A 104,786-nucleotide genomic window follows, 5' to 3' on the forward strand; every position below is an offset into this window, starting at 1 on the left:
CCGCCGGGTACCGCCGATGCGCAGCCGGGACAGGGCCCGCAGGATCAGCGTCAGCAGAACCAGCGCCAGAATGATGCCTGCCGCCGTCAGCACCATCAGCACCCCGGGGCTCAGCTCCCGCACGGTTTCCTGGATCTGGGGGATCGCCGGGTTCTCCATCTCCATCTGGTATGCGCCGTCGGTCTCCGGCGCCGGGAGCAGGGAGGCCAGGAACAAGATCAGCTGTCCCAGCAGCCGGCCCAAGGCCTCCAGGGCGGCCTTGAGGCCTGTCCACAGCCGTACCACCCCGGCCCCCGCCGGCGCGGCGGCCACGGACACCAGCAGCCACAGCAGGGCCAATACCCCCACAAAAGCGGCAGCCACCATGGCCCAGCCCCGGCCGTGAAGCTCCCCGCCGCTGCGGCGGAGGATCAGTCCCAGCAGGGAGGCGGCGCAGCCCACGCAGATGGGCAGGCAGTATTCCATGGGCTGTCCGATGGCCGACGTATATCCGGTGAAGATCAGCAGCACCAGAAAGGAGGCGTCCACCGTCAGGATCTGGGCAAAGACGGGAGGGGGCTCCAGGGCCCGCTGCCCCGCCTGGAAGGTGGGGTATACGCATACCAGCACCGTGATGATGGCCATGGCCGCCCCCTGGTAGCCGCCGGTGAGGAAGATGAGCACCAGCAGCGCCGCCAGGGCACCGATGTTGAGCAGGGTCAGGGACATCATGGTGCGCTGGCGCCGGAGGAACAGCCGGTTCACCCCAAAGAGCACCGGGCCGTAGACCGTCAGCACCAGGGGAAAGCAGCCCCCGTTGTCCCCATGGCCCATGGTGATGAACGTGACCAGGGTGCAGAGGATACAGCCTATCCCCACCAGCATGGCGAAGGTGGGCAGGGCGTGGTTTTTGGCTTCATCCATGGGCCTTCTCCTCCTTCAGATGGCAAAGCGGGACCGTCTCAAACTCCCCGTAGGGGGTCGTCTCCCGGTAGGTGAGTACGGAAAGGCAGGTATGATCCAGGTGGTGGAGCAGCGTCTGGGCCGGCAGGGGGGCGGTGTCGTAGGTGATGTAGTAGTACCGTCCCACAGAGGGGCCTGCCTCCAGCAGCGGCCCGGTGTCGAACCGGGAGGCCTGGGGGATGACATTCCCGGCCTCGTCCAGCTTCTCCGGCAGGGGATCATAGGCCGCCAGGGCGCACAGCAGCTCCTCCGTTCCGGCGGTGGCCGCCGGCAGCGTCACCGCCGGGGATGCGCTGCCCTTGCAAAGGCTCAGCCCGCAGCGGACTTTGGCCTGATCCAGCCGCACCAGCTCCGAGGCCAGGATGCTCAGCGTCTCCTCCAGGGCCTCCGGATGGGGCTCCGGGCCGCTGAAGCTCTCCCCGTCCAGCAGGAAATGGACGCTGCGGGGAAGGATGGACTCGTAGACGTTCACCGTCAGGGGCAGCCCCCGGGCCAGCAGCCGCCAGTTGATCTGCCGGGGGGAGTCGGTGGTGAGATAGTCCCGGGTGGAGCGGATGACGGTGGGATCCTCCATGACGCCCCGGGCGCCGGTCTCGGCGTTCCAGAGGTTGCGCAAAAACAGCTCCGGCGACACGTCCGTCAGCCGGGGATAGACCACGAAGCGTCCCTCCCCGGGCCGCAGCAGCGCCCGCTCCCGGCAGGTGAGGCCGAAGCCGTCCCCGGTGCGCAGCCGCCAGCCGTCGGCGTTGTAGACGCCCCGGCACTTAGCCGTCCACCGGCAGGAGATGCGGGTGGTCTCGTACCATAAAAGGGGCCGCAGGCGCATGCCGCCCACCAGCTCTGTGTTGGCCTTCTGTTCCCGCAGGGAGGCCGCTTCCCAGTCGTCGGGGCGGCGGCTGCGCTCCGGCACCAGGCTCAGCCGCTCATCCAGGGGGAAGAACAGCTCCAGCCACACCAGGGGGAAGAATTTGTCGTTTTGCAGCTCCAGCTCCAACGTGGTCTCCTGATCCGGGAAAAGGCAGCGGCTGCCCCCCGTCACCCGCACCTTCACCTGCCGCAGCGCCAGACGGCCCCACAGCCGGGCGGTGCCTGAGAGCAGGAAGATCAGCAGCAGCACCGCCGCCAGGGCGCCCTGGCCGAAAAAGGCCGCCAGCACGCCGCCCAGCAGCTCTCCCGCCAGGGCCGGCAGGGACACCAGATTGCTGGAGTGGGTCAGTATCGGCTTATCCCACATGGCCGGGCATGTCCGCAGCGGGTACCGCCGTCTGAGAGAGCACATCCTCCAGCACGGAGGCGGCGGTGGCGCCGGAGAAGCGGGCCCCGCTCTGGAGCACCAGCCGGTGCTCCAGCACCGGACGGGCCAGGGTTTTGACGTCGTCGGGGGTGACGAAGTCCCGGCCCTCCATGGCTGCCAGGGCCTTGGAGGCCCGGTAGAGGCCCCGGGTGGCCCGGGGGCTGGCTCCCATCACCAGCTGGGGATGGGAGCGGGTGGCCTCCGCCAGGGCCACGATGTACGCTGCCACCGCGTCGGAGACATGGACGGAGGCAATCTGCTTTTGTGCCTGGACCAGCTCTTCGGCGTTGGTGACGGGCTGCACGGTGTCAAAGGGGATGGCGTCCCCCAGGCGCCGCAGCATCTCCACTTCCTCTTCCGGCTGGGGATAGCCCATGCTGATGCGGATGAGGAAGCGGTCCATCTGGGCGGCAGGGAGGCGGAAGGTGCTCTCGGACTCCACGGGGTTCTCCGTTGCCAGTACCAGGAAGGGGGCGGGGAGGGGGTAGCGCTCCCCGTCGATGGAAACCTGCCGTTCCTCCATGGCCTCCAGCAGGGCCGACTGGGTCCGGGGGATGGCACGGTTGATTTCGTCGGCCAGCAGCAGATTGGTCATCACCGGCCCCTGGCGCAGCTGGAAGTCTCCGGTTTTCTGGTTGTAGATCTGCATGCCGATGATGTCGCTGGGCAGCATGTCCGGCACGAACTGGATGCGCCCGGACCGGCAGCCCAGGGCGATGGAGATGGCTTTCACCAGCGTGGTCTTGCCCACCCCCGGCAGATCGTCCAGCAGTACATGGCCGTCGGAGAGCACCGCCACGATGATGAGGCGGATGCGGTCATCCTTGCCCACCACGATTTTCCCGGTTTCCCGCAGGATGTCCTGGGAGAGTTTTTGAATGTCCATAGTCTCGTTGCTCCTTTGCTTGAAAGCCCTCCCCGAGGGCTGGAATCACATGGGATGATTGTAGCGAAATCCACCGTCAAAAGCAAGGCCGCCGGGTTCCGGCCATCGGGGGCCACTGCCGGACTTTCTCCGGCTCAGCGGATTCTTTTTTCAAAGAAAATCGATTACGCATCGTCGTTATGCTATAAAAAATTCATATGTTTTTGTGTGAGTTGTCAAAAAAGGACTTGGGCAGTCAGAAAAACCTTATCCACATCATCCATAGACACCGCCGCTCCTTCGTGGTACTCTATTGGCGCAGTCGAGAGAGGCTGCGGGCACTGCGGATGCAGAGCTCAACTTATTCAATATTCATAATAGAAAGGATGTGTTTCCCATGCGACTGCGTTCTGAAGCTGATATCCGGGAGTTCCTGGATACCGTGAAATCCTGCGAGGGTAGTGTCTATCTGAAGAGCCCCGAGGGAGACATTTTTAATCTGAAGTCTTCCCTGTCCTGCTATGTGGCCGTGGGCCAGCTGATCCAGGAGAAGGGCGATTCCCTGGAGCTGTTTGCGGACCGCCGCGAGGATCGCGCGCTTCTGATGAAGATGGTGGCCGACCTGATGTCCGAGGACACCGAGGAAGCCTGCTGAGAAGGCAACTGAAAACCGCCGTTCCTGTAAGGGAGCGGCGGTTTTTTCGTTTGCCGCCGGACGTTGACGGGGCACGTGCCGCCGATTATAATAAGGAGCAGAACATGAATGCAGAGCAGGAGGAAGCGCCTATGCTGGCCTATACCTATGTAGAACCCGGGAAGTTCCAGCTGCTGGACAAGCCCAAACCCACGCTGCGCCATCCCCGGGACGCCATCGTCAAAGTCACCCTGAGCAGCATCTGCACCAGCGACCTGCACATCCTTCACGGCTCCGTGCCCCGGGCGGTGCCCGGCATTACGGTGGGACACGAGATGGTGGGCGTGGTGGAGCAGGTGGGGGAGGCCGTCACGGCACTTCAACCGGGAGACCGGGTGAGCGTGAACGTGGAGACTTTCTGCGGGGAGTGCTTCTTCTGCCGCCACGGCTGGGTCAACAACTGCACGGATCCCAACGGCGGCTGGGCCCTGGGCTGCCGCATCGACGGCGGCCAGGCGGAATACGTCCGGGTGCCCTACGCCGACCAGGGCCTCACCAAGATCCCCGACGCTGTCACGGACCTGCAGGCTCTGCTGGTGGGGGACGTGCTGGCCACCGGGTACTGGGCTGCCAAGATCTCCGAGATCCATCCGGAGGACACGGTGCTGGTGATCGGTGCCGGCCCAACGGGCATCTGCACCCTCCAGTGCGTCCGGCTGTACGGCCCCCGGCGGATCATCGTCTGTGACAAGGATCCCGCCCGGCTGGAATTTGTCCGGGATCACTACCCGGAAGTCCTCACGGTGGGCCCGGAGCAGGTGGAGGAGCTGGTGCAGGCTTACAGCGCCCACGGCGGCGCCGACGCGGTGCTGGAGGTGGCGGGGAGCCCCGAGACCTTCCGCATGGCCTGGCGGTGCGCCCGGCCCAACGCCATCGTCACGGTGGTGGCTCTCTACGACGGCCCTCAGACGCTGCCTCTGCCGGAGATGTACGGCAAGAACCTGACCTTCAAGACCGGCGGCGTGGATGGGTGCAACTGCGCCGAGACCCTGGCTTTGATCGAGGAAGGGAAGCTGGACACCGTGCCCCTCATCACCCACACCTATCCACTCAGCCGCATTCAGGAGGCCTATGACCTCTTTGCCAACCGGCGGGACGGTGTCATCAAGGTGGCCGTCACCCCGGATCCGTAACAAGTCACATGCAGAAAAGGAGAATCGAATATGCTGGAAGCTGGCATGAAAGCCCCGGATTTTACCCTGTCCGACAAGGACGGAAACCTGGTCCGCCTCTCTGACTTTCTGGGCAGGAAAGTAGTCGTGTACTTTTATCCCAAAGACAACACTCCGGGCTGCACCCGTCAGGCCTGCGCCTTCGCCCAAAGCTACGGGGCCTTCCAGGAGAAAAACACCGTGGTCATCGGGATCAGCAAGGATTCCGTGGCCTCCCACCTGAAATTTGCCCAGAAGTACGACTTGCCCTTTGTGCTCCTCTCCGACCCGGAGCTCCAGGCCATCCAGGCCTACGGCGTCTGGCAGGAGAAGAAGCTTTACGGAAAGGTGAGCATGGGCGTGGTGCGCACCACCTACCTCATCAACGAGGCGGGAGTCATTGAAAAAGTGATGCCCAAGGTGAAGCCGGACACCAATGCGGAAGCAATCTTGGCCTACCTGTCGGAGGCATAAGACAGCATGCGGATCATCATTTCACCGGCAAAAAAGATGAAGGCGGACACGGACACGCTTCCCTGGAAAGACTTGCCCTGCTTTCTTAAGCAAGCAGAAACACTTTACAGTAAATTGCAGGGCATGTCCCGTCAGGAGCTGCAGGCCCTCTGGCAGTGCAGCGATGCCCTCACCGCCCGGAACGCCCGGCAGCTGGAAAGCACGCCAGGTCTGCGCGCGGGACTGACCCCCGCCCTTCTGGCCTATCAGGGCATCCAGTATCAGTACATGGCCCCGGGGGTATTCACCGACGGGGAGTTTGCCTATGTTCAGGAGCACCTGCGGATCCTCTCCGGGCTCTATGGGGTGCTGCGCCCCCTGGACGGGGTGGTACCCTACCGGCTGGAGATGCAGGCAAGGCTGGAAACGGAGTCTGGAAAAGACCTTTACAGCTATTGGGGAAACTTGCTTGCAGACCAACTCTATCGGGAGACGGACTGCGTGGTGAACCTGGCTTCCAAGGAGTACAGCCTCTGCGTCTCCCGGCACCAAAAGCCCGGCACACAGCTCATCACCTGCGTCTTTGGGGAGGAGCTTCGCGGCAAGGTGGTGGAGAAGGGAACCCTTTGCAAAATGGCCCGGGGCGAGATGGTGCGTTACCTGGCCCAGATCCGGGGGGAGGAACCGGAGGCCCTGCGGGGCTTTGACCGTCTGCACTACACCTTTTCGCCGGAGCACTCCGACGAGACGACCTATGTATTTTTGCGGCAGGAAGAGGCGAAGGAGCCCTGACCCAGCCTGGAAAGAGAGAGGAGAGCGCCTATGTCCATGTACGATGAGGAGCTGCAGCGGCTTCACCGGGAGACGGAGCGAAAGCGGCAGCTGGAGGTTATGACAGCGGATCTGCGGGCCCAGAAAGGGCAGCTGACGGAGAAGACCGCGGAACTGGAGCGAAGCAAGCTGGCGGAGCAGGCGGACGTGGACCGGCTGGAGGGCCACAGCCTGGCGGCGTTTTTCTACGGCGTCATCGGCAAAATGGATGAAAAACTCACCAAGGAGCGGGCGGAGGCCTATGCCGCCCGGGTGAAATACGACGCCGCTGCCCGGGAGCTGGCAGCGGTGGAGGAAGATCTGGAGCGCAAGGAGGCGGAGCTTGCCCAGCTGTCGGGCTGCGAGGCGCGCTACCAGGAGACGCTGCGCCGCAAGCAGGAGGCCCTGAAGGAATCCGGCAGCCCCGCCGCCGAGGAGATTTTGCGCCTGGAGCAGCGGATCTCCGGCCTGGAGAGCCAGGAAAAAGAGATCTGGGAGGCTGTCAGCGCCGGACAGGAGGCCCTGGCCACGGCAGACCGGATCCTCCAGAGCCTGGACAGTGCCGACGGCTGGGCTACCTGGGACCTCTTCGGAGGCGGCCTCATTGCCGACCTTGCCAAGCACGATCATCTGGACAATGCCCAGGCGGCGGTGGAGCAGCTGCAGGTGCAGCTGCGGCGCTTCCGGACGGAGCTGGTGGATGTGGGGGATATTCAGGCGGATCTCCACGTCAGCATCGACGGCTTCCTCCGCTTTGCGGACTTTTTCTTCGACGGCCTCTTTGCCGATTGGGCGGTGATGGACCAGATCAGTAAGTCCCAGCAGCAGGTACAAAGCACCCGCGGCCAGATCGCCCAGGTGCTCTCCCGGCTGGAGGAGATGCTGCATAGGGCCCAGGCGGAGCAGTCTGCCGCCCAAACGGAGCTGGACGCCCTGGTGCTGGGGGCGGGCCTCGCCACCTGATATCTTCATAGCACGCAATCACGGAACATTTCGGAGTATTACATGGATTTTTCCCAATTCAAGGCACAATTTTCCCCCAATCTGGATCCCCAGCAGGAGGCGGCGGTCCAGACGGTGGAGGGGCCGGTGCTGCTGCTGGCGGTACCCGGCAGCGGCAAAACCACCGTGCTGGTGACGAGGCTGGGCTATATGCGGTTTGTAACGGGCATCCCCCCGGAGCGCATCCTCACCATGACCTATACGGTGTCCGCCGCCCGGGACATGTCCGCCCGCTTTGCCGCCCTGTTCGGGGAGGAGGAAGCCCGGAAGCTGGAGTTTCGCACCATCAACGGCGTGTGCAGCCGGATCATCCGCCTCTATGAGCGGACTTTCGGCCGCACCGCCTTTTCTGTGCTGGAGGACGGCGGGGAAAAGAGCGCCCTGATGGCCCAGCTCTACCGCACCCAGAGCCGGGACTTTGCCACGGAGAGCACTGTCCGGGCCCTGGAGACCGCCGTCACCTACGCCAAAAACCAGATGCTCTCCGGGGAGGAACTGGCGGCGGTGGAGGCGGAGGGCGTGGACTTCCCGGCCTTTTTCCGCTCCTACAACCAGGCCCTGCGCCAGCGTCAGCGGATGGACTACGACGACCAGATGGTCTACGCCCTGTCCATATTGCGCCGGTACCCGGAGATTTTGGAGACGCTTCAGGACCGCTACCGTTACGTTTGCGTGGACGAGGCCCAGGACACCTCCCGGATCCAGCACACCATCATCCGCATTTTAGCGGGGAAGAGCGGCAACCTCTTCATGGTGGGGGACGAGGACCAGAGCATCTACGGCTTCCGGGCCGCCTGGCCCCAGGCCCTGACGCAGTTCGACGCCGTCTATCCCCACGCCAAGGTGCTGTACATGGAGCAAAATTACCGTTCCAGGGCGCCCATCGTCCAGGCGGCGGACACCTTCATCCAGCGCAATCAAAACCGCCGGCCTAAGCACATGCGTCCCACCCGGGGCAGCGGCCCGGCGGTGCGGGAGATCTCTGTCTACGACCGGCTCAAGCAGTACCGGTATTTGTGCAAGGTGGCGGAGAACTGCACCGCGGAGACCGCCGTGCTCTACCGGGACAACGACAGCGCCCTGCCCCTCATTGACCAGATGGACCGCCAGGGCATCCCGTACCGCTGCCGCCAGGTGGAGAGCCTCTTTTTCACCAACCGGGTGGTGCGGGACATTACGGACATCATCCGTTTTGCCCAGGATCCCACGGACGGGACATTGTTTGAGACCCTCTACTACAAGCTGGGAGCGGGCATCAGCAAAGCCCTGGCCCGGGAGGCCATCGCCTGGGCCCAGCGGGAGGGGGAGACCCTGCTGGGGTACATCGCCGCCTCTCCGGCGGCCTCGCCCTGGACGAAAAAGCAATGCAAAGCCCTTCAGACCCACCTCGCAAACCTTTTGCATGAACCTGCGGACAAGGCTGTCTACCGCATCGTGCATTACATGGGCTACGGCGCCTATCTGGAGGAGCGGGGGGCCGACGCCTCCAAGGCGGATATCCTGGAGGCCCTGGGGGCCCAGGAGCCCAATCCGGAACGCCTTCTGGAGCGGCTGGAGGAGCTCCGGGCAGTGGTACAGCGGGGTTCCACCGACGAGACGTGTCCCTTTGTGCTCTCCACCATCCACTCCAGCAAGGGGCTGGAATATGAGCGGGTGATTTTGATGGATGTGGCCGACGGCCTTTTTCCCAAATCCCTGCCGGATGAGGGGGCAACCGAGGAGGAGCTGGACGCCTATGAGGAGGAGCGGCGGCTGTTCTACGTGGGTATGACCCGGGCCCGGGAGGAGCTCCAGATCGTCACCTTCCGGAAGGTGGGCCTGGAATCCGCGTTTTCCCGGGAAATCTTCCCGCCCAAGACACCGCCCAAGACAGTGCCGGTGACGCCTGCCTCAAAGCCCGTCACGGTGCGGCGGGCGGAGGAGAACCGGATCGCCGCCCAGGCAAAGGACTATATTCCCGGTGCCCGGGTGGTGCACAAGACTTTCGGCCACGGCACGCTGGTCAGCCGCAGCGGAGACATCGCCATCATCGCTCTGGACGACGGGGAGGTCAAGAAGATCGCCGTCTCCACCGCCCTGCGGTCCCGGCAGATGGGTTTGGAGTGAGAAAAAAACGGCAAGGCCCCACGGACTGTGGGCGGCCTTGCCGTTGGCTTTTATTGGCTTTTACTTGTCGAAGGACGGATTCAGATAGTAGACGTTCTTTTCATCCAGCTTATCCTTGGCCAGCCGCAGCCCCTCGCCGAAGCGCTGGAAGTGAACCACTTCCCGCTCCCGCAGGAACTTGATGACGTCGCTGACGTCGGGATCGTCGGACATGCGCAGGATGTTGTCATAGGTGACTCGGGCCTTCTGCTCCGCCGCCAGATCCTCCGTAAGGTCGGCGATGAGATCACCCTTGGCGGCCATGCCGGCGGCGTTCCAGGGGGAGCCGGAGGCGGCGGTGGGGTAGACACCGGCGGTGTGATCCACGAAATAGGCGTCGAAACCGGCGGTTTTGATCTGCTCTTCCGTGAGGTTGCGGGTGAGCTGATGGACGATGGTGCCGATCATCTCCAGATGGCCCAGCTCCTCGGTGCCGATGTCGGTGAGGAGCCCCTTGAGTTCGGGATAGGGCATGGAGTAGCGTTGGGAGAGGTAGCGCAGGGAAGCCCCCAGCTCGCCGTCGGGCCCGCCATACTGCAATAGACTATTACTCAGACAAAAAAAGACGGTAAAAAATGCGCAGGGAATTGTCTTCCTTGGAAAAGATGCAGCGGTCAATGGCTTCGTGGGCGGCGGTGTGCTTCTGCTCCATGGAGGCGCTGGGATCTCGTAATATCTCCAGACAGCGGCTGATTTGCTCCTTCATGAGCAGGTCGGCCGCTTTTTTATCTGCCGGGGCTGAGAGAGACTGGAGGCGCTGGTCGATCTGGGCGGCCCGCTCTTCCAGGGCAGACTTGGCGGCGGCGTAGCTTGTGAGGTCCTCAACGCCGGAGAGATAGGCTTCCCGCAATCGTTCCAGCTTTGCGTCCAGCTGGGAGCGCTGTTCCTTCAGCAGCGCGGATTCGTCCATGGCCTCCGGCCGGGGGCGGACAATGTGATAGGAAATGGGGATCTCCTGCTGCGTGTCCCGCTCCATCAGGGTGAGCAGCATCTCCGTCAGCTTTTCATCTGTAATATGCTGGGTGCTTTTGCAGCGGCCCCGGACGTACCCGTTGCACTTCCAGTAGTGGGGGGAGGCAAAGATCAGTGTGCTGCCGCAGTCGGCACAGCGGATCAGACCGGACATCCATCGCTTATGCTCTGTGACGGGGCGGCCGTGATACTTCCACTGGGCTTTGACAGCAGCCATACGGCGCTGAGCAGCATCCCAGGTCTCCTGTGAGATCAGCGGCTGATGCTGGGCGTCGGCCAGGATGATATTCTCATTGGAGAAGTCCCGGCGGGTTCGGCCCGAGGGGTTCCAGCGCATCTTGCCGATATAGACCGGATTGCGCAGGATATATTCGATGGTGCGGTTTTCAAAGCGGTTTCCCCGGTGGGTCTTGACCCCCATGTCATTGAGCCACTTAGCGATGGGGAAGAGACCTTCGCCGGCAATGAAGCGGTCAAAGATGGATCGGACCAGGGCGGCCTCCTCCGGAACCGGAACCAGCACATTGTTCTCCACCCGGTACCCGAAAGATGGGGTGCTCTGGAGCCCGCCCCGGCGGGCTTTCTCCGTCATGCCGCGCTTGACTTCTTCGGCAAGGTTCAGGGAGTAGTATTCGTCCATGGCCTCGATCATGGCTTCCATGATGATGCTCATTTTATCGTCGGCCAGGGGCTCACTGATGGAGATGACGTCAATGCCCAGCTCCCGGCGGAGCATGGACTTGTAGACGATGCTGTCTTCCCGGTTGCGGGCAAAACGGGAGAACTTCCAGAGAAGGATGGCGTCAAAGGGCCGGGGCTTCTGCTTGGCGGTGCCGATCATGCGGTTGAACTCCGGCCGCTTTTCCGTATGTTTGCCGCTGATGCCCTCATCCAGAAAGATGAACTCATTGGGAAGGACATAGCCATGGGCGGCGGCATACTTGCGGATCTCCACCAGCTGGGCATCCGGGGAGAATTCTACCTGGTCATCGGTGGAGACCCGGATATAAGCGGCGGCAATTTTGGGGAGCGAGTTAGTTGTTGGCAAGAGTATCACCTCCGGAATTGATATGATTGCGCCAACGGTAAGCACGGCGAAAACCAAGGGATTCCGCTTCGGATATTGAGTCGGCATAGCATTCGCCAGGCTGAGTGATTTTTACACGGTCATATTGCTGGTCCATGGGAAGATGGTAGATCTTCTGAAGATCTCCGTTCGCATCTTTTCTGATGTTGCACTTAATTCGGGGATATTCGCAGAAAGGAACATTAGGGAACAACCGAATATTCAGCAGTTCAGCGCAACGTACGGCAACCGGAGAAAAGTCGATAGTGGTTACAAAGGCGCCAATGACATTCTTTTCCGGGTGAGTGTATTGATACTCATATGTGCTGCCAGCCAGTTGAAATACATGGTTTTCATGTATCGTTTTCTCACGGGCCCACCGCTTACACTGGACTAGAACAATCGTCCCTTCTTTTTCCAGAATTAGGTCGCGGCCCATATCTTCTTTGCATTTGATAGCGCCGCTGTAATACACCGAATATCCGGATTTTTCACAGAGGTAGCCAATATATCGCTCGTATTCGATTCCGACATCCCAGGCGCTTTTTGCGCGAGACACATAACGATCCAGAGCGAGCTGATACCGTTCTGTCGTACTAAGGGATTGGTACTCTTCGGGAGAAATCCATTTGCGAAGCATTGTGTTGTCATCACAGGAAGATTCCATTTCGGAAACCGCTTCAAAAGCAGCGGAAGGAGGGAGTTCTTTAAATGAAGTCAGCCAGGGAAAGAGGGATTCATAAAAATTGAGCTGGAACTCATATTCCTTGGACCGGCGGCGCCAGGCAGACAGATCCTGCCTGATGGCCTGCTCCATTCGTTTTGCAGTTGAATGGGCTGGATGAGGTTTGGTTTCCAGATAGTCTGCATATCTGATTTCAAGTGCCTCGAAACAATCAGAATACAATTTTGCGACCCACGGAAACTTTTGGCTTGTCTCATCCAAAATATTTTGAATTCGTTTTTGCTTTTGAGATAGGTGTTCTTTCTCCTGGGCCAATGATGCTTTTTCCGCCAAAAGCTCCTTACGCTGGTCCAATAGTGCAGAAACTTCATTTTTGAGAGGAGAAAGTCCGGATTCATGGAAAAGAAGTCCGGTTTCAACAGCCAGACGAAGCATGTGCTTACATACGCGTTTCCGGATCTGACAATCAGGGCAGCTGCATGAATGAAGTGTTGTTATGTACTCAGAACCATCGGAAGATATAATACGTGCCGAAATATCAAAAGGAGACACGATGGAAAAAGAAGAATTCAAAGCAGAATAAAGGCGATCGTACGTGGAATCGTCACATTGTGCAATAGCCTGAAAAGCGGGTGTGGATTGGAGATATGGCCGTGACGAAACATTCTGAGCAAGAAGCACAGCCCGCTTCCGAACAAGCTCATTCAGGTTTTGACGATCCTTCTCAAATTGCTGCTTTTCGTATTCAAAAGTTTGCTTGGATTTATGAAAGTCTTCCTGTTCCTTCAGCAAATCTTTTCTATTACGAATAAGTTCTGCCTTGGCAGCGTCGTGTTTGGTTTTTCCAGAGAGAAAACAAAAAAATCGCACAAGGAGAGCCAGAAGAATATAGAGGACAACCAGAAAGACTGCAACCTCCAAGAAATTCACCTACTTTTCGCTTGCATAAAAATCCACATAGATCACACGGCCGACTCGTCGGATGCGGTGGGAAATGGGCTGCCGGAAGAAGATGCAGTGTACTTATTGGATTTCAGCATTTGCTTCATCTGCCCACGGATTTCTCCGCGATCCTCAGAATCCAGATTCACGTACATTGTAAAAGCAGATGCCACTTTATCGCCATACAGGCGCGTGATTTCAAGGAAAAGGCCGTCAGCAGTTAAAAGCGCATCAGCGGAAGCAGAGGAAGAAAGCGTGTCCAATTCAGCCATTGATTTTTGATCCGTCCGGCCAAGCAAATAGTCCACGCTTACATGGAAGAAATCCGCAAGACGGATAGTCGTATCATAGTTCGGCTCCCGTTTTCCTGATTCCCAGCCGCCAACAGTAGATTGCGCAATGCCAAAGGCATCCGCAAAAGATTGCTGCGATTTGTAACCGGCGGATTCGCGCAGCTCCCGGATTCTGAATCTGAAAATAATAATCACCTCTTGCGTTTATTTTGGATGAGAAAAATGCCAAATGCAAGGGGCGATTATAATTTTCGAGAAAACAAACGCAAAATGCGTTGACAAACGCAGTTAGCGATGATAGTATAAACGCAGATAGAGTTAAAAGGAGGTGCGCATATGCGTGACTGGCTGGTAGAGATCCGGGGGCCGAAATCCCAATACAAAGTAGCAGAAGAGATCGGGATTGCGCAAAGCACATACGCATCCATCGAAACCGGAAGCAGGAGGCCGTCTGTGGAGATGGCAAAGCGAATTGGCAAAGCCATGGGTTTTGAGTGGACGCGGTTCTATGAGGGAGCATAAGGAATGAATCAAATGAGTATGCCAGTATGGAAATCACCTTCGAGTTCGTCCCGGATAACGAGAAAGGGGACCCACATGAGCATTGAACAACCTATTTATGCAGCGTATCCAAACGTGAAGCCCCTCGAACTGGCGCTGATTGCAGCAGCGGCAGATCAAGGGGCAACGGCGGAAGAGTTTGAATTGGCCTGTCAGCAGATCAAAAGAAAACTCGCCATGAAGGCATCAGGCATTTTGCTTTCGGAACTCAAGCGCGACATGTAGGCCTCCCTCGATGCAGTCAAAGAATTCCTTTTCCTGATCCTTGTAAGAAGAATTTCTGTGTGTCTGATACCACGAGGAAAAATGTGCATTTGCCCAGACAAGGGCAAGGTTTTGCTCAAATGGCGTGTAATATTCGCTCATATAGTCGTAAGGCATAAAATCACCTCCTTTCTACCGGAATTATACAGCGGAGAAATACGAGGTGCAACTGGAGCATAGGACAATCTGCGCCCCACATAGGGTGCTTTCAGGAGGTGAGGGAGTTGCTGCAGGAATTGGTTACGCCCAGCGGATACCACTTCTGGGGAGAGTCGCTGGTGACCATCGACGGGGTGGACTACCCTCTGGACGAGCTGACAAAAGAGCAGCGCAGTTATGTGCTGGCGGTGCGGGACGTGAATGCTCTGAACGCGGCTTACGCCGGGCGGGCGGAGTTCCGGGCAGAGGGACTTCCGGCCTTTGAAGAGGTGTTTCCGGAGATTGCCGCGGAGCGGAAGAAGCGGAAGAAGAACGGCAGAGGGAGATGATTCCATGGAGGACCGCAAAAATGCGCCCGCCGGACAGGGCGGGCGCAGATACATAATAGAAAAAGTGTACTCACACGGGATTGTAGTGCAGAAAAAGTACGTTATTCCTCGACATCGGACCTCTCGTAGGAAATGTGGTGGACCGAAGAGGTAGGACAGACAATGAATTCCAGACCTGGAAACCGCTCCCCGATAAAATCCGTTAGGTCAGCACAAAAAGAGTCCACATTATCGGATTCGTAGAGGTTTTCCGCTGCCAGATAGAAGGAGTCGCCGAAGATCTTCACTGCCGAGAACTCTGAAACCAGCCACTCCCGCACAGGGCGAATGTCCTGAAAGACGCTGGCGGGGTGAAGCTGGACGAACAGATCGCAGGTTCCGTCGTCCGGATGGGAAGAAATGCTCTCAAAAAATAACATGGTGTGTCTCTCCCTTCTGCCGCCAGTATACACCAGGCAGACGCGGCAGTCAAAACGGGAGATCGTTTTCTTTTGCGGTGGGGTACTTATGAAAAAAGCCGAAATGCAGATGAAGTTCCAGCGGCTGCTGGAGCGGCGGCAGGAAGACATGATCCGAGAGATACAGAGCGGGGACCGCACAACGGCGATGATCTACTACGGGCAGATCTGTGGCCTGGCGGACGCCATGCGGGTGGTGGACCTGGTGGACTGGGAACAGTCCACCTATATCCGGGAGCAGGCCATGGCGCTTTACAAAAGAGAATGGAATGGTGAGGAAAATGAAGTGTGCTAGCTACCGGGGGAAAAAGCCTCGCCGTGGTCTGACGCCGGAACAGGCGGCCATCGCGGCGGTGGTAGTCATAGCGTTGGTGCTGCTGCTGACTATGCGGGCAAACAGCAGCTGGACGGGCCTTTCCTGCCGGGAGCAGCTGTATCAGGCGCTGCTGGTGACGGAGGACTGGGAATGAATTTGGGACCTTGTAAGGACTGCCGGGAGCGGTATGTAGGATGCCACGGGCAGGGGCCGGACGGCACCTGGCGGTGCGAAGCCTGGGGCCGGTGGCAGGAGGAGCAGGCCGGGAACCGGGATCGATCCGCCGGAGAGCGCTTTGAGAAGCAGATCCAGCGGGACTACATCTGCGCAAGCAAGGAGCGGTTTCGGAAAATGAAGCAGCGGGGACAGCCTAAACGGAGGTGAAGATCATGGCAGAGAAAAAACAGAGAATCCTGTGGGAAGTGGGCTGTGAGGGCCACACGGACGCATGGGTTGTGGCGGAGAACTGGGAGCTGGCCACGGTGGAAGCCGCCGCATTTTGGGGGGTGCCCTGGGGCAAGGTGGCCGCCCGGTGCGAGTGCAAACAGCGGATCCCTGGAGCGCCCCGGAATATCTGCTGCCGCTGCGGGAAGATCTACTACGGCTCATCCCATATGTGCGATGTTTGCCAAAAGACGGCTGAAACCGAGGAATACCTGCTGCAGAGGGCCCGGCGGCGGGGGTACCGCACCGGGAAGCTGGTGTGATAAAGGAGGAAGGACCCATGGTGGAAGAAGCAATCCGAAAACTCAGGGAACAGCAGGGCAAGGTAAAAGCGCGTTCCGCGCCCTGGATGGTGGCGGAGCAGCTGATGGACATTTGCCGGCGGGAATCGGCAAGTGCTGAGCTGATCGCCCAGGACCTGGACAACCCGGAAATGGGGATCGTTCAGGCGGAGAAGAAGATCAAAGCCTTTGCGGATTCCCATAAGACGGGGAACTTTGCCTGCGTGACACCGGTGGAGGCAGAGGACATCCTGCGGAAGTTCTACGGCCTGCCGGATCCCAGGCGGGACAAGCCTTTCGCAGGCGGAGCCGTATCGGTGGATCTGGCGGACTTTCTGTGAGGTGTGACGGTATGGAACAGCACGATTATGCGGCGGAGCTGCCCCAGGAGCCGCCGGAGGGACTGATTCCCTGGCTGCAAAAGCGGGGGAAGCTCCAGGAGCATGTGATTTGGTACAAGGCCGCCTGGGTGCATGATCCTCTGACTGGGCAGCGCAAGCGGATGGCGGAGCTGCGGTGCTCCGCCTGCGGCGGGACCATGTATGCCGACAGAATTCCGAATCCAGGGAACACCTTCGGATATCTTGACCCGGAGAGCAGACATCCCGTGTCAAACGGAAACCACGTCCTCTGTCCCATGTGCGGCTGCAGCGCCGAAGCCCTGCACATCGGCCGGGGCCGGGGAGGACACTGGGGGAAAGAATACTGGCCCCTGACTGTCACCCGGGTAGGAGACAAGCTGGCCCTGGTGGGCTGGTGCGTGGGAAAGTTCATCCGCTGCACTGGGGAGGAGCTCATCTCCTGCCGGCAGTACGAGGCCTATGTGGTGGAGGAGCACAAGGTAGTGCGGCTGATGGGCTACATCAAATGGATGACTACCATCAGCTTTTTCGGACATTGGGAGCAGCGCAAGACCTGCCTGGACAACTGGGGCGAGGCTGATCTGGTGTATCCCTGGGACCGCAGGCTGCTGATCGGCTCCACGGCGGAGAACAGCAAGCTGGACCTTTACATGAGGGCGGCAAAGGAGCCCTATCCCGTGACCTACCTCCGCCTCTGGCAGCGGCACCGGAATATCGAGAACCTGGTGACCCAGGGCTGCGGTGCTCTGGTGGGGGAAATGATCCGGGATGAATCCTACCGGTACAGCTATGAGCGGGCCAGAGGCGTACCGAAATTGCCGGAAATCAACTGGAAGGAAAAGCGCCCGGCCAAAATGCTGGGCCTCACCAAAGAGGAATTCCGGTCCTGCCGGGCGTTCAAGTGGACGACAGAGGAGCTACAATTCTACCGGCTGTGCCGGGAGAAGGGCATCAAGCTGCGTATTCCCGAGGATCTGGAAGACTGCAAAGCCGCCCGGCTCCATTGGTGCCGCCGGATGGTAGAGGAGGAGAAAGCGCCTCTTCTGCGGACGGTGCGGTATCTGAAACGGCAGAGCACAAAGGATCGCCGGGCAGATGGACATATTTTGGAGGATTACTGGCGCATGGCCCGGGGTGAGGGCTACGACCTCACCGACGAGCACGTCCGGTTTCCCAAGGATCTGCTGCGGGCACACGACCGGGTGGCAGAGGAGCTGCGGGCCCGGGAGGAGGCCAAGCGGGCCAAAGACCGGGCGGAGAAAAACAAGAAGCTGCAGGAGGCTTTTGCCAGGCAGCTGGAGGCTCTGGCGCCGCTGGCATGGAAGCACGGCGGCATCCTGATCCGGCCCTGCGGGGCGCCGGAGGAGCTGGACACAGAGGGGAAGACCCTGAGCCACTGTGTGGCCACCTACAAGGACAAGCACGCCGGCGGAAAAACGGCAATTTTTTTCCTGCGGAGGGCCACTGAACCGGACAAGCCCTGGTACACCTTAGAGTTAAACCTAGAAGACTTTACAGTGATCCAGAACCGGGGAAAGTGCAACTGTGGCAGGACAAAGGCGGTGGAGGCCTTTGAGGCGGCGTGGCTGGAGCATATCCGGCCCATGAAACAGCAAAAGAAGAAAGGAAAAGGTGCGGCATGAGTTTGGAACAGGCAAAGGCCCTGGCGGCGGAGCTGGGGATGGAGGAACCGCCCCGGGTGGATCCCATGGAGGCGGCCTATAAAATGACGGATACCTATTACAGGCAGCAGATGGAGGCCCGCGCCCGCCGGGAGCAGGAAGAGGATGACGGGGAGGGGGCCATCCTGGCCCGGGACTTCGGGATGAACGGGCAGCCGCCCGCAGAGGAAAAGCCCCTGGACCTCATCACGGAGGAGATTCTCTTTTACAAGCGCCAGGCCGGCGGCGCCATCATCGAAATTGGAAAGCGATTGCTGGAGGCCAAGGCCCAGCTGGGTCACGGGGAATGGCTGCCCTGGCTGCGGGAAAAAGTGGACATTTCGGAACGGCGTGCCCAGGAATTTATGCAGATTGCAAGGGAGTATTCCAAATCCGCGGAAATCGCGGATTTGGGAGCCTCCAAAGCCTTGGCGCTCTTAGCTTTGCCGGAATCTGAGCGGGCAAATTTCGTGGCTGAGACCCACTCTGTGAATGGGGTGGAAAAGACAGCCTCGGAGATGACGGCCAAGGAGCTGAAAGAGGCCATCCAGGCCCGGGACCGGGCCCTCCGGGAAGCCCAGGAGGCGGATGCCCGGGCCAAGTCCGCCGAGGAGAGCCGGGCCAAGATGGAGGCGGACATGCGCCAGCTCAAGGAGCTCCAGCAGCGGGCCCGGGAGGCCGAAGAGGAGAAGGCCCGGCAGCTGCAGGCGGCGGAGGAAGAGCTCCAGGCCCTGCGCAGCCGCCCGGTGGAGGTTGCGGTGGAGGCCCGGGACGCCACACCGGAGCAGCTGGCCTCCGCCCGGGAAGAGGGCGCCCGGCAGGCCCGGGAGGAAGCGGACAAGGCCCACCGGAAGGAACTGGAGGAGATGGAGCGCAAAGCCCAGGACAACGTGAAGAAGCTCCGGGAGGAGCTCAAACAGGCCCAGTCGGCGTCCCGGGAGGCCAATATCCGGATGCAGGAGGCGGAACAGGCGGCAAGATCGGCGGAGAAGAAGGCGGCGGACGCCGCCCGCCTGGCCAAGGTCAGCGCCAATGAGAATATGGTGACATTCCGGGTGCTCTTCCAGTCCGCCCAGGACACCGTGAACCGCATGGCGGACGCTGTGGGGAAGGAAGGCGCGGAGAATCAGCAGAAGATGCGCGCGGCCCTCCGGGCACTGGCCCAGGCCATTGAAAAGGCGGCGGGAGCATGAAAATTGAAGCGCCCTGCCGCCTGGGGGAGCGGTTTGACTGCCGCAAGTCCTATTCCAACGGGCGGTTCACCCTGACGGGCCTGACGTTCTTTTACTGGGAGTCCAGCCTGTTCCCGGGCACTACACTCTGCGGGAAGCGGGATGCCCAGAACCGTCTGGAGAACACCACGTTTTTTGAGCCCGGGGATGCCGAGAGCGGCGTCCGGATCTCCTTCGAGGTGCCGGACGCCATCGTGATCCCCGGGTACCCGCTCTCTGAACTGGGCCTTGAAACGAAGGCCGTGGGGCACCTGGCAGGGGTGTCTCTGACGGAGGAGGGGTGGGCCTGGTCCGTGGCATACGGCAAGGACTATGGAGGGCCCATGGAGCGGGTCCGGACGGAGGAGCTGGACCGGATGTTTGAGCCGGTGTTGCCCCTCCATGCGGTACAGGTAAACTGGAAGGAATTTTTGCTGTGAGCGCTGATGTACGGGGAGGAATTGTGATGCAGATGACAGATGCGGAGATCCTGCAGTCATACCGCGGGGCCAAGGACCCTGTGAAGCAGATCGGTGTGCTGGCGGATCTCAACTGTGTCAAGGAGGCGGAAATGGCACGCAAGCTGCAAGCGCTGGGGGTATCGGTGGAAATACCGCCGGAGAAGCCCCAGCCGGTAAGAAAGCCACCGATCCCCACCTTTGATGTTGCCCGGGCGCTGGAGCTTCATGCAGAGGGACTCTGCGACCTGGATATTGCGGAGCGTCTTGGGGTGAAGCAAAGCAACTTCGCCGCATGGCGACGCGGACAGGGGCTGAAAGCCAATGCCAAAAGGGCGGAGAAACCGAAGAAGCAGACTGTGCAGACGGACCAGACTGTACAGGAGACCGCCGGGGCCATGTCTGTCGGCAGGATGGCGGAGATCTTCGCCAGGATCGCAAAGTGGCATCCGGATGCACAGGTGACCATGGACGGGAAGCCCATCGCGGCGGTCATGCTGTCCTCACTGTTTGACAGTACGGCTGATGCAGAGGTCCAGGTGTTTTTGATGGAGGGATAAGCGTGCAGGAAGGGGATGCGAAAGCATGCTGACCGTCACCGTACAGGTCAAGGCACCGCCGGATATGGCCCAGGCTGTGAAAGAGGCCCTGGCTATGTGGCTGGAACGCTATGGGGACGCCCACGTGGTGTCTGTTGTGGCGAAGGCCCCGGAGCAAATGCGGATTGGGAGGGAGCGAACAACATGAGCAAGAAAAATCTGCGCCGGGTCTCTTTGCTGATTACGGCCCAGTCGGCCTACAATCTGGAACGCCTGAGAGCCATGTGCGGATACCGGGAGATCGGAGAGGTAGTGGACAAGCTGGTCCGGGAGAAGATGTGCTCTTTGCATGTGGAACAGCCCCGGGAGCGGAGCACGCGGAAAGGAGTCTGAGTGGAGATGCCGTGTGAGCAATGCTGGCTGCGGTACAGCAGCTACTGTATGGGATGCCGGTACTGGGCCAATGGGATAGGACTGGAGGGATAAAGGTGAAGAGGTACACAAAGAAACCGGTCACAGTTGAGGCAATCCGGTGGACAGGAGAAAACCTGCAAGAGCTGAAAAATTTTGTGGGAGACAGCCTTGAGTACGACATTCTGGACGCCGCGTGGGAAGTTGGAAAAGGACCGGTAATGGTAAATGTGAGAATCCGAACGCTTGAAGGAATTCACCACGCCTCTGTGGGGGACTTCATCATCAAAGGAGTACACGGAGAGTTTTATCCGTGCAAACCGGATATTTTCCAGGAGACATACGTTGAAGCGGAGGTCTGACATGGAGCGGTTGACAAAGAGGATCGGCGCGTTTGTTTATTACACAAAAGGGAAGTACGAAGATACGATTCCAGCTGAGTGTGAGACACAGGATGTACGGAACATTTTAAGTTGTCTCGCTGCCTATGAGGACACCGGACTGGAGCCCAAGGAGATTGAGCGTATCGTGGACGCCTACGGCCGGGGGCTGTCTCTGCGGACGGAGTCCGCGCAGCGGCTGGAGATGATCCGGGAGATCCCGGACGACCGCCTGCGGGAGATGGTGGAGGCTGAACGGGATGGGCGGTGCGTAGTGCTACCGTGCAAACTGCACGACAAAGTTTTCTTTATAGAGAACGGCTGCGTGAAAGAAACGGAAGTAGATTCTTTCCACAACTGGACAAGTGGACGATGGAAGATTTCTACACACACAGACAGAATGTTTGACCATTGGATGGGGTACGAAATCGACTTTTCTGGCATAGGCAAAACCGTATTCCTTACCCGCGAAGCTGCCGAGGCCGCGCTGAAAGGAGAACAGGATGGCTGAGTACATTGACCGGGGTGCGCTGCTTGATGTGATTGCAGAGCGGAACCGGAATACCTGCAACGGGACGATGCATTGCCTCCAGATGAAGCGGATAGTGGAGGCAATCCCTGCCGCGGATGTGGTCCCGGTGGTGCGGTGCCGGGAGTGTCAGCACGCTATTGCGGATTCCCTATTCCCGGGTGGAATAATCTGCCGTTTGACTAGCAGCGTAGTTCTTCCAGATGGGTTCTGCTGGCGAGGGAAGCTGCAGACAAACGCAGAGAGGGAGGGGTGAACGGTGGACTGTTTTAATCACGGATGTCCATTCAGGGTAAACGAGACCAGCAACGCAAACCGATGCGAGTGCGTCGTATGCCAGAATAAGACCACGAGCGATGTGATGATCCAGAGCAACCGGACGCTCACTGAGGAAGAAGTGGATCGTGCGGTAAAACGTATGCAGGGAGAGGGTGATTGGGCGTGAAACAAAAGAAACATCGATGCCGGGCGGTGGTCGCCACGGCGCCATGCGGGCAGCAGGCGGTCTACCCGTCCGTGTCTACCGCGGCCCAGGAAACCGGCGGGCAGGTATCCCGCATTACATATGCCTGCCGGACGGGGATCACGTATAAGGGGATCCGCTGGATGTATGCGGAGGAGATGGAGAAAACGAAATGAGAAGAGAAATCAAAGAGGCGGCAGTCTATGCCGCCGTGAGCCTTGTGGTATTGCTGCTGGCGGCCTGGAACTTCTGGCTGCGCCAGGCGGCGCTGGGCGGCCTGGTTCTGGTGGTGGGCTGGGGATGTCTCGCGGTGAATTCTTTTCTCCTGGGAGCCCGGTATGGGTTGAACAGAGCCTTTGACCGGTCCAGGGCCGTCCCGGAGATCCCGGGGCGGCGGAAAGCTCTGACACAGGAGTTCCGATGCCCGGGCTGCGGATGTACCCAGTTTACCAGGGCCGCCGGGGCGCATATCTGCATCTGCTGCGGAGCAGTCATCACAAAGGGCAAGGAGGCAGACCGGCATGGGGAGAGCGAAATGTGAGCGGTGCGTGTTCCGGGCACAGGCCGGTGCTGCGTACCGGTGCGACTACTGTGCCATCACCGGGCATACCCGGCTGGCCGCTCCGCCGGAAACGTGCCGGCACTTTCAGGCGGGAGCGCGCATCGAACGCAACCAGGAGAACAAGGCTGCGTTCGTGGAAGCGACGCCCCGGCCCAAGGTGCGGCGCGGCGGATCCCAGCCCAAATATGACTGGGGATACGGCAGAGCGCTCTACGACCAAGGGAAAAATGACGTGGAGATCAGCAGAGAGCTGGGCTGTGCTCCGGACACAGTGCATCGATGGCGCAGGAAACTGGGCCTGCCGGCAAATGCCGGCCCCAGGGGAAAGCACGTCAGGCAGGAGGCATCTGTATGAAAAAGGAACCGCCCCGTTTCGGGGCGGCATCCTCAAAGGTCCTCCAGATCGGCGGCGGGAAGGTCTTGTTCCAGATTGTCCCGGCCAAGGTCTGTGTCGATCACCGGGTAAATCTCGGCGGGAATCGGCTTTTCGATCCGGTCCGGACCGGGCCGGGAGATCCCGGGCTTTTTCTTGTTCATTCCGATGCCTCCAACGGAGTTTCAGGTTTGCTGCTCCGCCTTTTTCTGAGAATCCCTGTTTTGGTAATACTCTCCGATTTTGGTGAGCATGCCCAGGGAGCACAGATCGATGCCGGAGCGGTTAATGGCGGCTTGAATGTCAGCGGGAAGCGTGTTCCAGTATGCTTCCATTTTAGGGTCTTGATATTTCATACGATCACCGCCTTTAGGATGTCCAAAGGGATGAGATTTATCAAAAAAATTCGAAAGGAGACGAAACGATGACGGGACTGCGGGACCCGGAGGTATACATCCCAAAGTTTTTGAAGATCCGCACCAAGGAGGGGAAGATCACCGCCCTGCGGCCCAAGCCCGCCCAGCAGATGTTGCTGGACGCGGTGAAGCGGGAGCGGGAGGCCGGGCGGCCGCCCCGTATCCTGATTCTCAAGGCCCGGCAGCTGGGCCTTTCCACCATCACTGAGGGGATCATGTTCCAGGACAGCGCCACCCGAAAGCTGGTGCAGACCCTGATCGTGGCCCACCGGGACGACTCCACCACCAAGCTCTTTCGCATGAACAAGCTGTTTTTCGATTACCTGCCCCGCCAGCTCCAGCCCATGTGCAAGCACTCCAACGCCAAGGAACTGGTGTTCGAGAACCCCACCCGGGATCCTGTGGAGAAGCGGCGGCGGCCGGGGCTCATGTCCTCCATCCGCTGCGTCACCGCCAACGACGGCATGGGCCGAAGCGAGACCCTCAACAACGTCCATCTTTCGGAGTTCGCCTTCTGGAAGGGAAACAAGAACGAGATTCTGGACGGCGTGATGCAGGCGGTGCCGGCGGAGCTCAACACCCTGGTGGTCATTGAGTCCACTGCCAACGGCTACAACGAGTTCAAGGACCTGTGGGATGGGGCGGTGGCTGGAGAAAACGGCTGGGTGCCGCTGTTCATCGCCTGGTTCCATGAGCCAAAATACCGCATGGAGGTAACCGAGGGGACCGTCTGGGACGAGGAGGAACGCGCTCTCATGGAGGCCTACCACCTGGACCCGGAACAGATGGCCTGGCGGCGGTGGTGCATCGCCGTCAACTGCCACGGGGACAAGCGGAAATTCCAGCAGGAATATCCCTCCACCCCGGAGGAGGCCTTTCTGTTCTCCGGCACGCCGTTTTTCAATAACGAGGACATTCTGCTGCGGCTGGCCGCTGCACCTGAACCGGCGGACGTGGGGACCTTTTCCTATCCGGAGCCGGAGGCCGGGGAAGCGCCTGCCGGATGGGCGTGGAGCTCCGACCAACGGACCGGCTTCATCCGGGTATTCGCGCCGCCGGAGCCGGGGGCGCCCTACGTCATCGGCGGCGATACTGCCGGAGAGGGCAGCGACAAGTTCACCGCCTGGGTGGTGGATAATCGCACCGGCACCCAGGTGGCGGAGCTGGAGTTCACGTTTTCCGAGCTGCTCTATGCCCGCCAGATCTACTGCTTGGGCATGTGGTACAATGCCGCCCTCATCGCCGTGGAGACCAACTTCTCCACCTACCCCGAGCGCAAGCTGGAAGAGTGGTACTATCCCAATCTCTATGTCCGGGAGCGGTTTGATACCTACACCCGCAAGAGCGTGAAGGCCTTCGGCTTCCAGACCACGCCCCAGACCCGGCCGGTGATCCTGGCAGGCCTCCACGCAGTGATGGAGGAAACGGCGGAGCTGGTGGTGAGCCGGAACACCCTGCGCCAGATGCTCCACTTCGTTTACAACGAGGACCGCAGGCCGGAGGCAGAGGAGGGAGAGCACGATGATCTGGTGATGGCAGCGGCCATCTGCCACTTTGCAAGGACCCAGCAGCGGGTGACCATGGAGCATCAGGACGCCGGAGACACCTCGCACTGGACAGAGGACATGTGGGAGGACTACCGAGCAGCGGACGAGGCCGGAAAGCGGCGCCTACGGAAACTCTGGGCCAGACAGTGAGCATGGAAACAGATAAAAAGAACAGGCCCGGTTGGGCCTGCAAAATAAGGAGGAAACAGTTATGAAACAGTACATCGGAACCAAGCTGATCCAGGCAGAGCCCGCACTGCGGTACAGATCCGGAGAGGAGGTCCTGATTGTGGAGCTTTGCCGGGAGATCACAGAGCAGGAGGAAGCCTTTATCAGCCGAGCAAGCAGCTGCGAAATTGGCTACCGGGTCCGGTATTCCGACGGATACGTGAGCTGGAGCCCTCAGGAGGTCTTTGAGGCGGCGTATCGCCCCACAGATTGCATGAACTTCGGCCTTGCCATCGAGGCTGCCAAGAAGGGCGCAAAGATCACCCGGCGGGGCTGGAACGGCAAGGGAATGTGGGTGGTATACCGTACCGGATATCCCGATGGTATCCCCTGCAACAAGAACACAGCAGAAGCGGTGGGCATCCCGGAGGGGACACTGTTCCGGGTGCAGCCCTATCTGCAGATGAAGTGCGTGGACGGCAGTTTTCAGATGTGGCTGGCAAGCCAGAGCGACATCCTGGCAGACGACTGGGAGATTGTTGAATAAACGCAGTGCGCGGCCACCGGGCCGCGCCGGGGGCCATGAATGTGACCTCCGGCGGAGCCCGGTGAAAAAGACCGACCGGCCATCTCAGGGCGGGTGGAATCAATTATTTTCAGAAGAGAGTAGCTGGGTGGTACCAATGGCCACTGTTCGAAATTGCAAGAATTTTGATTCACCTTCGAAGCACAGAAGCACCTTGAATCGAAGCTCCTGCGAATAGAGATTTCCGTATATATCTTGACTTTTGATGGTGAAGCAAACTGTGCATTCATTGCCAAGAGACTCAAAGTATTCGTAACTTGGATCTAGGATGTAGTACACGCTTTCACCATTCTTTATATGAAAGAGGTCAACAGGGTAATCGTTGAAGAGAAGTTTTGCCTGGAGCGCAGAGCCACAGCCACAGTTTCTCAGCTCTATATAGTTGCAGTCTGGGCAATCATCAAATATAAGCCACTCCTCCCAACTATCTTCGTGGAGGTCTCCGGAAGAACCAATGAAAAACCACTGATTAGCAGAGTCTTTGGCATATGATCGAGAAACATGACGGATTCGGCAGTCAAATACCGGCATTGCAGCAAGGCGGCGGCTTTTTTCACTTTCCTCATGCTGCCTGCGTGCTTCCCGGCGGTTATCATACAGGGCTGCCAGAGCAGGCAGGCAGCCGATGGCGCCGCCCAGGTAGCTGCCCCAGAAGCCAAGCCAGGTAGGAGCGTTCAGGGATGCATCCGTCGGGATTGAGAGCCCCATGAGAGCGTTGACGATGGCGGCAAGCAGAAGAATACCCAGGATATAGAGAAAAATCCAAAGGGGAAGTTTTCCTGTTTTCAATGTGAAGCACCTCCGGTGGTTTTTTACCCAATATAACCTGATATCCAATATCTGTAAAGTTACATATGACACATTTCTTTCCATTTTGATACGCGCACGCGCGTATCTGCCGGGGTTCTTCAACGCCTAAGTTTGTGGGGAAGCAGATTTACGCGGTAGAAGATATAGGGCTCAGACATCCTCGCAGGGGGGATCCGGAAGAGAACGCAAGAAAAGACAAGGGGGCTTGCGCGGAGGGGCGCGCGGGTACTTCTGCTTTTATCGCGCGGGAGGGGAGAGACAAACATGACAAGAAACACACAGGGACAGGAGGGGCTGTACATGGTGACAAAGATCATTTCCGGCACCGTGGTGGAGCGGCGCAAGACCCGCATCACCCGGCGGCCTGCCAAGCGGGGCGGCAGGGTCCGGGGCAACAGCAGCGAAAAAAAGATCGTGGGGAACCGGGAGCACGCCAAGCTGGCCCTGGCCCGGGTCCTCAACTGCAACTTCGCCCCCGGGGATCTGTGGCTCACCGCCAAGTTTGATCCCCGGGGCCTGGAGGAGATCGGCGGGACCTATGATGGGGCCAAGGCCGCCGGAAAAAAGTTCATCGCTCGGCTGGTATACCGCCTGCGGAAGCTGGGCCTCACCCCCAAATGGGTGCTGGCCCCCTCGGAGATCGATGGGGAGACCGGGGAGCTGGTACGGCCCCACGTACATATCGTCATCAGCGGCGACGCCTTCTCGCTGCGGGACAAGCAGCTCTACCTGGGCGCGGAGAGCGTGGACGCCATCTGGGGCCTGGGGTGTGTGGACGTGCAGTTCCTGCGCCACCAGGCGGACTACAAGCCCCTGGCGGATTACATCGTCAACCAGAGCCGGGGCGTGCCCGACGAGAAAAAGTGGACATGCTCCCGGAACATGAAAAAACCCATCGTTCGCCGGGAGGTGGTCACCAGCGGCGGCCAGCTGCGTGTCCCCGCAGGCGCCCTGGAGCTGCCCGGGACCCGGTATGACCCGGAGAAGGGGCAGAACTTCGTGCGCTACATCCCCAGGGTGCGAGATCCCCGGGAAAAGATCGGCGGCCACAAGGAGATGGCCCTGGCCATGGTCGGCGAAGAGGAGGGTGACGGAGATGGGTTTTAAGAAGCTGCGCGGTGTCTCCTTGCCGGAGGAAAAACAGGGGCTGATCCGTTATACCTGCCTGACCTGGGACGAGCAGCCCCAGTACGTCCAGAAAAAGATCCGGCGCCTCTGCGAGCAGTGCGGAGGCGCTGAAAGTGCTGCCCTGTGGGAGGTCATGTGCACGAAACGGAGCATCACCGCCATCGCCCAGGCTCGGTTTACTTCCGAGAGCGCTCTGTACCGGATGCGGAAGCGGTTTTACGAAAGCTGGTGAACCGCGCTGAACGTCAGACAGCCGGAAACCCATTGCGCCGGAAGCGATTCCGGCGCTTTTTTCTGCCCGGAAAAGTGGCGATAACTGGAGGTTATGACATGCTAGACTGTGATAAACAGGAATGATTTCCCGGGGCAAAGGAGGCAGAGACCATGGCAGAAGAGCGCAGCGTGGAGGAGCTGGGGCGCAGACTTCGGCCCCGGGAACGCCAGTTCGTCCGGGAGTATCTCCAGGACCTCAACGGGACGGCGGCGGCCATCCGGACCGGGTACAGTGAAAAGAGCGCCGCCAGCCAGGCAAGCCGCCTGCTGCGAAAGCCGGAGGTCCGGGAATACCGGGACGCCCTGCTCCAGGAGCAGTTCGACGCCATCGGCGTAACGAAGCACTCCCTGGCGGCCGCGGTGTGGGAGGTATACCAGCGGTGCATGGAGAAAAAGCCGGTGCTGGAGTGGGACAACGCCACCCGGGAATGGGTGGAATCCGGCTTTTGGCAGCTGGACAGCAAGGGGGCTCTGCGGGCTCTGGACCTGCTCTCCAAGATGCTGCCGGGGCTCCGGCAGGAGGATGACGGCGGCAGCTATGAGGACCTTTTGGACCAGGAATAAGCGGGAGGCAGATATGGACAACACAGAAGATATGCCCCGGAAGCGAAAAGAGCGCCTCTGGTACTGGCAGAACGTTGTGAAGCTGGACGAGGAAGCATGGCAGGGCGTCCGGGACAACATGGATAAACAAGAGCGGCTTTTGCGGGGCACCGCTGCCATCACTGCCCCGGACGGAACCACGGCGTCCAAACAGGCCGGGTACAAGCGGAACCTGGTACAGGAGATCATCGAGACGGAGGTGGACTCCAACATCCCCCAGCCCAAGGTGACGGCCCTATACCAGGAGGATGAGGACCTGGCCCGGATCATTGAGGACATGCTCCGCAACGAACTGGACCGGCTGCCCATGGAGGTCATCAACGACCTGCAGGAGCGGGTGACCCCCACCCACGGCGCGGATTTTTTGTGGGTGGACTGGGATCAGACCGTATGCACCCACACCACCCTGGGAGACACGAAAGTGCGGGAGATCCATCCCCGGCAGTTCGTCCCCCAGGCGGGGGTTTACGACATCGACGAGATGGAGCACTTCTGCATCAAGATCCCCCGCACCTGGCAGTACATCCTCCGCCGCTACCACAAGGATGTCCGAGAAGAGGACGAAGAGGACCGGGGGGTTCGATCCCAGGTGGATGAGGCCGTGCCGGACGGAATTGTGACGGAGTATCTGGTGTTTTACCGCAATGACCGGGGCGGTATCGGCCGGTACAGCTTTGTGGGGGACACGGAACTGGAGGATCTGGAAGACTGTCAGGCCCGGCGGAGGAACATCTGCAACGGCTGCGGCGCGGAGGGAAACGGCGTCAAGTGCATGCACTGCGGCGGCACGGACTTCCGCAGCGAGTTGCAGGAATATGAGGAGCTGACGGAGGAGCTGACGCTCTTTGACGGCACCGTGCTTTCCGCCTGGGAGGATGAAACCGACGAATACGGATTGCCGGTACCCGATGAGACGGAGCCGCCGGAGATCCTGGACGTGCTGGGCGGCGGTCTTCCTGGTATGGGTGGAATCGGCGCGGCGGTAGTGGCCAGGCCCACCCGAAAGCGGCCCCGGCGGATCCCCTGCTATACCCCGGGGATGTACCCTATCGTGATGCGCAAAAACGTTTCCATGGCCGGACAGCTGTTGGGCGGATCTGACGCCGACGCCATTGCCGGGCAGCAGAATGAAATGAGCAAGATCTCCGGCAAGCTCTCCACCAAGGTCATGAGCGGCGGCAGCTTTACCACGAAGCCGGAGGATTTGAAATTCGAGTTCTCCGACCAGGACGGCCGGGTGCTCTCGGTGAAGTCGCCCCAGCAGCTGGACATGATTCACACCTACAACACACAGGTGGACATCTCTGCGGACCTGCGGTACCGGGCGGAGATCTACGAGGAGGCCCGGAACATCATCGGCATCACCGACGCCTTCCAGGGCCGCAAGGACGCCACCGCCACCTCCGCTGTGGCCAAGCAGTTTTCGGCGGCCCAGGCGGCGGGACGGCTGGAGAGCAAGCGGATCATGAAAAACGACCTCTACCAGCGGCTCTTTGAGCGGCTGTTCAAGTGGAAGCTGGCCTACGCCGACGAGCCCAGGCCCATCGTGACCTACAACGCCCAGGGCCAGCGGGAGTACCGCACCTTCAACCGATGGGACTTCCTGCGGGTGGATGCGGACGGACAGCCATACTGGAACGACAACTTCCTGTTCTCCTGCGACACGTCGGCGCCCCTGGCCTCCAACCGGGAGCAGATGTGGCAGGAGATGCGCTCCCAGCGCTCCGAGGGGGCCTTCGGGGACCCCACCAGCCTGGATAGCCTCATTCTGTACTGGTCCATGATGGAGCAGCTCCACTATCCTATGGCGGGTACCATCAAGGCAGAGCTCCAGCGGCAGAAGCAGGCCCAGGAGGAGGCGGCTGCGCAGGCCGGAATGGCGCAGATGGGCGCCGCCCAGCTGGGAAGCGGGACCGGCGTGGATCCCAACGTGCTCCAGAGCGCCTGGAACGGGACGGCCCCGGAGGGAGGGATCACGCTGTGAGATGCCCCAGATGCGATACGGAGGCGGCGGTGATGTCCGCCCGGGAAGAGGTGCGGGACGGAAAGTGCGTCCGGGTGCTGACTTTCCAGTGCCGCAACAAGCGGTGCGGAGAGTATGACCACGCCATTGGAGAACAAATGTTCGATAAACGCTGACAGCGCCGGAGACGGCGATGGATGGAAGAACGAAAGAGAGGAGGAACCTGGCATGAAGGAGAGAGGCTACATGGGCCGCATCAAAAGCGGCGGTACCCTGGATGTGACGGCACCCAACGGCTCCAGCGCGGGCAAAAAGGGGACCGTCCGCATCACCGGCACCGACCTGCGCAGCGGCGGCGGTACCACCAGCCGCAAGAGCAAGTAAAGGCGAAAGGAGATCAGTATGGACGAGTATCAGGAGGTATTCGGGATCCCGGCAGAAGCGGCGGAGGAGACCGCCCCTGCCGGGGAGGGCGAAAACGAGCGGGAGGACGCCGGTCCCGCCCCCGAAGAAGGCGAAAGAGACCAGGATCCCGCCGTCCCTGGCGCTGAGGAACAGCAGGAAGAGCCCGCCCCCGGCGCCACTGGCCCGGAGGAGGGAGAACAAGCGGACCGGCAGGCCGGAGCGGAGGAGCGGCACCGTCAGGCACAGCTTCGCCGCCAGCGGGAGGAGGCGGCGAGACAGGCCGCCCTCCAGGAGAGCCGGGATAAAATCTATGCGGAGATCTTTGCTGGACAGGTAAATCCCTTTACAGGAAAGCCCATCACCAGCGAGGCCGATTACAAGGCATGGCTGATGGAGAAGAACCGCAGGGACAACCAGCAGCAGCGCCGTCAGATAGAGCAGAAGCTCAGCGACGCAGGCCTTCCGGCAGACGCCCTGCGGCAGATCATCAGCCAGGAGGTAGAGCACCACCCGGTGGTGCAGCAGGCCCGGCAGGCGACCATGCAGGCGGCTTTGCAGAGTGCCAGAGCCGTGCGGCAGCGGGCCCAGGAGGCTATCGGAAAGAGTCTCGCGGCCATTGCTGCGGAGTTCCCGGAGATCAAGAGCCTGGAGGACATTGTAAAAATGCCTACCGCCGGACGGTTCAATGAGCTGGTGCAAAAGGGTGTGGGCATCGAGGATGCCTTTTTCCTGGCCAACCGCCAGGAGCTGGATCAGCGGCGGCGGGCAGCCAGCCGGCAGGCAGCCATCAACGCCGCCCAGAGCAAATCACATCTCAACGCCGGGGTGGCCGGTGAGACGGTGGACGCGGTGGATGTGCCCGCCGACATGGCGGAAAGCTACCGGGAAATGATGCCCGGGGCCACCGATGCCCAGATCCGCAAGGCGTATGCCAGCTACCTCAAGAGCATCGGAAAAAAATAAATGGAGAATGTGAAAAACAGGAAGGAGCAGTGAGATATGGCATTTTTTCTGCAGAGCATGGATGTGGGCCAGACCCCGCCCATCGAATACCGGCAGGCCAAAGCGGAAGAAGCCGTGGTGCTGGGAGAGGCGCTGGTGACGGACTCCACGGGCCTTTTGACCAAGTGCGGCGCCACGGTCCGGCCGGACTACATCGCCGTGGGCCCCCAGGACGATAATGACATTGTGCCCGTGGTGAAGGTACAGGACTATCAGATCTGGCACACGCAGCTCAGCGCCGCAGGCACCAGCCTGAAGCCCGGAAACAAGGTGACGCTGGAGGCCGACGGCCTGCGGGTCACCGCCACAACCACCAGCGGCGTGGCGACCATCGTGGACCTGGAGGGCACCGGGGTGGGCGACGGCGTCCGCGTGAGATTCTAACCACCGGGGATCCCCGGAATTTGAAGAAAGGAGAGGCAGGCCCCCGCGCCGGGCATGAAGCGTGGGGCACCTGCGACAAGAAATATGGCATATTGTACCGTGTCCATCGGCTCCGGCGTGGTGGACAGCCTTTACGGCAAGAGCCAGTTCCCCATCAAGAGCTATCTGGAGACCCGGGGCGAGGAGTTCGAGCAGCGCTCCATCCTGAAAAAGCTCTTCCGCATGGAGACCTCCAAGCACTGGGCGGAGCAGTACACCGGCGAGACCGCCACCGACGACTTTGAGCCTGTGGGCGAGGGCGGCAGCTACCCCAACACCGGCTTTGAGGAGGGATTTCCCAAGGCCATCATCAACGAGACCTGGAAGAGCCAGTTTGCCATCACCCAGGAGCTGGTGGAGGATGGCCGCATCGGCGCCATGAAAAACCGGGCAAACAAGCTCATCACCAGCTACAACCGGACCCGGGAGAAGTTCGGCCGGTATCTGTATGCCGGCGGACTCTACGGCACCACCGTGAAGGTGGGCAAGAAGACCTTCGACTGCGCCTCAGCTGACGGCAAGGCCCTGTTCGCCAAGGACCACCCCGGCAAGGTGGACAAGAAACAGCAGTCCAACTTGTACGCCGGGGACCTGACTCTGGACAACCTGAGCCGCATGGAAGAGAAGATGCAGAACACCAAGGGCGACAACGGGGAGCTGCTGAGCATTGCCCCCGACACCATCTGGATCCCCAACGATGCCGACCTGAAGCAGAAGGCCTTTGCCGCAGCCGGGTCCGACAAGACCCCCGAGGACAGCACCAACGCCTTCAACTACCAGGTGGGCCGGTGGAACATCGTGGTGGATCCGTACCTCACCTGGGTGCTGCAGATCCTGGGAAAGAGCGACAAGCCCTGGTTCCTGCTGGACAGCGCGGCCATCCAGGAAAACGACGGTCCCATCTTCCAGGACCGGGTGAAGCTGAACGTCCGCTCCGTGCTGGACGACGACAACGACAATAACCTCTGGAAGGGCCGGGCCCGCTTCGGCGCAGGCTTTGCCGACTGGCGCTTTGTATCGGCCGGCGGCATGAGCGGCGGTACCGCTCTGACCTGAGGGAAAAGCGCCCGGGGCAACCTCCCGGGCGCTTTTGAAAAGGAGGATATGTGATGACCTGGGGCGAAGTGAAGCTGGCGGCGCTGCAGCGGATCTTTTCCAACGACGGCGCCGCCCTGAACCGGGATGACAGCAATGAGGAATATCTCAACGCCATGCCGGCGGTGGCCAACGAAGCGCTGACCATCCTCACCGGGGCGGGAATCCCCCTGCTGCGCAAACTCATCGTGGAGATCACGCCGAAGGTCTCGCAGCCGGAGAAGGACGGGGAGACGCTGCGCGTACCGGTGACATCCGGGGGCGTGGCCCGCATCGACATGCGGGAGACTGCGGAGCTCTACCGGGCTATGGCATCCGGCGAGATCTACCGTGAGACCGCCCGGGAGGGCTACGGTCCGGCAGACTCCTGGAGCGTGGAGGGGACGGACACGCTGGTGCTCCCGGTTGGAGAGGCGGCGGTGTACACCGTCTACTATCAAGCATATGTGCCGGTGATCTCTGCCTCCACGCCGGATGATACGGATCTGGGAGTCCCCAGGGAGGTTGCGGAGCTGGTGCCGCTGTACATCGGGGCGGAGCTCTACCGGGAGGATGACATCCAGATGAGCACCCAGATGCTCAATGAGTTTGAAAACGGACTTTCCCGGCTCCAGATGGCGGCGGCATCCCGACCGGCCGGAGGCAGCGGGGGAGTCAAAAATACCACGAACTGGTGGTAAGAGGGGGGAATTCGTTTGGCCCAGTTTTCCATTCCGGCGGCGGAGCCCAAATACTCCGCCACCATTGAGTATTTTCGGGGTGTGGACCTGCTGAACAGTCCCTCCAATGTGGATGAGAGCCGATCTCCAGCGGCACCCAACATGATCCGGGATCAGGTGGGCAAGGTCCGCAAGCGGATGGGCTATACCACCCGGGCCACCGCGCCCAACGGCAGCAGGATCAATGGCGTTCATTTTCTGAATGGGGAGCGGCTGATCCATGCGGGCACAAAGCTCTACAAATTGTCCGGCACGGAGTGGACGGAGCTGGCGGACGATATGGCGGACACCCTCTCCAAGAGTTTTTCCTTTGATGGAAAGCTCTATCTTCTGGACGGGAACACCTACCGGGTGTACGACGGCATAGAGGTGAAGGCGGTAAGCGAAGAGGCCTATGTGCCCACCATCATCATCAGCCGCAATCCGGAAGGGGGAGGAGTCAGCTACGAGGCGCTGAACCTGCTGGGACTTGCCTGGAAGGAGTCTTTTCTGGGTAAAGCAGATGTAAAGGCATATCAGCTGACAACTGTTGAACTGGGTGAGGAATCTGTGAAAGTCGAGATCCTGGATGCGGACGGCGAGTGGGTGGAAAAGACCGAGGGGACGGACTTCTCCGTGGACCGGGAAGCAGGACTGGTGACCTTTGTCACAGCCCCCGGAGAGTCCCCCGTCAAAGGCCAGGACAACGTCCGCATCACCGCCAGCAAGGCCCGGGAGGGCTACGCCGACAAGATCAACAAATGCCGTGTATTTGCCGTATACGGCGTGGGAGGCGCGGAGGACCGGATCTTTCTATCCGGGAATCCGGACGAGCCGGGTCAGGACTGGTACTCCGGCTTTGAGGATCCCACCTACTTCCCGGATACCGCCTACACCAAGGTAAGCCGGGACGGAAGCGCCGTGGAGGGATATGCCGTGCTGGGGAACACCCTGGCAACCTTCCTTCAGGGGAAGGGTGTGGGGCGAAACGCTGTTGTTCGCACCGGAAGCCTGGATGAAAACGGAGAAGCCCTCTTTCGCATTACCAACACCCTGCTGGGGGAGGCTCCGGTGGCGCCTCACAGCTTCGCATATCTGGGAAAGGATCCGCTGTTCCTCACGGGCCGCGGCGTCTACGCCATTACGGCGGAGGAGCTGACCGGGGAGAAGTATTCCCAGGAGCGCAGCTATTATATCTCCTCCGCTCTGGCGGAATATGAAGCCGGAGAAGAGGCCTTTGCATCCGTCTACCGGGACTTCTATGTGCTGAGCATCGGTGGGAATCTGTACTTTCTGGACGGGCAGCAGAGAAGCTATGAAAAGGACCGGCCGTACAGCTCCTACCAGTATGAGGCCTATTACTGGCCGGACATCGGTGCCCGGCTTACCTGGACGGAAGACGGTGCTTTATGGTTCGGCACGGAGGACGGGAAGCTCAAGGAGTTTGCCCGCAATGTGGACGATCCGGAGAGCTACAACGACGACGGGGCGGCCATCGATGCTTACTGGGAGACCAGCGACTTTGACGGGAAGACCTTCTTCAAGAACAAGACCTTCACCGCCGTTTCCGTCCGGCTGGCGGCAGCGGTGCTCACCGGTGTGAAGATCTACGCCCAGCGGCGGGGGATCTGGAAGTTGGTGTATGACGCCAAGGAGCGGGCCCGGTTTTTTGACTGGAACTATATCGATTTTTCAAAGTTCGTATTTTCCTCTGACTGGACGCCCCGGACCCTCAGCGGAAAGGTCAAGATCAAGAAGGTGGACAAGACCCGCTTCCGCCTGCAGAACAGCGAAAAGAACGAGCCCTTCGGTATCTACGCTTTCGGCGTGGAATGGAAGGAACCGGGCAGCAACTACAAGCGGTAGAAAGGGAACACTATGAGCGATTTGCAGAAGATCACGGAGCAGCAAATGGACGCGGTGGGAGTATGTTCCGCACCGGATATTCTGTCGGGAACGACCTCGGAAAATAAGTCCGTCTTTGACCGGATGGCCAGGAATCTCTTGGTACCGGAGCATAATAAGGTGGTTGAGAAGGTCAACGAAATCAGCGATGCCGTGCAGTACCGGGGAAGTGGCATCCGGTTTGTCCGGCTCAACAGTGACCGGGTCATCGAGACCTCCGATACCGGAGAGGAGTGGGAGGCCACCGGTTCCTCCGGACACATTATTGTTGGACAGGACGGGACCCAGCTGCCCCAGCGATCCCGGATGAAATTCTCCAACTGCCAGGTCACAGACGACGGCACACAGACTGTCGTAAACGGCATTATCGGCCCGCAGGGGGAAAAAGGAGACCAGGGAGAACAGGGCATTCAGGGTGTGAAAGGTGACAAGGGAGATACCGGGTATTCCATCATCCCATCGGTAGACCAAACCACCGGCCTGATGTCCTTTACAGAAGGCCCGGCCGGTGTGGTGCCCTCCCCTGTGTATGTACGGGGCCCACAGGGCCCCCAGGGTGTGCAGGGGCCGCAAGGCCAGCAGGGGCCGGCCGGCACCCAGGGTGCCCAGGGCATTCAGGGAAACCAAGGCCCCAAGGGGGACAAGGGAGAGCCTGGCTCCATGGGTCCTCAGGGCCCTCAGGGGCTGCAGGGACCCGCCGGTGAGGACGGAGCAAGAGGTCCCCAGGGGCTCGAAGGGCCGAGAGGTCCCCAGGGCGCACAAGGGATCCAGGGCCCCATGGGTCCCGCGGGAGCTCAGGGTCCGCAAGGTGAACCCGGGGCCAAGGGAGACAAAGGTGATCCCGGGGAAAAAGGAGAGACTGGTGCAGCTGGACCACAGGGAGAACGGGGCCCACAGGGCATCCGGGGAGAGCAGGGTATTCAGGGCCCCCAGGGGATTCAGGGGCCACAGGGCATCCAGGGGCCCAAGGGAGACAAGGGTGCGGACGGTCAGTCCCTGCAGATTGAAGACATTTACCCAACACTTGCGGAGCTGGAAGCAGCCTTTCCCACCGGCGCCGACGGCGCGTACATGGTGGAGGCAGACAGTGAACTGTACATCTGGTCGGAGTCCAACGGGCGGTGGGCCTCTGTGGGTCAACTGCAAGGCCCCCAGGGCCCACAGGGTATCCAGGGCCCCCAGGGCATCCAGGGGCCGCAAGGAGAACCCGGTCCCCAGGGAGAACAGGGCATCCAGGGAGAAAAAGGCGACACCGGCGCAACCGGCCCCCAGGGACCCAAGGGAGATACCGGAGACATGGGCCCGCAGGGCCCCAAGGGAGACCCGGGAGAACGGGGACCTCAGGGCATCCAGGGCCCAGAAGGCCCAGAGGGGCCCACAGGACCGGAAGGGCCGCAGGGACAAAAAGGCGATACCGGTGCAACCGGGCCCCAAGGACCGCAAGGTTTAAAAGGTGACACCGGAGAACAAGGCCCCGCTGGTCCACAAGGGATTCAGGGCGTACAAGGACCGGTCGGGCCGCAGGGCTTACCGGGAAATAACGGAAAAAGCGCCTATACCTACGCTGTTGAAGGGGGATACATCGGAACGGAGGCGGACTTCAATCAGGTATTGGCCAGTATTCCCAATAAAGCGGCGCCCGGAACTGTGTTCACGGTGACGCTTGCAGCATCCGGCTGGAGTGGAAATCAGCAGATTGTGTCAGACAGCCGGTTTATTGTCAGCGGATATGCCTACATCGTAACGCCTGGGGATGATGATTTCAGCGTCTGGGCGGACGCGCTCATCCGCGGAAATGATGTGACAGCGGCGGGGCAGATGACCTTCGTGTGCGGTGAGGCTCCCACCGTGGACATCAGGGCCAAGATTATCAGACTGGAGGCGGCGGAAGAATGAGCAAGACCTTTAACATGTCCGGAGGAGGCGGTGGTATCAAACTGGCGGCCATCGCCATCCTGACACCGCCCGATCAAACGGCGTACCGGCCCGGGCAGACCTTTGACCCGGCGGGGATGGTTGTCCAGGCAATCTATGAAAACGGCGCCACAGTGACCGCCACTGGGTGGACATATACCCCCAGCGGCGCATTGACGGAAGGGACCCAGAGCGTGACCATCCTCTATACGGAGGGCGGGGTCACCGTACAAATCCAGCAGACTGTCACAGTGCAGAAAGCCAGCATCCCGGTGCCCGCCCAGAGCGGCACCCTCACCTACAACGGCGGCCCACAGGTACCCGCCTGGAGCGGCTATGACACGGCGGAAATGTCCCTGGGTGGCGTTACCTCCGGGACCAACGCCGGCAGCTACAACGCCGTTTTCACCCTGCGGGACACCGTGGGGACCCAATGGCCGGACGGGACTACCACCCCCAAGACCGTTGCATGGAAAATCCAGAAAGCGGTGGGAAGCCTCTCCATCAGCCCGGAAACCATGACCCTGGACACGGGAACTCCCAGCAAGGTCATCACCGTGACCCGCAGCGGCACCGGGGCCATCACCGCTCAGAGCAGTACGCCGGAGGTGGCCAGCGTGAGCGTGAGCGGGAATCAGGTGACCGTCACGGGTCTTGCCAGCGGCAGCTCCGTTATCACCATCAGCGCCGCAGAGGATGATAACTATACCGCACCGGAGGTGAAAAACTGCAGCGTACAGGTGAATTTTATTCCGGCAAAATTTTCGGACGCAACGTGGGAGCAGGTTATTTCAGTCTGCCAGAGCGGGGAAGTTCCCGATACCTGGGTGGTGGGCGATTATAAGAACATGACCATCAATGGGACAACATACCGAATTGACATCATTGGCAAGAACCATGACACCTATGCATCCGGTGGAACGGCGCCCCTCACCTTTCAGATGCATGATTGTTATAACAGGAGCCATATGAACAGCAGCGAAACCAATGAAGGAGGATGGAGCAGCTGTGCCATGCGGAACACCAACCTGCCCAGTATCCTAAATCGTATGCCTGCGAATGTGCGAACAGCAATCCGGGAGGTGAAAAAGAGAACCAGTGCGGGACAACTGGACAGCAGTATCCAGACTACCAATGATAAGTTGTTTTTATTATCTGAAATCGAAATTTTCGGCAGTACTGCATATTCTTATGCCGGAGAAGGATCGCAGTATGCTTGGTATCAGGCTGGAAACAGCCGCGTCAAGAATGTCGACGGGGTCGTAAATAGTTGGTGGGAACGCTCACCTGGTGCAACCAGTGGCAGAGATTTTTGCAATGTCTCTTCAAGCGGAGACAAAGATTATTTAGATGCCGATAGGAATATAGGCGTGACCTTTGCTTTTTGCTTCTAACAGGAGGTGCGGATATGTACAAAGTTATCAAAAACGGAACCCAGCTGGCCTTGACGGAACGGCTGAACTATATCCGTCTCCATCCGGATGGGTTTTATCTGCTGTGCGAAGAAAGCAAGGCTCAGGGCATTGCACTGGCGGGCACACCGTACCACCTGGACGGACGGGAGGAGCTTCCTGGATGTGAGACGGTGACGTTGCAGGAGACGGACGCCGGGTCCGTTCTGCAGAATGTGGATACCCTTGTGGTGTCCCTGTTGGAGGGATGATATGAAAGAACAGCTTATTTCATTGTACCGGGATGGAAAGCTGACGGCGAAAGGCATTGCGGATGCTGTTTTCCGGGGTTGGATGACCCATGCAGACGTGGCAGAGCTGCTGGGGGAAGATGAGGGGCTTGCAGTTTCAAAAGCGGCGAAAATCAGCAAGAGCAAGCAGGATCTGGCAGACTATATTGCGGCCCACCCGCTGCAATGGACAGATGGGGAGAAATACTCCATCACGGCAGAGAAGCAGGCGCAGCTGACAGCCACCATTGTGTGTGCGCAGGCAGATGGGCAGGCTCCGGAATGGAACAGCACCGCCGATGTGTGCAGGGCCTGGGACATTGTTGAACTGTCCAGTCTGGGCGTTGCCATCAAGAACCGAGTCAAAGCTCTTGTTAAGTACCAGCAGACACAGGAAGTGGCTATGCGCAATGCCTGTACCCTGGAGGAACTGGAGGCCATCGTGGTGGACTATGACAGCGTGAGTGAGGAGGTATCTGCATGACCAAAACCGGACAGAGGGTACTCTCCATGCTTCTTTGGAGCTGGGGAGGGACCGTGTATTTCCTGCTGGAAGTGGCCTTCAAAACGCTGCGGGGCCACCCGGAGCAGATCAGCTGGACCATGCTGGTGGTGGCCGTGATCCTGACGATCCCAGTGGAGCGCTGCGGCGAGCAGCTGCCCTGGGAAGTTCCCCTGTGGCTCCAAGCCATGGCCTGCGCCGTGCTGGTGACCGCTGTGGAACTGGCGGCAGGGGTGATCCTCAATATCTGGCTTGGCCTGGACATTTGGGACTATTCCCATCTGCCGTTCAACCTGTGGGGCCAGGTATGTCCGCAGTTTGCGGCGGTGTGGTGGTTCTTGTGCCTGGTATTTATTCCGGCCTTCGACTGGCTGCGTTGGTCCGTGGAGGGCGGGCAGAGGCCGAAATATCGCATGTTTGGGTGGTGAGACTGTGACGGAGACAATTCTTGTGGCGCTGATCTCCGGCGGACTGACGCTGCTGGGGGTCATCATTTCCAACAACCGCCGTCAGGCGGTAGCGGACACCAAAATTGACGAGCTGACCCGGGAGGTCCGGGAGCACAACAACTTCGCAAAACGGATGCCGGTGGTGGAAGAACAGATCAAGGTCATCAACCACCGGATCTCCGATCTGGAGGAATATCACAAGTGATTTACCGGCTTGTGCCGGAAAATAGAAAGGAGTACATATTATGAGCAACATCCAGGAAACCCTGCTGGCCTACACTGCCGGCGAAAAGACCACGGAAGCGGTCAACGAGATCCTCAAAGGTAGCGGCCTCACCTTCACCCCCGGGAAGAATGCCCTGACGGAGGAGGAAATCCGCACCACCACCATCGGCACCTATCCCGACATGGCCAACGGTTGGGGCCTGCTGGACACTGGCACACCTCCCATGAACAAGGTGTTTATCCAGGACGGCAAGCTGGATCACACCGTCAATGAGGTGCTGGAGGACGGCTCCGTCAACTCCACCGTCAACCTGTACATTGCCGGACGGCTGTACAGCGTCAAGGGAGACACCCTGGCGGAGTATGAGGAGCCCGACACCAAGCCCGTGGAGAAAAAGCGGTTTGGTCCCGACACCCGCAAGCGGCCGGAGTATGCCGGACAGACTGTCCGTGTCGGCAAGTACGACATCACCTACAACGACAAGGGCTACGCCGTAAAGTCCGTCCTGGCGGAGTGAGGAGGGATACACCATGAGCGACAAGACCAAAACATGGCTCCGGGCCGCCGGTGTTCGTGCGGTCAAGACCGTGGCCCAGACGGCTGTGGCCACCATCGGTACCGCTGCGGTTCTGGGAGATGTAAACTGGGTTATGGTGGGCAGTGCATCTGTGCTGGCGGGGATCCTGTCCCTGCTGACTAGCGTGGCGGGCCTGCCGGAGGTCCAGACCAGCCAGTCGGCCAACACAGCCGTCTGAGTATCATCAAGAGCCGGAGGCCGCTAGGCTTCCGGCTCTTCGGCAAAGGAGGATCTATGGTACATATCGAACGGACACCGCTCTCCGCCATCCGGCGGGCGGAAGTCTATGTGAATGCCGATAAAAAGCCGCTGTCCCAGATCGTGGCGGAGCGGCAGCCGGACATTGCCCTGACAGCTGTGTTCTATGACCCGGGTGACTGGGAGCCAGTCTGCCCGGTGAAGGTGGACGGAAAGGTGCTCTATGCGGATTCGCAGTACAACTACTGGGCCATCGCCTGGAACGCCGGAGCAGACGCGGCGGAGGTCCTGGTGCCACCCGGCGGGGCCTGTGCCCGGATGAACTATGTGGCCAACTGCCTTCTGGTGCGGGAGGGGAAGCCTCAGCCAAAGATCTACTATAACGCGGACGTGGGCGGCCGCCGTGGCCGGGTGGCTGTGGGCCTGACGGACACCACCTGGATCACCTACGGAGCAACAGACGGCTCCTCCGGGGCCATGACGCCGGAGGAATGCCGGGACTATATGGCCCGGCAGGGATGCCGGTTTGCCATCATGATGGACGGTGGAGGAAAGGTCAATGTCTATGTAAAGGCGGCAGGCGTCATGATGGAGGGCCGGGACCCTTCCAACACCCTGATCCTGCTGTGGCTGGAGGATGACGAAAAGGAGGAAACACCTGTGAGCGAGAAGAAGACCGTGGTGCTGGACGCCGGACACGACGCCGGGAACCTTGCCAACAAGAGCCCGGACGGCACCTATTATGAGCATGAGTTCTGCCTGGACATGGCAAAGCGGATTCGAGACCATTTGGAGCGCTGCGGCGTGGAGGTAGTGGAGACCCGGCCGGACGGCAACGCCGTGAGCCTGGCCAAGCGTTGCACCATTGCAAACGACATCCCGAAGCTGGATCTGTTTGTGTCGTTGCACTCTAACGCCGCAGGCGGCAGCGGGTGGAGCGATGTCAGGGGCTGGAGCTGCTACATCTACGGCGCCGGCAGAGAACGGGAGAAAGCCGCCAAGGAGATCATGGAGAAAGTCAAAGAGTCCGGAGTGGTCATGCGGTCCAATCCCATTGTGTACGATCCGTCGCTCTACGTTCTCAAATACACCAGCGATCCGGCGGTACTGATCGAGCACGGATTCCACACCAACCAGGAGGACGTGGCAAACCTCAAAGACGGCACATGGCGGGCCACTGTGGCCGCTGCGGAGGCCCGGGGCATCGTAGAATACCTGGGAATTGACTGGGTGGCGGAGGAGGCCCAAGAAGCGCCGGAGGAGCCTGCTGAGCCAACGGAGAGCGAACTGGCGGAAGCCTGGGTGCAGTCTGCAGGGATCATGGCAGGCTATGCCGATGGGCAGATGCACCTGGATGATCCCGTCACTCGGCGGCAGCTGATGCTGGTGTTGTACCGGCTTGCCAGGCTGGCAGGACTTGCATAAAGGAGGGAGAAACAAACATGGCAACGAAAACCGGCTACTATGACCCCAATAAGGACTACTCTCTGGCGATCAAACAGGCCCAGGCCTCCGGAGCAAGCCAGAGCCAGATCAATCGGCTTCAGCAGGAGCGGCAGAACAAGATCAATGCGCAGTACGGCGGTACTGATCCGTATCAGGGATCCAGCAATATTATGGGAAGTAGCGGCACTTCCGGACGGACTACCGGGACATCCAGCAAGCCTGACAGCTCCAGCTCGCTGCCTTCGTATTCTTCCAATCCCAATGTGGATTATCATCAGCAGGCCATTGACGCCGCTTCCAAAGGAGACTGGGGCGGGGTGGTGAGCGCACTGTCCAGCCGACAGGAGAAGATTAACGCACAGGGAGGAAACGACCGGGGAACCAGCAACCAAAGCATTTACCAGAGCCTTCTTGCCCAGTACGGCACCCCGGACAGCGGGCAGCAGTCCCGGGATGAGACCCTTGCCCGGCTCTACGCAGGGCAGATGGTGGGCGACCAGAATCTCTATCTGGGACAGGGATGGAGCAGCAATACCGACTACCTTTCTGAGGCCCTGGATGCGGCCCGCAGAGGCGACCTGGACGCGGCCTATCAGGCATTGGAGCGGCGAGGCTACAAATTGGCGGACACTGGCTCCACCGGGGGTGGTACGTCCCAGGCACAGGCATACCAGATGGTCCAGCAGGCTTACGGCCAGTCCGGAGCGCTGGAGCAGGCATATGACTCGCTCCTGCAGCGCAACCAGAAGTATCTGGATCTGGTGGCACGGCCCTATGACGACACCGCCCAGCCCGAAAACGCCTATAAAACCACCCAGCGGCGGGGCAGTGATGGGAAGATGTACTATGTGACATTTGACGGCAACGGAATCCCCTTCCTGGTCAATCGCGTCGGGACGGAAGAGGGAGAGCGGGCACCCGGTTATTCCAACGCGGAAATCGACGCCATGGCGGATTACTACCGGAACGGATTTTCCTTGGATGACTACTACCGGCTTCATAACTTTGCCGTTGACCGAACCGGCGTAGGCCGCAAATACGACGAGAATGGAATTTTGCTGTTGGATGAAGCGGATGTGGCACCGGAATCCCTGATCCCCGCGTTGCAAGCCCTAGGCATCAACCCGATTCTCAATTCACAGCTGGACTCCTACAGGCAAGGGCAGTCTGCCGCAGCAAACGGTGCCTATCTGCCGGGGAGCAATGCGACCACGGGACTGGTCGGAACAATCCAGGGCGTGACAGGTATGGAATGGCCCGGGATGCAGGGGACCGGGATGGAAGGCGCCGGCATGGACGCAGGGGGGCTGAACGGCGGGATGCTCTCCTTTGAGGATTTCCTTGCCCAGACCGGGTACGACCAGTACAGCGCTGCCACCCAGCAGCGGATCCAGGCGGCGGTGCAGCAGGCCGTGAACAACTACAACGCCCAGATTGAGCAGGCGAACCGGGACACCGAGGATCTGGCGCGGCAGGCCTACATCGCTTCCATGCTGGGGCAGAAGAATCTGGATCAGCAGCTCAGTGCCGCCGGATATGCCGGAGGCATGGCGGACAGCCAGCGCATCCAGATGCAGGCCAACTATGAAAACAACCTCCGGGATCTGGAGACGCAGCGGCTGGAGGTGGTGGCGGAGCTGGAGCGGGCTATCCAGGACGCGCAGCTCACAGGAGATATCCAGTCGGCACAAGAGCTCCAGTCCTACTTGCAGCAGATGCAGGGAAGCTGGCTCAGCTATGTGCAGAATCAGCAGGCCATGGCTCAGCAGGATTACTGGAACCGCCAGCAGATGCTGGCCAACCAGCAGCAGTTCAACGCTGAGCAGCAGAACACGGCCTACAACCGGGCACTGCAGATGCTGGGTATGGGTATTATGCCGGGGACAGATCTGCTCTCCCAGGCAAATCTCAGCCAGCAGGAGGCGGAGGCAATCCGCTCCAGTGTCCTGGCGGAGCTTGGGAGCGGAACGGGGACGGCCACCTCCACTACCGGATCGTACCGTGCCTCCAACGGAACTTCCCGCGCCTCCGGCGGAACATTCAATAACGGCAGCCTGACCGCCAGTCAGGTGCGCCAGCTGCAGCAGGCTCTGGGCGTGACCGCAGACGGCATGTGGGGCAAAGAGTCCACTAACGCGGCCGGAGGGCTGACGGCGGATGAGGCGTGGGCAGCCATGCAGCAGCAGAGCCAGCAGACGCCTCTCATGATGGACTATAACGACCTCAAAGACACCATCGAGCGGTACCTGTCCCTGGGTGGGACGACGCGGGCACAGAATCTCCTGGATAAATACTGGGACAGCCTGACGCCGGCACAGCAGCAAGAGCTCAGCAATCTTTATGGATAAAGGAGCGTGGGAGCCATGGCAATCAAGAAACCGGACCTTTTGAGCGGAACTGCTCAGAAACGGGCAGTACAGCGGGCATCGGAGGCCGGAAAGGCCCAGGCGGCCAAAGTACAGGCATCCGGATCTTCCGGAGGGGAGGTCAAGAAGCCCGTCTTGAAAACCTGGTTTTCAGACACCGGGAACCTGGATCAGGTAGTGGACAGCATGACCGGACAGGTGATTTCCGCAGGGAAGACATCCGGAACAGGAAACTGGAATACCAAGCTGGTCCGGCAGGCGGTGGGTGCCGGCCGGGGTGGTCGGGTGGACTATGTGCAGGCGGAGGTTCCTACCCTGGCGGGACGGATGGCCTCCACCGTCTCCAGCGCCGCAAAAAGCGCCGCGTCCGATCTTTCCAACATGGCCGCAACCCTCTATGAGTCCGGACAGAACCGCCGCAGTCAGGAAAACGAATCGCTTTTGCAGCAGTACACCCAGGAGCTGGAAAGGGCCCAGAGGGACCTGCAGGTGATGCGGGAAATGGGGATCCGGGGCGCCGGCCTCCAGGGGCAGCAGAACATTGTGGAAGCGGCACAGCGCAAGGTGGACGCTATGCAGAAAGTCGCCGGCGGAAACGTACAGCAAAAGGCAACACAGGCTACTTATGATGCCGTAGAGCAGTTGGATCAGTCGGCGGGGAAGGACTTGGACCTTGCCAAGCAGGGGCTTGGCAAGGTGGGGACTACCCTAGTGGATGCAGGAGCCGCCGGTGTGCAGATGGCCGGGGATATCGCCCTGGGCGCCGTAACGGGCGGCGGCGCCCTGATCCCTATGGCGGCCCGCAGCTTCGGCGGCGCGGCCAAGGAGGCTCGTCAGGAGGGGGCATCCCTGGGGCAGCAGCTGGGGTATGGTGCAGCATCTGCTGCCCTCTCGGCGGCCACGGAACGGCTTTCCAACCTGGTAAAGCCCTTCTCCCAGGCTTTTGGGAAGGGCTTCGCGGATGATATGACGGAGGAGATCATCGGCCGGGCGGTGGATAAGCTGGCAAAGTCGGCGGCCGGAAAGACGGCGATCAATGCTCTGCTCCGCACCGGGGCGTCTGCGGCCGGAGAGGCTGTGGAAGAGATGGCGGAAGATGTGCTGGATCCTGTGCTCAAGCTTATTTATCAAAGCGACAGCCGGGAAACAGCACTGGAAAACCTGAAGCGGACCTACGGAGAGAATTTCGATGTCTCTCAGATGCTCTATGACGGCCTGATCGGCGGAATACTGGGTGGCGTAGGCGGTGGCGTGGATACAGCCATGACTGCCCGCGGAGATTACCGCGGATACCGGCAGCAGCAGGCGGGAAAGGCCGTGGATGCGGCCTATGACACCCTGGCCCGGGAAGGTATGTTCTCCCCGCAGGCCCGGGAGGCCGTCTGGCGGGCGCAGAGAGCCGGGGAAGATGTGGTGAATTACGACATCACGCCTCGTCTGGATGCGGGGCTTCCGCAGCAGAAAACCGCCGCTTCCAGAGTGGAGGCGGCGGTGAATGAAAACGGACTGACAGCGCTGACAGTACAGGAGCGGCTCAACCTGTCCTCAGGAGCGAAAAATAAGATCGTGTCAACCTTCCAGGAAGCGGTGGACTTCGTAAAAAATGCCCTATCCAACACGCAGAATGTGGACCGGGCATATCTCGGGAAAGTACCGGACAGGGTCGTGAGGCAAGTACAGGCCGATACCGGCCTGGATATCCGCGGATTCGGCGTCATGATGAACGGAAACGATGTGCGGCATATCATGCAGAGCCACGGGGACGCTGCCGCAGAGGCGGCGAGAGGTCAGACGGCCGTCACTGCAGAAGATGTCGCAAGGATTCCGGAAGTGCTCTCGTCTCCTGACAGGATCTATCTTTCCGAGCAGCTGGATGCCAAGGGCAGGAAAGCGCTGGTATTTGAAAAGAAAATCGGGGACGCGTATATCACCATCCAGGGTGTGTCAAATGGAAAGAACGTTTTGCAGACAGACACGCTGTATAAAACGAAAGGAAAGACTCGCACGACACGGGACACAATGCCCGGCACCAGTGGTGCCGTCCCTGTGATTAACGCCCAAAGCGAACCGCCGCAAAGTCTTTCCAATTCTGATTCTACTATACCACAGGGGTCGGATTCCGTCAAGAATTCGGAGCCCGCCCGGGGCAGCGGCGCCCTGGACAAGTTGGGCGTGTACATCGAGGATGACCAGGGCGATTATGCTAGGTCCATGTGGATCCGGGGAAGCGAAGAAGCAAAAAAACGAACGGAGAAAGCGCGGCGACAGGCTGAAAAACGGCTGAACCCCACCAAGGCTGAAAAACGGTTTGCCCACGGAATTGCAGAGGGGGACTACACTGTGGCAGATATTCCGGCCTCCATGGACCGGGAAACGGTGGAGGAGCTGGCGGACTACTACACGGCGGAAAACAGCTTCAAGAGCGCCGACAGCGTGAATCAGCGCAGGCAGCAGATCCGGCAGCAGAACGAGGATCTGGCCAGGTCGCTGATTGGAGAGCCGGAGGACTATCACCCCATCCCCATGCTGCTGATGAACGAGAAGACCCCGGAGCGGGTTATGCGGAGATTGTTCGGAGACCGCCAGGGTGAGCAGATGAACCAAACGTACATTTATCCGGTGCAGCAGAATGAGGCGGAGAAGCTCCGCTTCGTCAACCGGATGCTGGATCAGGTACGCACGGTGCAGGACAGCACCGGTAAGCAGAGCCCGCTGACCCGGCAGGAACGGTCTGTTGTCCAGCAGATGCTGGAGGATCGTTTCGTGGGTGAAACGGTAGCCTCCATGGAGACGGCGGAGAGCATCCGGAATGCCGCCATCAACATCAAGAACGGAAAGGACGTGGGGGACTCCGCCAAGGAGTTCAGTCTGCGGGGAGAGGAAGTGGATCTTGCCCAGCAGCTGGCCCGCTGGATGGGAAATCAGGAACTGATCCAGTCCGGTCAGCTGGACGGCGTGAAGATCCAGAACGCCGTGGACGCCTACTCCAAGCAATACGATCTCTTCTATGACGCCATCAACGACTTCCTCACCGCCCACGGGTACAGCACCATCGGCTTCATCAAGGGCTACGCGCCCCACATGCAGGAGGAGGTTACCAAAAACAAGCTCAGTTCCGCACTCAGTGCCCTGGGCGTCAACCCGGACGCCATGCAGCTGCCCACATCCATCTCCGGCCTGACAGCAAACTACAAGCCCGGAATGCGGTTTAATCCCTTTGCCCAGCACCGACGGGGGAATAACACGGTTTATGATGTAGCGGAAGGCTATGAAAAATATGTAGAGCATCTGGCGGACGTACTGTACCACACCGACGACATTGCTCGACTGCGGGGACTTTCTCAGCACCTGCGCAAGACCTACGGCGGGGAAGAGATTGCCGACGCCATCGACCATGCTGAAGGGCTGAGGACGCTGGACAGCGCATCCCAACTGGAGGCGCTGCGGGAAGCCGGACTCATCGAAAAAGGATCCGTGCTGACACCCCAGGACACCCGGGCAAGGCTGGAACAGCATATCGATAAACTGTACGATGAGATCGGACACATGACCCGGTATGGGGAGTTCGTGAAGTACATTGATGACTACGCCAATATTCTGGCTGGAAAGCAGTCCATGGCGGACCGGGGCCAGGAGTACGTTGCGGGGCGAGCCAGCCTAAACGCGGGAAACCGCCTGGTATCTGCATTTTCCAAGGCACAGGTGGCAGGAAACCTCTCATCGGCCCTCAATCAGAGCGCCCAGCTGCCCCTGCTGTTGGCCGAGGTGGATGGGAAGTCCGTAGCAAAGGCGGTAGCGTCTCTGGTGAAGTCCACCGGCGGAAAGCTGTGGAATATGCGAGCAACAGACCTCTTCGACCAGAGCGACCTTTTGACTACCAAAAAGGGAATCGACTATCTCACGGACAAAGATACCCCTCTGGATCGGTATGTAGATACGCTGTTCAAGCCGCTGGAACTGACGGACAGCCTGCTTTCCGCCCTGACCGTACAGAGCAAGTATGAGCAGCTACGTAGCCAGGGGTTGAGCCATGAGGTAGCCATGGACGAAGCCAGCCGGTTTGCCCAGTCTATCATGGGATCCAGGGCTAAGGGTTCCAAGCCGATGGCCTATACACACAAGGGAATTATCAGCCAGATGGTCCATATGTTCCAACTGGAAGCGGTGAACAGCTGGGATCACATCAGTCAGGATCTTCCCCGGCAAATTCGCCAAGTGGCGGCGGAGCACGGGAAGCAGGCGGCGGGCCGGGCGGTGGCAACGATGGCCGTCAAAGGGCTGCTGTCCGCCTTCATCCTTAACCGGATCACGGAAGCGGCCTACGGCGGCACCCCGGCACCCTTTGACGTGCTGGGATACGTGGCAAACTTTGTCGCCTCTGGTAAGGGCATGAGCACCAATGCCTGGCTGGCGGAACTGGTGAATGCCGGTTGGGAAAAGCTCTTCGGAGAAGCCCTATTCGGGGACGATGACGACAGGGAAGAGGAGGAGAAGTCCTTTGATTCAGGACAGGCCGGATGGGATTTGGTTTATAACCTGCTCAACGATATTCCCTTTGTGCGCAATGTGGCTGGTATTGCAGGAGTTGGAGATCAGACTATGCCTTTGACCAACATTGCCGAAGCGGTTCAGGGCGTGGGGGAGGCCGGTGCAAACTCCGGCATATTGTCCAGGGAGATGGGTGGTGCACTGCTGAATCTGGGCGCTACCACGATTCCCGGTGGCAGACAGCTACAGAAAACCGCGCAGGGGATCCGGACGATCTGGAATCAGGGCCGCACATATGGCTATGGAGACGATCAGCGCCTGCAGTATCCGGTGGAACGGGACCCCTTCAACATCGTTCAGGCAGTTCTTTTCGGAAACAGCGGACTGGCGGAGTCCAGGGATTTCTATGCCTCCGGGAATACCGGGCTGTCTTCCAAGCAGACCCAGCTGGTCAACGAAATGGGAGATGCAGGGGCGAACCGGACGGCGGTGTATGATGCCATCCAGGATATCCGAAATGGTGCCGATACAGAAGAAAAGCTGCAAGCCTTGTCTCGGGCAGATCTCAGCGATAGAGAAAAGCTGCAGGTATTTGCCGGCGTCATGGCGGGTGCGGATAGCCAGCATACGCAAGCCATCCGCTCTCTTTTGAATCTAGGAATTGGATGGGATCAGATCGCTGAGACCTATCCCATTGACTCGGCCTCCGCTGCCCGGAGGTATACCGGTTACATTGAGAGCGGGCTCTCTCCGGAGGATGCCGGAGGCCTGAGCGCCGAGATGGAGGGCCTGAAACCTGAAGCTGGCAAAGACAGCGTTACGGATCTGCAAAGGTACCGGACAGTGATAGATTATGGTCTTTCCCAGCAAGAACAGCTGACCGTACTCCGGGATATGATGGAGGATTCGGAATATGAGAATCTGATGAGCGCCTATCAAAAGGGCATTGCACCGGAGCAGTTCATCACGTTCCGGGAGGGAATCTCCGGACTCAGTGCCGATAAGAACCTGGCAGGGAAGGCCATCAGTGGATCCAAGAAGCGGAAAGTCCTGGATTACATTGACGCCATGGACCTGAACATCGCCCAGAAAACGGCGCTGTACTATGCGGCGGGATATGCGGCCAGTACACTCTCCGACGCCCCATGGTATGGGAGGACGGAAAGTCAATGGGATATCATCCCTAGGTTGGATGGGTGAAAAGATAACGGGAATCGGTTTGATTCCCGCTATCTTTTTATAGTTTGATGATATATGGCCCGCCGTACTGGCTGATGATGAGGGCCGCCAGCTTGGGGTTGGTGTTCTTGATCCGCACCGGGTACTGGAGTTTTTTCTCATAGACGAACATTACACGTTCCCTCCTTCATCCCAGGGCCAGGGATCCTTGAGCCAGGCATAGCCCTGATCCGGCGTCAGATCTGTCTGCAGCAGGGGGCCGTACTTTTTCTGGTATTTCTCCCGGCCCTCCTTAGCCAGGTTGATATAGGACCAGTAAAGCTGCAGGGCCTCCTGGTCTTTGGAGTGGGTGGTGAGGTAGAGCCCCAGCTCGTCGATGGCGAAGTCCAGAGCCATCAGCTCCACCAGGGCGGTGTTTGCCAGCTTCGTCCGGGCCTGGATGGCCGCCTTGAAGGGCAGGTCCAGTCCGGGGAACAACGTGCCGGTCTGCAGGGCCTCCATGCGGCTGAAGCGCACGGGGTTATTCTCCTGCATGGGCACATACGGGAAAGCCAGGGGAGCGCAGGCTCCCGGAAGGGTGCCGTTTCCGGCGCCGCAGGCGGAAGTGCCGCCCTGACTGGGTTTATCCTCCATAGGAATGGTGCCTCCTTTGAACAGGGTAGGCGCAGGCGCAATCCCGCGCCTGGTTCATCCTATGCGCCGCCTCCGCCGGTGGTACCGTCTTGATTTCACCGCCCGCTGCCGCTATAATCGGAATAAGGGACCTGCCCGGCGTCATAGGAACATCCTGTGGAGGTGTTGCCTTGTGCGCATTTTGCTGATCCGAAAGCGCCATCTGGCCCTGGGCGGGGTTCTGGCGGTGTTTTTGTCCGTGTTTGCGGGGCTCCTCTGGCAGGGGAACGCCGCGTTTACCGACGCCTTTTCCGCCCAGGAGCAGCCCCGGGTCACCGTGGTGGTGGACCCGGGCCACGGCGGGGAGGACGGCGGCGCCGTGGCGGCGGACGGCACAGTGGAGAGCGGGCTGAATCTGGATATCGCCCTGCGGACGTCGGACCTGCTGCGCTTTGTGGGGGTGCCCACGGTTTTGACAAGGGAGACGGACATCTCCATCCACGACGAGAGCGCCCAGTCCCTGCGGGAGAAGAAGGCTTCGGACTTACAAAACCGGGTGGAGCTGGTAAATGAGACCCCCAACGCCTTTTTGCTGAGCATCCACCAAAACAGCCTGCCCTCGGACACTTCCGTCCACGGCGCCCAGGCTTTTTACAACACGGTGCCCGACGCCCAGGAAGCCGCCGTATCGGTGCAGGAGGCCCTGAACCCCGTGGCCAACACCCACCGGGCCAAGGCCGCCAAGGCCATCTCACCGGACATCTATCTCATGAAAAACGTCACCGCCCCGGCGGTGCTGGTGGAGTGCGGCTTTCTATCCAATCCGGAGGAGACCATAGCGCTGGGGGATCCCGTCTATCAGCGCAGGCTCTGCGCCGCCATCGTCAGCGGCTATCTCATGGCAAACGAGGAACCGACATGAAACAAAAGACTTTATTTTACTGTACCGCCTGCGGCAACGAATTTCCCAAGTGGGCGGGGAAGTGTCCCGCCTGCGGCGCCTGGAACACCATCGTGGAGCAGCCGGAAACGCCCAAAAGCAGCCGCGGCAGCGCCCGCAGCGCGGCAGGCAGCGGCCTGCGCCGCCGGGCCTGTCCGGTGACGGAGCTGGGGGAGGATGAGGAGATCCGCTTTCCCACCGGCATGGGGGAGCTGGACCGGGTACTGGGAGGCGGCGCGGTAAAGGGCTCCCTGGTGCTGGTGGGCGGCTCTCCGGGCATCGGCAAATCCACGCTGATGCTCCAGATCTGCAGCTGCCTGTGCGCCTTTTCCAAGGTGCTGTATGTATCCGGTGAGGAGTCGGAGCACCAGCTCAAGCTCCGGGCAAAACGATTACGCGTGGAGAGCCCCAACCTGCTGGTGATCTCCGAGACCGCTCTGGGAGACCTGCTGGAGACAGTGTCGGAGGAGAAGCCGGACGTTCTCATCGTGGACTCCATTCAGACGCTGTATGCCGACGCCGTGGACTCCCCGGCGGGCTCCGTCAGCCAGGTGAAAGAGTGTACCATGGCCCTGATGCAGCTGGCAAAAGGGCAGGGGATCACCGTCTTTGTCATCGGCCATGTCAATAAGGAGGGCTCCATCGCAGGCCCCAAGGTCCTGGAGCACATGGTGGACTGCGTGCTCTATTTCGAGGGGGAGCAGCACACCTCCTACCGGATCCTGCGGGCAGCCAAGAACCGCTTCGGTGCCACCAATGAGATCGGCGTCTTCGAGATGGGGGACGCGGGATTGACGGAGGTGGAGAACCCCTCCCAGATGCTGCTCTCCGGCCGTCCGGAGGGGGCTCCCGGCACCTGTGTCACCTGTGTCATGGAGGGAGCCCGTCCGGTGCTGGCGGAGATCCAGGCTCTGGTGGTCAGCTCCGCCGGAGGCAATCCCCGGCGCACCAGCAACGGTTTCGACTACAACCGGGCAGCCATGCTCCTGGCGGTGCTGGAAAAGCGGGGCGGGCTGAAAGTGTCCGCTTGTGACGCCTATCTGAACATCATCGGCGGACTATATCTGGACGAGCCTGCCGCAGACCTGGCTGCCGTCATCGCCCTGGCCTCCAGCTATCTGGACCGGCCGGTGCCCGGCGACCTGGCGGCAGTGGGGGAAGTGGGACTGACAGGAGAGCTGCGCAGTGTCAACCAGTTGGACCAGCGGATCTCCGAGGTCCGGCGTCTGGGTTTTTGCCGCTGTCTGGTGCCGGCTCACCGGGCGGAGGGGCTGCGTGCTCCTGACGGATTGCAGCTGATTGCGGTCCGCAATATCGGTGAGGCGATCCGAGGGGCGCTTCGTGGGCAGGAATGAAGTGGACGCAGGCGCCGCCAAGAGACGGGAGGCCCGCTGCCGCAGCGCTGTCCAGGGTGCACAGTCCGTCGGATTGGTACACGCAGTCGCTGGTGCATGGGATCAGGCTCATGTCATCACATCCGTTATTGAGATTGTATCTAGCATAACCGGGACGGCGGGTTTTATGTCCGCCCACGAGCCCAGACGCCGCAGCGCTGTTTGGACGGCCGTCCCGGAGGGAAGGAGGATTTTGCGGGATATGATAAATTGAACAAAATAAAAATTTTGTTCAATTTAGGGGAGGGCAAAATGGCGTCATGCCCTGTTTTGGGGCCTTCCGGCGGGTTTGCGCCCCGGCGGCGCCGGGCCTGCGGTATGCGTCCATTCTGTCTTTTTATCCCGCGTATCTGTTATGAACAACTATCGAATTGAATCGCCGCCCATCCTGCGGGATTTCCTGGCGTATCACGAAACCATCAAAGCACACTCCAAGCGCACTGTGGATGAATACTTTCTGGACCTGCGGAATTTCTTCCGCTATCTCAAGCAAGTCCGTGATCCGTCCCTGGCCGGCTGCGCGCTGGACGAAATCGACATTATGGATGTGGATCTGGAGTTTGTGGCCTCTGTGACCCTGACGGATATCTACGGCTATATGACCTATCTCAGCCGTGACCGGGTTCGCCATCAAAACAGTTCCCGGTCGGACTACGGGCTCAATGCAGCCTCCCGGGCCCGGAAGATCGCAACCATCCGTTCCTTTTATAATTACCTCACCAACAAGGCCCACCTACTTCGTGAAAATCCTGTCAAAGATCTGGATTCGCCCAAGATCAAAAAGGAGCTGCCCAAGTATCTGACCCTGGATGAGAGCATCCGGCTGCTGTCGGCGGTGGACGGCAAAAACCAGGAGCGGGACTACTGCATTTTGACGCTGTTCCTCAACTGCGGCCTGCGGATTTCCGAGCTGGTGAACCTGGACTGCAAGGATATCCAGGAGGATGCCCTGCGGGTGCTTGGCAAGGGCAACAAGGTGCGCATCCTCTACCTGAATGATGCCTGTCAGGATGCCCTGAAGCGGTATCTGGCGGTGCGGCGGCCCATCACCGGACGGGATGCCGACGCCTTGTTCTTATCCTCTCAGAATGAGCGCATCAGCCGCTCCACGGTCCACGCCATGGTGAAAAAACGCCTTTTGGAGGCAGGACTGGACGCCCGGGAATACTCCTCCCACAAGCTGCGCCACACGGCGGCCACGCTGATGCTGCAAAACGGCGTGGATGTGCGGGCGGTACAGGAGGTTCTGGGCCACGACCACCTCAATACAACGGAAATCTACACCCACATTGATAACGACGCCTTGCGGACAGCTGCAAAGGCAAACCCCTTGTCACACGTGAAAAATAAAGGAAAATCCGGGACATGATCCCTCCCCTTCCGGCAAAAACGTGCAAAAGAGAACCGCTCCATCAGGAGCGGTTCTCTTTTGCTTTTCCGTTATGGTACCGGGGCCTCAGGGGTTCAGCAGCGCAGCCCAGTGCCAGGTATCGTACATGGGGATGTTGCCGATGCGCCAGATGGAGACGCCGGTCACTCCCAGGAGGCTTGCCATGTTGGCGGCGGCCTGGACGCTGTCGGAGCTCTGGTACCACAGGAAGTAGCGGCTGCCGTCCTCCGTGGTGTAGGTGGCGTAGGACATCTGATAGGTGTCGGACCAGCCGGTGACAGTGTCGGGCTGCTGGAGCCGTTTCCAGACGGTGTCGTTGGTGGGATAGACGGGATCCGCGTCCAGCAGCTTTCCGGATCCGTCGATCTTCCAGGCCACGTTTTCACAGCTGAAGCCCAGCACGATCTTGGAGGCCTGTGCCTCCCCCACCTGCTCCACCATGGTGCGCAGAGACCAGTAAATCTGATCCAGCGGTGCCTGGGCGGCAGTCTTGTAGTACTCCGTGCCCTCATAGCCTGCCAGACTCTTGGGCTCGTAGTCATAAGCCATCAGAATGACCTTGTCCGCCACGGCGGCAATGCGGGAATAGTTATAGCCGTCGTAATAGCCGCCGGTGGAGAGCACCGGGGAGACGCAGACATACAAGGTCTTGTCCAGGTCGTGAACCTTGACGGACAGCTCCGTCAGGAACGCATCGAAGTTCTGTTTGTCGGATGCCCGCAGGCCCTCAAAGTCGATGGTGACGCCGCTGTAAGGGTTGTCGCCGTAGGCCTCATAGGCCACCGTCAGCTCGCTCAGGATCTGCTCCACAGCCTGGGCGCGTCCGCTCTCAGAGGCCAGCAGCGCACTGACGCCGCCGGAGGTGTCCATGAACACATTGAGGTTCAGAGGAATGTCGGAATCCGCCAGGCGCTCCGCAACCTCCTCGTATCCGTCCGGCACAGCAAACTCGTTGCCGTTGGCGCCGGTGGTGGCCAGCAGCGCCTTGCTGCCGTCCCAGGTCATGCGGCTCCATCCGGCGCTGACTGCCTCCATGCGGTCCGTCAGATCCAGCTGGCTGTACGAGGAGATGGCGTAAAAGCCATGTGTCCAGGTAGCCCGCTGGGAGAGCTTTTCATAGATCCGCGCCAGCATGGCCGCCGCCTGTCCCCGGGTGGCGGTGAGATTGGGCCCAAAGGTAGTGGCGGAGGTCCCCTTGGTCATGCCAATGTCATATGCCACAGTGATGTAGCCCTTGCGCTCCGTGACGTCGGTAAACGGCAGGGCAGCCTTCTTCTCGCACAGCTCCGCTGCGCCCCGCAGCCCCAGGGCCCGCACCAGCATCTCGGCCATCTCGCCCCGGGTGATGGCGGCATTGGGCCGGAAAGCACCTCCGGCGTCCAGAACGTCCATCTGTACAGCGGCTTCGATCTGGGTGTACCAGGTATGGGTAGCGGGCACGTCGGTAAAGGACGGCGCTGTGGGAGCCGTGACGCGGCTGCCCCACTGCTCACGCATCATCCGGTACAAGACCCCGACGAACTGTGCACGGGTCATGGAATCTGCGTATCCGAAGGTATCGCCGTCATAGCCGTTCATCAGGCCGTAGTCCACCGCCTTTTGGATATCCCCGGCCAGGGAACTGTCCGCCGGGATATCCTGGTAAGTCCCTGCGGCAGACGCCGGGACTACCGTCAAAGACACCGCCATGGCGATGCCCAGCAGCAGCGCAATCCATCGTTTCATCATGCGACCTCCCCGCTTTCGTAGAATTTGCTATCAGTATAGCACACCAAAACCGGAAAAGGAACTGCTTTTCCCGGAATTTACGGCCGGATATTTCCGGTAATGTGGATGCCCCGCAGCTTCTGGTAATTGTAGGTGGACAGCGGGCGGTTATCGGCGTCATAGCTGTGGGCCGCCACCAGGATGTTGGCGGGCATGGCCGGCCGCCCCACCGCCACCACCACCGGGGTGTGCTGATAGCCCTCCCCGGTGAAGGAGAGCTGGAGGAGATCCCCGGGGCGCAGCTCCTCCAGACCGCACTCCTCTCCCACCGGACCGATGGAGAGGACTTTCCGGGTGAGAAAGTCATAGAGGTACTCCACCCCGGTCCAGGACGGGGATTTCTGATTGGCACTGATATAGTACCAGCCGAAATCCGGCACAAAGTTCATGAGGCTTCCCCCGGCGAACAGGCACTGAGATGCGAAATTGGTGCAGTCCCCGCCGATCTCCTCGTAGTCGTAAAACCTGGGATTTCTGCCAAAGGCCCACCGGTGGGCGTAGCGCACCGCAGCCATGCGGTCATAATCCGGTACAAAACGCATGATCTCCCCTCCCCTTTCCTCCCAGTCTATGCGCCGGGCAGGGGCCGGGGCACAAAAAAGAGCCGCCCGCAGGCGGCCCATTCAATTTCGCAGGGTGTACACGTCCTCTCCCCGGGTTTGCTTTACGCTGAGGATCCGCTGATCCACCATGTAGCCCAGAACCTCCTGCAAAAAGGCGTCGGGATCCGTGACGGCAATGCGCCGATGGGAAAAGGGCAGTCCGGCGCTCAGGTCCCGGACTGCCTCACGCAGCTGGGCCCGGGTGCAGCCGCCCTGCTTTTTCACTGCCCGGCGAATCCGGGCAACACCCTTGGCTTTCAGGAGGGACGCATCGTCCCGGGCAGCAGTCTGGGCCCGGTAAAGGCCCCAGGCATAGAGCACCGCCGTAATGGCCATAAAGGCCAGCAGGTACGGAAGATAGTGCAGGAGATTCATTTGCGCTTCTCCCCTTTTGCCCGCTTTTCCTCCTCTTTCCAGACGATAAAATGGTGATCCCGGAGGATCTCCAGGAACTTGATGAGCCGGGGCAGGGATTTCTCCATGCCGGGATACGCAGTGTCCAGCTTCTGGGAGATGGCGTATACGTCCCGCTCTCCGTCAATGAGCTTCCAGATGAAGCTGCCGTAGCCGTCCAGGGCGATATGGCTGACCCGGGGCTTATGGAAAAAGCGCTGGGCGATGCGGTTGTAAAATCCCGTCCACTCCTTGGTGAGGGTGACGATACCGGTCTCATCCACGGTGAACTCTGTCTCCGGCGTGCGGACAGGCACGTATTCCAGATAGTTTTCAGACTGTTTCTTCTTCATGGGACGCAGCCCTCCTTGTCTCGAGTTGGGGCCGCGGAAGCGGCCCGGGAAAACCGCACAGGCACGGCCGGCCCTTGCGGGCGGACCGTGCCTGTTGGATACAGCGGATCTTACTTCTTGGTGCTGGTGCAGACCTTCGCCAAAGAGGCCAGCAGCAGCACGAAGGCGATAATGGAAATGATGGAGCTGATGCCGCCCAGGTTCAGGATGCCGGAGACATCGATATTGAGCTTGGCAGCGGCCAAACCCGCCAGAACGACGCCCATGAGGCCCTCACCGGCAATGAGGCCGGAGGTGTACAGGACGCCCCGGTCCACGCCGGCCCGGCGCTCCTCCTCGGAGACGTTCTTGCGGCGCTCCATGAACCAGCGAACTACGCCGCCGGCCATGATGCCGGCGCTGAGGCTGAAGGGCAGGTACATGCCCACGGCAAAGGGCATCACCTGGACGCCCATGATCTCCACCACGATGGCAACACCCACGCCGGTAAGGATCAGGGCCCAGGGCAGCTGGGCGTTCATAATGCCCTCCACCAGCATCTTCATCATGGTAGCCTGGGGAGCGGGGATCTCCTTGCCGCCGAACTCCCAGGCGGCGTTCATCAGGTACAGCACGAAGCCGATGACAGCAGCAGAGGCGATGACGCCGATGATCTCGCCGATCTGCTGCTTCTTGGGGGTGGCACCCAGGATGAAGCCGGTCTTCAGGTCCTGAGAGCAGTCGCCTGCGATGGCGGCGATGACGCAGATGATGCCGCCGATGCAGATGGCGCCGGTCATGCCGGTGGTGCCCACGGTGCCGGTGGCTTTCAGAAGAATGGTGGTGATGATAATGGTGGCGATGGCCATGCCGGACACCGGGTTATTGGAGGAGCCGATGAGGCCCACCATCCGGGAGGACACGGTGGCAAAGAAGAAGCCGAACACCACCACGATGACTGCACCCAGCAGGTTCACGGGGAACGCAGGCAGCAGCCAGATGGCCACAGCGATGACCACCATGGCGATGAGCAGCACGGGCATGGGGATATCCTGCTCCGTGCGCAGGGTGGAGGCCTTGCCGGCGCTCTTCATGCCCTTCATGGCCTGCTTGAAGGTGCGCACGATCAGGGGGAAGCTCTTGATGAGGCTGATGATGCCGCCGGTAGCCACGGCACCGGCGCCGATGTACTTGACATAGGTGCCCCACAGATCAGAGGGTGCCAGGGTGCTGATGGGAGCAGAGCCCGGGAACACCACGGCGTCACCGCCGAAGAGGGCGATCATGGGCATGATGACGAACCAGCTGAGGGTGCCGCCGGCGAACATATAGCTGGAGATCTTGGGTCCGCATATGTAGCCCACACCAGCCAGGGCGGGCAGCACCTGGATGCCGATGGAAGAGCCCTTGTAGAAGGCGATATCGTGGCCGATCTCGCTGGGGAAGACCTTGAAGCCGTCGCTGATGAGCTTGTAGGCAGCGGCGATGCCCAGGCCGGAGAACACCACGCCGGCCTTGCTGCCGCCCTCTTCACCGGCCAGCAGCACCTCGGCGCAGGCGGTGCCCTCGGGGAAGGGCAGCACGCCGTGCTCCTCCACGATGAGGGCCTGGCGCAGGGGCACCATGAAGATGACGCCCAGGACGCCGCCCACCAGGGCAACCAATCCCAACGTCACCACGCTGGGCATGTCGATGATGCCGTCCTTGGCCCACAGGAACAGGGCCGGCAGGGTGAAAATAGCGCCTGCGGCCACGGACTCACCGGCGGAGCCGATGGTCTGGACCAGGTTGTTCTCCAGAATGGAATCCCGGCGCAGGATCACCCGGATGATACCCATGGAGATCACGGCTGCGGGGATGGATGCGGAAATGGTCATGCCTACCTTCAAACCCAGGTAGGCGTTGGCCGCGCCGAACACGATGGCCAGCACGATGCCGATGAGGACGGACGTCACCGTAAATTCCGGTACCACACGGTCTGCCGGTATGTACGGCTTAAAGTCGCTGTTTTTGTTGGACATTCCAAAAACCCTTTCTATTTCTTTTTTGCTATCTCTTAACGAAACGCCTCGAATACTTTATCATATCTTAGCGATTATGGAAAGCAAAATATAAATTTCGGGGAATTTTTGTGCAATGGGGAGAATTTTATATTACTTTTCCGCCAGTCTGGCCAGCACGTCTGTTAAAAGCTGGTAGAACCGGGTGAAGGAATCCAGCGGCAGGTGCTCGTCGGGGGTGTGGCAGCCCCGGATGGTGGGGCCCACGGCGATGGCGTCCAGGCCCGGCAAAGCCTCGGAGAAGAGGCCGCACTCCAGTCCCGCGTGGATGGCTTCGATGGAGAGTTCCCCGCCGAAGAGGGTCTTGTAACTCTCACAGAACACATCCCGGATGGGAGAGTGCTCCGCATAGGCCCAGCCGGGATACCGGCCGGTGATCTCCGTGGTGAAGCCGAAGGTCTCCGCCAGCAGGGCCAGGGCCTCCTCCGTCTCCTCCTGCAAAGACTCCACGCTGCTGCGGGGAGCAAACACCAGCTCCAGCCGCTCGCCGGCGGAGCGCACAACACCCAGGTTCAGGGAAGTCACCACAAAGTTGCCCTGCTTGGGATTGCGCACCCGCACGCCGTTGGGAGCCAGGCACGCGGCGTTTACCAGGGCTTGTCCGGCCTGGGGGGTGAGCACTTGACAGTCCTGCTCCTCCCCTGCCGCGGCGGTAAAGACAAAGGAGGGTTCCGTGGGCAAAATCTCCTCCGCCAGGGCCTTGCCCAGCTCCTGTGCCGCCTCCAGAGCCTTCTGCGCCTCTTCGCGGTTGAGATAGAGAACGGAGGCGGAGCACTCCCGGGGAATGGCGTTATCCTTGCTGCCGCCGTCGAAGGCCATCAGGCGGCAGTCCTTCCCCGCCGTCAGGTGCCGCAGCACCCGGGCCATGAGCTTGACGCCGTTGCGGCGCTCCTTGTGGATGTCACTGCCGGAGTGGCCGCCCAAAAGGCCTCTGATCTCCAGGGAGACGGGGAAGCCGTGGGCCTCCTCCCGCTGGGCAGGACGCACCAGGGCATAGCGCATGCCGCCGGCACAGCTGACGGTGGCCACTCCCTCCTCCTCAGAGTCCAGGTTGATCATGGTGCGGGAGTCCAGCTGGGACTTGTCCAGGGCCTTGGCGCCGTCCAGGCCCACCTCCTCACAGACGGTGAATACGCACTCCAGGGGCGGATGACGCAGGGTGTCATCGTCCAGAACGGTCATCATCAGCGCCACCGCAGCGCCGTTGTCGCCGCCCAGGGTGGTGCCGTTTGCCCGCAGGACGCCGTCCTCCACGATGAGGTCCAGGCCCTCCGTCTCAAAGTCGTGCTCCACGCCCGCCAGCTTCTCGCACACCATGTCCAGGTGGCCCTGGAGCATCACCGGCGCGGCGTTCTCCGCCCCGGCGGAGGCGGGCTTTTTGATGATGACGTTGTTGGCAGCGTCCTGATTCACCCACAGTCCCCGCTCCTTGGCGAAGGACACCAGGTAATCGCTGATGGCCTTTTCGTTGTGGGATCCCCGGGGAATGGCACTGATGTCCTCAAAAAAGCGGAACAGAGCCTCCGGCTGGAGGCCTTTGATCCTGTACTCCATATGAGAAACACTCCTTTATCATTTTGTGTGCGTACAGTATACCACAGCTTTCTTCAAAAGACAAATCCCATATACCGGCATTGACACTTTCTCCGGTTCCGCATATAATTTCTTCCGACAATAATTGATATATCAATGATTGGAGATGACCGGCATGCGCTATGCCATTCACACCCTGCTCTCCCGGGCGGCCCATCTGATGCGAAACGATCTGCGGCCCCACCTGAGCGCCATCGGGCTCTCCCCGGGGCAGCCCAAGGTGCTCCGCTCCCTGATGGCCCGGGAGCCCCTCTCCCAGCGGCAGCTGGCCTATTACTGCGAGGTGGATCCCGCCGCCATCAGCCGGATGCTGGAGAGCATGGAACGGGACGGCCTTCTGATGCGGACGGCCTCGGCTACAGACCGGCGCACCGGTGAGGTACGTCTGACGGACAAGGGCCGGGAGACGTTCCAGCTTTGGGAGGAGCAGTGCTCCGCCCTGGAAGAGCGGATGCTTCAGGGCTTTTCCCGGGAGGAACGGGAACAACTGACTGGCTTTCTGGACCGGGCCTACCGCAATCTGGGCGGACATCTTCTGTAAGGAGGGATTGGTATGGAAGATCTGAAAATCGTCTTTTCCTATCTGCGCCCTCACCGCAGGGAGATGGCCGCAGCGGTGGTGCTGCTGCTTCTGGAGTGCGTTTTTGAAATGGCGATCCCACTTATTATGACGGATATCGTGGACGTGGGGGTCCCCGCCCATGATATCCCCTACCTGCTGCGCCAGGGCGGCTGGATGGTGCTGTGCGCCCTGCTGGCACTGCTGACGGGCCTGGCCTACGCCCGGTTTGCCGCCCGGGCGGCCTACGGATTCGGCGCCCAGCTGCGTCTGGCGGAGTACCGCCGCCTCCAGTCCTACGCCTTTTCCAACCTGGACCGCTTCTCCGCCCCCTCCCTGGTGACCCGCATGACCACCGACGTGACGGTGATGCAGAACGTCATCAACGCCGGGCTGCGGCCTCTGGTGCGCTCTCCGGTGATGCTGGTGCTGGGCATCGGCCTGGCCTTCTTCCTCAACCGGAAGCTGGCGCTGGTATTCGTTATCGCCTCCCCCATTCTGGGTGGGATCCTCTTTCTCATCGTGGGCAAGGTGGGCCCTCTCTACCACCGCCAGCAGCGGGCGGTGGATCACCTCAACGGCCGCGTCCAGGAGGCCCTCACCGCCATCCGGGCCATCAAGGCCTTTGTCCGGGGCGACTATGAGGCGAAGCAGTTTGACGCCGTCAACCAGGAGCTGACCCAGGCCAGCCTGGATACCTTCCGCTTCGCCCAGTTCAACATGCCCGCCTTTCAGGCGGTGTTCTACACGGCGGTGGTGCTCATCATGTGGTACGGCGGGAACTTTATCCTGGCGGGCAGCATGCAGGTGGGCGAGCTCACCGGCTTTTTGAGCTATGTGCTCCAGGTGATGAACTCCCTGATGATGATTTCCAACGTCTTTTTGCTCCTCACCCGCTCCCTGGCCAGCGCCCGGCGCATCCGGGAGGTGCTGGAGGAGCCGGCGGACCTGGCGGATCCCGCCGACCCCGTGGAGACCGTGGCGGACGGCTCCGTGGATTTCTGCGATGTCTCCTTCAAGTATGCCAAGTCGGCGGAAAAGGACGCATTGTCCCATGTGGAGCTCCACATCGCCGCCGGTGAGACGGTGGGCATCATCGGCGGCACCGGCTCCGCCAAGAGCACCCTGGTGCAGCTGATCCCCCGGCTCTACGACGCCACCTCCGGTACTGTGAAGGTGGGCGGACGGGACGTGCGGGACTACCGCCTCTCCACCCTGCGGGACGCCGTGGGCATCGTGCTGCAAAAGAACGTCCTCTTCTCCGGCACCATCCGGGATAACCTGCGCTGGGGGGATCCGGAGGCCTCTGACGAGACCTTGTGGGCCGCCTGCCGGGCCGCCTGTGCCGACGAGTTTCTGGAGAAGATGCCCGACGGCCTGGACACGGACCTGGGCCAGGGGGGCGTCAACGTCTCCGGCGGGCAGAAACAGCGGCTGTGCATCGCCCGGACGCTGCTCAAGCGTCCGAAAGTGCTGATCTTCGACGACTCCACCAGCGCGGTGGACACCGCCACCGAGGCCAGGATCCGGGCCAACCTGCGTGTCCTGCCCCAGGTCACCAAGCTCATCATCGCCCAGCGGATCACCTCCGTCATGGACGCCGACAAGATCGTGATCCTGGAGGACGGCCATATCCACGCCGTAGGCACCCACCAGGAGCTGCTGGCGTCGGATGGGATCTATCAGGAGATCTACGATTCTCAGATGAAAGGAGGGGCCATCCATGGCGAAGCCATTTAACGGCAGCCGTCCCAAAGATCTGCGGCACACCCTCTCCCGGCTTCTTGACTACCTGAGGCGCCACCGGGCCCTTCTGGTGCTGGTGGGGATCCTGGCGGCCGTCAGCGCCTCCGCCAACCTCCTGGGTACCTACATGATCAAGCCTATTGTCAACCAGGTGGTCCAGGCAGGCAGCCGGGCGGGGCTCATCGCCGGTGTGGCTACGGCGGCAGCCATCTATGCCGCCGGTGCCCTCTCCACCCTGGGCTATACCCAGCTGATGGTGCGGGCGGCCCAGAAGATCCTGCGGGATATCCGCCGGGATCTGTTCGTCCATCTGCAGACTCTGCCCCTGGGCTTCTTTGACGCCAACCGCAAGGGCGACCTCATGAGCCTCTTCACCAACGACGTGGACACCATTTCCGACGCCCTCAACAACAGCTTTGCCATGATCATCCAGAGCTTCGTCCAGGTAGTGGGCACTCTGGCACTGCTTTTCATCCTCAACTGGCGCCTGACCCTTATCGTGGTGCTGGGCTACGCCGCCATGTTCTTCTATATTCGATACAGCGGACGGCGCAGCAGGTTCTACTACAACCGCCAGCAGTCCAGCCTGGGCGAGCTGGACGCCTATATTGAGGAGATGGTCTCGGGGCAGAAGGTGGTCAAGGTATTCAACCACGAGGAGGCCAATCTCCAGGGCTTTGCGGAGCGCAATGAGCAGCTGCGCCGGGCGGGCATCAGCGCCCAGAGCTATGCCGCCACCATGATCCCGGCGGTGGTGTCCATCTCCTACCTCAACTACGCCGTCATCGCCGTGCTGGGCGGGGTGATGGTGATTCTGGGCCTGTCCGACGTGGGAAGCCTTGCCAGCTATCTGGTGCTGGTGCGCCAGTCCGCCATGCCCATCAACCAGTTTACCCAGCAGGGCAACTTCCTCCTCTCCGCCATGGCCGGTGCCGAGCGGGTCTTTACCGCCATGGAGCAGCCGCCGGAGGAGGACACGGGCACCGTGACCCTCACCCGCCTGCCCGCCCAGCCGGGCAGGGCGCCCCAGTGGATCTGGCAGGACAGCGCTGCTCCGGATCAGCCGCCGATCCCCCTGCGGGGGGACGTCCGCTTCCATGACGTCTCCTTCTCCTACGACGGGCGGCGCACCATTCTCCACGGCCTGTCCTTCTATGCAAAGCCCGGCCAGAAGATCGCCTTCGTGGGCTCCACCGGCGCCGGAAAGACCACCGTCACCAGCCTCATCAACCGCTTCTACGACGTCTCCGGCGGCTCCGTCACCTTTGACGGCATCGACATCCGGCGCATCCGCAAGGCGGATCTGCGCCGCTGCTTCGGCGTGGTGCTCCAGGACACCCACCTCTTCACCGGCACCGTGGCGGACAACATCCGCTTCGGCAAGCTGGACGCCACCGATGAGGAAGTCCGCCGGGCGGCGGTCATCGCCAACGCGGACTCCTTCATCCGCCGCCTGCCCCAGGGCTATGACACCATGGTCACCGGAGACGGCGCCAACCTCTCCCAGGGCCAGCGGCAGCTGCTGGCCATCGCCCGGGCTGCTGTGGCGGATCCGCCGGTGCTGATTTTGGATGAGGCTACCTCCTCCATCGACACCCGGACGGAGGCCCTTATTGAAAAGGGCATGGACCAGCTGATGGAGGGCCGGACGGTGTTCGTCATCGCCCACCGTCTCTCCACCGTCCGCAACGCCAACGCCATCATCGTTCTGGAAAACGGCGCGGTGGTGGAGCAGGGCGACCACGAGCAGCTCCTGGCCCGGCGGGGAGAATATTACCAGCTCTACCACGGCATGTTCGAGCTCTCCTGAGCCCGATCCCGCCTGCCAAAGGAAAAAGGAGGGAGACGCGATGCGTCTCCCTCCTTTTTTAAGGTGAGGTTATGCAGTTGAAATGAACGATCAGGCCTTGTGGTCGCAGCCCAGAACGTCCACGATCTTGTGGGCCACCAGCTCCTTGATGGCGGCGCGGGCGGGCTTGAGATACTCGCGGGGATCGAACTTATCGGGATGCTCCGCCATGAACTTACGGATGGTGCCGGTCATGGCCAGACGCAGGTCGGAGTCGATGTTGATCTTGCACACGGCGCTCTTGGCGGCCTTGCGCAGCTGCTCCTCGGGGATACCCACGGCATCGGGCATCTTGCCGCCGTAGGTGTTGACCATCTTCACGAAGTCCTGAGGCACGGAGGAGGAGCCATGGAGCACGATGGGGAAGCCGGGCAGACGCTTGACTACCTCGTCCAGGATGTCAAAGCGCAGCGGAGGGGGAACCAGCTCGCCCTTTTCGTTGCGGGTGCACTGAGCGGCGGTGAACTTGTAAGCGCCATGGCTGGTGCCGATGGCGATGGCCAGGGAATCGCAGCCGGTCTTCTCCACGAACTCCTGCACCTCGTCGGGATGGGTGTAGTGGGACTCCTCGGCGGAGACCTTCACATCGTCCTCGATGCCGGCCAGAGCGCCCAGCTCAGCCTCGACCACCACGCCGTGGTCATGGGCATACTCCACGACCTTCTTGGTGATCTCGATGTTCTCGGCAAAGGGCTTGGAGGAAGCATCGATCATAACGGAGGTGAAGCCGCCGTCGATGCAGGACTTGCAGGTCTCAAAGTCGGGGCCGTGATCCAGGTGCAGGGCGATGGGGATATTGGGGCACTCGATGACAGCGGCCTCCACCAGCTTCACAAGGTACGTGTGGTTGGCGTAGGCGCGGGCACCCTTGGACACCTGCAGGATCAGAGGGGCATCCAGATCCCGGGCGGCCTCGGTGATGCCCTGGACGATCTCCATGTTGTTGACGTTGAACGCGCCGATGGCATAGCCGCCGTCGTATGCCTTCTTGAACATTTCGGTGGTGGTAACCAAAGCCATAAATAATCATCTCCTGTTAAATTTAAATTGTTCCGCCCCGCCGCTGCGGACACCCGCCCGATCCACGCAAAGTTTACGTAAACCGATGAGTGATTTTCACAAACGAACTGGACGAAAACGATTTTCTGTTTTGATAATATCACAAAAATTTTAAAATGCAAGTATTTACAATTCATTTTATGGATGTTATGATAAATCTAACAAATTCTGAGGAGGATTTTCTCATGAGTGAACTGAAAGGCGCATGTATCTTCGGCCAGTCCGGCGGCCCCACTTCCGTCATCAACGCCAGCGCGTACGGCGTGATCCACACCGCGCTGCAAAACCCCAACATCACCCGCGTTCTGGGCGCGGAGCACGGTATCAAGGGCGTTTTGAACGACCGGCTGTTCGACATGGGCCAGGAGGATCCCGCGGAACTGGAGCTTCTGAAGTACACTCCCTCTTCCGCCCTGGGTTCCTGCCGCTATAAGATGGCCGATCCGGATGTGGACGACACCGATTACAAGCGCATCCTGGAGATCTTCAAGAAGTACGATGTCCGCTACTTCTTCTACAACGGCGGCAACGACTCCATGGATACCTGCAACAAGATCTCCAAGTACATGCAGAAAGTCGGCTACGAGTGCCGCGTCATGGGCGTGCCCAAGACCATCGACAACGACCTCTTCGGCACCGACCACTGCCCCGGCTTCGCCTCCGCTGCCAAGTATATCGCCACCTCCTGCATGGAGGTCTATCAGGACGCCCGGGTCTATGACACCGGCATGGTCTGCATCATCGAGATCATGGGCCGCCACGCCGGCTGGCTGGCGGGCGCCTCCGCTCTGGCCACCGCTTACGGCGCAGGCCCCGACCTCGTCTACCTGCCCGAGGTGGACTTCGACATGGACCAGTTCCTTGCCGATGTGGAGCGCATCTACAAGGAGAAGGGCAACTGCATGGTAGCTGTGTCCGAGGGCATCCACTATGCCGACGGCTCCTTCGTCTCTGAGGCCAAGACCTCTGCCACCGACGGTTTCGGCCATGCCCAGCTGGGCGGCCTTGCGTCCCTGCTTGCCAACGTGGTCAAGCAGCGCACCGGCGCCAAGGTCCGGGGCATCGAGCTGAGCCTGCTGCAGCGCTGCGGCGCGCACCTGGCCTCCGAGACCGACATCGAGGAGAGCTATATGTCCGGCAAGGCTGCCGTGGAGAACGCCGTGGCCGGCATCACCGACAAGATGGTGGGCTTCGAGCGCAGCTATGAGAACGGCCAGTATGTCTGCAAGACGAAGCTGCTCCCGCTGACCGAGGTGGCCAACACCGAGAAGAAGGTTCCTCCGGAGTGGATCAATGCCGCCCACAACGGCGTGGAGAAGCCCTTCATCGACTATGTGCTGCCTCTGATCCAGGGCGAGCCCAACCTGCCCAAGGTGGACTCCCTGCCCCGCTTTGCCAAGCTCAAGAAGGTCCTGGCGAAGTAATCCAACACAGCAAGAGCCGAAGCGGAATTTCCGCTTCGGCTCTGTTCTTTTCTATGGCTTTTCTCTTTCCGGGGGAAGCTCCCTCTTACTTCTCCCGTCCATTCAAAAACTGGCAGATAAATCCTGCTGCCACAGCCACTGCAGCGATGATCCCCAGAGCGGGATCCAAGGCATATCCCGCCAATCCCGCGGCTAACGTCCAGAACGCCACAGCAAATACGGTCACCTTGATTGCCTCCTCACTTGTTCTTCTGATAGATGGCCCACAGGCCGTTCATCAGAAGGAACTTGTCATAGACGATGGGGGTCTTGCAGTATTTGACGATCACCGGCGCGTTGCCGCCGGTTGCCACCACGCTGATCTCCCGGCCGCCGAACTCTCCCCGGATGCGCTCGATGATGCCGTCCAGCATCCCGGCAGTGCCGTAGACGATGCCGGCGCGCATGCAGTCCTCGGTGTTCTTTCCGATGACGGCCTTGGGATGCTGGAGGGAGATGGCGGGCAGCTGGGCCGCCCGGCGGCTGAGGGCCTCCAGGGACACATTGACCCCCGGCAGCAGCATGCCGCCCACGTAGTTGCGCTGGGCGTCGATGACGCCGATGGTGGTGGCGGTGCCCATGTCAATGGTGATAATGGGAGGCTCGAAGCGCTCCAGTGCCGCCACGGCGTCCGCCACGATATCCGCTCCCACCTGCACCTGGTTCTCCATCCGCAGGTTCAGCCCCGTCCGCACGCCGGGACCCACCATCATGGGGGGCTTGCCCAAAAGCCGGGTCAGGGCCTTGGACATCATGAAATTCAGGGGGGGCACTACGCTGCAGAAGATGGCGCCTGTGACATCCTGATAGTTATAGTGATAAAGCGTAAACAGGTTCATCAGATCAATGCTGATCTGATCGGCGGTCTTACGGCTGTCGGTGTCCAGGTAAGCCAGGAACCGGAGATTCTTTTCCCGGTCGAACAATCCCACAGAGGTGGTGGAGTTGCCCACGTCGATGGCCAGCAGCATGCGGCGTCTCCCCTTTCGTTGTCTCTTCGTCGTTTTTTCTATGGTATCACGTCTTCCCCGCCCTTGCAAGTGCCGCCGCCCTCCGGTATACTGGCTATCAGTACCAGAAAGGCGGGCTGCATATGTTTACCATCACCCTCCCCTCTCCCCTGGGGCCCTTGACCCTGGCTTCCGACGGCGCGGCCATCACCGGGCTGTGGCTGGCAGGTCAGAAGTATTTTGCCTCTACCCTGGACATCCATGCGTCCCCGGCGCCGGATCTGCCGGTATTTGACCAGACGGCAGCGTGGCTGGACGCGTATTTTTCCAAAGCTCCCCTCCCGGCCATGCCGCCCCTGGCCCCGTCCGGCAGTCCCTTCCGTCAGGCGGTGTGGGCGCTGCTGCGGGAGATCCCCTATGGCGCAACCACCACCTACGGCGCCCTGACACAGGCTCTGCGGGCCCGGGGCATCGCTGCCGCACCCCAGGCAGTGGGCGGCGCCGTGGGCCACAACCCCATCTCCATCCTGATCCCCTGCCACCGCGTGGTGGGAGCAGACGGCAGCCTCACCGGCTATGCCGGAGGCGTGGAGAAGAAGCGCTTTTTGCTGGAGCTGGAGGGAGCAGACCTGACGGGGCTGTACGTGCCCAAAACGGGCACGGCTTTATAAGAAAACGGGACACTGGAAGATCCGGTGTCCCGTTTTTTCAGCTCAATCCGCCTCTGAGAGTTTCCAGAAATACAACAGGGTTTCGCGATAAGAACGCTCCATATCGTCCAGGTTGGATTGCAGAAACGCCGGATGGAGCTTCTCCCAGTTCAGGAAAAGGGTACGAACCACTTCGCCCTCCTGCCGGTAAACGAGAAAGTACCGGGGGTATCTGTAACTCCGCATCCGCAGTTTCCCGTCCAGATAGTTGGCGCCGACGGCGGACACGTTCTCTGGATGCTCCAGGGTAATGCCATAGTCGAAAGCGTACAGCTCCGCATCCACCCCGGGTGATACATCCGCAAACGTACCAATGGCATAGAACTGCGTCACCTGATACCCATTGTATCCCGCAGGATCTTCGCTCTGTGCGTCTGCGCGCTGCAGCTGCGCCAAGCTGCTGTCCATCCGGTCCTCCAGAACGGTCCGGTATATAGTCAGAGCTTCCTGATCCACGGTTTCCTCTTCATCCCAGGCATTGCGGATCAGCCAGTAGAGGTCCTGAGACTCCAGTCGGACTTCCGTCTGACAGGGCCCTTTGCAATACTCGGCCAGAACATTTCCCTCTGTCAGCCCGATCCATAAGGTCAGGTGCGCGTCAAAACTGCTCCACTCCTCCGGACCGCCCTCCAGATAAACCGTGACAGACCAGACCCGGTCTGCAGGAGTACTTCCCGGCCTGATCCGGGCGTTTCGCAGCGCCGACGCCAGCATCCCTGCCGGGATCCCATTACCAACGATGTTCACCAGGTCTTCCGGCTGGATAAAAGCCAGCAGCACCATCATATCCGGCTCCTCCACCCGATCCTCCGTGGAATAAGCCGTCAGTCCCTCCAACGCGCAGCCCACATCCGCCAGTTCCTCCTCCGGGATAGCCAGCCCCGGCAGGATGGCCCCGTCGGAGAAGGTCAGAAGGTACTGATATCCGGCGCTGGTGGCCGTGGCAGGCCGCTGGTATTGCAAAAAGAGATCCCAGCCGCCGTCCATTCGCTGGCGGAAACCCGCAACTGTAAACTCTGCACCATCCGTACTTTCTCCGGCACCATAGCCGAAGGATGCCGGATGTTCCTCCACATACGCTTCCAGAGCCATGCGGATATCGCTGTCGCTCCAATCCAGGGCCTTGCGTACTTCCTCCAGTGTCACCAAACGTTGGCCCTCGGTATCCCAGCACCAGGCTGCCAGCGTCCCGTCGGTGGAATAAGTGGGCATGGTGCATCCCAGCTCCAGGATCGTCACCGTGCTGCGCCCTACACAGGGATAAGCGGATACCTTTGCCCACTGGCCTTCGTTGTCCGTGATAAAGCTCTGGGCAAAGTCCCGGATGGTCTGATTCACAGCTTTCAGATCTTCCAGATCCTCCGCGTCATCCTCCACCCGGAACTGCAGCGTCTCCACCACGCTCTCCCCCCGCTCCGTCCGGTCATAGAGGAAGCGGGCCTCCGGCCGGGGATCCTCCACCCAGGCACCACCACGCCCGGAAAAGGCGATTCCCCCCAGGCACACGGCCGCCAGCGCCAGGCACACCGCCGTCACCGCCAGCATCCGGGGCGCTTTCACGATGCGCTCCAACCGCTCTTTGATTTTCTGGCCGCCGCCGGACATGGTGGTGGCACACTGCAGCAGATCTCCCGGCCGGGGCCCGGCTGTCAGCAAAGAGAGCAGGGTGCGGCCGTAGGCTGTCCGCTCCGATTCCCCAAGGTACGCCAGCGCCCGCTGGTCACAGGCCAGTTCCCCATCCTGCCGGGACGCTGCCGCCGCCCACCACACCAGGGGATTGTACCAGTGGAGCGCCAAGGCCAGGCACCGCAGCAGGCTCCAGATGTGGTCCTTGTGTACGTAGTGGGCCTCCTCATGGGAGAGCACATGCCGGAGCATTTGGGTGTCCGCCGCTGTCTCTCCGGTCACATAGATCTTGGGGAATACCACACCGCAGAGGCAGGGAGAGCTGAGGCCCTCCACCGTGTAGACCGGCAGGTTTCCATAGGGAAAGGGCGGCTGAAAAGGTACCCGGCGCCGCCGCAGCCGCCGGGCAAAGCGGAGGTTGCTGACAGTCAGCACCCCCAGCATAACGGCCGCACCCGCCAGGTAGAAAAGAATCAGCACATCCCGCCAGTCGGCGTAGAAGCGGTACTCCGTCCAGCCCTCCCGGGTCTGGACGGTGCAGCCGTCGTGGTACTCCACCCATGCCCCCAGGATGCGCTGCCCGTGGGTGCCCACCACCATCACACCGGTAGGTGCATCCTCCGGCAGGGGTTCGTCGAAGGTGCCGGACAGCTCAGGATCCGGGAAAGCGTACAGGGCCGTCTCATCCAGCGCCTTCTCCACCGCCGGGGACTCCGGCAGCAGGGCCTCCAGGCTCACCGGAGCGGAAAAGAGCTGCACCGGGATCAGCAGCCGCGCCAGAACCACCAGCCACAAAGCATACCGGGCCGTGCCGCTGATCCGCTCTCCCAGCAGGCGCCGGGCTGCCAGCACCGCCAGGATCAGGAGGCTGGAGGACACCATCCACTCAAGCATCCTCTCCGCCCCCTTCCGCCTGATCCAGGATCGCCCGCAGCTGGGCGATATCCTCCTGTGTCAGAGCCTGCCGCCGGGCCATGGTGCTCACCATCAGCCCCACGCTGCCCCGATACACCCGATCTAAAAAGGTGTGGGTCTCTTCTATCTCCGCTTCCTCCCTGGCAACAAGCGGTGTATAGTGTTTTGCCTTGCCAATGGTCTCGGAGCGTACCAGGCCCTTTTCCTCCATCCTCCGCAGCGTGGTGATGGTGGTGCTCTTGGCCCACCCCACCCGGCATTTCAGCTCCGCCACCAGCTCCATCACCGTCTGGGGCGAGTGACGCCACAGACATTCCAGTACGTTCCACTCACTGGCTGTCAGATGCACCTGCATGGTTCCGCCTCCCCTCTGGTTTACTTTGTAGACCTATCATAACACATAAGGTCTACATTGTAAACCACATTTTAAAAAAAGGAGCGGACTGCTGTCCGCTCCTGGTCTGAAAGAGAGGTTGGTTTCGATCCGGGTTACAGGATGATGCAGATGAGCCCGCCGCTGCCCTCGTTGATGATCCGCTCCAGGGTCTCCCGGAGTTTTTTCCGGGCGTCCTCCGGCATCCGCTTGAGCTTGGTTTGCAGATCCTCGCTGACCAGCTCGTGGAAGCTGCGGCCGAAGATATTGGACTGCCAGATCTTGCTGGTGTCCCCCTCGAACTCCTGAAGCAGGTAGTTGACCATGTCCTCGGACTGCTTTTCGTTGCCCACGATGGGGCTCACCGCCGTCTCGATGTCCGCCCGGATCATGTGGATGCTGGGGGCGCTGGCCTTGAGGCGCACGCCGTAGCGCCCTCCCTGCTTCATGATCTCCGGCTCCTCCAGCGTCAGCTCGTCGATGCCCGGCACCACGATGCCGTAGCCGGTCTCCCGCACGTCCTTCAAGGCCCCGGCTACCTTATCGTACTCCGCTTTCACGGCGGAGAGCCGGGTCAGCAGGCTCATGAGGTCGCCATCGTCGGATACGGAGAAGCCAGACTGCTCCGAAAGGGTCTGGTAGAACAGCTCCCGGGGCAATCCCAGGGTGGCCGCCGCCACACCGGTGCCCAGATCCAGGGCCGTGACCCGGGCCTCGCTGATGTGTTCGCTCTGCCCCAGGGCCCCCACCATATCCTCCACTTCCCGGATGTGGTGCAGCTGGGCGGTGCTCTCCCGGATGGCCTGATAGAGCCCGGCCTTGATGGGGTGTCCGTCCGGCAGGGCGTCCACCCAGGGCGGCAGGTACAGATCCAGTTCCTGCATGGGGAACTCGTAGAGCACCGCCTTCAAGATGGCGGCTACGTCCTCCTCCTCCAGCGTCAGGCAGTTGACGGGGACGCACTTGACCTCATAGCGGGAGGCGATGTCCCGGGCGATGGCCTCCGCCCGGTCCCCGGAGGGATCGGAGGAGTTGAGCAGCACGATGAAGGGCTTCCCCAGCTCCTGCAGCTCCCGGATCACCCGCTCCTCCGCCTCCAGGTAGTCCTCCCGGGGGATGTCGGCAATGGAGCCGTCGGTGGTGACCACGATGCCGATGGTGGAGTGCTCGGCGATGACCTTCCGGGTACCGATCTCCGCCGCCTCCGTCATGGGGATCTCGTGGTCGTACCAGGGGGTGGTGACCATGCGGGGGGCATCGTCTTCCGTGGAGCCGATGGCGCCTTTGACCATGTACCCCACGCAGTCGATGAGCCGCACGGAACAGCTGCCGCCTCCCTCCAGCTGGATCTGGGCGGCCTCCTCCGGCACGAACTTGGGTTCTGCCGTCATGATGGTGCGGCCGGAGCCGCTTTGGGGCAGCTCATCCCGGGCCCGCTCCTTGCGGTAGACGTTGTCGATGTTGGGGATCACCTGGGTCTCCATGAACCGCTTGATGAAGGTGGACTTTCCTGTGCGCACCGGTCCCACCACGCCGATGTAGATATCCCCTGCGGTGCGGGTGGCGATATTCTGATAGATACTGGTATTCATAGCATCCCGTCCTTTTTCCGCTCCATATTCATGGTACCACTCTATGTCCCCGCCGGCGAAAGTATGACGGCCCGTCTCCAACGGACTTTGGCGAAAATAGACAAAATCACGAGGTGTTCTTCTCTGCTCTTCGGTGTGATTCCCGCTTTACAGCTGTAATTTAGCATGGTAAACTACTACCGTATTAAACGAGGCGGGCAACCGCTGATTTGGAGGATTGGAATATGAAGAAGTTTCTTGCACTGCTGCTCTCCGGTTTGATGGTGCTCTCCCTGGCCGCCTGCGGCGGCGAAACTGCCACCGAGGACACCAGCACCGAGGATACGGAGAACACCGAGAATACCGATACCGCCGAGAGCGATCTCCAGTATGTCCAGGACAAGGGCACCCTGGTGGTGGGCATCACCTACTTCGAGCCCATGGACTACAAGGCCGAAGGCAGCGACGAGTGGATCGGCTTTGACGCCGACATGGCCAAGGCCTTTGCCGAGAGCCTGGGCGTGGACGTGGAGTTCCAGGAGATCACCTGGGACTACAAGGTGGAGGAGCTCGACTCCAAGGCCATCGACTGCGTGTGGAACGGCATGACTCTGGGCGAGGATGTCATGGCCGCCATGGGAACCTCCGTTCCTTACTGCACCAATGCTCAGGTATTGGTGGTCCCCGCTGACAAGGCGGCAGATTTCGAGGGCCTGACCTCTCTGGAGGGTCTGAACGTGGCTGTGGAGTCCGGCTCTGCCGGTGAGGACGCCGCCATTGCTTTGGGTGCCACCACCGTTCCGGTTCAGTCCCAGGCCAACACTTTGATGGAAGTGTCCGCCGGTACCTCTGATGCCGCTGTCATCGACCTGCTGATGGCCGGTGCCATGATCGGCGAGGGCACCAGCTATGAGGATCTGACCTTCACCCTGAACCTGAATGACGCCCAGGGCCTGCCCTCTGAGGAGTACGGCGTGGGCTTCCGGAAGGGTTCCGACCTGGTGGATGCATTCAATGAGTTCTGGGCGGAAAAGGTGTCTGACGGCACTGTGCTGGAGACTGCTACCACCTATGGTGTGCAGGACGCCGTGATCCTGGACTGATTTCCCCTGATACGTATATGAGGCAGAGCGCGTTTCTTGCGCGCTCTGCCTTTCGGCGGCTTTATCCCCCCACCACAACCATCCTGAGAGGACGATACCAACATGGAATTTTTCACATCCAGCACCTTTCAGACGGTGCTCTCGGCCCTGAACAGCGGTTTTGTCAAAACCCTTCAGCTGTTCTTTATCACCCTCATCGGTGCCCTTCCCCTGGGACTGATTATTAGTTTCGGCTCCATGAGCCGTTGGGCACCGTTGGGGTTCCTGCGCCGTCCCAACATGTCTCCCCTGCTGAGCGGTCTGCTGGGGCTCCGGCCCATCAGCCTGGTGTGCCGACTGCTGGTCTGGATCATCCGGGGAACCCCGCTGGTACTCCAGATCATTGCCCTGTTCTATGTGCCGGGCATGAAGGACTGGTTCAACTGGCCCAGCGGTGAGGGCGGGCGGATGACAGCTGTGTGCGTAGCCTTCATCATCAACTACGCCTGCTATTTCTCCGAGATCTACCGGGGCGGCATCCAGGGCGTCCCCAGGGGGCAGCAAGAGGCCGGTCAGGTACTGGGCATGACCAAGGCCCAGATCTTCCGCCATATCACCCTGGTGCAGATGATCAAGCGCATCGTGCCCCCCATGTCCAACGAGGTCATCACGCTGGTGAAGGATACCTCTCTGGCCCGGGTCATTGCCCTGCAGGAAGTCATCTGGATGGGCGAGTCCTTCATGAAGGGCAACTCCGGCATTGCGGGCCTTACCTGGCCTTTGTTCTTTACGGCGGTGTACTATCTGATCTTCAGCGGCATTGTCACCGTGCTTTTAGGCAAGCTGGAAAAGAAGCTGGCCTTCTTTCAGTAATTAAGGAGGACCCAACATGGCAGTTTTGGAAGTACATAACATTGAAAAGCATTTCGGTGCCACCCGGGTTCTGGAGGATATCAGCTTCGATCTGGAGCAGGGCCAGGCGCTGGCCATCATCGGCTCCTCCGGCTCCGGCAAGACCACGCTGCTGCGGTGCCTGAACTTTTTGGAAAAGCCCGACCAGGGCTCCATCGCGGTGAACGGTTCTGTGATCTTTGACGCCGCCGATCCCGCCACCCAGCGGGAGAGCGAGGTGCGCAAAAAGCGGCTCCACTTCGGCATGGTGTTCCAGTCCTTTAACCTCTTCCCCCAGTACACGGCTTTGAAGAACGTCACGCTGGCCAAGGAGCTTCTCAGCCAGGAGCGGCCGGATTTCAAGGAGAACAAGAAGGAAATCCTGGAGGAGATCCAGGCAGAGGGCCGGGAGCTGCTGAAAAAAATGGGCCTCAGCGACCGGGAGAACCACTATCCCAGTCAACTCTCCGGCGGCCAGCAGCAGCGGGTAGCCATCGCCCGGGCCCTGGCGCTGCACCCGGATATCCTCTGCTTCGACGAGCCCACCAGTGCCCTGGATCCGGAGCTCACCGGCGAGGTGCTGAAGGTCATTCGGTCTCTGGCGGAACAGCGGACCACCATGATCATCGTCACCCACGAGATGGCCTTTGCCCGGGACGTGGCCGATCAGGTGATCTTCATGGACGGCGGCGTCATTGTGGAGCAGGGCCCCGCCCGGGATGTCATCGAGCATCCCCGGGAGGAGCGGACAAAGCAGTTCCTCTCCCGGTACAGCGAAACCTGATGCCCTTCCCTCTCTGCGGACGGGATTCGAAACGAGAAAAGCACGGAAGACCGTTGCGGTTTTCCGTGCTTCTTTTTTCTTCCGGCAAACCTCCCTTTCCGGAGGCGCAAAACCATGCGCCGGGCCGCAGCAAATTCGTTGCCGCAGCCCGGCGCTGTTTTTGTTGGGTCAGAACAAGGTGATCTGGCTGGTCTCCGCCATGCCGGCGAAGGCCCCCAGGGCCTTGAGCTGTTCGATGTGGGTCTTGGAGAGCTTGTTGCAGCACATGGCAAATTCCTCGATGGAGATGAACTCCTTGCCCTTGCGCTTTTCCACGGTATCCAGCGCCGCGGACTCGCCCAAACCGTGGACGGAGACAAAAGGCGGCAGCAGGCCGTTCTCCGTCACCTTGAACTTGGTGGCGTCAGACTCGTAGATGTTGATGGTGTCGAAGTGGAAGCCCCGGAGATAGAACTCGTAGCACACCTCCAGCGTGGTCATGAGGTTTTGTTCCACGGCGGTGGCGTCCTTGTTGTTCTCGATCTCCCGGATCTTGCGCTTCACTGCGTCCAGTCCCGCGCAGCAATACTCCGCGTCAAAGGCCTTGGCCCGGACGGAGAAGAAGGTGGCGTAGAAGGCCAGGGGCTCGTGTACCTTGTACCAGGCGATGCGGAAGGCCATCATGACGTAGGCCACAGCATGGGCTTTCGGGAACAGGTAGCCGATCTTGGCCAGGGACTCGATGTACCACTCGGGAACATCGTGCTCCCGCATGGCCTCCACCCAACCCTCGTCAAAGCCGCCCTTCTTCACCTTGCCCTTTCGGACCTTCTCCATGATCTTGAAGCTCATCTTGGGGTCCAGGCCCTTGGAGATGAGGTAGAGCATGATGTCGTCACGGCAGCCCACCGTCTCCAAGACGCTTGCGGTGCCGCTGACGATCAGGTCCCGGGCGTTGCCCAGCCACACGTCGGTACCGTGGGAGAAGCCGGACAGGCGCACCAGGGTGTTGAAGTCCTTGGGCTGGGTGTCCACCAGCATCTGCCGGGTGAAGCGGGTGTTGAACTCCGGAATGGCCACGGCGCCGGTGGGGCCCAGCAGCTCGTCATTTTCGTACCCCAGCACCTTGCTGGAAGTGAAGATGGACATGGTGTCCGGGTCGTCCAGGGGAATGTCGTGGGGATCCACCCCGGTGAGGTCCTGCATCATACGGACCATGGTGGGGTCATCGTGTCCCAGCATATCCAGCTTCAGGAGGTTGGCCTCCATGGAGTGGTATTCAAAATGGGTGGTGATGGTATCGGAGTCGTCGGCGTCCGCCGGGTGCTGCACCGGGCAGAAGTCCTCCATATCCATGTCATCGGGGACTACCACCAGTCCGCCCGGGTGCTGGCCCGTGGTACGCCGGACGCCCACGCAGCCCAATGTCAGGCGGTTCTCCTCCGCCCGTCCGGCGGTGATGCCGTTCTCCTCCAGATATTTCTTGACAAAGCCGTAGGCGGTCTTTTCCGCCAGGGTACCGATGGTGCCGGCCCGGAACACCTGGGTCTTTCCGAACATCTCAATGGCGTGCTGGTGGGCCCTGGCCTGGTACTCGCCGGAGAAGTTCAGGTCGATATCCGGCACCTTGCCGCCGCCGAAGCCCAGGAAGGTCTCAAAGGGAATGTCGAAGCCGTCTTTGACGTACTTGGTGCCGCAGACGGGACAAACCTTGTCCGGCATGTCGGCGCCGCAGCCGTAGGAGCCGTCGGTGATGAACTCGGTGTTCTTGCAGTTGGGGCAGCGGTAGTGAGGCGGCAGGGAGTTGACCTCCGTGATGCCGGACATGTAGGCAACCAGAGAGGAGCCCACGGAACCACGGGAGCCCACCAGGTAGCCGTTTTCCAGGCTGCGCTGCACCAACTTCTGGGCGGACATGTACACCACGTCGTACTTGCCCAGAATGCCGCCCAGCTCCACGTTCAGCCGGTCCACGATCAGCTGGGGCGGATTCTCGCCATAGAGCCGGTGGACCTTCTCCCACACCAGGCGGTTCAGGTCCTCCTCGGAGTTGGCAAGTCGGGGCGGATACAGGTCCGGCGGCAGCAGCTCGAATTTCTCCACCTGGTCGGCGATGGCCCGGGTGTTGGTGACCACCACCTCGTAGGCCTTCTCCTCCCCCAGGTAGGAAAACTCTTCCAGCATTTCATCTGTGGTCTTAAAATAGATGGGCAGGGGCGCGTTGGCGTCCGGGAACTTTTTGGAGGCCAGCAGGATATGGCGGTAGACCTCGTCCTCGGGCTCCAGGAAGTGGACGTCGCCGGTGGCGCAGACGGGCTTGCCCAGCTCGTCTCCCAGCCGGACGATGGTGCGGTTGAACTCCCGCAGCTCCTCCTCCGACTGCACGTCGCCGTTTCGCAGCATGAAAGCGTTGTTGCACAGGGGCTGGATCTCCAGATAGTCATAGTAGGAGGCGATGCGCTTGAGCTCGTCCCAGTCCTTGTGGTCTGTCACCGCACGGAACAGCTCTCCCGCCTCGCAGGCGGAGCCCACGATGATGCCGTTGCGGTGCTCGTTCAAAAGGCTCTTGGGAATGATGGGCACCCGCTTGAAATACTTGAGGTTGGAGGCGGAGATCATCTGGTAGAGGTTCTTGAGTCCCACCTTGTTCTTGGCGATGAGGATAATGTGCTTGGGGAAGCGGTTGGACTTGCCGCCCAGGGGCCGCAGCTTCTCCATCTCCTTATTCACCGCCTGGAGGGTGTGGATTCCCCGCTCATGGAGCATCCTCCAGAAGGGGATGAGCATATAGCCCACGGTGGCGGCATCGTCACTGGCCCGGTGATGGTTGAAAGCCGGCAGGTCCAGGTGCTCCGCCACGATGTCCAGCTTGTACTTGCCCAAATCCGGCAGCAGGTTCTGGGCCAGGATCAGGGAGTCCACATAGGTGGGCTGGAACGGGATGCCCTCTTTCTTGCAGCCTGCCCGGATGAAGCCGATATCGAACTCGGCGTTGTGGGCCGCCAGGGGCCGGCCGTTCACGAACTCCAAAAACGCCGTCAGCGCCTCCCGGGGCTGGGGGGCGTCCTTGAGCATCTCGTCGGTGATGCCGGTGAGACCCACGATCTCCGGCGTCAGGTGGCGGCCGGGGTTCACGAAGGTCTGGAACCGCTCGCAGATCTCGCCGTTTCGCAGTACCACGGCGCCGATCTCGGTGATGGCCTCCCGGTCCACCTTGAGGCCGGTGGTCTCGATGTCAAAGCAGACGAACTCCCCGTCCAGGGGGCAGTCCAGCTTGCCGTGAACGGCCACCCGGTCGTCGATGTTGTTGATGAAGTAACCCTCCACGCCGTAGAGGATCTTGATGTCATCTCCGGAGGCGTGCCAGGCATCCGGGAAAGACTGGGCCACGCCGTGGTCCGTGATGGCGATGGCGGGATGGCCCCAGCGGATGGCGGTCTTCACCGCCTCCTTGGTGTCCGTCAGGGCATCCATATTGCTCATCTTGGTGTGCAGGTGCAGCTCCACCCGCTTTTCCTTGGCGGTGTCCTGCCGGGCCTTGTGCTCCACCACGCAGATGTTGTAGGGGTTCAGCTGGATGTCCTTACCGTCCCAGGTGGGCTCCATCTTGCCCTGGACGCACAGCCACATGCCGGGCTTGATGGCCCCCTCCAGCTGCTGGGCCTCCTTGGTGGTGAGGTTCTTCTGCACCGTGACGGAGTTGGTGTAATCCGTCATGTCAAAGCTCAGCCGCCACATGCCCGGCCGCCGGGTCTCCCGGCACTCGAAGGCAAAGACCTTGCCCTCCACCGTGGCGGTGCCCATCTTCAGATTCAAGTCCTTCATGGGGCCGGGACGGCTCTTGATGGCCTTCCCCATGAGGATCTTGCCGCTCTTCTTCTCCGCCGGGGCGCCGGGCGCGGAAATGGAGGAGGCATGGGCCTCCTCCTTCACCGTCAGCACCAGCTCCACGGACCGGAAGCCATACACCGCCGCCAGGGTCTGCTTCAAAGACGCCTGCTCCTCCTCCGTCAGGGGATTGCGCACCGTCAGGTGGGCGGTGATGGAGAGCTTCTCCCGGTCGATGACGGCGCCGGTGAGCACCGCCCCCGCCAGGCGCAGCCGCAGCTCTCCGGAGAGCTGGAGCTCTGTGAACATTTCAAAAAACGGGATATCTCTGGACATGGTTTCCTCTTTGTGCTTCCTCTCTCAAAAGGCGCTCACAGCGCCTCAATCTCTTTCATCAATGCATCTACCAGCTGCTCCTGGGGCACCTTGTAAAGGATCTCCCCTTTGCGGAACAGCAGTCCCTCGCCCTTGCCGCCGGCGATGCCGATATCCGCCGCGGAGGCCTCACCGGGACCGTTGACGGCGCAGCCCATCACGGCGACGGTGATGTTCTTGTCGCAGTCCATCAGCCGCCGCTCCACCTCCTCGGCAATGGGGATCAGGTCGATGCGGGTGCGGCCGCAGGTGGGACAGGCGATAAGGTTCACGCCCTCTTTCCGCAGGCCCGCCGCCTTCAAAATCTTCTTGGCGGCGTAGATCTCCTCCACCGGGTCGGCGGTGAGGGTCACCCGGATGGTGTCGCCGATACCAAGGCACAACAGGCCGCCGATGCCCATGGCCGACTTCACCATTCCCATGGAAGGCGTGCCCGCCTCCGTGACCCCCAGGTGCAACGGGTAGTCCGTCTGCTCCGACAGGAGCCGGTAAGCCGCCATGGTCAAGGGCACGTCGGAGCACTTGACGGAGATGCAGATGTCGTCAAAGTCGAACTTGTTTAAAAGGGCCACGTGGCCCATGGCGCTCTCCACCAGAGCCTCGGCAGTGACGCCGCCGTACTTGGCCCGGAGTTCCTTTTCCAGGGAGCCGCCGTTGACGCCAATGCGGATGGGGATGTTTTTGCGGCGGCACATGTCCGCCACGGCCTTGACGTTCTCCTCTCCCCCGATGTTGCCGGGGTTGATGCGGATGGCATCGATGCCCCGCTCCGCCACCGTCAGGGCGTAGCGGTAGTTAAAGTGGATGTCGGCGATGAGGGGGATATCGATCTGCTCTTTGATCTTGTCCACGGCCTCCGCCGCCGCCTGGTCGGGGATGGCCACCCGAATGATCTCACAGCCCGCCGCCTCCAGTTTTTTGATCTGGGCCACGGTGGCCGCCACGTCATCGGTCTTGGTATTGCACATGGACTGGATGGATACCGGGGCGCCGCCGCCCACGGGCACAGAGCCCACCAAAAGACGCTTTGTCATGGGTACATCCTCCTTTTAGAAAAGCCGGAACACGTCAAACACCGTGACGATCAGCATAAAGCCCATCAGCACCACGAATCCCGCCGTATTGACGGCGGCCTGATACTTCTCCGGCACTTTTTTCCTGAAGAGCAGCATGCCCACTGCGTCTACCAGCAGCAGGAAGATCCGGCCGCCGTCCAGCGCGGGGATGGGCAGCAGGTTCATTACCGCCAGGTTCACCGCCAGCAGCGCCGCGAAGTTGGCGAGGCTGCGCACCACCACAAGGACGCCGTACTGACTGGCCGCCTCGCTGGTCTCTGTCATGATGGAGACGATACCCACCGGGCCGCTGAGATCCTGCATCCCGGCGTTGCCCGTCACCAGCTGCACCAGGCTGAACCACGCCAGCTGCACATAGTCCACGGCGTTGTACCAGGCGTACTGGAGCTTCACCCCCAGCGTGGCCTCCCGCCCGCTGCTGCCCACCAGCAGTCCGTAGCCGGTGTAGGGCTGGCCGTCGGTGCCGGTGTAGGTGGTCCGGGGAACGTCCTCCACCAGGATGTGCTCCCCGTCCCGCACCACTTCAATGTCCACGGTGTCGCCGCCGTAGCTGAGGAACATCTGAGCGTCCCCCGCCAGGTAGGTGCGGTAGCCGTCGATCCTGTAGATGAGGTCCCCCTCCATGAGGCCCTCCTCCCCCTGCTGGGAAAACTCCGGAGCAAAGCCCGCGATCTGGTCGGTGTACACCGTTTGGGTCCCTGCGTAAAGGGCCAACAGGATCACCACGCCGGTGAGGAAGTTCATGCCGGCACCTGCCACCAAAATGATAAATTTCTTCCAGCCGCTCTGGCGGGTGAAAGCCCGCTCATCCCCGGTGTCCTCGTCCTCGCCCTCCATGGCGCAGTAACCGCCTACCGGCAGCGCCCGCAGGGCGTAGAGGGTCTCCCCCTTCTCTTTCGTCCAGATGGCCGGGCCCATGCCGATGGAAAACTCGTTGACCCGCACGCCGCAGGCCTTGGCCGCCAGGAAGTGGCCCAGCTCATGGACCGCCACCAGCAGTCCGAACACGAAAAGCGCCGCCAGGATATAGACAATGGTCATAGATACACTCCTAAAAGAATCTTGCTCAGGTCTCCAGCACCACCCGTCGGGCCGCACTGTCCGCCGCCAAAATCTCCTCCAGCGAGGGATCGTGGATGGTCTTCACCTGGGCCCGGGCCTTTGCCACCAGGGCCGGAATGTCGTAAAAGCCGATCTTCCCCGCCAGGAACAATCCCACGGCCTCCTCGTTGGCGGCGTTGAGCACCGCGCAGGCGGTGCCGCCCTCCTGCGCCGCCTCCTCTGCAAGCCGCAGGCAGGGAAAGACTTCCCGGTCCGGCTGGGCAAAGGTCAGGGGCGGACAGGTCAGAAGATCCAGGGGCTCCGCCGGATTCACGCCCCGGTTGGGATAGGTCATGGCATAGCGGATGGGCAGCCGCATATCCGGCGTCCCCAGCTGGGCCAGCACCGCCCCGTCCCGGTACTCCACCAGGGAGTGGACGATGGACTGCCGGTGGATCACCACCGACACCTGGGAAAGGGGCAGGCGGTAAAGGCGCATGGCCTCGATGACCTCCAGGCCCTTGTTCATCAGGGTGGCGCAGTCCACGGTGATCTTGGGGCCCATGGTCCAGTTGGGATGCTTCAGGGCGTCCGCCCGGGTCATTTTGCCCGCTTCTTCCCGTGTCATGCCGTAGAAAGGTCCGCCGGAGCAGGTCAGGATCATCCGTTTGATCTCCCGGCGGTCCCGGCAGCCCTGGAGGCACTGGAAAATGGCGGAGTGCTCGGAGTCCACGGGCACGATCTCCGCTCCCGCCGCATCCGCCGCGTCCATCACCAGCTGCCCGGCACACACCAGGGTCTCCTTGTTGGCCAGGGCGATGCGTTTCTTCTCCTGGATGGCGGCCAGGGTAGGCTTGAGTCCCACCATGCCCACCACGGCGGTGACCACGGTGTCCGCCTCCGGAACCGTGGCAGCCTCCTCCAGGGCATCAAAGCCCCCCAGGACCCGGGTATCCGTGTCCTGCAGGCGCACCGCCAGGTCACGGGCGGCAGCCTCATCGGTGAGGACCGCCAGGGCGGGGCGGAATTTGCGGGCCTGCTCCTCCATGCGCTCCACGCTGGCGTGGGCGGTGATGGCGGCCACCTGTAATCCCAGCTGCTCCGCCACATCCAGGGTCTGCCGGCCGATGGATCCGGTGGATCCCAAAATCGAGATGGTTTTACTCATAGTGCTATCCTATTCTCCAAAGCTGAAAACAATCCTAAGGCAGCGCCGCGTCCTCTCAAAAAAGAGACCGCGCCGCCGCCTTGTCCATTCTCATTACAGTACCCACATGATCTGCAGGGCCAGCCATACGAAAGGCGCCACAAAGGTCACAGAGTCGAAGCGATCCAAAATACCCCCGTGGCCCGGCAGGAGGTTGCCGTAGTCCTTGACGCCGAACTCCCGCTTGATGACGGAAAAGCTCAGATCGCCGATCTGGCTGACGGCGCTGCCCACGATGCCGAACACCAGCACATGAACCGGAGCCAAAAACGCGTCCCCCAGCACCATTCCCCCGATGACCGCCATCAGCGTCATGCCGATGACACCGCCGATGAGGCCGCCCACGGCGCCCTCCACGGTCTTCTTGGGACTGACCCGGGGCGCCAGCTTGTGTTTTCCGCACAGCATCCCGGCAAACAGGGCGAAGGTGTCCGATCCAAAGGCGATGCAAAGGGGCATAAACACCAGCACCTCTCCCAGGAAGGGCACCATCCGCAGCCGCAGCAGGCAGGAGAGCATCAGGGGAAACACCAGCCCCGCAAAGAGGGCGGCGGTGACAGCGGCAAAGGGGATGCCCTGGGATTCGTCATAGCGATGGATGGCCAGGGCAAAGGCCAAAAGTACGAAGATCACCCCTGCCAGGGCCGTCACCGGCAGCTGGGGCATGGCGGTGAGATCCGCGTACTGGATGGACAGCTCCGCGGATACGCACACCGGCACTACCGCCGCCGCCAGGACCGTCAACGGGATCAGGGGTTTTCCCCGCTCCCCTGCCACGGCCCGCATCAGCTCCCAGGCACCGATGGCACACATGCCCGCCACCAGGATCGTGGTGGCCCACTCCGGCGCCCAGCCCAGCACCAGCAGCAAAAAGGGGATGCCGACTACGGCCACCATCACTCGTTTGAACATGAAATCATTCCTTTAATCTATACAGGGTTCTTCCTTTACAGGCCCTGCGGTTTCTCACTTTTTAATGCCGCCAAACCGCCGATCCCGATGCCGGTAGGCCTCCAGGGCCCGGTCCAGCTCCGCTTCGTCAAAGTCCGGCCAGAGGGTATCGGTGTAATAAAATTCCGAATAGGCGCACTGCCACAGCAGGAAGTTGCTCAGGCGCTGTTCGCCGCTGGGGCGGATGATGAGCTCCGGATCCGGAATGCCGGCGGAGTCCAGATAGGAGGAGAACAGCGTCTCGTCCAGATCCTCCGGTTTTCTTTCCCCTGCCGCGCACTCCGACGCAAAGCGCCGCACCGCCCGCAAAATTTCATCCCGGCCGCCGTAGTTGAGGCAGACGTTGGCCTGGAAATCGTCCTTGGAGAGGTGCTCGGTGATCTCATCGGTCTCCTTGGCCAGGGCCCGCAGCTCCGGTGAAATAGGGGTCATGTCCCCGAAGAAGTGAAGCCGGATGTGGTCCCGCTCCATGGTGTCCACCGCCTCCAGCAGATACTTCTTCAAAAGCAGCATAATGGCGGAGACCTCGCTCTCAGAGCGCTTCCAGTTCTCCGTGGAGAAGGCGTACACTGTCAGGTATTGGATGCCCAGGTTTTTGCAGTAGGTGGCAATGCGGCGGAAGGTCTCCGCTCCGGCCTTGTGTCCGGCGGTACGGGGCAGGCCCCGCCGGGTAGCCCAGCGGCCGTTGCCGTCCATGATAATGGCGATGTGCCGGGGCAGGCCCTCTTTTCCGTTGGAGCGGGGCAGACCCTCCGTCTGCCCCGCCTGATTCTTCTGGATGTCAGCCATCAGACCGCCATCAGCTCCTTCTCTTTTTTCGCCAGCAGGTCTTCCAGCTTCTTGCAGTAGTCGTCGGTCATCTTCTGCAGGTCCTTTTCCGCCTGCTTGAGCTCATCCTCGGTGATCTCGGACTTCTTCTCCTGCTTTTTGAAGTTGTCCATGGCGTCCCGGCGGATGTTGCGGATGGCAACCTTGCCGCCCTCGGCGTACTTGTGGATCTGCTTGACCAGCTCCTTACGGCGCTCCTCCGTCAGCTGGGGGAAGTTCAGCCGGATGGTCCGGCCGTCGTTCTGGGGATTGATGCCCAGGTCGGAGTTCTGGATGGCCTTTTCGATGGACTTCAGGGAGGAAGCGTCCCAGGGCTGGATCACCAGGGCCCGGGGGTCGGGAGAGGAGATCGCGGCGATCTGCTGGATGGGGGTGGCGCTGCCGTAGTAGTCCACGGTGATGCGGTCCAGCACAGCGGCGTTGGCCCGGCCCGCCCGCACGGAGGCGAAATCCGCGCTGACAGAGTCGACGCTCTTCTTCATCTTATCCTCGTAAACCTTGTATTCGTCTTTCAGCATGGTGGTGTTTCCTTCCTTTCAGAAATTCTTCTTTTTCATGGAGCCGCCGCGGCGGCAGGAGGATGTCTTACTCTCCCACGATGGTGCCCACGTTCTCACCCATCAGGGCCCGGATGATGTTATGGGGATCCTTGAGGGCGAAAAGCAGCACGGGGATGTGGTTATCCATGGAGAGGCTGGTGGCCGTGGAGTCCATGACCATCAGGTGCTGGGCCAGCACGTCGTCATAGCTGATGGTGTCGTACTTGACGGCGGTGGGATCCTTGGCGGGATCGGCGGTGTAGACGCCGTCCACGTTCTTGGCCAGGAGGATCACGTCGGCATTGATCTCAGCCGCCCGCAGCACCGCCGCCGTATCCGTGGAGAAATAGGGGTTGCCGGTTCCAGCGCCGAAAATCACCACGCGGCCCTTTTCCAGGTGCCGGATGGCGCGGGAGCGGATGTAGGGCTCGGCAATGGCCCGCATCTCGATGGCGGTCTGCACCCGGACGGGGATGCCCTTCTGCTCGCACACGTCCGCCACGGCCAGGCAGTTCATCACCGTGGCCAGCATGCCCATGTGGTCGGCCCGGGTGCGCTCCATGGCGCCGCCGCTGTTTTTGGCGCCCCGCCAGAAGTTTCCACCGCCGACTACCAGGCCCACCTGAACACCCAGATCCAGGCACTCCTTGATGACGTCGCACACGCGGCCGATCATCTCGAAATCCAATCCGGTGTGCTTATCTCCCGCCAGAGCTTCGCCGCTGATCTTCAGCAGGACCCGCTTGTAAACAGGCTTTGCCATAACAAAAACCTCCGTTGTGTCAGTGGAATTTATACGGGTCTATTCTATCTTATTTTTCCGTATTTGCAAAGGGGGTAGACGAAAGAATTTCCACCCGGGCCTCCTCCCCTCCGGTTTTCCCGGCGGAAGCAGCTTTTTTCCCCGCCGCAACCGATATTTGACACCCGGGTGGTAGCCATTTTCCCGGGATTCTGCTATGCTGGACCCAAAGGCAAAGGAGGAATGTGTCCATGACGCTGGGACAGCGGATCAGTGCGTACCGCAAAACCCTGGGCATCTCCCAGGAGGAGCTGGGGGCCCGGCTGGGGGTGAGCCGCCAGGCGGTGAGCAAATGGGAGACCGCGCTGCGGCGCCGGACATAGAGAATCTGCTGGCCCTGGCCCGGGAATTCGGCGTCAGCGTGGCGGAGCTGACGCAGATGCCGGAGCCGCCGCCCCGGAATGCACCGGAGGCCGCCGAGAGCCCCGCCTCCTCTTCTCCGCCCCGGAGGCGGGGAGGGTGGATTGCTCTGGTAATCGTCCTGGTGCTGCTGGTGTTCATGGCGGGAACGCTGATCCTCCTGGGCCTCCGCTCCACGGCGGGGCAGGTCAGCCAGATTCCGGAGCCCACCCACACGGAATTCTATCTCACCTGGCAGGTCCCCCGGCTGGGACATCAGGAGTGGTACGAATATCTGGCTCTGGGGCAGCAGGATGACCTCTTCCCCTTCGGCACTTCCCTGACGTTGACGGAGCCGGAAACGATCACCACCGGGGAGGTTCCGGACCAGGAATATCACGATCTCATCTGCGGCACCCTGACGCTGCGCTGCCGCACCGGAACAGACGGAACTGCACCGGTTTCCATTATGTTGATAGAAACCGCTTCCCGTGATTACGAAACGCCGAAAGGGATTGGGGTAGGCAGTACCGCCCGGCAGGTACGGGAGGCATACGGCGCCTCGGGGGATCTCATTTACTGCCTCCCCACCTGTGGCCCCGACACGGATATCGCCTATGATGATTTCTATGTCTATTGCCCATCGGATCCATCGGCAGATAAAATTGGCTTTGGCTGCAATCTCATATTTCTGATGACGGGTGACCTTGTGTCCGGTATCCGTATGGAAGACGCCTCTTATCCCTACTACCACGTCAACAACTCGGACAGCTTCCCGGTTCGGGACGATGAAATCGATTTTTCCCAGAGACAGGAGCCGAAAAAAACGGTGGAGCAGCAGGTCTACGACGCGCTCAATACGCTGATCTTGCAAAAAGGCCTCACTGCCGAGGAGCTTTATGCGGATCGCCAGACGATCTTTCATAATCTCAGCAATTTGGACTGGTGGGCTTTTGGAGATCTTGGGACCACGGAACACCCGGAAGACACCATCAATATGCTTCTCTCCTGGCTGCGGGAGCAGGTCCCCTACTCAGACCATGAGGTCTTCTGTCTGCAGATGGGCGTCCAGTCCAATCTGGACGGCTGGCTGGCCGATTCCTATGCCCATCTGCTTTTCACAGCCTTCTCGGAAAATCCCGTCGCCTTTGCCAAAGGTCTTGCCTGTGACAGTGTGGAGGAGACCATGTACCAAGTTGTTCGTCTCACCGCCTACGATGCGGACCTGTATCCGGCAGAGCTGGAAAGAGCCTTGGATACATTGGATACAGCCCTGGCCGATGGTTCCTTCACTGACCAGGAGCGGGACTGGGCAGAACTGCTGCGGCTGTATCTGGTCACCCCCATCAATGACCGCTATCAGCTCCCGGATTCCCCGGAGGAGCTGGAATGATAAGGATACAAACAAACAACGAGGGAACGGCAATGCCGTTCCCTCGTTCGATCTTTATCCGCCGCACTTTTCCGTCAGAAGCCGGATAAGGGTATCTTTCCCCTCCCCTTTTTCCGCAGAGAACGGCACCAGGGCGTCCTCCTCCGTCAGCTCCAGGGTCTCCCGGATCAAGGCCAGGGCAGGCTCCACCTGGCTTTTTTTCAGCTTATCCAGCTTGTTGGCCACGATAATCTCCGGGCAGCCGGATTGACGGAACCAGTCGTGCATGGTGACATCGTCCGCAGTGGGCTTGTGGCGAATGTCTACGATGAGCACCCCGGCGGTGAGGATCTCTCCCTCATCCTGAAAGTAGCTCTCCATGAGTTTGCCCCAGCGCTCCTTCTCCGCCCGGCTGACCTTAGCATAGCCATATCCCGGCAGATCCACCAGATAAGCCCGGCCATCCACCCGGAAGTAGTTGATCTGGGTGGTCTTTCCGGGAGAGGCCCCCACATAGGCCATGTTCTTCCGGCTCACCAGGCGGTTGATGACAGAAGACTTGCCCACGTTGGACCGCCCGGCAAAGGCAAACTGAGGCAATCCATCCCGCAGGAAGTGCTCCCGGACAGCGGCGGAGCGCACGAACTCCACTTTATTGAAATTCAAGGCCATGTATCGGTCTTCTCCTTTACTGCCGCAGGGCGGCGTCTTGCGTGGATTCCCGGCCGGGCAGCGGGGCAAAAGCCGCCACCGCGGGGCCAGTCTCCTCCCGGACGGGGGCCGTCTCCGGGCAGAGCGCAGCAGCAAACACCTGATCCACCGTCTCCACCGGAATAAAGTGCAATGCTGCCCGGACAGTCTGGTCAATCTCCTCCAGATCCCGGACATTGTCCTTGGGGATCAGCACGGTGCCGATGCCGTTGCGCAGCGCCGCCATGGTCTTTTCCTTCAGTCCGCCGATGGCCAGCACCCGGCCCCGGAGGGTCACTTCGCCGGTCATGGCGATGCCGGAGCGGATCTTCCGGCCCGTCAGGGCGGAGAGCATGGCGGTGGTAACCGCAATACCGGCGGATGGTCCATCCTTAGGTACCGCCCCTTCCGGGAAGTGAACGTGGATGTCTTTTGTCTTGTAGAAGTCCGGCTGGATGCCCAGGGCCTCCGCCCGGCTCCGCAGACAGCTCATAGCCGCCTGAGCGGACTCCTTCATGACATCTCCCAGGTTGCCGGTGAGCTCCAGCTTGCCGGAGCCCTCCATGACATTGACTTCCACTTCCAGGATCTCACCGCCGGCTTCCGTCCAGGCCAGGCCGTTCACCACGCCGACCTCCTCCTGCTCCGTGTGGAGAGCGGGGGGATAGGGCTGGCAGTCCAGCAGCTTCGGAAGGTCTTTTTCTGTAACGGTAATCCGCTTTACATCTCCTTTGAGCAGGGCAACATCCGCCTTGCGGCACACCGCTGCCAGCCGCCGCTCCAAAAGACGCACGCCGGACTCCCGGGTGTAGTCCCGGATGATGGAGCGGATCACATCGTCGCTGATGCGTACTGCACCCTTTTTGAGGCCGTGCTCGGCAAGCTGCTTGGGCAGCAGGTGGCGCCGGGCGATCTGGAGCTTTTCCTCGTCCGTGTAGCTGGCCAGGCGGATCACCTCCATCCGGTCCAACAGGGGCCGGGGGATGGTGTCCGTGGTATTGGCAGTGGTGATGAACATGACCCTGGTGAGATCCAGGGGGATCTCCAGGAAGTGGTCCCGGAAGGCGTGGTTCTGCTCACTGTCCAGTACCTCCAGCAGAGCTGCCGCCGGATCTCCCCGATAGTCGCTGCCCAGCTTGTCGATCTCGTCCAGCAGAAGCAGAGGGTTCATGGATCCGCTGCGGCTGATGGCCTCCACGATGCGGCCGGGCATGGCGCCTATGTAAGTCTTGCGGTGGCCCCGAATATCCGCTTCATCCCGGACTCCGCCCAGGGACAGACGGGCAAGCTTTCGGTTCAGGGCCTTGGCCACGGAGATGGCGATAGAGGTCTTGCCCACGCCCGGGGGACCAACCAGGCAGAGGATCTGCCCCTTCCCCTCGGGGTTCATCTGCCGGACGGCAATGGTCTCCAGGATCCGCTCCTTCACCTTTTCCAGGCCGTAGTGGTCCTTTTCCAGAACCTTTCGGGCGGCGTCCACACTGACCCGCTCCTTGGTCTCCTGGTTCCAGGGCATTTCCAGACACACGTCCAGATAGTTGCGGATCACAGCACCCTCGGCGCTGCCGAAGGGCTGTTTGGCAAGCTTACTCACCTCTTTTAAAAGGTGTTTCTCCGTCTCCTCCGGCAATGCCAGCTCCTGGATACGCTGGCGGTAGGTCTCCAGCTCATCCTCGTCGCTGCCGCCCTCCCCCAGCTCGTTCTGGAGAACCCGGATCTGTGCCCGGAGGATCTGCTCCCGCTGGCTGCGGGCCAGCTGATCCCGGACTTTGCCCTCCATCTCATGCTCAAAGCCCAGGACGTCGTTTTCCCGGGCCAGGAAGCGGTTAAGCATCCGGATCCGGGCTACGGGAGAGAACTCCTCCAGCAGCGCCTGCTTATCCTGATAGCGCAGGGCGATATTCTGGGCGATAAAGTCCGCCAGCTCCCCCACCTGCTGATGGTCATCCATCAACGTGGTGAGGACCTCCTCCGGCACATTGCCGGTGAGCTGGGCATATTCGCTGAAAAGGTGGAAGGTCTGGCGCAGCAGGGCCTCCGTCCGGGGGCTCTTGCGGAAAGCCTCGGATTCCGGCTCCTCCTCCAGTGCCTCCACATTGGCCTGGAGGAAGGGCTCTGTCTGCCACAGACGGCGCAGCCGGGCCCGGCGGCGTCCCTCCACCACACAGCGCACGGAGGTGCCGGAAAGCCGCAGGATCTGACTGATGTGGGACACAGTGCCGATGGTGTAGAGATCCTTCTCCCCCGGCAGATCCACGCCGATCTCCCGCTGGGTCACCAGGAAAATCTCCTGATCGGCCTCCATGGCCCGCTCCAGGGCCGCAATGGAGATGCGCCGCTCTACGTCAAAGGTCAAATTCATATGGGGGAACACCGTAAGCCCCCGCAGGGCCAATACCGGAATGTTCCAACTCGTCAGTTCCATGGTGGGACCGTCCTTTCTCACTTGGGCGGGAAGGTTTGCCGCGACTGAAACGCAGCGTGGTATTCTGGCGGTTCGCCCGTGGATTTTTCCGCCAAATTACCCGGAAAGGGAACCCCCGGGGGTTCCCTTTCCCTTGATTGTCCGAAAGCCGTGCTCAGGAGGCGGAGGCAGGAGACTGGGGACGCTTTTTCCCTGCTTCCTTTCTGGAGTTGATCTTTACGGAATAGTTGATCTTATTGGGATCCCGGGTGAGGACAGGGGTTCCGGTGCCCTCCACGCACTCCCGGGTGATAACCACCTTGGTAATGGTGGGGTCAGAGGGGACGTCGTACATGATCTGGGTGAGCATGCCCTCCATCACAGCCCGCAGGCCCCGGGCACCGATGTTGCGCTCAATGGCCTTGTCGGCGATGGCCTCCAGAGCCTCCGGCTGGAACTCCAGTTCCACGTCGTCGTACTCCATCAGCTTCTTGTACTGCTTCACCAGGGCGTTCTTGGGCTCCGTCAGGATCCGCACCAGATCCGCCCGGGTCAGGGCGTTCAGGGATGCGATCACCGGCAGCCGGCCCACCAGCTCGGGAATAATGCCGAACTTCAAAATATCGTGGGGCTGCACCTCGTGGAGGATCTTGCTGATATTCTTGTCCTTCTTGCCCTGGATGTTGGCACCGAAGCCGATGGACTTCTGGTCCAGTCGGCGCTCGATGATCTTTTCCAGGCCGTCGAATGCGCCGCCGCAGATAAAGAGGATGTTCTTGGTATTCACCTGGATGAACTCCTGATGGGGGTGCTTGCGTCCGCCCTGGGGCGGCACGTTGGCCACGGTGCCCTCCACGATCTTCAAAAGGGCCTGCTGCACACCCTCACCGGAGACATCCCGGGTGATGGAAGTGTTTTCGCTCTTGCGGGCGATCTTGTCGATCTCATCCACATAGATGATGCCGTGCTCCGCCCGCTCCACGTCGAAGTCTGCCGCCTGCAGCAGACGCAGCAGGATATTCTCCACGTCATCGCCCACGTAGCCGGCTTCCGTCAGCGTAGTGGCGTCGGCGATGGCAAAGGGCACCTTCAAAATCCGGGCCAGGGTCTGGGCAAAGAGCGTCTTGCCGGAGCCGGTGGGACCCAGCATCAAAATGTTGCTCTTCTGGAGCTCCACATCCTCGTCGCCGCCAAAGAAAATACGCTTATAGTGGTTGTAGACTGCCACGGACAGCGCCACCTTGGCCTCATCCTGGCCGATGACGTACTGATCCAGCACGTCCTTGATCTCCCGGGGGGTGGGGAGCTCATCGGGGATATCCTCCAGCGCGCTGCCGGAAGTATCCTCGAACCCATCGTTCAAAATACTCATGCACAGCTGCACGCACTCGTCGCAGATGCGCACGCCGGGTCCCTGGATCATGCGGTGGACCTGGTTTTCATGCTTGCCGCAGAAGGAACACCGCAGTGCCTTCTTGCCGTCGTCGTTCATGGTATTACCTCGGTTTTCTGTATTTGCCTATGGATGCCGTTCACCGCTTGGCGATGACCTTGTCCACCAGGCCGAACTCCAGGGCCTCCTGGGCGGTCATCCAGTGGTCCCGCTCGGAAACCTCCTTGATCTCCTCCGCGGTCTTGCCGGTGTTTTGCGCCAAGATCTCGTTCAGGTTCCGCTTGATGCGCAGGAAGTGCTCCACATCGATCTCCATGTCCGTCACCTTGCCCTTGGTACCGGCGGAGGGCTGATGAATCATGATCTCAGCGTTGGGCAGCACCAGACGCTTGCCCTTGGCGCCGGAGGAGAGCAGGAACGCACCCATGCTGGCGGCCATGCCGATGCAGATGGTGGACACGTCGCACTTGACGTACTGCATGGTGTCGTAGATGGCCATGCCGTCGGTGACGGAGCCGCCGGGGCTGTTGATATAGAACTGGATGTCCTTGTCGGGATCCTGTGCTTCCAGATACAGAAGCTGGGCCACCACGAGGCTTGCGGTGGTGGCGTTGACCTCCTCGCCCAAAAAGACGATCCGGTCATTGAGCAGGCGGGAGAAGATGTCGTAAGACCGCTCTCCCCGGTTGGTCTGCTCTACTACATAGGGAACTAAGCTCATTGGGTAAACCTCCTTGAATCGCTCTTTCCGTGTTCCGGCGTCCTCCCAGCCAATAACGGCCTCCCTCCGTGGCGGCCAATTCCCGGGCAGGAATGGCAAAAGCGCCTGGCCCCGTTGGGAGCGTCCGGCGCTGCTGCCACGCACGCACTCATCCTACTACGGATGGTACGCGGAACCTGTCAAACAGGGGCGATACTCCCGTCAGGGCACCGGAGCGGCCACACATGCCGCCCCGGACTCCCAACAGTATGCCCGGAATTACTTGGATTCAGAGCCTTCCTCGGCAGTTTTTTCCTCCTGGGCCTCTTCGGTCTTCTTGGAGGACTTGCGGGTGGTCTTCTTGGCGGGCTTCTTCTCCTCGCCCTCTTCGCCGTCCTCGGCCTTCTTGGCGGCCTTCTTCTCGGGCTTGACGGCGGTGGCGCTGTCCACCACGATGGCCACAGCCTTACGGGTGAGGATCTGATCCTTCACCTGATCCACCTGGAGATACTTCTTGACGGTCTCCAGATCCATGTTGTACTGCTCGGCCATCTTCTTGAGCTCCTCCTCGGCCTCCTCATCGGTGGCCTCCAGGTTCTCTTCCTTGATGATGGCAGCCAGAGCCAGATCCAGCCGCACCTGACGAAGAGCGGGCTCCTTGGCATCCTCCAGGAGCTTGGCTTCGTCCATGCCGGTCATCTTCATGTACTGGTCATAGGGGATGCCCTGCTGGGCAATCTGCATCTTGAAGTTGTCCAGATACTGACGGGCCTGGCCCTCCACCATGGCATCGGGGATCTCGGCGGTGATATTGGCAGCCACCTGCTCCATCAGGGCGTCCTCAAAGGCCTGATCGGCGGCCTTCTGGCGCTCCTCGGTGATCTTCTTCTTCAGGTCGGCCTTGAGATCCTTGAGGGTGTCGAACTCGGAGACGTCCTTGGCAAACTCGTCGTCCAGAGCGGGGACTTCCTTCTCCTTGACCTCGTTGACCTTCACCTTGAACACAACAGCCTTGCCGGCCAGGTCGGCGTGATAGTCCTCGGGGAAGGTGATGTCGATGTCCTTCTCCTCGCCGGCCTTCATGCCCACTACCTGCTCTTCAAAGCCGGGGACAAAGCTGTGAGAGCCCAGCTCCAGGCTGTGGTTCTCGCCCTTGCCGCCGTCGAAAGGCTTGCCGTCCAGGAAGCCCTCGAAATCGATGACAGCGGTATCGCCCTCCTTGGCGGCACGGTCCACGCTCACCAGGCGGGTGTTGCGGTCGGTGAGCTCCTTGAGACGCTCGTTGACGTCGGCGGCCATGACCTTGACCTCGTCCTTCTCGGCGGAGAGGCCCTTGTACTGGCCCAGGGTCACCTCGGGATAGACGGGAACGGTGGCCTTGAAGGTGAAGCCGTCGCGGGTGCACTCACCCACCATCTCCACCTCGGGATAGCCCACGACGCGCAGGTCCTGCTCCTTCACGGCAGCCTCGTAAGCGTCGGGGAATGCAATATTAATGGCCTCCTCGAAGAAGACCTCAACGCCGTACATCCCCTCGATGATCTTGCGGGGAGCCTTGCCGGGACGGAAGCCCTGGACGTTGATCTTCTTGCGCATCTTCTGATACGCCTTCTCGATGGCAGCCTCAAACTCCGGCGCGCCCACTTCGATGGTCAGCGCGACCTGACTCTTTTCAACTTTTTCGCAGCTTTTCACACTCATTTTGTTAACTCCTCCGTTCATCACCGATCAAATGCCGGTGCGAGATGGTATTTTACCAGAAAAAACTTGAAAATTCCAGTCTTTTTTCATTTATTCACAAATTTTTTTCGGTTGAAACCCCAGATAGTCCGCCGAGATCAGGGAAAAGGCCGTTCCCTGCCGCTCTCCCTCCGCCCGGCGGCGGATCACCGGGCCGTGAAGATGGCCGTAGCAGCACCGCTCCACATGGTGGCGCTCCAGGGCAGCCAGGATCTCCGGGCACTCATAGCCCTGGTAGAGGGGCGGATAGTGGAGAAAGCACCAGATGGGAGCGTCTCCCGCCGCCTGCAGCGAAGCCTCCAGCCGGCCCACCTCCCGGTTCAAAACCTTGGCGTTGTGGGGCTTCTGATCCTCTTCCAGGAACCAGCCACGGGTGCCGCAGATGGCATGATCGCCGTAAAAGGTGCAGTTATTATGGATGAAGTCCAGGGTGGTGATGCCCTTTTCTTCAAAGAACTTCTTCATCTTGGACACGGTGGACCACCAGTAGTCGTGGTTGCCCTTGATGAGATACTTTTTGCAGGGAAACCTGTCCAGAAAGCGGAAGTCCGCCTCCGCCTCGTTCAAGTCGATCCCCCAGGAGGTGTCCCCCGCCAGGATCAGCACATCGTCGGCGTTGAGCTGCCCCAAAGCTGCCTCGATGCGGCTCACATAGTTCTCCCAGGCGGGGCCGAACACCTCCATGGACTTGTCGGCCGTCAGGGAGAGGTGCAGGTCCCCAATGGCATAGAGGGCCATAAGACCACTCCCCTTTCATTTGGATATTTACCGGGACGGCGGCGCATCGTCAAAGACGATCTCCTTGCCGCAGTGGGAACAGAAGTGACGCTCAGCGCCGCTCCACCAGGGCATTGCGAAGCTAAGGCCGCAGCAGGGGCAGCGCAGGAACCGGGCCCACCAGACTACGCCGAAGACGCACGAACATAGCCCAAAGGACTCCAGGCCTTCCTTGACCCAGTAGGCCGTGTCCACCACCCGATGGGTCCCGATGGTCCGCTCGGGGATCAGAGCGCTGACCGCCAGAAAGACGATCCCGATTCCCAGGGTCACCAGCACTGCCCGGGCGTTGGCTCGTTTCACCACGCCACCCTGGGGGGTGGGCATTTCCTGTCTTTTCACAGTCCCCGGCCCCCTTCGCATTAGCGCAGGAAGTCCAGCACCACGCCGTCCATACCGGGCTTCTCGCAGGAGAGGTCAAAGCGCCGCGTCTTACCCTTCAATGCTGCCAGCCGCCGGGGGATGGCCACACCGGTGACATCGTGGAGCTGATCCAGCAGCTCCACGCCGTCTCCCGCAGGCGTCTCCCCGATGGCGGAGAGGACGCTGTCGCAGAATTTGTACGGAGAGGCAGTGGAGACGAAGACTGTGGGGGTCTTGTCCCCGGTAGCGGCACGATACTGCTCCATGACGTTGGCCGCCACGGCGGTGTGGGTGTCGATGAGGTAGCCGTACTCCTTATAATACTTGGCGATGGCGGCAGTGGTGCCCGCCTCGTCGCAGAAGCCGCCCCAGTACTGCTCCGCCAGGGCCGCCTTGATGGCGTCGGAGACCTCATACTTCCCGCTCTTGGACAGGGCATCCATATAGCCCCGGACTTCTTCGTCGTTCTGGCCCGAGAGGTCAAAGAGCAGCCGCTCCAGATTGGAGGAAATCAGGATATCCATGGAGGGGCTCATGGTGGTGTGGAAGGGGCGGTTGCGGTCATAGATGCCGGTGCGCAGGAAGTCCGTGAGGACATCGTTGCGGTTGGAGGCGCAGATGAGCTTGCCCACAGGCAATCCCATGCGCTTGGCGTAGTAGGCCGCCAGGATGTCGCCGAAGTTGCCGGTGGGAACGCAGAAGTTCACCTTGTCCCCCATGGTCAGCTTCCCGTCCCGCACCAGGTCGCAGTAAGCAGAGATGTAGTAGACCACCTGGGGCAGGATGCGTCCCCAGTTGATGGAGTTGGCGGAGGAGAGGAAATAGCCCCGCTCCGCCAGGGTGGCGCGGATGGACTCGTCGGAGAAGATGCGCTTGACGCCGGCCTGGGCATCGTCGAAGTTGCCCACCACGGCGCACACGCCTACGTTCTCACCGTCCTGGGTGACCATCTGGGTCTCCTGGACCTTGGAGACGCCGTCCTTGGGATAGAACACCATGATCTTGGTCTGGGGCACGTCGGCAAATCCCTCCATGGCGGCCTTGCCGGTATCGCCGGAGGTGGCCACCAGGATGCAGACGGTCTTGCCCTCCCCGGTCTTCTTCAGCGCTGCGGAGAGCAGCTGGGGCAGCATCTGGAGGGCCATGTCCTTGAAGGCGCTGGTGGGACCGTGCCAGAGCTCCAGGCAGTATGTGGTCTCATCCACCGTGCGGACGGGGGCCACGGCGGCGGTATCGAACTTGGCGGGACCGTAGGCATTCTCCGCGAAGGTCAGCAGCTCCTCCTCCGTGTAATCCGTCAGATACAGCGCCATGACCTTGGCGGCCCGGACCTGGTAGCGCTCCGCCACCAGGCTCTCCAGAAAGGCCCGGTCGATCTGCGGGATCTCACAGGGGGTCAGCAGGCCGCCGTCCCGGCTCAGGCCCATTTTGATGGCGTCCGCCGACTCGTAGCGCAGGGCGCGGTCCCGGGTGCTCAGATATTTCATGATGTATTCCTCCCTTTTCAGGCTGTTGTACTTAACAAAACGCGTCCTCCAGGTACTCCAGGCGGAGGATGCGGTGGTTTTCATCGGTATAGACCTCCGCCACGTCGAAGCGGGCGGGGGCGTCCAGCTCATGCTGGCTCAGATACAGGGCCGCGGCGCTGCGCAGCCGCGCCTGCTTCCGGGCGTCAACCGCCTCCCGGGGCAATGTCCCCCCGCTCTCTCGGCGGAGCTTGACCTCCACAAAGCAGACCGTGCCCTGCTTGTCCCGGGCCACCAGATCCAGCTCCCCGTAGCGGCAGCGCCACTGGCTGGCCAGAAGGGCATATCCCTTTTTTCGCAGGTACCGGGCTGCTTCCGCCTCTCCCCGGTTCCCCAGCTCCCGCCGGGTGGTCATAGCCGCCTCGCCTCCCACTTTTTCAGGAAGGTCTTCCGGTGGGCCGGACAGGGGCCGTACCGGTCCAGCATTTCATAGTGGAGCTTGGTACCGTAGCCCTTGTGCTTGGCAAACTGGTACTGGGGATACGCCTGGTCCAGCTCCGTGGAGACATAGCGGTCCCGGCTGACCTTGGCCAGGATGGAGGCGGCCGCGATGGAGGCGCTCTTCCCATCGCCCCCCACGATGCAAAGATGGGGCACTGTAATAGCCACGGCACTGCCGTGGTCCCGGTTGCCGTCGATGAGAGCCAGGTCCGGCGTCTGCGGCAGCCCTTCGATAGCCCGGTTCATGGCCAGCATTCGGGCGTTGAGGATGTCCATTTCATCGATCTCCGCCGCCTCAACCCGGGCCACACTGTACGCCACGGCCTGGGCGGTAATGAGGTCGTAGAGGGCCTCCCGCTTTTTCTCCGTCAGCTTTTTGGAGTCGTTGAGGCCGGGGATCTCCACTTCCCGGGGCAGGATCACCGCGGCGGCGTATACCGGTCCCGCCAGAGGCCCGGCCCCCGCCTCGTCCACGCCGCAGAGGGTCTGGATGCCACTATTCCATTGCTCACGCTCGTAAGTCCAAAGATCCAATGTTATTCCTCTTTTCCCCGACAGCTGAGCCGGACATACCAAACCAAGTGAATCAGACACAGGAAAAACACTGCGGCAGCTCCCACAGAGGCGCATAGAGCACTGTTTTCCCATGGCCATCCCCGATAATAGGTAAAGAAAATCTGTCCATAGGGCAGGATGGCAGCACTGAAGACGATTGTTAACGCATCTCCGCAGCTCCCCAGCCAATGCTCTCCCCAGATCAGCCAGGCTCCGGCGCACAGTGTGGCCGCCAGCCAATATCCAGCCATGGAACGGGCAACCCGGCGGCTGGAGAGATGCCACAGAGTCCAGTCCACCCGCCACAGGCAAAGGGCATAAGCCGCCAGCAGAGCCAGCCGAAACCATGCCGGGTCTCTATCCCAACTCAATCCCTCCCAGAAGGTCACGAAATGGATGCCCAGCATGAGAAAGGCCAGCTTTGCGGCCTGTTCAGACCAATCAAGCTCCATCTTGCGTTCCACGATGGCCCCCTCCTTTTTCCGGCATCGTCTGAGTCAATAGCAGGCAACATATCCCTTCAAAAAGCCGTTGCCGAACTGTTTCCTGCCCGGTACAAGGCTAACCGGCAGTACCCCCAATGAAGCAGACACAACAGCAGCGTGCCCACGATCTGAAGGAGGTCACCCGATTCCGGCAAAAAGTTTCTCCAGATAGGGTCCAGAGGAAAATACGGCGTCACCAGAATCACCAGCAGCGTCCATCCCGGCAATTCAAACCGCAAGTGCTCTCCCAGCAGAGCAAGCAGCGTCAACAGGGCCAGCACCATGGTACACACCGCCCAGTAGCGCTCCAAAATCTTTCCTGCCTCCGGGCTGCTGATAAGAAACAGCCCCACATCAAATAGCAGCAGACACACTAAATAGGCCGCGGCGTATCCCAGCGTCCGGTCATCGTATGCTTCAAACATCAGCCCCACAAGGTTTCTCACGCCGCTTACCACATGGAATACCAGCCAGATGAAACCCGTCACAAGGGCCCACTTTATGGCAAATGATGTCCTATTTGACATAATGTCTCCTTATTCCGGCTCCTCCAGTGTAAAGCGTCCCAGCTTGCCGCCACGAAACTCGTCCAGCAGGATCTTGGCCATGCGCTCCGTGTCCACTTCCCCGCCGGAGATCAGGAAGCCCCGCTTGCGTCCGGCGGCGCAGAGGAGCCGGTAGCCCCAGGCGATATCGTTCTCTTCCGCCTCCCGCTCCGGCAAGGATAGCAGCTTGTAGGCGGCAGTCAGCGCATCCGGATAGCGGGTGCCCAGGTAGGTCATCAGGTGGCAGCCCAGGGTCTCCGTGTCCAGAATATCGTCCTTCACGGCGCCGGTATAGGCCAGGTTCAGCCCCACGCTCTGGTCCTCAAACTTGGGCCAGAGGATGCCGGGGGTGTCCAGCAGCTCCAGATTCCGGTCGATGGGAACCCACTGCTTGGAGCGGGTGACGCCGGGCCGGTCCTCGGTCTTGGCGGTCTTGCGGCCGGCGATCTTATTGATAAAGGTGGACTTGCCCACATTGGGGATGCCCAGGATCATCACCCGGATCACCCGGTTTTGTCCCTTTTCCGCGTAGGCGCGGATCTTGTCTGCCAAAAGCTCCCGCACGGCGGCGGCAAAACGGGCGGTACCCTGTCCGCTTTTGGCGTCGGATTCCAGCACGGCATAGCCCTTTCCCTTGAAGTAGGACGCCCACCGCTGGGTGGAGGCGGGATCCGCCTGATCCACCCGGTTCAAGACCACCAGCCGGGGCTTCCCCGCTGTCAGCTCGTCCACATCCGGGTTCCGGCTGGAGATGGGGATGCGGGCGTCCAGGATCTCACAAACCGCGTCCACATTTTTGATCTGCTCGGCGATCATCCGCCGGGTTTTGGTCATGTGGCCGGGATACCATTGAATGTTCATGCGTCCACCCCGCCGATCAGGCCGATGCGGCCGAAGTCCCGCTGCTGCGTCACTTCATCCGCGCCCGGGAAGAGCAAAAACACCGCTTTGCCGATGACATAGCGGGTATCCACGGTGCCCAGCTGGGAATTGCGGCTGTCGTCGCTGTGGTTGCGGTTATCGCCCATGACGAAGATGGATCCCTCCGGCACGGTCAGGGGAAACTCCGTCCCCTCCTCGGTGAAGGTGAGCTCGTTGATATAGTCCTCCTGCAGGGCCTCCCCATCCACGTACACCGTGCCGGTGACGAAGTCGATGTCCACCGTCTGGCCCTCTGTGGCGATGACCCGCTTGACGATGGGTTCTCCTCCGGCGAAGGACCCCTTCTGGATGATGACGATGTCCCCGTACTGATACTCACCGCTCAAAAGGGACGTGGTCACCAGCAGGCGGTCTCCATCCTGCAGGGTGGGCACCATGGAGTGGCCGTCCACACCGATGAGTCGCACCACAAAAGTAAAGAGGAGCACCACCGCCAAAACAGAAACCACCAGCGCCTGTGCCCACTCGTAAAGCTCCCGTCCGGAACGCGCCTTGTCCTTTGCGCCGTCCCCAACGGTCTGCTGCCGATTATCTTCCATAACAAGTTCTCCTCAACTTAAAATTCCCGCCCGGAACCACTCCCGGCTGCCGGTGTCCGCCGAAACCCCCGGGATCAGCACAGCCACCGCCCGGCCCATGATGTACCGGGTATCCACCGGCCCCAGATCCGGGGCCCGGCTGTCGTGGCTGTCGTTGCGGTTGTCACCCATGACGAATACAGCCCCCTCCGGCACGGTCAGGGGATAATCCATTCCCTCGTCTGTGAAGGTGGGCTCCCGGATATAGTCTTCGTCCAGCGCCTCGCCATCCACGTATACCGTGCCGGTATCAAAGTCAATGTCCACCGTCTGGCCCTCCGTGGCGATGACCCGTTTGACAATGGGCGCGCCGTCCAGGAAATCCTCCTGGCGGATGATGACGATATCCCCGGCGCCGCAGGATCCGCACAGGGGGCTGTTCACCACAGCCAGCAGATCCCGGTCCTGCAGGGTTTCCCGCATGGATGGGCCGTCCACCCGGACTACCCGCATCACAAAGGTGAAAATCACCACCACTGTCACCACGCAGCACACCAGAAGCTGCACCCAGTCATAAGCGCCGCGGTCTGATTCCCTGCGGACACGCTTTTTATCCATAGGTGCCTCCAGGGCCATACAAGCCCAATGTAATCTTATGTAGTATAGCAAAGAATCCGCGAAACCACAAGGGATCCGCGGATTTTTTTCTCACTTCCCCGGCAGAGCTGCGGCCGGTAAAGCCCGGAAGCTGCAAAAAACAAAAGAGAGAGGCGAAAGCCTCTCTCTTTGTCTCTCTTAGAGCTTCTCCTTGACCTTGGCGCTCTTGCCCACGCGGCCGCGCAGATAGTACAGCTTGGCACGGCGGACAGAACCGCTGCGGACCACCTCGATGGTGGCGATGGCAGGAGAGTGAACGGGGAACACCTTCTCCACGCCCACGCCGTAGGAAATGCGGCGGACGGTGATGGTCTCCTCGATGCCGCCATGCTTCTTGGCGATGACGGTGCCCTCGAAGACCTGGATACGCTCGCGGGAGCCTTCCTTGACCTTCACGTGGACACGGACAGTGTCACCGATCTTGACCTGGGGCACCTCGTTCTGCAGGGTTTCCTTGTTCAGTTCCTTGATGAGATCCATGGATATTTCCTCCTATTTTATAGGCGTTCATACCCGTGTTTTCCGCGCCGCTGCGGCATGATTGCCCGGCGCACGGCAGAGGACCGCCCTTTTGTAGCCATGATAGAATATCACACCCCACTTGCAAATGCAAGAATTATTTTCAAAAAATTTCATTCGGCGGAACTGCCGGCGATCCCCCGCACCTCCTGCAGGGCGGTAAAGAATGCAGCAGCGGCCGCCGGCAGGAGCCACAGGCTCCCCCCGCTTTGGACCATCACCGCCGCCAGGCACACACCCAGGGCCAGGGCCGCGCAGGTGCCGGCCATCCGGACTGCCCGCTCCCCGGCGTCCGGCCCAGCAATCCAGGTCACCGCCAGCTCCAAGGCCCGGCCGCCGTCCAGGGGACGCAGCGGCAAAAGGTTGAACAGGCACAGCACCAGATTCCATCACGCTGAAGCCCAAAAGGA

Annotated in this window: 110 protein-coding genes and 1 pseudogene; 61 read left to right on the forward strand and 50 right to left on the reverse strand. The window is 60.7% G+C overall.

Annotation, left to right across the window (positions count from 1 at the left end; all coding sequences use genetic code 11):
• The 3 genes from ACT67G_RS00725 to ACT67G_RS00735 all read right to left on the reverse strand — a co-directional run.
• A partial coding sequence (locus ACT67G_RS00725) for a hypothetical protein (protein WP_443662641.1) occupies positions 1-903 on the reverse strand: 903 nt, incomplete at its 3' end.
• Complete coding sequence (locus tag ACT67G_RS00730; protein ID WP_443662642.1) at positions 896-2,176, reverse strand: hypothetical protein; 1,281 nt, start codon at positions 2,174-2,176, stop codon at positions 896-898. The genes ACT67G_RS00725 and ACT67G_RS00730, both read right to left, overlap by 8 nt.
• Positions 2,166-3,122 (reverse strand): AAA family ATPase, encoded by a 957-nt coding sequence (locus ACT67G_RS00735; RefSeq protein ID WP_326216343.1) that lies wholly within the window; start codon positions 3,120-3,122, stop codon positions 2,166-2,168. Before ACT67G_RS00735 ends, ACT67G_RS00730 begins: the two co-directional genes overlap by 11 nt.
• A gap of 376 nt (positions 3,123-3,498) precedes the next feature.
• On the opposite strand from ACT67G_RS00735, the gene ACT67G_RS00740 reads away from it, so the two are divergent.
• The 6 genes from ACT67G_RS00740 (at position 3,499) to ACT67G_RS00765 (ending at position 9,317) form a co-directional block, all read left to right on the forward strand.
• Positions 3,499-3,756 carry a hypothetical protein gene (locus ACT67G_RS00740; RefSeq protein ID WP_325247587.1) on the forward strand — a complete coding sequence of 86 codons (258 nt, stop codon included), beginning with the start codon at positions 3,499-3,501 and terminating at the stop codon, positions 3,754-3,756.
• Between the two features lie 131 nt (positions 3,757-3,887).
• On the forward strand, positions 3,888-4,928 hold the full coding sequence (locus tag ACT67G_RS00745) for an alcohol dehydrogenase (RefSeq protein ID WP_443662728.1): 1,041 nt from the start codon (positions 3,888-3,890) through the stop codon (positions 4,926-4,928).
• 30 nt (positions 4,929-4,958) lie between these two features.
• Positions 4,959-5,420 carry a thioredoxin-dependent thiol peroxidase gene (bcp, locus tag ACT67G_RS00750; protein WP_443662643.1) on the forward strand — a complete coding sequence of 154 codons (462 nt, stop codon included), beginning with the start codon at positions 4,959-4,961 and terminating at the stop codon, positions 5,418-5,420.
• A gap of 6 nt (positions 5,421-5,426) precedes the next feature.
• Positions 5,427-6,191 carry a peroxide stress protein YaaA gene (gene yaaA / locus ACT67G_RS00755; RefSeq protein ID WP_443662644.1) on the forward strand — a complete coding sequence of 255 codons (765 nt, stop codon included), beginning with the start codon at positions 5,427-5,429 and terminating at the stop codon, positions 6,189-6,191.
• A gap of 30 nt (positions 6,192-6,221) precedes the next feature.
• Positions 6,222-7,172: a hypothetical protein gene (locus tag ACT67G_RS00760; protein WP_443662645.1), complete on the forward strand. Its 951-nt coding sequence runs from the start codon at positions 6,222-6,224 to the stop codon at positions 7,170-7,172.
• A gap of 42 nt (positions 7,173-7,214) precedes the next feature.
• Positions 7,215-9,317 carry an ATP-dependent helicase gene (locus ACT67G_RS00765; RefSeq protein WP_443662646.1) on the forward strand — a complete coding sequence of 701 codons (2,103 nt, stop codon included), beginning with the start codon at positions 7,215-7,217 and terminating at the stop codon, positions 9,315-9,317.
• Between the two features lie 60 nt (positions 9,318-9,377).
• On the opposite strand, the gene ACT67G_RS00770 is transcribed toward ACT67G_RS00765, so the two are convergent.
• Genes ACT67G_RS00770 through ACT67G_RS00785 form a run of 4 tightly spaced genes read right to left on the reverse strand, consistent with a single transcriptional unit; the run spans position 9,378 to position 13,509 of the window.
• Positions 9,378-9,896 (reverse strand): manganese catalase family protein, encoded by a 519-nt coding sequence (locus ACT67G_RS00770; RefSeq protein ID WP_443662647.1) that lies wholly within the window; start codon positions 9,894-9,896, stop codon positions 9,378-9,380.
• Between the two features lie 7 nt (positions 9,897-9,903).
• Positions 9,904-11,376 carry a recombinase family protein gene (locus ACT67G_RS00775; RefSeq protein WP_443662648.1) on the reverse strand — a complete coding sequence of 491 codons (1,473 nt, stop codon included), beginning with the start codon at positions 11,374-11,376 and terminating at the stop codon, positions 9,904-9,906.
• Complete coding sequence (locus tag ACT67G_RS00780) at positions 11,363-13,000, reverse strand: restriction endonuclease (protein ID WP_443662649.1); 1,638 nt, start codon at positions 12,998-13,000, stop codon at positions 11,363-11,365. Before ACT67G_RS00780 ends, ACT67G_RS00775 begins: the two co-directional genes overlap by 14 nt.
• A gap of 41 nt (positions 13,001-13,041) precedes the next feature.
• Positions 13,042-13,509, reverse strand: coding sequence for a helix-turn-helix domain-containing protein (locus ACT67G_RS00785; RefSeq protein ID WP_443662650.1), 468 nt, complete (start codon positions 13,507-13,509; stop codon positions 13,042-13,044).
• 141 nt (positions 13,510-13,650) lie between these two features.
• On the opposite strand from ACT67G_RS00785, the gene ACT67G_RS00790 reads away from it, so the two are divergent.
• From ACT67G_RS00790 to ACT67G_RS00800, 3 genes are all read left to right on the forward strand, one after another.
• Positions 13,651-13,836, forward strand: a complete 186-nt coding sequence (locus ACT67G_RS00790) for a helix-turn-helix transcriptional regulator (RefSeq protein WP_443662651.1) — start codon at positions 13,651-13,653, stop codon at positions 13,834-13,836.
• A 75-nt stretch (positions 13,837-13,911) separates the two neighbouring features.
• A complete protein-coding gene (locus ACT67G_RS00795) occupies positions 13,912-14,100 on the forward strand; it encodes a hypothetical protein (protein WP_443662652.1) in 189 nt (62 codons plus the stop codon).
• A gap of 263 nt (positions 14,101-14,363) precedes the next feature.
• Positions 14,364-14,627: a hypothetical protein gene (locus tag ACT67G_RS00800; protein WP_443662653.1), complete on the forward strand. Its 264-nt coding sequence runs from the start codon at positions 14,364-14,366 to the stop codon at positions 14,625-14,627.
• 101 nt (positions 14,628-14,728) lie between these two features.
• Here the strand turns inward: ACT67G_RS00800 and ACT67G_RS00805 are convergent, their stop codons facing one another.
• Positions 14,729-15,046, reverse strand: a complete 318-nt coding sequence (locus ACT67G_RS00805) for a hypothetical protein (RefSeq protein WP_443662654.1) — start codon at positions 15,044-15,046, stop codon at positions 14,729-14,731.
• A gap of 88 nt (positions 15,047-15,134) precedes the next feature.
• Here ACT67G_RS00805 and ACT67G_RS00810 point away from each other — a divergent pair, with 88 nt between their 5' ends.
• The 15 genes from ACT67G_RS00810 to ACT67G_RS00880 all read left to right on the forward strand — a co-directional run bounded on the left by ACT67G_RS00810 (position 15,135) and on the right by ACT67G_RS00880 (position 23,057).
• Positions 15,135-15,380: a hypothetical protein gene (locus ACT67G_RS00810; protein ID WP_443662655.1), complete on the forward strand. Its 246-nt coding sequence runs from the start codon at positions 15,135-15,137 to the stop codon at positions 15,378-15,380.
• Positions 15,367-15,555 carry a hypothetical protein gene (locus ACT67G_RS00815; protein ID WP_443662656.1) on the forward strand — a complete coding sequence of 63 codons (189 nt, stop codon included), beginning with the start codon at positions 15,367-15,369 and terminating at the stop codon, positions 15,553-15,555. The genes ACT67G_RS00810 and ACT67G_RS00815 overlap by 14 nt, the downstream gene beginning before the upstream one ends.
• Complete coding sequence (locus ACT67G_RS00820; RefSeq protein ID WP_443662657.1) at positions 15,552-15,785, forward strand: hypothetical protein; 234 nt, start codon at positions 15,552-15,554, stop codon at positions 15,783-15,785. Before ACT67G_RS00815 ends, ACT67G_RS00820 begins: the two co-directional genes overlap by 4 nt.
• A gap of 5 nt (positions 15,786-15,790) precedes the next feature.
• Entirely contained in the window at positions 15,791-16,108 is a 318-nt protein-coding gene (locus ACT67G_RS00825; protein ID WP_443662658.1) for a hypothetical protein, read from the forward strand.
• Between the two features lie 17 nt (positions 16,109-16,125).
• Positions 16,126-16,467 (forward strand): hypothetical protein, encoded by a 342-nt coding sequence (locus ACT67G_RS00830; RefSeq protein WP_443662659.1) that lies wholly within the window; start codon positions 16,126-16,128, stop codon positions 16,465-16,467.
• An 11-nt stretch (positions 16,468-16,478) separates the two neighbouring features.
• On the forward strand, positions 16,479-18,131 hold the full coding sequence (locus ACT67G_RS00835) for a PcfJ domain-containing protein (RefSeq protein WP_443662660.1): 1,653 nt from the start codon (positions 16,479-16,481) through the stop codon (positions 18,129-18,131).
• Entirely contained in the window at positions 18,128-19,342 is a 1,215-nt protein-coding gene (locus ACT67G_RS00840; protein WP_443662661.1) for a DUF3102 domain-containing protein, read from the forward strand. The genes ACT67G_RS00835 and ACT67G_RS00840 overlap by 4 nt, the downstream gene beginning before the upstream one ends.
• Positions 19,339-19,800 carry a hypothetical protein gene (locus ACT67G_RS00845; RefSeq protein ID WP_443662662.1) on the forward strand — a complete coding sequence of 154 codons (462 nt, stop codon included), beginning with the start codon at positions 19,339-19,341 and terminating at the stop codon, positions 19,798-19,800. The genes ACT67G_RS00840 and ACT67G_RS00845 overlap by 4 nt, the downstream gene beginning before the upstream one ends.
• A gap of 26 nt (positions 19,801-19,826) precedes the next feature.
• Positions 19,827-20,378 (forward strand): hypothetical protein, encoded by a 552-nt coding sequence (locus ACT67G_RS00850; RefSeq protein ID WP_443662663.1) that lies wholly within the window; start codon positions 19,827-19,829, stop codon positions 20,376-20,378.
• A 25-nt stretch (positions 20,379-20,403) separates the two neighbouring features.
• On the forward strand, positions 20,404-20,565 hold the full coding sequence (locus tag ACT67G_RS00855; protein ID WP_443662664.1) for a hypothetical protein: 162 nt from the start codon (positions 20,404-20,406) through the stop codon (positions 20,563-20,565).
• Positions 20,562-20,750, forward strand: coding sequence for a hypothetical protein (locus ACT67G_RS00860; RefSeq protein WP_443662665.1), 189 nt, complete (start codon positions 20,562-20,564; stop codon positions 20,748-20,750). Before ACT67G_RS00855 ends, ACT67G_RS00860 begins: the two co-directional genes overlap by 4 nt.
• A 20-nt stretch (positions 20,751-20,770) precedes the next feature.
• Positions 20,771-21,130 carry a hypothetical protein gene (locus tag ACT67G_RS00865; RefSeq protein WP_443662666.1) on the forward strand — a complete coding sequence of 120 codons (360 nt, stop codon included), beginning with the start codon at positions 20,771-20,773 and terminating at the stop codon, positions 21,128-21,130.
• A 1-nt stretch (position 21,131) separates the two neighbouring features.
• Positions 21,132-21,659, forward strand: a complete 528-nt coding sequence (locus tag ACT67G_RS00870; RefSeq protein ID WP_443662667.1) for a hypothetical protein — start codon at positions 21,132-21,134, stop codon at positions 21,657-21,659.
• A 653-nt stretch (positions 21,660-22,312) separates the two neighbouring features.
• Positions 22,313-22,681, forward strand: a complete 369-nt coding sequence (locus tag ACT67G_RS00875) for a hypothetical protein (RefSeq protein ID WP_443662668.1) — start codon at positions 22,313-22,315, stop codon at positions 22,679-22,681.
• Complete coding sequence (locus ACT67G_RS00880; protein ID WP_443662669.1) at positions 22,662-23,057, forward strand: hypothetical protein; 396 nt, start codon at positions 22,662-22,664, stop codon at positions 23,055-23,057. Before ACT67G_RS00875 ends, ACT67G_RS00880 begins: the two co-directional genes overlap by 20 nt.
• A gap of 32 nt (positions 23,058-23,089) precedes the next feature.
• On the opposite strand, the gene ACT67G_RS00885 is transcribed toward ACT67G_RS00880, so the two are convergent.
• Positions 23,090-23,239, reverse strand: a complete 150-nt coding sequence (locus ACT67G_RS00885) for a hypothetical protein (protein WP_443662670.1) — start codon at positions 23,237-23,239, stop codon at positions 23,090-23,092.
• A gap of 21 nt (positions 23,240-23,260) precedes the next feature.
• The gene (locus ACT67G_RS00890; protein WP_443662671.1) at positions 23,261-23,431 is read right to left on the reverse strand and encodes a hypothetical protein; all 171 of its coding nucleotides are present in this window, start codon (positions 23,429-23,431) and stop codon (positions 23,261-23,263) included.
• A gap of 68 nt (positions 23,432-23,499) precedes the next feature.
• Between ACT67G_RS00890 and ACT67G_RS00895 the strand changes: the two genes are divergently transcribed.
• Positions 23,500-25,188, forward strand: coding sequence for a hypothetical protein (locus ACT67G_RS00895; protein ID WP_443662672.1), 1,689 nt, complete (start codon positions 23,500-23,502; stop codon positions 25,186-25,188).
• A 61-nt stretch (positions 25,189-25,249) separates the two neighbouring features.
• Positions 25,250-25,753, forward strand: coding sequence for a DUF2829 domain-containing protein (locus tag ACT67G_RS00900; RefSeq protein ID WP_443662673.1), 504 nt, complete (start codon positions 25,250-25,252; stop codon positions 25,751-25,753).
• Between the two features lie 99 nt (positions 25,754-25,852).
• Here the strand turns inward: ACT67G_RS00900 and ACT67G_RS00905 are convergent, their stop codons facing one another.
• Positions 25,853-26,581 carry a hypothetical protein gene (locus ACT67G_RS00905; RefSeq protein WP_443662674.1) on the reverse strand — a complete coding sequence of 243 codons (729 nt, stop codon included), beginning with the start codon at positions 26,579-26,581 and terminating at the stop codon, positions 25,853-25,855.
• A 285-nt stretch (positions 26,582-26,866) separates the two neighbouring features.
• Between ACT67G_RS00905 and ACT67G_RS00910 the strand changes: the two genes are divergently transcribed.
• The 22 genes from ACT67G_RS00910 to ACT67G_RS01015 all read left to right on the forward strand — a co-directional run bounded on the left by ACT67G_RS00910 (position 26,867) and on the right by ACT67G_RS01015 (position 51,144).
• Positions 26,867-27,709 (forward strand): hypothetical protein, encoded by an 843-nt coding sequence (locus tag ACT67G_RS00910; protein WP_443662675.1) that lies wholly within the window; start codon positions 26,867-26,869, stop codon positions 27,707-27,709.
• On the forward strand, positions 27,699-27,962 hold the full coding sequence (locus ACT67G_RS00915) for a hypothetical protein (protein ID WP_443662676.1): 264 nt from the start codon (positions 27,699-27,701) through the stop codon (positions 27,960-27,962). Before ACT67G_RS00910 ends, ACT67G_RS00915 begins: the two co-directional genes overlap by 11 nt.
• 152 nt (positions 27,963-28,114) lie before the next feature.
• Positions 28,115-28,567 (forward strand): terminase small subunit, encoded by a 453-nt coding sequence (locus ACT67G_RS00920; protein ID WP_443662677.1) that lies wholly within the window; start codon positions 28,115-28,117, stop codon positions 28,565-28,567.
• 13 nt (positions 28,568-28,580) lie between these two features.
• Positions 28,581-30,590, forward strand: coding sequence for a hypothetical protein (locus tag ACT67G_RS00925; RefSeq protein WP_443662678.1), 2,010 nt, complete (start codon positions 28,581-28,583; stop codon positions 30,588-30,590).
• A complete protein-coding gene (locus tag ACT67G_RS00930) occupies positions 30,587-30,745 on the forward strand; it encodes a hypothetical protein (RefSeq protein WP_443662679.1) in 159 nt (52 codons plus the stop codon). Before ACT67G_RS00925 ends, ACT67G_RS00930 begins: the two co-directional genes overlap by 4 nt.
• Before the next feature lie 52 nt (positions 30,746-30,797).
• Complete coding sequence (locus ACT67G_RS00935; RefSeq protein WP_443662680.1) at positions 30,798-30,953, forward strand: hypothetical protein; 156 nt, start codon at positions 30,798-30,800, stop codon at positions 30,951-30,953.
• A gap of 18 nt (positions 30,954-30,971) precedes the next feature.
• Complete coding sequence (locus tag ACT67G_RS00940; protein WP_443662681.1) at positions 30,972-31,937, forward strand: hypothetical protein; 966 nt, start codon at positions 30,972-30,974, stop codon at positions 31,935-31,937.
• Between the two features lie 36 nt (positions 31,938-31,973).
• Positions 31,974-32,360 (forward strand): hypothetical protein, encoded by a 387-nt coding sequence (locus ACT67G_RS00945; RefSeq protein ID WP_443662682.1) that lies wholly within the window; start codon positions 31,974-31,976, stop codon positions 32,358-32,360.
• 84 nt (positions 32,361-32,444) lie between these two features.
• Complete coding sequence (locus tag ACT67G_RS00950; protein WP_443662683.1) at positions 32,445-33,455, forward strand: phage major capsid protein; 1,011 nt, start codon at positions 32,445-32,447, stop codon at positions 33,453-33,455.
• Positions 33,456-33,508: 53 nt separating this feature from the next.
• A complete protein-coding gene (locus ACT67G_RS00955; protein ID WP_443662684.1) occupies positions 33,509-34,174 on the forward strand; it encodes a phage adaptor protein in 666 nt (221 codons plus the stop codon).
• A gap of 15 nt (positions 34,175-34,189) precedes the next feature.
• Positions 34,190-36,058 carry a hypothetical protein gene (locus ACT67G_RS00960; RefSeq protein ID WP_443662685.1) on the forward strand — a complete coding sequence of 623 codons (1,869 nt, stop codon included), beginning with the start codon at positions 34,190-34,192 and terminating at the stop codon, positions 36,056-36,058.
• Positions 36,059-36,070: 12 nt separating this feature from the next.
• Entirely contained in the window at positions 36,071-37,993 is a 1,923-nt protein-coding gene (locus ACT67G_RS00965) for a hypothetical protein (protein ID WP_443662686.1), read from the forward strand.
• On the forward strand, positions 37,990-39,405 hold the full coding sequence (locus tag ACT67G_RS00970) for a DUF6273 domain-containing protein (RefSeq protein ID WP_443662687.1): 1,416 nt from the start codon (positions 37,990-37,992) through the stop codon (positions 39,403-39,405). Before ACT67G_RS00965 ends, ACT67G_RS00970 begins: the two co-directional genes overlap by 4 nt.
• A 14-nt stretch (positions 39,406-39,419) precedes the next feature.
• Positions 39,420-39,674 (forward strand): hypothetical protein, encoded by a 255-nt coding sequence (locus ACT67G_RS00975; protein ID WP_443662688.1) that lies wholly within the window; start codon positions 39,420-39,422, stop codon positions 39,672-39,674.
• 1 nt (position 39,675) lies between these two features.
• Positions 39,676-40,176, forward strand: a complete 501-nt coding sequence (locus ACT67G_RS00980; RefSeq protein ID WP_443662689.1) for a hypothetical protein — start codon at positions 39,676-39,678, stop codon at positions 40,174-40,176.
• Positions 40,173-40,622: a putative ABC transporter permease gene (locus ACT67G_RS00985; RefSeq protein WP_443662690.1), complete on the forward strand. Its 450-nt coding sequence runs from the start codon at positions 40,173-40,175 to the stop codon at positions 40,620-40,622. Before ACT67G_RS00980 ends, ACT67G_RS00985 begins: the two co-directional genes overlap by 4 nt.
• A 4-nt stretch (positions 40,623-40,626) precedes the next feature.
• The gene (locus ACT67G_RS00990) at positions 40,627-40,848 is read left to right on the forward strand and encodes a hypothetical protein (protein ID WP_443662691.1); all 222 of its coding nucleotides are present in this window, start codon (positions 40,627-40,629) and stop codon (positions 40,846-40,848) included.
• 40 nt (positions 40,849-40,888) lie between these two features.
• Complete coding sequence (locus tag ACT67G_RS00995) at positions 40,889-41,386, forward strand: hypothetical protein (RefSeq protein WP_443662692.1); 498 nt, start codon at positions 40,889-40,891, stop codon at positions 41,384-41,386.
• A 13-nt stretch (positions 41,387-41,399) separates the two neighbouring features.
• Entirely contained in the window at positions 41,400-41,624 is a 225-nt protein-coding gene (locus ACT67G_RS01000; RefSeq protein WP_443662693.1) for a holin, read from the forward strand.
• A gap of 56 nt (positions 41,625-41,680) precedes the next feature.
• The gene (locus ACT67G_RS01005) at positions 41,681-43,069 is read left to right on the forward strand and encodes an N-acetylmuramoyl-L-alanine amidase (protein WP_443662694.1); all 1,389 of its coding nucleotides are present in this window, start codon (positions 41,681-41,683) and stop codon (positions 43,067-43,069) included.
• A gap of 17 nt (positions 43,070-43,086) precedes the next feature.
• Positions 43,087-45,438 carry a hypothetical protein gene (locus ACT67G_RS01010; protein WP_443662695.1) on the forward strand — a complete coding sequence of 784 codons (2,352 nt, stop codon included), beginning with the start codon at positions 43,087-43,089 and terminating at the stop codon, positions 45,436-45,438.
• Positions 45,439-45,453: 15 nt separating this feature from the next.
• Positions 45,454-51,144, forward strand: a complete 5,691-nt coding sequence (locus tag ACT67G_RS01015; RefSeq protein ID WP_443662696.1) for a PBECR3 domain-containing polyvalent protein — start codon at positions 45,454-45,456, stop codon at positions 51,142-51,144.
• Between the two features lie 55 nt (positions 51,145-51,199).
• On the opposite strand, the pseudogene ACT67G_RS01020 reads toward ACT67G_RS01015, so the two are convergent.
• Positions 51,200-51,295: pseudogene (locus tag ACT67G_RS01020) on the reverse strand (manganese catalase family protein); the annotation flags it as partial.
• On the reverse strand, positions 51,295-51,756 hold the full coding sequence (locus tag ACT67G_RS01025) for a spore coat protein CotJB (RefSeq protein WP_443662697.1): 462 nt from the start codon (positions 51,754-51,756) through the stop codon (positions 51,295-51,297). The gene ACT67G_RS01025 and the pseudogene ACT67G_RS01020, both read right to left, overlap by 1 nt.
• Positions 51,757-51,928: 172 nt before the next feature.
• Between ACT67G_RS01025 and ACT67G_RS01030 the strand changes: the two genes are divergently transcribed.
• The 3 genes from ACT67G_RS01030 to ACT67G_RS01040 all read left to right on the forward strand — a co-directional run bounded on the left by ACT67G_RS01030 (position 51,929) and on the right by ACT67G_RS01040 (position 55,438).
• Positions 51,929-52,657 carry an N-acetylmuramoyl-L-alanine amidase gene (locus ACT67G_RS01030; protein ID WP_443662698.1) on the forward strand — a complete coding sequence of 243 codons (729 nt, stop codon included), beginning with the start codon at positions 51,929-51,931 and terminating at the stop codon, positions 52,655-52,657.
• On the forward strand, positions 52,654-54,030 hold the full coding sequence (gene radA, locus ACT67G_RS01035; RefSeq protein ID WP_443662699.1) for a DNA repair protein RadA: 1,377 nt from the start codon (positions 52,654-52,656) through the stop codon (positions 54,028-54,030). Before ACT67G_RS01030 ends, radA begins: the two co-directional genes overlap by 4 nt.
• Positions 54,031-54,424: 394 nt before the next feature.
• Positions 54,425-55,438, forward strand: a complete 1,014-nt coding sequence (locus ACT67G_RS01040) for a tyrosine recombinase XerC (RefSeq protein WP_325246847.1) — start codon at positions 54,425-54,427, stop codon at positions 55,436-55,438.
• Between the two features lie 87 nt (positions 55,439-55,525).
• Here ACT67G_RS01040 and ACT67G_RS01045 read toward each other — a convergent pair whose 3' ends face one another.
• From ACT67G_RS01045 to ACT67G_RS01070, 6 genes are all read right to left on the reverse strand, one after another.
• Positions 55,526-57,184, reverse strand: a complete 1,659-nt coding sequence (locus tag ACT67G_RS01045; protein ID WP_325246846.1) for an S-layer homology domain-containing protein — start codon at positions 57,182-57,184, stop codon at positions 55,526-55,528.
• A gap of 80 nt (positions 57,185-57,264) precedes the next feature.
• Positions 57,265-57,768 carry an amidase domain-containing protein gene (locus ACT67G_RS01050; RefSeq protein ID WP_325246844.1) on the reverse strand — a complete coding sequence of 168 codons (504 nt, stop codon included), beginning with the start codon at positions 57,766-57,768 and terminating at the stop codon, positions 57,265-57,267.
• Positions 57,769-57,849: 81 nt separating this feature from the next.
• Positions 57,850-58,203 carry a hypothetical protein gene (locus ACT67G_RS01055; RefSeq protein ID WP_443662700.1) on the reverse strand — a complete coding sequence of 118 codons (354 nt, stop codon included), beginning with the start codon at positions 58,201-58,203 and terminating at the stop codon, positions 57,850-57,852.
• The gene (locus ACT67G_RS01060; protein ID WP_325246300.1) at positions 58,200-58,574 is read right to left on the reverse strand and encodes a PqqD family protein; all 375 of its coding nucleotides are present in this window, start codon (positions 58,572-58,574) and stop codon (positions 58,200-58,202) included. The genes ACT67G_RS01055 and ACT67G_RS01060 overlap by 4 nt, the downstream gene beginning before the upstream one ends.
• 110 nt (positions 58,575-58,684) lie before the next feature.
• The gene (locus tag ACT67G_RS01065) at positions 58,685-60,574 is read right to left on the reverse strand and encodes an OPT family oligopeptide transporter (protein ID WP_443662701.1); all 1,890 of its coding nucleotides are present in this window, start codon (positions 60,572-60,574) and stop codon (positions 58,685-58,687) included.
• A gap of 132 nt (positions 60,575-60,706) precedes the next feature.
• Positions 60,707-62,167, reverse strand: a complete 1,461-nt coding sequence (locus tag ACT67G_RS01070; protein ID WP_443662702.1) for an aminoacyl-histidine dipeptidase — start codon at positions 62,165-62,167, stop codon at positions 60,707-60,709.
• 154 nt (positions 62,168-62,321) lie between these two features.
• Here ACT67G_RS01070 and ACT67G_RS01075 point away from each other — a divergent pair, with 154 nt between their 5' ends.
• From ACT67G_RS01075 to ACT67G_RS01085, 3 genes are read left to right on the forward strand one after another with little or no spacing between them, the layout of a single operon-like run.
• Positions 62,322-62,747, forward strand: coding sequence for a MarR family winged helix-turn-helix transcriptional regulator (locus ACT67G_RS01075; protein WP_443662703.1), 426 nt, complete (start codon positions 62,322-62,324; stop codon positions 62,745-62,747).
• 12 nt (positions 62,748-62,759) lie between these two features.
• Positions 62,760-64,505: an ABC transporter ATP-binding protein gene (locus tag ACT67G_RS01080; RefSeq protein ID WP_443662704.1), complete on the forward strand. Its 1,746-nt coding sequence runs from the start codon at positions 62,760-62,762 to the stop codon at positions 64,503-64,505.
• Positions 64,489-66,321 carry an ABC transporter ATP-binding protein gene (locus ACT67G_RS01085; protein ID WP_443662705.1) on the forward strand — a complete coding sequence of 611 codons (1,833 nt, stop codon included), beginning with the start codon at positions 64,489-64,491 and terminating at the stop codon, positions 66,319-66,321. The genes ACT67G_RS01080 and ACT67G_RS01085 overlap by 17 nt, the downstream gene beginning before the upstream one ends.
• Before the next feature lie 90 nt (positions 66,322-66,411).
• Here ACT67G_RS01085 and fba read toward each other — a convergent pair whose 3' ends face one another.
• Positions 66,412-67,380, reverse strand: a complete 969-nt coding sequence (fba, locus tag ACT67G_RS01090; protein WP_325246289.1) for a class II fructose-1,6-bisphosphate aldolase — start codon at positions 67,378-67,380, stop codon at positions 66,412-66,414.
• 224 nt (positions 67,381-67,604) lie between these two features.
• Here fba and ACT67G_RS01095 point away from each other — a divergent pair, with 224 nt between their 5' ends.
• A complete protein-coding gene (locus tag ACT67G_RS01095) occupies positions 67,605-68,843 on the forward strand; it encodes a 6-phosphofructokinase (RefSeq protein WP_443662706.1) in 1,239 nt (412 codons plus the stop codon).
• A gap of 85 nt (positions 68,844-68,928) precedes the next feature.
• On the opposite strand, the gene ACT67G_RS01100 is transcribed toward ACT67G_RS01095, so the two are convergent.
• Positions 68,929-69,069 carry a hypothetical protein gene (locus tag ACT67G_RS01100; protein WP_325246978.1) on the reverse strand — a complete coding sequence of 47 codons (141 nt, stop codon included), beginning with the start codon at positions 69,067-69,069 and terminating at the stop codon, positions 68,929-68,931.
• Positions 69,070-69,082: 13 nt separating this feature from the next.
• Complete coding sequence (locus tag ACT67G_RS01105) at positions 69,083-69,853, reverse strand: type III pantothenate kinase (RefSeq protein ID WP_325246979.1); 771 nt, start codon at positions 69,851-69,853, stop codon at positions 69,083-69,085.
• Positions 69,854-69,975: 122 nt separating this feature from the next.
• Between ACT67G_RS01105 and ACT67G_RS01110 the strand changes: the two genes are divergently transcribed.
• Complete coding sequence (locus tag ACT67G_RS01110) at positions 69,976-70,503, forward strand: methylated-DNA--[protein]-cysteine S-methyltransferase (protein WP_443662707.1); 528 nt, start codon at positions 69,976-69,978, stop codon at positions 70,501-70,503.
• Between the two features lie 42 nt (positions 70,504-70,545).
• Here ACT67G_RS01110 and ACT67G_RS01115 read toward each other — a convergent pair whose 3' ends face one another.
• The 3 genes from ACT67G_RS01115 to spoIVA form a co-directional block, all read right to left on the reverse strand.
• Entirely contained in the window at positions 70,546-73,062 is a 2,517-nt protein-coding gene (locus ACT67G_RS01115) for a M56 family metallopeptidase (protein ID WP_443662708.1), read from the reverse strand.
• Positions 73,055-73,438, reverse strand: coding sequence for a BlaI/MecI/CopY family transcriptional regulator (locus ACT67G_RS01120; RefSeq protein WP_325244510.1), 384 nt, complete (start codon positions 73,436-73,438; stop codon positions 73,055-73,057). Before ACT67G_RS01120 ends, ACT67G_RS01115 begins: the two co-directional genes overlap by 8 nt.
• Before the next feature lie 134 nt (positions 73,439-73,572).
• The gene (spoIVA, locus tag ACT67G_RS01125) at positions 73,573-75,048 is read right to left on the reverse strand and encodes a stage IV sporulation protein A (RefSeq protein WP_325244512.1); all 1,476 of its coding nucleotides are present in this window, start codon (positions 75,046-75,048) and stop codon (positions 73,573-73,575) included.
• A gap of 224 nt (positions 75,049-75,272) precedes the next feature.
• Here spoIVA and ACT67G_RS01130 point away from each other — a divergent pair, with 224 nt between their 5' ends.
• The 3 genes from ACT67G_RS01130 (at position 75,273) to ACT67G_RS01140 (ending at position 77,784) form a co-directional block, all read left to right on the forward strand.
• Positions 75,273-76,130, forward strand: a complete 858-nt coding sequence (locus ACT67G_RS01130; protein ID WP_443662709.1) for a transporter substrate-binding domain-containing protein — start codon at positions 75,273-75,275, stop codon at positions 76,128-76,130.
• Positions 76,131-76,232: 102 nt separating this feature from the next.
• Positions 76,233-76,982: an amino acid ABC transporter permease gene (locus tag ACT67G_RS01135; RefSeq protein WP_443662710.1), complete on the forward strand. Its 750-nt coding sequence runs from the start codon at positions 76,233-76,235 to the stop codon at positions 76,980-76,982.
• A 16-nt stretch (positions 76,983-76,998) separates the two neighbouring features.
• Complete coding sequence (locus tag ACT67G_RS01140; RefSeq protein ID WP_325244518.1) at positions 76,999-77,784, forward strand: amino acid ABC transporter ATP-binding protein; 786 nt, start codon at positions 76,999-77,001, stop codon at positions 77,782-77,784.
• 168 nt (positions 77,785-77,952) lie between these two features.
• Here the strand turns inward: ACT67G_RS01140 and ACT67G_RS01145 are convergent, their stop codons facing one another.
• The 8 genes from ACT67G_RS01145 to pyrH form a co-directional block, all read right to left on the reverse strand.
• Positions 77,953-81,927, reverse strand: a complete 3,975-nt coding sequence (locus tag ACT67G_RS01145; protein WP_443662711.1) for a PolC-type DNA polymerase III — start codon at positions 81,925-81,927, stop codon at positions 77,953-77,955.
• 35 nt (positions 81,928-81,962) lie between these two features.
• Positions 81,963-83,000, reverse strand: a complete 1,038-nt coding sequence (gene ispG / locus ACT67G_RS01150) for a flavodoxin-dependent (E)-4-hydroxy-3-methylbut-2-enyl-diphosphate synthase (RefSeq protein ID WP_443662712.1) — start codon at positions 82,998-83,000, stop codon at positions 81,963-81,965.
• A 15-nt stretch (positions 83,001-83,015) separates the two neighbouring features.
• Positions 83,016-84,083, reverse strand: coding sequence for a M50 family metallopeptidase (locus ACT67G_RS01155; protein WP_443662713.1), 1,068 nt, complete (start codon positions 84,081-84,083; stop codon positions 83,016-83,018).
• Between the two features lie 25 nt (positions 84,084-84,108).
• Complete coding sequence (locus ACT67G_RS01160) at positions 84,109-85,251, reverse strand: 1-deoxy-D-xylulose-5-phosphate reductoisomerase (protein ID WP_443662714.1); 1,143 nt, start codon at positions 85,249-85,251, stop codon at positions 84,109-84,111.
• A gap of 93 nt (positions 85,252-85,344) precedes the next feature.
• A complete protein-coding gene (locus ACT67G_RS01165) occupies positions 85,345-86,202 on the reverse strand; it encodes a phosphatidate cytidylyltransferase (protein ID WP_325244428.1) in 858 nt (285 codons plus the stop codon).
• A gap of 54 nt (positions 86,203-86,256) precedes the next feature.
• Entirely contained in the window at positions 86,257-87,030 is a 774-nt protein-coding gene (uppS, locus tag ACT67G_RS01170; protein WP_326215278.1) for a polyprenyl diphosphate synthase, read from the reverse strand.
• On the reverse strand, positions 87,030-87,587 hold the full coding sequence (frr, locus tag ACT67G_RS01175) for a ribosome recycling factor (RefSeq protein WP_325244432.1): 558 nt from the start codon (positions 87,585-87,587) through the stop codon (positions 87,030-87,032). The genes uppS and frr overlap by 1 nt, the downstream gene beginning before the upstream one ends.
• Before the next feature lie 67 nt (positions 87,588-87,654).
• The gene (gene pyrH / locus ACT67G_RS01180) at positions 87,655-88,371 is read right to left on the reverse strand and encodes a UMP kinase (protein ID WP_325244434.1); all 717 of its coding nucleotides are present in this window, start codon (positions 88,369-88,371) and stop codon (positions 87,655-87,657) included.
• A 230-nt stretch (positions 88,372-88,601) separates the two neighbouring features.
• Here pyrH and ACT67G_RS01185 point away from each other — a divergent pair, with 230 nt between their 5' ends.
• Both ACT67G_RS01185 and ACT67G_RS01190 read left to right on the forward strand, forming a co-directional pair.
• Entirely contained in the window at positions 88,602-88,733 is a 132-nt protein-coding gene (locus ACT67G_RS01185) for a helix-turn-helix transcriptional regulator (RefSeq protein WP_443662715.1), read from the forward strand.
• Positions 88,703-90,142 carry a hypothetical protein gene (locus ACT67G_RS01190; protein ID WP_443662716.1) on the forward strand — a complete coding sequence of 480 codons (1,440 nt, stop codon included), beginning with the start codon at positions 88,703-88,705 and terminating at the stop codon, positions 90,140-90,142. Before ACT67G_RS01185 ends, ACT67G_RS01190 begins: the two co-directional genes overlap by 31 nt.
• Before the next feature lie 54 nt (positions 90,143-90,196).
• On the opposite strand, the gene yihA is transcribed toward ACT67G_RS01190, so the two are convergent.
• The 17 genes from yihA to ACT67G_RS01275 all read right to left on the reverse strand — a co-directional run bounded on the left by yihA (position 90,197) and on the right by ACT67G_RS01275 (position 104,756).
• Complete coding sequence (yihA, locus tag ACT67G_RS01195) at positions 90,197-90,793, reverse strand: ribosome biogenesis GTP-binding protein YihA/YsxC (protein ID WP_325244438.1); 597 nt, start codon at positions 90,791-90,793, stop codon at positions 90,197-90,199.
• A gap of 16 nt (positions 90,794-90,809) precedes the next feature.
• Positions 90,810-93,236: an endopeptidase La gene (lon, locus tag ACT67G_RS01200; protein ID WP_443662717.1), complete on the reverse strand. Its 2,427-nt coding sequence runs from the start codon at positions 93,234-93,236 to the stop codon at positions 90,810-90,812.
• 154 nt (positions 93,237-93,390) lie between these two features.
• A complete protein-coding gene (gene clpX / locus ACT67G_RS01205) occupies positions 93,391-94,707 on the reverse strand; it encodes an ATP-dependent Clp protease ATP-binding subunit ClpX (RefSeq protein WP_443662718.1) in 1,317 nt (438 codons plus the stop codon).
• Between the two features lie 40 nt (positions 94,708-94,747).
• On the reverse strand, positions 94,748-95,329 hold the full coding sequence (locus ACT67G_RS01210; RefSeq protein ID WP_325244444.1) for an ATP-dependent Clp protease proteolytic subunit: 582 nt from the start codon (positions 95,327-95,329) through the stop codon (positions 94,748-94,750).
• A 258-nt stretch (positions 95,330-95,587) separates the two neighbouring features.
• Positions 95,588-97,009 carry a trigger factor gene (tig, locus tag ACT67G_RS01215; protein ID WP_443662719.1) on the reverse strand — a complete coding sequence of 474 codons (1,422 nt, stop codon included), beginning with the start codon at positions 97,007-97,009 and terminating at the stop codon, positions 95,588-95,590.
• Positions 97,010-97,099: 90 nt separating this feature from the next.
• Complete coding sequence (locus ACT67G_RS01220) at positions 97,100-97,786, reverse strand: metallophosphoesterase (protein ID WP_443662720.1); 687 nt, start codon at positions 97,784-97,786, stop codon at positions 97,100-97,102.
• A 27-nt stretch (positions 97,787-97,813) separates the two neighbouring features.
• Positions 97,814-98,167 carry a hypothetical protein gene (locus ACT67G_RS01225; protein WP_443662721.1) on the reverse strand — a complete coding sequence of 118 codons (354 nt, stop codon included), beginning with the start codon at positions 98,165-98,167 and terminating at the stop codon, positions 97,814-97,816.
• A 20-nt stretch (positions 98,168-98,187) separates the two neighbouring features.
• Entirely contained in the window at positions 98,188-99,675 is a 1,488-nt protein-coding gene (gene thrC, locus ACT67G_RS01230; RefSeq protein WP_443662722.1) for a threonine synthase, read from the reverse strand.
• Positions 99,676-99,706: 31 nt separating this feature from the next.
• A complete protein-coding gene (locus ACT67G_RS01235) occupies positions 99,707-100,069 on the reverse strand; it encodes a YraN family protein (RefSeq protein ID WP_325248099.1) in 363 nt (120 codons plus the stop codon).
• Complete coding sequence (locus ACT67G_RS01240) at positions 100,066-100,689, reverse strand: ribonuclease HII (RefSeq protein ID WP_443662723.1); 624 nt, start codon at positions 100,687-100,689, stop codon at positions 100,066-100,068. The genes ACT67G_RS01235 and ACT67G_RS01240 overlap by 4 nt, the downstream gene beginning before the upstream one ends.
• Before the next feature lie 2 nt (positions 100,690-100,691).
• Positions 100,692-101,174, reverse strand: a complete 483-nt coding sequence (locus ACT67G_RS01245; RefSeq protein WP_443662724.1) for a hypothetical protein — start codon at positions 101,172-101,174, stop codon at positions 100,692-100,694.
• Positions 101,175-101,230: 56 nt separating this feature from the next.
• Positions 101,231-101,683 (reverse strand): hypothetical protein, encoded by a 453-nt coding sequence (locus tag ACT67G_RS01250; protein WP_443662725.1) that lies wholly within the window; start codon positions 101,681-101,683, stop codon positions 101,231-101,233.
• 48 nt (positions 101,684-101,731) lie between these two features.
• On the reverse strand, positions 101,732-102,601 hold the full coding sequence (gene ylqF, locus ACT67G_RS01255; protein ID WP_326215297.1) for a ribosome biogenesis GTPase YlqF: 870 nt from the start codon (positions 102,599-102,601) through the stop codon (positions 101,732-101,734).
• Positions 102,598-103,221, reverse strand: coding sequence for a signal peptidase I (gene lepB, locus ACT67G_RS01260; protein ID WP_325246711.1), 624 nt, complete (start codon positions 103,219-103,221; stop codon positions 102,598-102,600). The genes ylqF and lepB (ACT67G_RS01260) overlap by 4 nt, the downstream gene beginning before the upstream one ends.
• 12 nt (positions 103,222-103,233) lie before the next feature.
• Entirely contained in the window at positions 103,234-103,818 is a 585-nt protein-coding gene (gene lepB / locus ACT67G_RS01265; RefSeq protein ID WP_443662726.1) for a signal peptidase I, read from the reverse strand.
• A gap of 177 nt (positions 103,819-103,995) precedes the next feature.
• Positions 103,996-104,337 carry a 50S ribosomal protein L19 gene (gene rplS / locus ACT67G_RS01270; protein WP_325246707.1) on the reverse strand — a complete coding sequence of 114 codons (342 nt, stop codon included), beginning with the start codon at positions 104,335-104,337 and terminating at the stop codon, positions 103,996-103,998.
• Between the two features lie 152 nt (positions 104,338-104,489).
• Positions 104,490-104,756 (reverse strand): hypothetical protein, encoded by a 267-nt coding sequence (locus ACT67G_RS01275; RefSeq protein WP_443662727.1) that lies wholly within the window; start codon positions 104,754-104,756, stop codon positions 104,490-104,492.
• Positions 104,757-104,786 lie beyond the last annotated feature (30 nt).

This window comes from Dysosmobacter sp. (genome assembly GCF_052306735.1).
Classification (GTDB): Bacteria; Bacillota; Clostridia; order Oscillospirales; family Oscillospiraceae; genus Oscillibacter.

What these genes read in the sequence shown, in the direction of transcription:
- ACT67G_RS00730 (WP_443662642.1), bottom strand. Translation starts at nt 2,176, where the DNA reads ATGTGGGATAAGCCGATACTGACCCACTCCAGCAATCTGGTGTCCCTG.
- ACT67G_RS00735 (WP_326216343.1), bottom strand. Translation starts at nt 3,122, where the DNA reads ATGGACATTCAAAAACTCTCCCAGGACATCCTGCGGGAAACCGGGAAA.
- ACT67G_RS00740 (WP_325247587.1), top strand. Translation starts at nt 3,499, where the DNA reads ATGCGACTGCGTTCTGAAGCTGATATCCGGGAGTTCCTGGATACCGTG.
- ACT67G_RS00745 (WP_443662728.1), top strand. Translation starts at nt 3,888, where the DNA reads ATGCTGGCCTATACCTATGTAGAACCCGGGAAGTTCCAGCTGCTGGAC.
- bcp (WP_443662643.1), top strand. Translation starts at nt 4,959, where the DNA reads ATGCTGGAAGCTGGCATGAAAGCCCCGGATTTTACCCTGTCCGACAAG.
- yaaA (WP_443662644.1), top strand. Translation starts at nt 5,427, where the DNA reads ATGCGGATCATCATTTCACCGGCAAAAAAGATGAAGGCGGACACGGAC.
- ACT67G_RS00760 (WP_443662645.1), top strand. Translation starts at nt 6,222, where the DNA reads ATGTCCATGTACGATGAGGAGCTGCAGCGGCTTCACCGGGAGACGGAG.
- ACT67G_RS00765 (WP_443662646.1), top strand. Translation starts at nt 7,215, where the DNA reads ATGGATTTTTCCCAATTCAAGGCACAATTTTCCCCCAATCTGGATCCC.
- ACT67G_RS00790 (WP_443662651.1), top strand. Translation starts at nt 13,651, where the DNA reads ATGCGTGACTGGCTGGTAGAGATCCGGGGGCCGAAATCCCAATACAAA.
- ACT67G_RS00795 (WP_443662652.1), top strand. Translation starts at nt 13,912, where the DNA reads ATGAGCATTGAACAACCTATTTATGCAGCGTATCCAAACGTGAAGCCC.
- ACT67G_RS00805 (WP_443662654.1), bottom strand. Translation starts at nt 15,046, where the DNA reads ATGTTATTTTTTGAGAGCATTTCTTCCCATCCGGACGACGGAACCTGC.
- ACT67G_RS00810 (WP_443662655.1), top strand. Translation starts at nt 15,135, where the DNA reads ATGAAAAAAGCCGAAATGCAGATGAAGTTCCAGCGGCTGCTGGAGCGG.
- ACT67G_RS00815 (WP_443662656.1), top strand. Translation starts at nt 15,367, where the DNA reads ATGAAGTGTGCTAGCTACCGGGGGAAAAAGCCTCGCCGTGGTCTGACG.
- ACT67G_RS00820 (WP_443662657.1), top strand. Translation starts at nt 15,552, where the DNA reads ATGAATTTGGGACCTTGTAAGGACTGCCGGGAGCGGTATGTAGGATGC.
- ACT67G_RS00825 (WP_443662658.1), top strand. Translation starts at nt 15,791, where the DNA reads ATGGCAGAGAAAAAACAGAGAATCCTGTGGGAAGTGGGCTGTGAGGGC.
- ACT67G_RS00830 (WP_443662659.1), top strand. Translation starts at nt 16,126, where the DNA reads ATGGTGGAAGAAGCAATCCGAAAACTCAGGGAACAGCAGGGCAAGGTA.
- ACT67G_RS00835 (WP_443662660.1), top strand. Translation starts at nt 16,479, where the DNA reads ATGGAACAGCACGATTATGCGGCGGAGCTGCCCCAGGAGCCGCCGGAG.
- ACT67G_RS00840 (WP_443662661.1), top strand. Translation starts at nt 18,128, where the DNA reads ATGAGTTTGGAACAGGCAAAGGCCCTGGCGGCGGAGCTGGGGATGGAG.
- ACT67G_RS00845 (WP_443662662.1), top strand. Translation starts at nt 19,339, where the DNA reads ATGAAAATTGAAGCGCCCTGCCGCCTGGGGGAGCGGTTTGACTGCCGC.
- ACT67G_RS00850 (WP_443662663.1), top strand. Translation starts at nt 19,827, where the DNA reads ATGCAGATGACAGATGCGGAGATCCTGCAGTCATACCGCGGGGCCAAG.
- ACT67G_RS00855 (WP_443662664.1), top strand. Translation starts at nt 20,404, where the DNA reads ATGCTGACCGTCACCGTACAGGTCAAGGCACCGCCGGATATGGCCCAG.
- ACT67G_RS00860 (WP_443662665.1), top strand. Translation starts at nt 20,562, where the DNA reads ATGAGCAAGAAAAATCTGCGCCGGGTCTCTTTGCTGATTACGGCCCAG.
- ACT67G_RS00865 (WP_443662666.1), top strand. Translation starts at nt 20,771, where the DNA reads ATGCTGGCTGCGGTACAGCAGCTACTGTATGGGATGCCGGTACTGGGC.
- ACT67G_RS00870 (WP_443662667.1), top strand. Translation starts at nt 21,132, where the DNA reads ATGGAGCGGTTGACAAAGAGGATCGGCGCGTTTGTTTATTACACAAAA.
- ACT67G_RS00875 (WP_443662668.1), top strand. Translation starts at nt 22,313, where the DNA reads ATGAGAAGAGAAATCAAAGAGGCGGCAGTCTATGCCGCCGTGAGCCTT.
- ACT67G_RS00880 (WP_443662669.1), top strand. Translation starts at nt 22,662, where the DNA reads ATGGGGAGAGCGAAATGTGAGCGGTGCGTGTTCCGGGCACAGGCCGGT.
- ACT67G_RS00885 (WP_443662670.1), bottom strand. Translation starts at nt 23,239, where the DNA reads ATGAACAAGAAAAAGCCCGGGATCTCCCGGCCCGGTCCGGACCGGATC.
- ACT67G_RS00890 (WP_443662671.1), bottom strand. Translation starts at nt 23,431, where the DNA reads ATGAAATATCAAGACCCTAAAATGGAAGCATACTGGAACACGCTTCCC.
- ACT67G_RS00895 (WP_443662672.1), top strand. Translation starts at nt 23,500, where the DNA reads ATGACGGGACTGCGGGACCCGGAGGTATACATCCCAAAGTTTTTGAAG.
- ACT67G_RS00900 (WP_443662673.1), top strand. Translation starts at nt 25,250, where the DNA reads ATGAAACAGTACATCGGAACCAAGCTGATCCAGGCAGAGCCCGCACTG.
- ACT67G_RS00910 (WP_443662675.1), top strand. Translation starts at nt 26,867, where the DNA reads ATGACAAGAAACACACAGGGACAGGAGGGGCTGTACATGGTGACAAAG.
- ACT67G_RS00915 (WP_443662676.1), top strand. Translation starts at nt 27,699, where the DNA reads ATGGGTTTTAAGAAGCTGCGCGGTGTCTCCTTGCCGGAGGAAAAACAG.
- ACT67G_RS00920 (WP_443662677.1), top strand. Translation starts at nt 28,115, where the DNA reads ATGGCAGAAGAGCGCAGCGTGGAGGAGCTGGGGCGCAGACTTCGGCCC.
- ACT67G_RS00925 (WP_443662678.1), top strand. Translation starts at nt 28,581, where the DNA reads ATGGACAACACAGAAGATATGCCCCGGAAGCGAAAAGAGCGCCTCTGG.
- ACT67G_RS00935 (WP_443662680.1), top strand. Translation starts at nt 30,798, where the DNA reads ATGAAGGAGAGAGGCTACATGGGCCGCATCAAAAGCGGCGGTACCCTG.
- ACT67G_RS00940 (WP_443662681.1), top strand. Translation starts at nt 30,972, where the DNA reads ATGGACGAGTATCAGGAGGTATTCGGGATCCCGGCAGAAGCGGCGGAG.
- ACT67G_RS00945 (WP_443662682.1), top strand. Translation starts at nt 31,974, where the DNA reads ATGGCATTTTTTCTGCAGAGCATGGATGTGGGCCAGACCCCGCCCATC.
- ACT67G_RS00950 (WP_443662683.1), top strand. Translation starts at nt 32,445, where the DNA reads ATGGCATATTGTACCGTGTCCATCGGCTCCGGCGTGGTGGACAGCCTT.
- ACT67G_RS00955 (WP_443662684.1), top strand. Translation starts at nt 33,509, where the DNA reads ATGACCTGGGGCGAAGTGAAGCTGGCGGCGCTGCAGCGGATCTTTTCC.
- ACT67G_RS00965 (WP_443662686.1), top strand. Translation starts at nt 36,071, where the DNA reads ATGAGCGATTTGCAGAAGATCACGGAGCAGCAAATGGACGCGGTGGGA.
- ACT67G_RS00970 (WP_443662687.1), top strand. Translation starts at nt 37,990, where the DNA reads ATGAGCAAGACCTTTAACATGTCCGGAGGAGGCGGTGGTATCAAACTG.
- ACT67G_RS00975 (WP_443662688.1), top strand. Translation starts at nt 39,420, where the DNA reads ATGTACAAAGTTATCAAAAACGGAACCCAGCTGGCCTTGACGGAACGG.
- ACT67G_RS00980 (WP_443662689.1), top strand. Translation starts at nt 39,676, where the DNA reads ATGAAAGAACAGCTTATTTCATTGTACCGGGATGGAAAGCTGACGGCG.
- ACT67G_RS00985 (WP_443662690.1), top strand. Translation starts at nt 40,173, where the DNA reads ATGACCAAAACCGGACAGAGGGTACTCTCCATGCTTCTTTGGAGCTGG.
- ACT67G_RS00995 (WP_443662692.1), top strand. Translation starts at nt 40,889, where the DNA reads ATGAGCAACATCCAGGAAACCCTGCTGGCCTACACTGCCGGCGAAAAG.
- ACT67G_RS01000 (WP_443662693.1), top strand. Translation starts at nt 41,400, where the DNA reads ATGAGCGACAAGACCAAAACATGGCTCCGGGCCGCCGGTGTTCGTGCG.
- ACT67G_RS01005 (WP_443662694.1), top strand. Translation starts at nt 41,681, where the DNA reads ATGGTACATATCGAACGGACACCGCTCTCCGCCATCCGGCGGGCGGAA.
- ACT67G_RS01010 (WP_443662695.1), top strand. Translation starts at nt 43,087, where the DNA reads ATGGCAACGAAAACCGGCTACTATGACCCCAATAAGGACTACTCTCTG.
- ACT67G_RS01015 (WP_443662696.1), top strand. Translation starts at nt 45,454, where the DNA reads ATGGCAATCAAGAAACCGGACCTTTTGAGCGGAACTGCTCAGAAACGG.
- ACT67G_RS01025 (WP_443662697.1), bottom strand. Translation starts at nt 51,756, where the DNA reads ATGGAGGATAAACCCAGTCAGGGCGGCACTTCCGCCTGCGGCGCCGGA.
- radA (WP_443662699.1), top strand. Translation starts at nt 52,654, where the DNA reads ATGAAACAAAAGACTTTATTTTACTGTACCGCCTGCGGCAACGAATTT.
- ACT67G_RS01040 (WP_325246847.1), top strand. Translation starts at nt 54,425, where the DNA reads ATGAACAACTATCGAATTGAATCGCCGCCCATCCTGCGGGATTTCCTG.
- ACT67G_RS01045 (WP_325246846.1), bottom strand. Translation starts at nt 57,184, where the DNA reads ATGAAACGATGGATTGCGCTGCTGCTGGGCATCGCCATGGCGGTGTCT.
- ACT67G_RS01050 (WP_325246844.1), bottom strand. Translation starts at nt 57,768, where the DNA reads ATGCGTTTTGTACCGGATTATGACCGCATGGCTGCGGTGCGCTACGCC.
- ACT67G_RS01055 (WP_443662700.1), bottom strand. Translation starts at nt 58,203, where the DNA reads ATGAATCTCCTGCACTATCTTCCGTACCTGCTGGCCTTTATGGCCATT.
- ACT67G_RS01060 (WP_325246300.1), bottom strand. Translation starts at nt 58,574, where the DNA reads ATGAAGAAGAAACAGTCTGAAAACTATCTGGAATACGTGCCTGTCCGC.
- ACT67G_RS01065 (WP_443662701.1), bottom strand. Translation starts at nt 60,574, where the DNA reads ATGTCCAACAAAAACAGCGACTTTAAGCCGTACATACCGGCAGACCGT.
- ACT67G_RS01070 (WP_443662702.1), bottom strand. Translation starts at nt 62,167, where the DNA reads ATGGAGTACAGGATCAAAGGCCTCCAGCCGGAGGCTCTGTTCCGCTTT.
- ACT67G_RS01075 (WP_443662703.1), top strand. Translation starts at nt 62,322, where the DNA reads ATGCGCTATGCCATTCACACCCTGCTCTCCCGGGCGGCCCATCTGATG.
- ACT67G_RS01080 (WP_443662704.1), top strand. Translation starts at nt 62,760, where the DNA reads ATGGAAGATCTGAAAATCGTCTTTTCCTATCTGCGCCCTCACCGCAGG.
- ACT67G_RS01085 (WP_443662705.1), top strand. Translation starts at nt 64,489, where the DNA reads ATGGCGAAGCCATTTAACGGCAGCCGTCCCAAAGATCTGCGGCACACC.
- fba (WP_325246289.1), bottom strand. Translation starts at nt 67,380, where the DNA reads ATGGCTTTGGTTACCACCACCGAAATGTTCAAGAAGGCATACGACGGC.
- ACT67G_RS01095 (WP_443662706.1), top strand. Translation starts at nt 67,605, where the DNA reads ATGAGTGAACTGAAAGGCGCATGTATCTTCGGCCAGTCCGGCGGCCCC.
- ACT67G_RS01105 (WP_325246979.1), bottom strand. Translation starts at nt 69,853, where the DNA reads ATGCTGCTGGCCATCGACGTGGGCAACTCCACCACCTCTGTGGGATTG.
- ACT67G_RS01110 (WP_443662707.1), top strand. Translation starts at nt 69,976, where the DNA reads ATGTTTACCATCACCCTCCCCTCTCCCCTGGGGCCCTTGACCCTGGCT.
- ACT67G_RS01115 (WP_443662708.1), bottom strand. Translation starts at nt 73,062, where the DNA reads ATGCTTGAGTGGATGGTGTCCTCCAGCCTCCTGATCCTGGCGGTGCTG.
- ACT67G_RS01120 (WP_325244510.1), bottom strand. Translation starts at nt 73,438, where the DNA reads ATGCAGGTGCATCTGACAGCCAGTGAGTGGAACGTACTGGAATGTCTG.
- spoIVA (WP_325244512.1), bottom strand. Translation starts at nt 75,048, where the DNA reads ATGAATACCAGTATCTATCAGAATATCGCCACCCGCACCGCAGGGGAT.
- ACT67G_RS01130 (WP_443662709.1), top strand. Translation starts at nt 75,273, where the DNA reads ATGAAGAAGTTTCTTGCACTGCTGCTCTCCGGTTTGATGGTGCTCTCC.
- ACT67G_RS01135 (WP_443662710.1), top strand. Translation starts at nt 76,233, where the DNA reads ATGGAATTTTTCACATCCAGCACCTTTCAGACGGTGCTCTCGGCCCTG.
- ACT67G_RS01140 (WP_325244518.1), top strand. Translation starts at nt 76,999, where the DNA reads ATGGCAGTTTTGGAAGTACATAACATTGAAAAGCATTTCGGTGCCACC.
- ACT67G_RS01145 (WP_443662711.1), bottom strand. Translation starts at nt 81,927, where the DNA reads ATGTCCAGAGATATCCCGTTTTTTGAAATGTTCACAGAGCTCCAGCTC.
- ispG (WP_443662712.1), bottom strand. Translation starts at nt 83,000, where the DNA reads ATGACAAAGCGTCTTTTGGTGGGCTCTGTGCCCGTGGGCGGCGGCGCC.
- ACT67G_RS01155 (WP_443662713.1), bottom strand. Translation starts at nt 84,083, where the DNA reads ATGACCATTGTCTATATCCTGGCGGCGCTTTTCGTGTTCGGACTGCTG.
- ACT67G_RS01160 (WP_443662714.1), bottom strand. Translation starts at nt 85,251, where the DNA reads ATGAGTAAAACCATCTCGATTTTGGGATCCACCGGATCCATCGGCCGG.
- ACT67G_RS01165 (WP_325244428.1), bottom strand. Translation starts at nt 86,202, where the DNA reads ATGTTCAAACGAGTGATGGTGGCCGTAGTCGGCATCCCCTTTTTGCTG.
- uppS (WP_326215278.1), bottom strand. Translation starts at nt 87,030, where the DNA reads ATGGCTGACATCCAGAAGAATCAGGCGGGGCAGACGGAGGGTCTGCCC.
- frr (WP_325244432.1), bottom strand. Translation starts at nt 87,587, where the DNA reads ATGCTGAAAGACGAATACAAGGTTTACGAGGATAAGATGAAGAAGAGC.
- pyrH (WP_325244434.1), bottom strand. Translation starts at nt 88,371, where the DNA reads ATGGCAAAGCCTGTTTACAAGCGGGTCCTGCTGAAGATCAGCGGCGAA.
- ACT67G_RS01185 (WP_443662715.1), top strand. Translation starts at nt 88,602, where the DNA reads ATGACGCTGGGACAGCGGATCAGTGCGTACCGCAAAACCCTGGGCATC.
- ACT67G_RS01190 (WP_443662716.1), top strand. Translation starts at nt 88,703, where the DNA reads ATGGGAGACCGCGCTGCGGCGCCGGACATAGAGAATCTGCTGGCCCTG.
- yihA (WP_325244438.1), bottom strand. Translation starts at nt 90,793, where the DNA reads ATGGCCTTGAATTTCAATAAAGTGGAGTTCGTGCGCTCCGCCGCTGTC.
- lon (WP_443662717.1), bottom strand. Translation starts at nt 93,236, where the DNA reads ATGGAACTGACGAGTTGGAACATTCCGGTATTGGCCCTGCGGGGGCTT.
- clpX (WP_443662718.1), bottom strand. Translation starts at nt 94,707, where the DNA reads ATGAACGACGACGGCAAGAAGGCACTGCGGTGTTCCTTCTGCGGCAAG.
- ACT67G_RS01210 (WP_325244444.1), bottom strand. Translation starts at nt 95,329, where the DNA reads ATGAGCTTAGTTCCCTATGTAGTAGAGCAGACCAACCGGGGAGAGCGG.
- tig (WP_443662719.1), bottom strand. Translation starts at nt 97,009, where the DNA reads ATGAGTGTGAAAAGCTGCGAAAAAGTTGAAAAGAGTCAGGTCGCGCTG.
- ACT67G_RS01220 (WP_443662720.1), bottom strand. Translation starts at nt 97,786, where the DNA reads ATGGCCCTCTATGCCATTGGGGACCTGCACCTCTCCCTGACGGCCGAC.
- thrC (WP_443662722.1), bottom strand. Translation starts at nt 99,675, where the DNA reads ATGAAATATCTGAGCACCCGGGACCGCGCCCTGCGCTACGAGTCGGCG.
- ACT67G_RS01235 (WP_325248099.1), bottom strand. Translation starts at nt 100,069, where the DNA reads ATGACCACCCGGCGGGAGCTGGGGAACCGGGGAGAGGCGGAAGCAGCC.
- ylqF (WP_326215297.1), bottom strand. Translation starts at nt 102,601, where the DNA reads ATGAACATTCAATGGTATCCCGGCCACATGACCAAAACCCGGCGGATG.
- lepB (WP_325246711.1), bottom strand. Translation starts at nt 103,221, where the DNA reads ATGGAAGATAATCGGCAGCAGACCGTTGGGGACGGCGCAAAGGACAAG.
- lepB (WP_443662726.1), bottom strand. Translation starts at nt 103,818, where the DNA reads ATGGATAAAAAGCGTGTCCGCAGGGAATCAGACCGCGGCGCTTATGAC.
- rplS (WP_325246707.1), bottom strand. Translation starts at nt 104,337, where the DNA reads ATGGATCTCATCAAGGAACTGAACAAGGAAACCCTGCAGAACGAGGTG.